The sequence below is a fragment of the Ruegeria sp. N4 genome (assembly GCF_056531425.1).
The window spans coordinates 1-112,144 of the sequence record NZ_JBQFLT010000001.1 but is presented as its reverse complement, the minus strand read 5'-3'; the positions used below and the strand labels follow the sequence as shown (position 1 = coordinate 112,144).

The following is a 112,144-nucleotide window of genomic DNA, read 5'->3' as shown; positions in this document are numbered from 1 at the left end:
ACGGGGTCTCACTTTCAGTATTCATTCCATTGCCTTGAAAAGAGTGGATTTGAGCCGCCGCAAGACGGCTCATCTGCGTCATACGCCCGTTGCCGGAATACCCGTCCGCTCGACCGGTCGGGGCGCGGTCAGCTCTTTCCATGTGCTCAACGCCTTGTTCACGGTCGTATTCGCCTCACGCGCTACAAAGTCACCATGGCCTTCCTGCGTGCGGATCTCTCCATCATGCACAGCGACCTGACCACGTGTCAGGGTAAAGCGTGGCAGGCCCTTGACCTCTTTGCCTTCGAAGACGTTGTAGTCGATGGCCGATTGCTGAGTGCCCGCGCTGATGGTCTTTGATTTCTCAGGATCCCAAACCACCAAATCGGCATCCGCGCCAACCAGAACAGCGCCCTTTTTCGGATAGCAATTCAATATCTTGGCGATATTTGTTGAAGTTACCGCCACGAACTCGTTCATGGTCAGACGCCCGGTATTCACCCCATGCGTCCACAGCATCGGCATCCGGTCTTCAAGCCCTCCGGTCCCGTTCGGGATCTTGGTGAAATCCCCCACGCCATAACGTTTCTGTTCCGTGGTAAAGGCACAATGGTCCGTGGCCACAACGCTCAGCGTGCCGGATTGCAACCCGTTCCACAGGCTATCCTGATGCTGCTTGTTCCGGAACGGAGGGCTCATGACCCGCCGCGCCGCGTGATCCCAGTCCTGATTGAAATATTCGCTTTCATCCAGGGTCAGGTGCTGGATCAGAGGTTCTCCCCACACCCGCTTGCCCTGCATCTTGGCCCGGCGAATGGCCTCATGCGCCTCTTCGCACGAGGTATGCACGACATAAAGCGGCACGCCCGCCATATCCGCGATCATGATCGCCCGGTTGGTCGCCTCGCCTTCCACCTGCGGCGGGCGGGAATAGGCATGCGCCTCGGGGCCGGTATTGCCCTCGGCCAGCAGTTTGGCGCTCAGTTCCGCCACCACATCGCCATTCTCGGCATGGACCATCGCGGTGCCGCCCAGCTCGGCCAGACGCTTGAACGAGGCGAACAACTCATCATCGTTCACCATCAGCGCGCCTTTATAGGCCATGAAATGCTTGAACGTGTTGATCCCGCGCGTCTCGATCACCGTCTTGAGGTCATTGAACACCTGCTCGCCCCACCAAGTCACCGCCATGTGAAACGAGTAATCACAATTCGCACGCGTCGACTTGTTGTCCCAGCGCTTCAACGCATCCAGCAGGCTCTCGCCCGGGTTTGGCAGCGCAAAATCGACCACCATGGTCGTCCCACCCGCCAAAGCCGCCCGCGTGCCGCTTTCGAAATCGTCGCTCGAATAGGTCCCCATAAACGGCATCTCCAGATGCGTATGCGGATCGATGCCGCCCGGCATGACGTAACATCCGGTCGCGTCCAGCTCGGTATCGCCTTTCAGGCCCATCCCGATCTCAATGATCACGCCGCCTTCGACCAGCACATCCGCCTTGTAAGACAAATCTGCCGTAACAACGGTTCCGTTCTTGATGACTGTGCTCATGTTAAACTCCCTGATGTGGTCTGCGCCACTTGCTTCTTCTGTTCAAAAATACCTCGGGGGAGTCGCCCTTGGGCGACGGGGGCAGCGCCCCCTATTCCACGATCTCCGCCGTCTCGACGACCGCATGAAACAGAACATCCGCCCCGGCAGCGGCCCAGTCCTTGCTGATCTCTTCGGCCTCGTTATGGCTCAGCCCATCCACACACGGGCACATCACCATCGCTGTCGGTGCCACCCGGTTGATCCAGCAGGCATCATGCCCGGCGCCCGAGATGATGTCCGTGTGCGAATAACCCAACCGTTCCGCCGCATCGCGAATGGCTGCAACACATCCATCATCGAATTTGACCGGATCAAAACCGCCGACCTTCTCGAACTCGATCTCAAGGCCCATCTCATTGACAATGTCCTCGGCCGCGACGCGCAGACGGTTCTCCATATCGGTGATCACATCCAACTCGGGCGAGCGGAAATCGACCGTGAACACCGCCTTGCCCGGGATCACATTCCGTGAATTCGGATAGACGTCGATATGTCCCGCCGCTCCAACGGCATGGGGTGCATGGGACCAGGCGATCTCATCCACCTTCTCAAGAATGCGCGCCATTGCCAGCCCGGCATTCTTGCGCATCGGCATTGGGGTCGATCCGGTATGCGCATCCTTGCCGGTCACGGTTATCTGAGTCCAGCTCAGCCCCTGCCCATGGGTGACAACCCCGATATCCTTGCCTTCGGCCTCCAGAATCGGCCCCTGTTCAATGTGCAACTCAAAGAATGCGTGCATCTTGCGCGCGCCGACCTCTTCATCGCCGCGCCAGCCGATCCGTTGTAATTCATCACCGAATTTCTTGCCTTCCGCATCTTCGCGACCGTAGGCCCAATCCTGCGTGTGCATCCCGGCAAACACGCCCGAGGACAGCATGGCAGGCGCGTATCGCGTCCCTTCTTCATTGGTCCAGTTCGTCGCCACGATAGGGTGTTTGGTCTTGATCCCAAGATCATTCAGGGTCCGGATGATCTCCAATCCCCCAAGCACGCCCAGAACGCCATCATATTTGCCCCCCGTCGGCTGCGTATCAAGATGCGAGCCCACATAGACCGGCAGCGCATCCGGGTCCGTCCCCTCGCGCCGGGCAAACATGTTACCCATCTGGTCCAGCCCCATGGAACAGCCCGCATCCTCGCACCATGTCTGGAACAGGGCGCGGCCTTCGGCGTCTTCATCGGTCAATGTCTGGCGGTTGTTACCGCCCGCGACGCCGGGCCCAATCTTGGCCATTTCCATCAGGCTGTCCCACAACCTGTCGCCATTGATCCTGAGATTTTGCGCCGGAGCTGCCATTGTCTTTTTCCCTGTCGCTTGCGATTTGGCTCGCTTTTGGTGTCTTGATTTGACCATCTGGTCAAACTCACGCTATCACGGGTTCAACATCAGTCAAGAAATTGCGAAACACAGCGGAATTTTTCCGCATAATTCACACTCACTTGGCGTAAAAAGAGACACGCAGGAACCATGCCCAAAGACCGCGCACCAACCCGAATTCAGAAAAAGAACCGCGCCGCGATTCTCGAAGCCGCTTTGAACGTGTTCTCGGCGCATGGGTTTCGCGGGGCGACCGTCGATCAGATCGCGGCCGAGGCCGGTCTGAGCAAGCCCAACCTGCTGTATTATTTCCCCTCGAAAGAGGCGATCCACACCGCGCTTTTGTCCGGTTTGCTGGACGTCTGGCTCGCCCCGTTGCACGATCTGGACGAAAACGGCGATCCGATGCAGGAAATCCTGTCCTACATCCGGCGCAAACTGCAGATGAGCCGCGAATTGCCGCGCGAAAGCCGCCTGTTTGCCAATGAACTGGTACAGGGCGCGCCGCGCATACATGATGCCCTGTCCACCGACCTCAAGGCCTTGGTCGACTCGAAATCCGAGATCCTGACCAGATGGATGGATGACGGTAAAATTGCCCGCGTGCACCCCTATCATCTGTTCTTTTCGATCTGGGCCTTGACCCAGCATTACGCCGATTTTGACGTGCAGGTCCGCGCCATTCTGGGCGAGGAAGACCCGTTCGAAGGGGCCGAACCCTTTGTCGAGATGCTCTATCGCAAACTGCTGACACCCTAAGGTTTATTTCGCCGGTTTCAGAGCCAGAATTCGTTTCAAAATCACGATGGCCATGGCCAGCAATATGGTCAGGTCGCCCATTGTGTTGACCGTGTTGATCTTGGGCACTTTCCCGGCATCCCGTACGATGGCGGTATACATCTTGGGCTGCTGGACCCCGATGGAATGCTCACGCTCGGACGCTTTGATGAATTTGTCAAAGTCCTGTAATGCTTTGACCTTTTTCTTGACCTGCCCCAGAAAGCGCTGATCCAGCTGGCGATCCTCTTTCAGCTTTTTCAGCATCTCTTCGATCGAGCGGCGTAGCTTGATCATCTGATCCAGGTCCTTCTTGACCTGCTTTTGGTGCAGCACGAAATTCTTTGCCGCCAGCGCATCGCGCTGTTTGGCTTTGGACAGGGCGACGTTCTTCTTGGATGTGTCCCGGTCAAGCTTTGTGACCCGGTTGCCACCCTTGTTCCGGCCCGGTGGTGCCGCTGGCATGACATTCTCCTTTGATCCTGTCTGTCAGCGGCACTGTATCACCGAACCGGTATTTGCGGGATACCGGTATCTCTTACTCGGCGGCTTTCGCCATCGGGTTGTTCGGGTGGGACGTCCAGTTGGCATATTCCTCCTGAACAACCTTGCCGGTGCGCGGATCGACCGCGCCCGCGGCCATTGGCTCCATCGAGATGCAGCCTTCGACCGGGCAGACATCCACGCAGAGATTGCAGGCGACGCATTCCTCTTCGATCACCTCGAACACGCGATCCGGCGACATCGAAATCGCCTGGTGGCTGGTGTCTTCACAGGCGGCGTAGCAGCGACCGCATTTGATACACTGGTCCTGATCGATCTTGGCCTTGGCGATGTAATTCAGGTTCAGATACTGCCAGTCGGTCACATTGGGCACCGCCCGCCCAACAACTTCGGAAACACTGGTATAACCTTTCTCATCCATCCATTCGGACAGGCCCGCCGTCAGTTCATCGATGATCTTGAACCCATAGGTCATGGCCGCCGTGCAGACCTGCACATTGCCACAACCCAATGAGATGAATTCTGCCCCGTCGCGCCATGTGGTCACGCCGCCAATGCCCGAGATCGGCATGCCATGCGTCGCCTCGGCCCGTGCGATTTCCGAGACCATCGACAGCGCAATCGGTTTCACCGCCGGGCCGCAATAGCCGCCATGGCTGCCTTTGCCGTCAATCGAGGGTTCGGGGCTGAACGTGTCCAGGTTGACGCTGGTGATCGAGTTGATCGTGTTGATCAGCGATACCGCGTCTGCCCCGCCATTCCGCGCCGCAGCCGCAGGTTTGCGGATGTCGGTAATGTTCGGCGTCAGCTTCACGATGACCGGGCGGTCATAGTACATCTTGCACCAACGGGTGACCATTTCGATGTATTCCGGCACCTGCCCTACGGCAGACCCCATTCCCCGCTCGCTCATCCCGTGCGGGCAGCCGAAGTTCAGTTCGATGCCGTCCGCGCCGGTTTCGGCAACACGCGGAAGGATGGCTTTCCACGCTTCTTCCTCGCACGGCACCATGATCGAAGCGATCAGCGCGCGGTCCGGGTAATCCGCCTTGACCCGCGCCATTTCTTCAAGGTTTACCTCCAAGGGCCGGTCGGTGATCAGTTCGATGTTATTCAGGCCCAGCAACCGCCGATCCGCGCCATATATGGCCCCGTAACGCGGGCCGTTGACGTTCACGACCGGAGGGCCCTCGGCCCCCAGCGTTTTCCAGACAACACCACCCCATCCGGCCTCGAAGGCGCGGCGGACGTTGTATTCCTTGTCGGTCGGCGGGGCCGAGGCCAGCCAGTAGGGGTTGGGGCTGGAAATGCCCAGAAAGTCTGTCGTCAGGTCAGCCATGGGTACTCCTTTCCGGCTCCTCAGCCGGTTTTCTTGAAAATCATCTCGGTCGGGCGAATCCGCCCGGCATGCAGGTTTGCGACGTAGTTTTGGAACTTTTCGGGCGCCGTCTCACCCATCATCAGGTGGATGCCCAACGGCGCGGGGCCGGTTTCGGCAATCTTTGCAAAGACTTCCTCGAAGAACTTGATGGCGAATTCGGTACGATCCGTCTCGGTCACCAATTCAAGCCCCGCCGATGCGGCGGCGTCCTTGTAAACCTCGGGCGCATGCACAAAGGACGTCTCCTCCACCGTCGACCAAGGTAGCGGAAAGGCCAACGGTTCGTCTGTTTCTCCGGCCATCACGTCGAACAGGGCAAAGCTGCCACCGGTGGCCAAAGCCCGCGACACCTCGGCGAACAGCCCGGCCTTGTCTTCGATGTTCATGCCGACATGCAGCATCACCGCAAGATCGAACCCGGCATCCGGCACCGGCATGTCCAATGCACTGCCAACGTGGAACTCGACCTTGTCGGAATGCCCCACGATCTCGCTGAGTGCCGTTGCCGTCTCGACAAATTCAGGCGTCAGGTCGACCCCTGTCACCCTCGAGTCGTACCGGTCGACGACATATCGAGATGTCCCGCCAATCCCGCAGCCCACATCCAGTACCCGCGTCGCATGTGTAGGCGACAACTGGTCAAACAGATGATCCGTGGCCAGAACCCCACCAGTGTGGAATTCGTCACCTGCTTTCAGATCCGCGACAGTGGCCGCGTCGGGGTCAACGCCGCTGGCTTTCAGTGCGTCGCGCATGCGATCTGTCAGGGCGCCGGTGGTATAGTGTTGAGCAACTGCGTTTTCGATCTGGGACATAACGGTACCTCAGCGAATGGGATGAGTTGAATGCCTCACCCTATCACGAAACAAGGCTCGCGTGGATGTCCATCGCCGCATCCCGGCCTTCGGCCACGGCGGTTACGGTCAGGTCTTCTCCGCCCGCCGCGCAGTCTCCGCCTGCCCAAACACCGGCCATTGAGGTGCGTCCGGCACCGCCGACAGCGATCTTGTTGCCGTCCAGTTCCAACCCTTCGGGCGCGCCATCCAGCGTTTGACCGATGGCCTTGAGCACCTGATCGGCGGGCAGGCGAATGGTCTCGCCGGTTCCGGTCAACTGACCGTTCTGGCTGGAGGTGTATTCCAGCTCGATCTCGACCGCTGCGCCGTTGCCATGCACGGCAACAGGCTGAACATTGGTCATGATCCGAACCCCGTGCGAGGCGGCAAGGTCCTGTTCGTACCGGCTGGCCCCCATCGCATCGCGCCCACGACGATAGGCAATCGTGACCTGCTCGGCCCCTAGCAGTTTCGACTTCACCGCCGCATCAACAGCGGTCATACCGCCGCCAATCACAACGACATTCCGCCCGACCGGCAGATCCGCCAGATCCGACGCCTGCCGCACGTCCGAGATGAAATCGACCGCCGGACGCACGCCGTCCTTTTCCACACCTTGCGCCCGCAGCGCATTCACGCCAGCAAGACCGATGGACAGGAATACAGCGTCGTAATTCTCGATCAGACCTTCCAGAGAGATCGTTTCGCCCAGCAAAGACCCTGTTTCGATCGAGATACCGCCGATTTTCAGAAGCCAGTCGACCTCGGCCTGCGCGAAATCATTGGTCGATTTGTAAGCGGCGATGCCATATTCGTTCAGACCGCCCGGTTTGGGCTTGCCTTCATGGATCACCACATCATGACCCAGCATCGCCAACCGATGCGCACAAGCCAGACCCGCTGGCCCTGCCCCGATCACAGCCACAGTTTTGCCGGTCGCTTCGGCACGTTCGAACGGATGAACGCCCGAGGCCATCACATCATCAGTCGCAAAGCGTTGCAGCCGCCCGATCTCGACCGGCTTGCCTTCGGCGGCTTCGCGCACACAGGCTTCTTCGCACAGAGTTTCGGTCGGACAGACGCGGGCGCACATACCGCCCAGAATATTCTGGTCCAGAATAGTCCGCCCCGCCGATTGCGGCTGACCTGCCTGAATCTGGCGAATGAACAACGGAATATCGATATCCGTCGGACAGGCCGTCACGCATGGCGCGTCATAGCAGAAATAGCAGCGGTCTGCGGCCACGGCAGCCTCATGCGGGGCCAGTGGCGGATGCAGATCGGTGAAATTCGAGGTCAGCTCATCGCTGGAAAGCCGCCCGGAGACGATCCCGGGTGCCATCTGGCCCTGTGCCATCACTCTACTCCCTGTAGATATGTTTGTTATGGCCTCAGCTTGCCACATTTTGATTTTTTATCAATTGGTAAAATTTGCCAAATGGTAAAAAAATTTGAATCCGGCAGCCGATACAGACCGGATTTGGCCCCGTTTTGCTCACTTTCTAAGCATTTTGCAGGGCGGCGTGTCGGGATAACCCGTTCAAGTCGGGTCGCCGGACCTCAACTGTCTTTTGACGCCCCATCCGGCTTGCTGTAAGCCCGAAGGCAGGTGCGTGAGACAACGCGCATGTTTGGGACGGGCACAGATGCGGGCAGCTTCGCAAGATTTCAACATCGTCATCATCGGTCAGAACAACCGCCTGCAATACGAGGCCGTGCTGTTCGCGGCCTCGCTGCGCCATTCCTCGCCCGATTTTAAAGGTCGTCTGTTTGTCGCCACGCCCAATCCCGGCCCGCGTTGGCCTCAGAACCCCGCCATTCAGGACGAAGACGTTCTGAATGCGCTGAAACATCTGGGTGCCGAGATCCTGCCCTTCGACAGCCATGTCTTTGGTGAAAGCTATCCCTATGGCAACAAGATCGAGGCGCTTCTGGCCCTGCCCGAGGGCGAACCCTTTGTTTTCTTTGACACAGACACGCTGATCACGGGCGATCTGGGCAGCGTTCCGTTTGATTTCGACCGGCCAAGCGCATCCTTGAAGGTCGAAGGCACCTGGCCCAAGCCCACGCTGTACGGGCCAGGTTTTGACGGCATCTGGTCGGCGCTGTATCAGCGATTTGGTCTGGACTTCGACAGCTCGATTGACACAAGCCAACCGCACGAACACTGGCGGCGGTATCTGTATTTCAACGCGGGCTATTTCTTCTACAAATGTCCGCGCCAGTTCGGTGAGCGGTTCCTGGACTACGCGCGCACCATCCGGGATGAGCATTTTCCGGAACTGGTCGGACAGAACCTCGATCCCTGGCTGGATCAGGCCGCCCTGCCCCTTGTGATCCATTCCTTCGGCGGCGGACGCGATGCCCTGCCCGAGGGGCTTCTGGACGGCTCGGTCAGTTGTCACTACCGCTTGTTTCCGATGCTTTATGCCCGCGAAAGCGACCATGTGATCGATGTTCTGGAAACCGTTACGGCCCCGAACAAGGTCAAGAAGGTCCTGAAACAGTATGACCCGATCAAAAAGCTGGTGGTTCAGGGCAAGGGTCAGAAAATCCGGGACCTGTTCGACCGCAACGCGCTGCCCAGCCGCGAACAGGCCATTCGCAACCGGATCAAAGCGCAAGGGCTTTGGATGCGCTGACAGCAGCGTTGTGTGACGGCGGGCAATGTCCTACAGATTCGGCAACACACATTCCAACAGGAGATTTTTGATGTCTGACGGCCCCACCTACGGTTTCGACACGCTGCAAATTCACGCGGGCGCACGCCCGGACCCGGCAACCGGCGCGCGGCAGACACCGATCTACCAATCCACGGCCTATGTGTTCCGCGATGCCGACCACGCTGCAGCCCTGTTCAACCTGCAAGAGGTTGGGTTCATCTACTCGCGCCTGACCAACCCAACGGTGGCCGTGCTGCAAGAGCGTGTGGCGACTTTGGAAGGTGGCGTCGGTGCGGTTTGCTGTTCCTCGGGACATGCGGCGCAGATCATGGCGCTGTTCCCGCTGATGGGACCGGGCTGTAATGTGGTGGCCTCGACCCGTTTGTATGGCGGCACCGTCACCCAGTTCAGCCAAACGATCAAACGCTTTGGCTGGTCGGCCACGTTTGTGGACACCGACGATCTTGACGCCGTGAAGGCCGCCATCGACGAAAACACCCGCGCGGTGTTCTGCGAATCCATCGCCAACCCGGGCGGCTATGTCACCGACATCCGCGCGCTGGCGGATGTGGCTGACGAGGCAGGCATTCCGCTGATCGTCGACAACACCTCGGCCACGCCCTACCTGTGCCGCCCGATCGAACACGGGGCGACGCTGGTGGTGCATTCGACCACCAAGTATTTGACCGGCAATGGCACTGTCACCGGCGGTTGCATTGTGGATTCGGGCAAGTTCGACTGGTCGGCGAATGACAAGTTCCCCTCACTCAGCGAACCGGAACAGGCGTATCACGGGCTGAAATTCCACGAAACCTTCGGCCCGCTGGCCTTCACCTTCCATGGCATCGCCATCGGCCTGCGCGATCTGGGCATGACCATGAACCCGCAAGCCGCGCATTACACGCTGATGGGGATCGAGACCCTGTCACTGCGGATGGAGCGTCATGTCGAGAATGCGCAGAAGATCGCCGCGTGGCTCGAAGCCGATGATCGCGTGGACTACGTGACCTATGCGGGCCTGCCCTCGTCACCCTATCACGACCGAGTCAAGGCGCAGTACCCGCGCGGGGCCGGTGCGCTGTTCACCTTTGCCGTCAAAGGCGGCTACGACGCTTGTATCAAGCTGGTCAACGCGCTGGAGATTTTCAGCCATGTCGCCAATCTGGGCGATACGCGGTCGCTGATCATCCACTCGGCCTCGACCACGCACCGGCAACTGTCGCCGGAACAGCAAGAGGCTGCGGGCGCAAGCCCCAACGTGGTGCGTGTATCCATCGGGATCGAGGATGCCAATGACCTGATCGCCGATCTGGATCAGGCCCTGGCCAAAGCCAGCAGCTAAACCATGAGCGGGCACGACACAAACGCACTGGGTCAACCCATCGGTCTGCCGGTCACAGGCGATTTCCCGCGCCCGACACCGCCTTATACGCCGATGATGGGCCAGTATTGCTCGGTCGTGCCGCTGGACGTGAACCGACATGCGCCCGGATTGTTCCGGGCGTTTGCCAATGACACCGATCATCGGAACTGGACCTACCTGCCCTACGGCCCGTTTGACTCGGAGCCGGATTTTGAATCCTGGGCGCGCGCCAACTGTATGGATGCGGATCCGATGTTTCACACAGTTTTGGATGCGGATGAGGTGCCGGTGGGCATGGCCTCGTACCTGCGGATTGCGCCTGCGGCCGGGGCAATTGAGGTGGGGCACATCCACTTCTCCCCCCTGTTGCAGCGCAAGCCGCAATCGACCGAAGTCATGTACCTGATGATGAAACGTGTCTTCGACGAGTTGGGCTATCGCCGGTATGAATGGAAATGCGACGCGCTCAATGCCGCCTCGTGCCGGGCGGCGCAGCGATTGGGTTTCACGTTCGAGGGCATCTTTCGGCAGGCGACCCATTACAAGGGCCGCAATCGGGATACGGCGTGGTATGCGATCATCGACAGTGACTGGCCCCGTATCAAGGCCGCGTTCGAAGAATGGCTGTCGCCCGACAATTTCGACGCGGCGGGCCAGCAACGAAAACCGCTGATGACCCGCGCCGAGGCGTAGTCTTACTCGGAAATCTCGAATTCCATCGAGACGCTGACCGAAACCGAAATCTCTCCGCTGGCCACGGGTACACTACCGGCATCCGCCGCGCTGAAGGCGCGCATCTCGGCCATCGGGCGCACACCGCCACCGCGTTCCGAGATTGTCTGGACCGGACCCAAAGTGACATTTGCCGCTTGCGCCAGCTGCTCGGCCTTGGCTGTAGCTTCGCCCACCGCCTTGGCGCGGGCCTGCACCTCGATCGGTTTGGGGTCCTGCAGACCAAAGCTGAGGCCGCCAAAATCATTGGCCCCGTCCTGAATGACGGCATCCATGATCTGTCCCAACTGGGTCAGATCACGCACCCGCACAAATACCCGGTTCGACGCAACAAAGCCTGTGATCTCGGGCGCGCTGCCGTCCCGCTGATTTCGATTCGACCAGACCGGCGACAGCGACAGGTCGCGCGTTTGCACATCCCGATCCTCGATCCCCATATCCGTCAGCCGCGCCAGAACCTGCGCCACAGCGTCCGATGTCGCCTGCATCGCCACCGAGGCTTCGGCGTTTTCGTTTGTCACGCCCAACGTAATCGTCGCCATATCGGGCGCGACCTGCACGGTTCCCGTGGCGTCCACATTGATGCGACGTTCTTCCGCATGGGCCAGCCCGGCGGTTGTTGCGGCCATCATGGCGGCCAGAAAAGCGAATGTCTTCAAGGTCATCCCTCCAAACTAATTGCCTACAACATGGGTTGGCAGGGCTTTGCCATACAAGGGGGGTGCTTGGCTTTTTCTTTCCCTCGGCGGCTTCCTGCTTTAGGGTCGGTCTGCAGGCGTGTTATCGTTTGCGCTGATGATATGAGTTATGGTTCCACGGGATTATGAAACCCGCCTTTGCGCTGTCATTTTCTACAACCGGAATTTCGCTGCACCACCTGTCCGAGGGCGAGTGGTACAGTATTGGAACCGTTTCTCTGGATGCGGATGATCTGAACGCGCAGATCCATGCGTTGCGGGATCAGGCCTTTGCGCTGGAAAATGACCTAAGCTGCAATGTGGTGATTCCGGCGGATCAGATTCGCTATCTCTCGGTCGAGACGCGTGGTCTGTCGCCTGAGGACAGCGCACAGAAGGTTCGCGATGAGCTGGTTGCAGCAACGCCGTATGAGCAATCGGAACTGAGTTTCGCCACTGTCCGTCAGGACCGAACGACATTTGGCGCGGCGGTGTCGCTGCAAACGCTGAACGAAGCGCAGAGCTTTACTGCTGAACACGGGTTTGTCCCCGTTGCCTACACGGCAGACCCCGACGAAGACACATTTCCCGGCAAGCCGATATTTGATCTGGAGCCTGCGCCGGTTGCGCCCGTTGCAGTGCCCGAAATCGAACATCCTGCTGCACAGGTAGAGCCCGAGGTCGAGGAAGAACCAGAGCCAAAGGTCCACGTCATTGCCGAAACGGCAGCACCCGATGCTTTCCGCTCGCCCGCTCCGCCGGATGCTGATGTGCCTTCGGGTGGCAAAGGTTTTGATCCCAAACGTCTGACCGTTCCAGCCATCGCAGCGGCTGCTGTGTTGGCGGTGGCAATCGGCGCATGGTCCCTGATGGGCGCGCAGGATGAGGATGTTCTGGCCGAAGGCGAGCCAGACCTACTGACCGCGACACCGGATGAAGAGGCCGCTCAAGACCTCGCCGAAACACCGCCGATTGAAACCGAGGTGGCGGGTGCGCCAACAACCGACCTTGTGCCGGATGAGGATACCTTGGCCTCGGTCGAACCTTCTGCGACACAACCGCAGGCGCCCGACGACCAGCCCGCCTTATCGCCAACAGACGCGGCGATTCTGGAAGCGTTGAAGGTGCAGCCAACCCCGGTGGAAGAGATCGAACGGGACTCCGACACCGCGCAAGACGTTGAACCGGGCGTCGTGGTTGTTGATCTTGCACCCGACCGCCCCAGCGAACCATCTCTGATCGAGCCGGACGATCTGTATCTTGCCTCAATCGACAAGTCCGATTTCTCGAACGACGCAGTGGCGCTGGCACCTGCCGAAAGCTTCGAAACGGATCTGCCGTTTGACGCCCCTGCCCTGACGCGCGCAGCCGTGGCGGGTTTCGATCTGGATGAGCGTGGGCTTGTGACACCTTCCCCGGACGGCACCCTGAACCCTGACGGCATTATGGTCTATCTCGGTCGCCCCGCCTCGGTTCCGCCGGATGTTCCCACGCGTTTCGAAGAGGAACCCGTGGTCGAGGAAACCGACACACGTCTTGCCGGGTTCCGCCCGAAACCCCGCCCGGACAATCTGGACGAACGGTTCGAGCGTCAGCAGTTGGGCGGTCGGTCCCTGGAAGAACTGGCGGTAATGCGGCCAAAACTCCGGCCCGAATCCCTGCAAGCCGCGCCCGAGGTGGATGACACGCCCACCGCCCTGGCCGTTGTGCGCGTGCCGCGCCCCAAAACCCGGCCCGCTGGTCTTGTGCGCGTCGCGGCAGCAGCCCCGGCTGCGTCCAATCTGGGCTCAACCGCTGCTGTTGACCAAAACAGTGACGAGGCCGGATCGTTCCAGCCCAAGGCCGTCGCCCCCAAAATCCCGTCCACCGCGTCTGTTGCACGGCAGGCGACCATCGACAACGCCATCAACCTGCGCAGGCTGAACCTGATCGGGGTCTACGGCACGCCCGCCAACCGGCGCGCGCTGGTCCGCTTGCCCAGCGGTCGGTACAAAAAGCTGAAGGTCGGTGACCGGGTTGACGGCGGCAAGGTCATCGCCATCAGCGACAGTGAGTTGCGGTATCAGAAAAAGGGCCGCAACGTGACCCTGTCGATGCCGCGTGGATGATCGCTTTGCCTATCAGGCGCGCGTCAAGCCGCCGAAATCTCACCGCTTTCGATCTGCTCACGCTCGATGGATTCGAACAGGGCCTGAAAGTTACCCTCGCCAAATCCGTCATCGCCCTTGCGCTGGATGAATTCGAAGAAAATCGGGCCGATCACGGTTTTTGAAAAAATTTGCAGCAAAATCCGGGTCTCACCCCCGTCCACAACGCCTTCGCCGTCGATCAGGATGCCGTGTTTCATCATCCGCTCCAGCGGCTCATCATGATCTGTCACACGCTCTTTCGACATGTCGTAATAGGCGCGGTTCGGGCCGGGCATGAATTTCAGACCGTTCTCGGCGATGGCATCGGTCGAGGCATAGATATCCTCGCTGCCCACTGCGATATGCTGGATGCCTTCGCCCTTGTATTTCTTGAGGTAAGACACGATCTGCCCGGTCTCGCCGCGATCCTCGTTGATCGGGATACGAATGCGGCCACAGGGTGAGGTCAAGGCGCGGCTATAAAGCCCGGTGAACTTGCCCTGAATGTCGAAGAACCGTATTTCGCGGAAGTTGAACAGGTCGCCGTAAAACCTGAACCATTTGTCCATGTTGCCCTTGTAGACATTGTGGGTGAGGTGATCGAGGTAATAGAACCCCTCGCCGCGCGGCTTGGATTCCTTGATCCACTCGAATTCCTGATTGTAGGGGGATGTGTCGTAATACTGATCGATGAAATACAGCAACGATCCACCAATGCCCTTGATGGCAGGAACGTGCATGGTTTTGTCCGCCCCGTCATAGGGTTCGGCCCCTTTGGACACCGCGTGCTCATACGCCTTTTGCGCATCCACCACACGCCAGCCCATCGCAGGGGCACAGGGCCCGTGTTCCGCCACGAACTTGTCGGCGAAGCTGTCCGGGTCGGCGTTCAGGATATAGGTGACATCGCCCTGCTGCCACAGCTCGACCAGGGGTTTGGCCTTGTGGCGGGCGACCAGATCGAAGCCCATCTTGGCGAACAGATCGCGCAGCTCCTGCGGGTTCGGATGGGCAAATTCGACAAATTCAAACCCGTCGGTGCCTGCGGGGTTTTCTGAACTGATAACGGATTTCGGGGCGTTGTGCGGGAAAGGACCCATGACGCGTCTCCTTGGGAAGCCGGTAATTCTTTGCTGATTCTAAAATACGCCTTAACCAACGCTGTTTCTGCGCATTGTTTTCATATAAAATAAAGAAAGACGCGCAAAACTCGCATCCGTGAAAAGAAAACTGAGAAAACGCCGCACATGCTTGATCATATCGATATCGGATTGCTTGCAGCTTTGCAGCGGGACGCGCATCTGACGGCGCAACAGTTGGGCGAGGTGCTGAACCTGTCGGCCAGTCAGGCGGGTCGCCGCCGTCAGCGGCTTGAAGCCGAGGGTTATATCACAGGGTACGCCGCCCGGCTGGACCCGCTGAAGCTCGGGCTACATGTTCAGGGGTTCATCCAGGTTCATCTGGGCACCCATGGCCCCGAACAATCCGCCAGCTTTGCCCGAATGGTCGACGCCCGCCCCGAGATCACCAGCGCCTGGACGATGACGGGTGAGGCAGATTACCTGCTGCATGTCTATTGCGACGATCTTTCCGCGCTCAACAGCTTGCTTCATCAGGTGATCCTGCCGCATCCTGCTGTAGCACGGGTTCAAAGCCAGATCGTGATGGACCAACTGAAACGCGACGCCCCCCTGCCGACCTGAGCGGACAACGAGGACTCATATGGACGATTTCCTTTACCAGGCTTCAATTTATCTGGCTGCCGCCGTGATTGCCGTGCCCCTGTCGGCACGTCTGGGGCTGGGGTCAGTGCTTGGATACCTGGCCGCCGGCATCATCATCGGCCCCATTCTTGGCCTGGTCGGCGCGGAGACCGAAGACTTGCAGCACGTGGCCGAGTTCGGCGTCGTCATGATGCTGTTCCTGATCGGTCTTGAGCTGGAGCCACGGGCCTTGTGGGACATGCGGGACAGGCTGCTGGGGCTGGGCGGGCTGCAAGTCTTGTTGTCAACTGCCGTCATCGCAGGCGTTGCCTTTTATGCAAATCACCCTTGGTCCGTCGCCTTGGCCGTGGGGTTAACCTTATGCCTGTCCTCGACGGCGATTGTGCTGCAAACCCTTTCGGAAAAGGGCCTGATGCAGACAAATGGCGGGCGGGCCACCTTCTCGGTACTGCTGACGCAGGACATTGCGGTCATCCCGATTCTGGCCATGCTGCCCCTGCTTGCCCTGCCCGCCATCCCTCATATCGAGGCTGACGGTTCGATCGATCGCGGCGCCGAGCATCTGCATGACGCCGGGCATCACAGCCTGTCTCTGGTCGAAGGACTGCCGGGCTGGGCAGTTACACTTGTGACGTTAGGCGCTATCGCTTTTGTCATTCTGGCAGGCGTCTACCTGACCCGCCCGCTGTTCCGTTTCATCCACGCCACCCGCCTGCGCGAGATGTATACGGCGCTGGCGCTGATGATCGTGGTGGGCATTTCCTTCCTGATGACCCTTGTCGGCCTGTCGCCCGCTCTGGGTGCCTTTCTGGCGGGCGTTGTGCTGGCCAGCTCGGAATTCCGGCACGAGATGGAAAGCGACCTTGAACCCTTCAAAGGGCTGTTTCTGGGGCTGTTCTTTATCACCGTCGGGGCCGGGATTGACGTTGCCTATTTCTTCAACGACCCGCTGGACCTGATTGGCTTGGCCCTTCTGGTGATCCTTGCCAAGGGGATCATCCTGTATATCGTCGGCAAGGCCTTCAAACTGAAAGGCCGGGATCATTGGCTGTTCACCCTGGGACTGGCGCAGGCAGGCGAATTTGGCTTTGTGCTTCTGGCCTTTTCGCGGCAGCAGAACGTCATCCCGCAGGATCTGGCCCAGAAACTGCTGATGATCATTGCCCTGACGATGCTGATCACGCCCCTGCTGTTCATCATCTATGACGTGCTGTCGCGCAAAATCGGCGAACCCACCACCACGATGGAACCCGATGAGATCGACGAGAGAGGCCCGGTGATCATCGCTGGCATCGGGCGGTTCGGTCAGATCGTCAACCGCCTTGTGGTGGCCAGCGGCTTCAAGACCATCGTTCTGGACCACGATATCGAAACCATCCAGTTGATGCGGCGTTTCGGCGTCAAAGGCTTTCTGGGGGATCCGACACGGCCCGAACTTTTGCGCGCTGCGGGGCTCGAGAAAGCCTCGGTTCTTGTCGCCGCGATGGATGATCGGAAAACGGTGACGCGTCTGGTCGGCTTTGCCCGACGACAGCGCCCGGACCTGCACATCATCGCGCGCGCCCATGACAGAACCCATGTGTACGAGCTGTATCAGGCCGGAGCCAACGACATCGTGCGTGAGATGTTCGACAGTTCCTTGCGCGCCGGGCGCTATGTTCTGGAGAATATCGGCCTCAGCGAATACGAGGCCGCGCAGGCCGAACAGACCTTTTATCACCACGACCGGACGTCAGTGCGCGAACTGGCCGAGCTGTGGATCCCGGGCATGCCGACGGCCGAGAACAAAAAGTACATCGAGCGTGCGCAGAAACTGGAAAAGGATCTGGAAACGGCGCTTCTGGAACTGGCCGAAGAACACGCCAAGAAATCCGCCTGCCGGGGGCCGCAGCCGGGGTCAGGCGCTTTGTTTATCCGTCTGAAACGCCTGCCTCGGCAAAGGTTGCCATGCCCGAATGGCAGGCAACCGCGCTTTTGAGGATGTTGATCGCCAGGGCTCCGCCCGAGCCTTCGCCCAACCGCAGACCAAGGCTCAGCAGGGGATCCTTGCCCAGCTTCGACAGCATGGCCCCATGTGCGCCCTCTGCGCTTTGGTGACCGGCAACCGCGTGATCCAGCGCCGAGGCGGACACGCGCGCCAGACATGCGGCGGCTGAGGTGCAGATAAATCCGTCCAGGATGACCGGAATACGCAGGACGCGCGCAGCGGCGATAGCGCCTGCCATTGCCGCTATCTCGCGCCCGCCGAGGCAGCGCAGAACTTCCAGCCCATCCTCGCCGGCATGGCGTGCCACGCCTTCGGCCACAACGCGGGTTTTGTTGGCAAGGCCCGCATCGTCAACACCGGTCCCGCGCCCGGTCCAGTCCGAGGCATCCCCGCCGAATAGCGCACAGGCAATGGCCGCTGCGGGGGTGGTGTTGCCGATCCCCATCTCGCCGACCACCAGCAGATCGGATTGCGGGTCCACGGCATTCCAACCGGTTTGCAAGGCGCTGAGAAGTTCGGCCTCGGTCATGGCAGGCTCTTGCGTGAAATCCGCCGTGGGGCGATCCAGTTCCAGCGCGTGGACGTCCATCTTGGCCCCCGCTGCCTTGGCCAACTGATTGATCGCCGCGCCGCCATGTTCGAAATTCATCACCATCTGAACGGTGACCTCGGGCGGAAAGGCCGAAACGCCCTGCGCCGTCACCCCGTGGTTGCCCGCAAATACGATGACCTGAGGGGCTTCAATTTGTGGCCGTGCATCCCCGCGCCAGGACGCGTACCAGATCGCCAAATCCTCAAGCCGCCCCAGCGCGCCGGGGGGTTTGGTCAACTGACCATTGCGCTCGGCTGCACCGGTCGCCGCGGCGGTGTCCGGTCCCGGCGCGTTGGTCAACGCTTCGCGGAACGTGTTCAAATCATTCAGTTCGGGCAGCATCAAAGCCTCATTGCATCAGAGTGGTCCTGTGTGTTTAACCGAAGCTGAGATACCAACAAGACCCCGAAAGGCGCGAGGGTGCATAAAAACGACACCAATCCGGTTTCCGCGCGGGATATACCGCTGGCGCTGGTCCTGCTGACCCGCCTGCCCCTTCCCCGTTTGCCCAAGCATGTCTTTGCCCGTCAGGCACAGGCGGTTTGGGCCTTTCCCATCGTCGGGCTGGTGATCGGCGCATTGGCCTGCTTTGTCGGCTGGATCGCGCTGACGCTTTCGGTGCCGCCATTCATTTGCGCCGCGTTGCTGGTGGCAACCCTGATCATGACGACCGGAGCGATGCACGAGGACGGGTTGGCCGACACGTTCGACGGGCTTTGGGGCGGGTTCACGCGCGAACGACGGCTGGAGATCATGAAGGACAGTCAAATCGGCACCTATGGCGTGCTGTCCCTGATTGGTTCGCAACTGATCCGCATTTCGGCAATCGCAAGCCTTCTGGCTGCCGGCGCGGTCTGGGGTATTTTGGCGGCCTGCGTGTTTTCGCGCGCTGTCATGCCCGTTCTGATGGCCGGGCTGCCGAACGCACGGCAATCGGGGCTAAGCCATTCTGTTGGCGCGCCGACCTTTATGGCCGTTGTAATTTCCTTGGGTTTGGCTCTTGCTATCGGTCTGCTGCTGATCGGTGCGCAATTCCTACTGCCTGCCCTGTGCGCGGCGTTGATCGTGGTGGGGCTGGCACTTGTCGCCAAGGTAAAGATCGGCGGGCAGACCGGGGATATTCTGGGCGCGTCCCAGCAACTGGCCGAGATCACGTTCCTGATCGCCCTGACCGCTTTGATCTAGGAAACGCCGCCCGTCTTGATGTGCAGGGTGCAACCGCAATGTTTACAATGCACCGCGTCCGGGTCGTGCCGGTACAGGCCACAGCTGGGGCATTTGTGGCGCACTTTCTGCGGCATGAAGATCGCCTGCGCCAGCCGCACAAACAAGGCCACGCCAACCACCATGATAAAAACCGAAAACAGCTTGCCCCACGGCGTGGACAGCGTGATGTCGCCAAACCCTGTGGTGGTCAGGGTCGCCATCGTGAAATACAGCGCGTCGATATAGGGGTTGGGCGTGTTCTCGGGGATGAAGAACACCAGAACAGCGGTCGAGGTTGCAAATACGAAAACCAGCAGGTTGATAGCTGCGATAACAGCATCTTCATGCGTGCGGAAAAAGTTGCTGTCGCGCCGCAGATCCCGCAGCAGATGATAGGAATGGATCAGGCGCAGAGCCCTGAGGATGCGAAGGAATGCCAGATTGCCTGTCAGAAACGGGTCAAGCACCAGCGATACGATCACAACAATATCGGCCAGGGTGTAAATCTGGCGCAGCAGCTTCCACCGGTCCTTTGATATCCACATCCGGGCCGAAAAATCCAGCATGATAAGCAAGCCAAGTATGATGCTGATCGCCGTCACCCATGGCCCATGCGGGAAATGGGCCGTGGCGACAAAAAATACGATTGTCACCACGTCGAACAGGATCAGCCCATATCGGAACCAGACCGAAACCGGGTCTTTTCCAATGTAAAGAAACTTGACCGTCTGCTTCATCCCGAGCCTGTATCTGCTTGCATCTACAGCAAAACTAGCCGGTTTTCAGAAATCCACCAAGCAACGAAAAAGGCCGCCCCGGTGCCAGGGCGGCCTTTCCAATTCAAGCGTCGCAAACTTAAGCAGCGGCAGCGCGCGAGGTCAAAACGTCATCCACCTGCTTGGCAGCCGAAATCTCTCCGGCACCGGAAACGGCGGCGACTTCGCGGGTCAGACGCTCAAGCGCGGCTTCGTACAGCTGACGCTCGGAATAGCTCTGCTCGCGCTGATCGTCGGTGCGGTGCAGGTCGCGGACCACCTCTGCAATCGAGATCAGATCGCCCGAGTTGATCTTTTGTTCATATTCCTGCGCCCGGCGCGACCACATGGCGCGTTTCACCTTGGCCTTGCCCTTCAGCGTCTTCATCGCCTGGCTGATCACGTCAGGCGAGCTGAGCGACCGCAGACCGGATTCGGTGACCTTGTTGGTCGGAACCCGCAGGGTCATCTTGTCTTTCTCAAATGAGATGACAAACAGCTCGAGCGAGAAACCCGCGACGTCCTGCTCCTCGATCGAGATGATCTGGCCCACGCCATGGGCGGGGTAGACAACATAGTCGTTGGGGCGGAACTCAAGCTTTTTCGACTTTGTCATTCAGTTTATTCCTTGGTTACGGACCGGGACGCAGACGACAAAACGCCACAAGCGGGGTCTGGTTCAGCCCCGTCTGGCGGCATATTCGTCACAAAATCAGAACTCCAAAGCGAGCATACTTACGGAGTACATCCCAATCTCAGTCATCATGTAGGATCGGAGTATATCACAAAAATGCGACACCCGAAAGTTTACCTAAGGTAAAATTTCATTATTCGACCTGTTTTCAACAGGCTAACCCGCGTTGGCGCTGAAATCACACCAACGCGGTTCAGGCGAATCGCTTAGCCGCCCTCGCCAGGAGCTTCGGAGAAATACTTCTCCATCTTGCCTTCTTCGCCATCCCGTTCTTCCGCGCCGGGCAGAGGGTCTTTTTTGGTGACGATCACCGGCCATTGTTCCGAGAACTTGCGGTTGAACTCGACCCACTGCTCCATGCCCGGCTCGGTATCGGGCCGGATGGCATCGGCGGGGCATTCGGGTTCGCACACGCCGCAATCGATACATTCATCGGGGTGGATGACCAGCGTATTCTCACCCTCGTAGAAACAGTCCACCGGGCATACTTCGACACAGTCGGTGTATTTGCAGGCGATGCAGTTTTCGGTGACGACATAGGTCATGGTGGGATTCCCATTAGCGGTTTGGGCGTCTAGCTAATTCAGTCTGCGCGCCTCTTCAAGAGAGGATCACCCTTTGGAGGTGCGAGAAAGATCAAGCGCGCGGCGATCTTTCTTGGTTGGACGACCTTTTCCCTCATATCCCGGATTTTCAGGAGGGCTTTCCCGTTTTTCCGTCATATCGAAGTAAAGCGTCTGCGCCTCGGGGGCCGGACCGCGGCGTTCGCCCAGCTTTTCGACGCGTACAACCCGGACGATACGCCCCTGCGGGAAGGTCAGAACATCACCGGGCGCCACCGCTTGCGCCGGTTTCAGCACCCGGTTTCCGTTCAAACGCACGTGGCCGCCGCTGACCTGTTTGGCGGCCAAGCTGCGGGTCTTGAAGAACCGCGCCTGCCACAACCATTTGTCGATCCGGAGCTTGGTATCAGTGGTCATGATGACCTTCAGGGTGTAAGTAAGTTGAATTTCAACAGCAGATCATAGCCGGTCATGATCACATTTATGAACAATGCCACAACGATTGTGGAAATATTGTCCCGCATGACCCCGCCAAATTCTTCGGCTGAAGATTTTTCGCAGGTTGCCAAAATGAAAAACAGACAAAAGATCGCCGATATATTGAAGAAATTCACCGCGACGGCAATGAAGTCATTTTGGGTTTCCGTGACGCCGTTCCCGAATGTCCAAAAGTAGTAGACGGCCACTCCTATCAAGGCGGCCGCCAGGGAAATCGTCAGGGATTTTGGCATTTTGTCTTACTTTTGAGGAATTTCATTTGTCAGGACAACACCTGACACACCGGCAGCCGCACCCAGTAAAACCGCCAGCGCCATCGGGCCGGAAACAGCCAAAACTGCCGCACACGCGCCCAAAGCGGGAACCCCCCCGTTAACGATCATGTCGCGGGAGGAGAACTTCTTTTTAACTTTCTTACTTTGAGCGGGCATATCGCTATTCCACCTCAAATCCATCTGGCCTTTATGATATAGGAACCCTCTGGAAACCTGCAAGAAAAAACGCCAAAGGCTGGATAACGATCAGTTACCGTCCTTCAGACCCATCAGCGCGGCTGCGAACGGGTTATCGGGATCGATGGCCTTTTCCTTTTTCGGAGGCCGCGACGAGAAGGTCTTGGAGCCTTGCGGCTTGCCGCCCTTCTTGCCCTGCGGCTTTCCGCGCCCGTCCTGAGGCTTGCCGCGCGGTTTGCCCTTGCCCTGCCCTTGCTCGCGGCGCGGGCCACGGGATTGCTGGCGCTGGCGACCCCAGGTGAAGGTGTAGAAGACCTCGACCTCGGGTTCATCTGACGCGGGTGCCTCGGCTGCCGCCTCGGTGCTGTCGGTGGCCTCGGCTGACGCCTCGGCGGGTGCGGCGACCTCTTCCGCAACGGCTTCGGCTGCCGGGGTTTCTTCGGCGGCGGGTTGCTCGGTCGTTTCTGCCGCTGGCTGTTCAGCAGGCTGTTCGACCGGAGCCGGTTTGACTTTCTCGCGCTCGCCGCGTTCAGCCTTGTAGCCTAGCCCCTGCATCAGGTCGGCAAACTGTTCCAGTGTCATGCCGGTGATCGACAGCATGTCGGGCTTGGCCTCGAACCCGCCCCGGCTGTCCTCGGCACGCAGCATGTCGGCCAGACGTTCCAGCATGTCGATCCGGATCGAGCGTTCACCCGCGTCGCGGTAGCCGCACATGGTGTCATAGCCCTGCGGCGCGTCCTTGGCGACGGGCACGGTGACCAGACCCGGAGGCGGTGCATCGGGAAACTCCTGCAGGCCTTGCGCCAACGCCCACAGAACCAGACGCAGGCGCGTCGGTGCGGGTTTCAGCAAAAGCGGCATGAAGATGGTGAACTGACCAAAACGGATGCCATGCTTGCGCAGCGCGCCACGGGCGTCCTGATCCAGATCCTTGACCTCTTGCGCGACCTGCGCGCGGGGCAGCACGCCCAGCGCCTCGACCATGCGGAAGGCAAAACCCTTGGCCAGACCGCTCAGTTCCTCGTCCCGCGACAGGTTCAGCAGCGGCTCGAACAGCGCGGCAACCTTGCGGTCGATGAAATGCTGCAACCGGCGCTGAACTTTCTGTTCCACATCAGGGCCTGCGGCCTCATCCACAAAAACCTCGACCACGGGTTTCAGGGGGTCTGCCCCGGCAACCAGTTTGCCGACAGCATATTCGCCCCACATCAGGCCACCCTGATCGGTGAAATCAATTTCGGTATCGGGCGCGTTGTAGAAACGGTCGGCACGCAGATGGAATTGCGGCGCGAGTGCTTGCAAGGACGCCGATTTCAAAGCTTTCGCCTCGGTCCCCTGCGCACTTTTGTCCGGCGAGAACCGGAACCCTTCCAGACGACCGACGAATTCGCCTTCGACGGTCACTTCACCCTTGTCATTTACTTCGGCCAAAAGGGCCTCCTTCTGTTTGAGCCGGCGCAGCAATACAGATGTACGCCGGTCCACAAATCGTTGGGTCAGACGGTCATGCAGAGCGTCCGACAGCCTGTCTTCTACAGTGCGCGTCTCATCACGCCAATGCGATTCGTCGCGTACCCAGTTGTTTCGTTGCGCAACATATGTCCAGGTGCGAATATATGCCAACCTTTTGGACAATGCATCGATATCGCCGTCGGTCCGGTCGATCCGGCGGATTTGCCGCGCCATGAAGTCATCGGGGATGCCGCCGCGTTCGTGCAGGTGGCCATAGATCACCTCGAGCAGGCTGGCATGTTCCGCGTGGCTGATGCCGCGGAAATCGGGGATTCGGCAGACATCCCACAGCAGACGGATCGACGGGCCATCACTGGCGCGGGCCGCCACTTCGGTCACTTGCGACAGTGATTTGAGCACGTTCAGGTCATCGGCAGGCCGCGCCTTGATCAGGTGTTCATCATTCGGGCTGACCTCAAGCGAGTCGATCAGCGAGTCGATGGAACCAAAACGCAAAGCGGCATTCCGCCAGTTCAGCTTTTTCATCGGCGTGAAACGGCTGTCCATGATCGCCTGCGCTGTACCTTCGTCCAGCGGCGGGGCCTCTCCGGTCACGCCAAAGGTGCCATCGGACATGCCGCGCCCTGCCCGGCCTGCGATCTGCGCCAGCTCATTCGGTGCAAGGGGGCGCATCCGGCGGCCGTCGAATTTGGTCAGGGACGAAAACGCCACATGGTTCACGTCCAGATTGAGGCCCATGCCGATGGCGTCAGTGGCGACCAGATAATCAACCTCGCCATTTTGATAGAGTTCTACCTGAGCGTTCCGCGTACGTGGGCTGAGCGCGCCCATGACCACAGCCGCCCCGCCCTTTTGGCGGCGCAAAAGCTCGGCGATGGCATAGACGTTATCGACCGAAAAGCCGACAATGGCGCTGCGCGCGGGCATCCGGCTTATTTTCTTGGACCCGGCATAGACCAGCTGCGACATGCGTTCGCGGCGGACAAACTGCGCCTCGGGGACCAGCGCCGCAATTGGCCCGCGCATGGTGTCCGAGCCCAGAAACAGCGTCTCATTGGTGCCACGCGCGCGCAGCAGGCGGTCGGTGAACACATGGCCACGTTCGGGGTCGGCGCAAAGCTGGATTTCGTCGATGGCCACGAAATCGGCCCCCATGCCCTCGGGCATCGCCTCGACGGTGCAGACCCAATACTGCGCGCGCGGTGGCACGATCCGTTCCTCGCCCGTGACCAGCGCCACAACCGAGGGGCCGCGAATGGCGACGATCTTGTCATAGACCTCGCGCGCCAGCAGGCGCAGCGGCAGGCCGATGACACCGGTGCGGTGCCCCAGCATGCGTTCGATCGCGTAATGGGTTTTGCCTGTGTTTGTCGGGCCAAGTACGGCCGCTATTCGGGATGACCCGCTCACCTTTGCCCCCTGCCCCGGTTCGTCAGAGCGCTGAGCCCTCGACCTGAGGCTTCAGTCGATTCACGGCATTGGTTACTTCTTCGTGGTGCGGATGTATAGCCAGCGCGCGCGAATAGGCATCGAATGCCTGTTCGGGCTTTCCAACGATCTCGAAAATCAGACCCAAGCCATAGATCGCTTCGTAATTGTTGGGGTTCAGAGTCAGGGCATATTCCAGATCGGCCGCAGCCATACCGAACCGTTCTAGCCCAAAAAACGCCGAGGCGCGCAGATGCCAGCCTTCCGCGAAATCGGGCGCATGATCCGTCAGAGCGGTCAGATGCTCGATAGCTGCGTCAACGTCGCCCTCATCCAACGCGTCGCGCCCGCGCTCCAGCAGTAAATCCGCCGAGGCCGACCCCGATTGCGACCACAGCGCCTGCAACTGCCGGTCAAGGCCAATGGCCTGCTCGGGCGTTGATTGCGCCAATTGTTGCAGCAACTGCGATTCATCCCGGGAATCGGCCTGCTGAGCGGCAGAAACTCCGGAAAACATGACTAGGACGGCAAGTGCCGCAACGGTACCTTTGAGATTGATCATTGCAATGCCCATAACAATCGTCAGTGTAGCGTTGCGACCGCGGATGTCCATTCACGGCGCACTAACAAAATGAGGAACACCATGAGCGAGATTCTTGAAAAGGCGGCAGCCGCACTGAACGAAAAACTGTCGGGTGGCGCGTTTGACGCCTCGGCCAAGTTTGCGATTGCCGAGCACGGCGCTATCGTTCTGGATGCAGACGGCGCACGCGTCAGTGATGAAGACGCAGATGTGACCCTGACCGCCGATGCTGATACGTTCGAACAAATCCTCAGCGGTGAACTGAACCCGACGGGCGCGTTCATGTCGGGCAAACTGAGCGTGGACGGTGACATGGGTATTGCCATGAAACTTGCCTCGGTGCTGGCCTGATGGAGTTGTCGCCGGCCCCCTTGTTCGAAGATGTGGCCGGCGGTCCTGCTGGTGGTGCGGCCCATTGGCTGCACACAGCAGATCAAAAGCGTATCCGCGTGGGCGATTGGCGGCCCGAAGGCGATACGCACGGCACGGTCTTCATGTTTCCGGGCCGAACGGAATATATCGAGAAATACGGCAGCACAGCGGGTGAGTTCGCAGAACGCGGTTTTGCCATGCTTGCCGTTGACTGGCGCGGCCAGGGTCTGGCGGATCGCCTGCTGGACAACCCGCGTGTGGGTCATGTGGACCACTTCCCGGACTATCAGCACGATGTGAATGCGGTTTTGGATCTGGCGACACAGCTTGACCTGCCGAAACCCTGGTATGTCATCGGCCACTCGATGGGCGGTGCGATTGGCCTGCGTGCTGTGATCGAGAAGAATTGCTTTGCCGCGTGCGCCTTCACGGGGCCTATGTGGGGCATTTTCTTCACGCCGATCATGAAACCGCTCAGCCGTGTCACCGCGTATTGGGGAACGGCCCTTGGGTTGGGCGAACGGACGCCGCCGACGACCTCGCTGGACAGCTATGTGTTGACGCAACCGTTCGAGGGCAACGTTCTGACCCGTGATCCGGTCATGTACAAGATGATGCAGGATCAGCTAGAGGCGCATCCTGAATTGTCGCTTGGCGCACCGTCAAACCTTTGGCTGCGCGAGTCACTGGACGAATGCGCCTGGTTGATGGATCAGCCTGCCCCGGACACTGCCTGCCTGACCTTCCTGGGCAGTCATGAACAGATCGTGGATCGCAAGGCAATCCGTGCGCGTATGGCCAACTGGCCCAACGGGAAGCTGGTCGAGATACCAGATGGCGAACACGAGGTTCTGATGGAGGCCCCCGACGTGCGCGGACCGGTTCTGGACCAACTCGCGGCGCATTTTCTGGCCAATCAATCCAACGGTACACCCTAGCCCCCACTTGTATTGATCGCCCGTGTGCAAACTGGCCGCTTGTGATCCCCGCGCGCCAGCCCTAGATGTTTGCCAAAGCAGTCTTCAAAAGGTGATCTATGCGCGACCTTCCCTTTCCCGTCCGTGATGCGAATGCCGTCGGCGGTGCCGACAATCTGGGCAACCTGCCGGAATGGGATCTGAGCGATCTCTACACCGCAGAAGACGCGCCCGAGCTGGATCGCGATCTGGGATGGCTGGAAGGCGAATGTGCGTCTTTTGCTGCGGATTATGAGGGCAAGCTGGCCGAACTGGACGCCAACGGCCTGCTGACCTGCGTGCTGCGCAACGAAAAGATCAACTCGATCGCCGGGCGGATCATGTCCTTCGCGGGCTTGCGCTATTACCAGCTGACCACCGATGCCGACCGCGCCAAATTCCTGTCGGACATGCAGGAGAAGATCACGATCTTCACCACTCCGCTGGTCTTCTTCACGCTGGAACTTAACCGCATCGACGACGATGTGCTGAAGGGGCATTTCGACGCCAATGCCGATCTGGCCCGGTACGAGCCGGTCTTCCGGCGCATCCGCGCGATGAAACCCTATCAACTGTCCGACGAGTTGGAAAAGTTTCTGCACGATCTGGGCGTCGTCGGTGACGCATGGGAACGCCTGTTCGACGAAACCATCGCCGGGCTGACCTTTACCGTCGATGGCGAAGAGCTGAATATCGAAGGCACCCTGAACCTGCTGACCGAACAGGACCGCAGCAAACGCGAGGCGGCGGCGCGCGAACTGGCTAGCGTATTTCAGGACAACATCAAAACCTTCGCCCGTGTGCACAACACGCAGGCCAAGGAGAAAGAGATCCTAGACCGCTGGCGCAACATGCCGACAGCTCAAACCGGTCGCCATCTGTCGAACGACGTCGAACCCGAAGTGGTCGAGGCCCTGCGTGAGGCCGTCGTGGCGGCCTACCCCAAACTCAGCCATCGCTACTATGAGTTGAAACGCAAATGGCTGGGTCTGGACGTCATGCAGGTCTGGGACCGCAACGCGCCCCTGCCGATGGAAGACACCCGCATCGTTGGATGGGATGAGGCCGAAAAGACGGTGATGGACGCATACAACGCGTTTGATCCGCGTATGGGAGAGATCGCCTCGCCCTTCTTTTCGAAAGGCTGGATCGATGCAGCGGTGAAACCGGGTAAGGCGCCCGGCGCCTTTGCGCATCCAACCGTGACCGACGTGCATCCTTATGTGATGCTGAACTATCTGGGCAAACCGCGCGACGTGATGACCCTGGCGCATGAGCTGGGCCACGGCGTGCATCAGGTTCTGGCCGCGGATCAGGGTGAGATGCTGTCATCCACGCCGCTGACATTGGCTGAAACGGCGTCGGTGTTTGGCGAAATGCTGACCTTCCGCAAGATGCTGGATCAGGCCGAAACGCCGGAACAGCGCAAGGTGCTGCTGGCCGGCAAAGTCGAGGATATGATCAACACGGTGGTCCGCCAGATCGCCTTCTACGACTTCGAATGCAAACTGCACGCCGCACGCCGCGAAGGTGAGTTGACCCCGGATGACATCAACGCCCTGTGGATGAGCGTTCAGGCCGAAAGCCTTGGTCCGGCATTTGAATTTATGGAAGGGTACGAGACCTTCTGGGCCTATATCCCTCACTTCGTCCACTCGCCCTTCTACGTCTACGCCTATGCCTTTGGCGACGGCCTCGTGAACGCGCTGTATTCCGTTTACGAAAGCGGTGCCGAGGGGTTCGAGGACAAGTATTTCGAGATGCTGCGCGCTGGTGGATCAAAACATCACAAGGAATTGCTGGCCCCGTTTGGGCTGGACGCGAGCGATCCGAAGTTCTGGGACAAAGGCCTGTCGATGATCTCGGGCTTCATTGACGAGTTGGAAGCGATGGAGGGGTAAGGCGGTCCTACAAAGGACTGCCTACAACGCTTTGCGCAACGAACCGGGCTTCGATGGGAGCCCGGTGATCAAAGGGACATGAGCCACTTCTTGAATATTCTCACCGTGGCCCTCTCCTGATCGCCGGGGCGGCAGACAAAGTAGAGCCCGCGATCCAGAGGAACACGGCTTTCATCAAGACGGATCAACCGGCCAAGGTTCAAATCCCTTTCCGCCAAAGGATGTCTGGCCAGCGCCACGCCTTGCCCGTCTATCGCCGCCTCTAACAAAACAGCACTGTCCACGTATTTGATGCTCTGCGCGTTGATCCTATCAGGGTGCAACCCGACTTGTGCGGCCCAGCTTTCCCAGCCGACATTGAAGGCATCGTGCAATAAAGGCAGGTCCGCCACATCTTCGGGCCGCATCGGCAGGCGCGTTTTCCCAACAAGGGACGGCGCGGCCACGACAATCAGGTCTTCTTGTCTGATTAGCTCATGATACAGCCCGTCCCAACGGGGCTCCCCAAACCGCAGGGCAACATCCACCTCGGACGTATAGAAATCCGCAAAGGCATCGTTTGTATCCAGCAACAACGCGATCCCCGGATGCTCCTGCTGAAACGAACCGAGCAGCGGCACAAGCCATTTGAGCGCCAGCGACGTGGACAAAGACACTGTGATCGACTGGCGGTGATGCAGCCGCTTCACCTCGGCCACGCCCAGTTGCAAGGCCGAAAAGGCCCCGCGTGTCGAGTGATACAGGCGTTCCCCGGCCTTGGTCAGTTCCACCCCATTCGGGCGACGGTGAAAGAGCGTCACACCCAGATGCAGTTCCAGCAGTTTGATCTGCCGACTGATCGCCCCGTGCGTGACGTTCAGCGCATCTGCGGCCTTGGACAGGCTCGAATGGGTTGCGGTTTCGTCAAAGGCCTGAAGGGCGCGCAGATGTCTGAGGTTTTCTGTCATGTGAGAAAACCTAACAGCAATGCCCGATAAACTCGATAGGTCCGCTAAAGCCTGCAGGGTTAGTCTGCCGTTAATCCAAAAAAACCTCACACAACATTCGCACGGGAAGGACACGCTATGGCTGACGTCAAAGTTGCACTTATGACAGGGACCGGGCAAGGTATTGGCCGGGGGTGCGCCATCGAAATGGCAAAGGCAGGCTACAAGGTCTCGCTGATGTCCCCATCCAATCGGTCTGTGGAACTGGCCAAAGAGCTTGGGGGCATTGGCCGCCGCGGCTCGGTGCTGGATGTCGATGATCTGCAGGCAATGATCGACGACACCATGAGCAAGTATGGCAGGATCGATGCCATCGTCAGCAATATGGGTCATGGCGGGACGGTTCCGGAAGCCATCAAAACCGTCGGCTTCGATCCTGATTTTGACGGGCCGCTGTTGGAGCTGAGCGATGAGCTTTGGCACGAAAGTCTGGACATGTATGTGCTGAACGTCGTCAAGATCGCCCGCATCGTCACGCCCATCCTGATTGAACAGGGCGGCGGTGCATTCGTGAATATCTCGTCCATGAACACAATCGAACCGCGCGCGCCCTACCCCATGAGCATGCTGCGCGGTGCTCTGCACAGTTTCTCAAAGCTTTACGGCGACCGCTATGCACGGCACAACATTCGCATGAACAATCTGCTGCCGGGATTCTGCGAGAACGTGAACCTGTCCGAACGGGCCCGCCGGGAAATCCCCGCGCAGCGCCCCGCGACATTCGAGGAGATTGGACAGGCCTGCGTATTTCTCGCCAGCGAGGGGGCCAGATACATTAATGGTCAGAGTATACTGTCCGACGGCGGGATGAACCGCGCGGTACGATAACAACGAGGCAGCGAAAGATGATTGTAAAGACGCTCAAAGATATCCTTGGCACAGATCGGGACGTTTCCGGCCCGGGGTGGAACAGCCGGCGGCTATTGTTGGCATCTGACGGCATGGGATTTACGCTGACGGATACGATCATCAAGAAGGGCGCCGAGCTTGAGCTTGAATACACCCATCATCTGGAGGCGTGTTATTGCATCGAAGGCAAGGGCCAGATCAGGGCGTTCAACGACGAAACCTGGCATCCGCTTGAACCATTTACCCTGTATGCCCTGGATAAGCATGACCGGCACATCGTGCGCGCCACAGATGGTGATCTGCGTCTGGTCTGCGTCTTTACCCCGCCCCTCAGCGGGCGAGAAGTGCACCGCGAAGACGGCAGTTATGCGTTAGATGAATCCTGACAGCAGTGTTTCGGGCCGGTCTGCGATTTATGCAAGTTTCAGCATCGGTTGAGATGGGGTCAAAGTAGCCACAACACAGGTCACTTTAACTGGCTATCCTTGGACCCCCGCCGATTGATCCCGCCGCGCGACTTGAAACTGCTGTCCCGCTCCTGTTGGCACTCCAAACACAGCTTCACACCCGGCAGCGCGGCGCGGCGTTTCTCGGGGATCGGTTCCTCGCACTCCGCGCAATGGGTCAGGCTTTCGCCCTCGGGTCGCTTTTGCGCCTGCATCCGGGCCAGTTCGTCAGAAATCGACGCCTCGATCTGTTCACTTACCGCACCGTCGCGTGCCCAGCCGCCTGCCATGGGTCCTCTCCTGTTCCGAAGAGTGACAGAATAACCGAGCCAGCGGCTATGGCAAGTTACAGGGCCACTGCTCCGTCAAACACCTGATCAATCATCAGCTGCGTCCCGCGTGAGAATTCCAGCGGGCACGGGTAGTCGACACCCTCGCGCACGGATCGACAAAACGCCTCGATCTGCAGTTTGTAGTGATCGTCGCCCGGAAAGCGCGTGACCTGAACCTCAAGCCCCGGACGGTGCAGTTCAACCCGAGCCTCGCCAAAGACCCGCGCGTTGAAGGGGGCAGTCAGGCGGATCACGCCGCCTTCGCCGTGAAACACCATCTCCTGATGCGGGTGCATCCGGATCGAGACATAAGCCGAATAGGTGAAGTCGGGGAACTGCGCCCGAATCTCGGTGAAGGCATCAATCCCGTTTTCCCAGCGGATCGCAGATTGAACGCTGTCCGGCTCCTGCCCTGTCGCGAAGCGCGTCGAGCCGATCACGTAAACGCCGATATCCCGCAGGCCACCTCCGCCCGTTTCCGCCTTGTTGCGGATGTTTCCAGTGTCCGCGCGGTTGTCAAAGCTGAACGCGCCGGTCACGTGCGCCAGTTTGCCGATGGCCCCATCGGCGATCAGCTTGCGCACCAACTGCCACTGCGGGTGGTGGACGATCATATAAGCCTCAGCCGCCAGCAGACCGGTCTGGTCCCGCTTGTCGATCAGAGCGTTAAATTCCTCAGCGCGCATGGTCATGGGCTTTTCACACAGCACATGCTTGCCCGCATCCAGCGCCTTCAGGCTCCATTCCACATGCAGGTGGTTTGGCAGAGGGATATAGACCGCATCGATCTGCGAGTCCGCCAGTATCGCCTCGTAGCTGTCATAAATGTTCAGATCCGGACAGAACGCCTGAAACGGAGCGGCCTTCGCAGGATCCGACGTCGCCAGCCCGTAAAGCTGCGCACCGTCCGCCGCGTGGATCGCCGGGGCCAGATACTGACGCGCAAATTTCGAGGCCCCAAGAGCGCCCCATCGAACCGGTTTCTGCATCTTCCCCTCCGCCGTTAGCGCAACCAAAGTTGGGTTCTACTTAACGGCAGAAGGCCGCGCTGTCATGCAGGTTTCGCCGGGATCAGCCAAAAGAAAACCGACCCAACAGGGTTGAGCCGGTCATCCTGTTCACAAGCAGCCCGTTCAGACAGTGCCAAGCATACCCTTCTCGCGCGCCAAATCGCGCATCTTCTTCTGCAGCTTTTCAAAGGCGCGCACCTCAATCTGGCGGATGCGTTCGCGGCTGACATTGTACTGTGTGCTCAGCTCTTCCAGTGTAACGGGCTGATCCATCAACCGGCGTTGAGTCAGAATGTCCTTCTCGCGATCATTCAGAACTTCCAAAGCGGCTGCCAGCAGCTCGCGCCGCGCATCCAGTTCATCGCGCGCCTCATAATCACCGGCCTGATCTGCGTCTTCATCCTCAAGCCAGTCCTGCCATTGCATGGTGCCTTCGCCTTCGGACCCGACGGTCGCGTTCAGCGAGGCATCGCCGCCGGACATGCGGCGGTTCATGCTGATCACTTCCTCTTCGGTCACACCGAGATCATTGGCGATCTGCGCGACATTTTCAGGGCGCAGGTCGCCCTCTTCCAGCGCTCCGATGCGGGCCTTGGCCTTGCGCAGGTTGAAGAACAGCTTTTTCTGCGCCGAGGTCGTGCCCAGCTTTACCAGAGACCACGACCGCAGGATGTATTCCTGGATCGAGGCGCGGATCCACCACATTGCATAGGTGGCAAGGCGGAAACCCTTTTCCGGGTCGAACCGTTTGACGGCCTGCATCAGGCCCACGTTCGCTTCGGAAATCACTTCGGCCTGCGGCAGGCCATAGCCGCGATAGCCCATGGCAATCTTTGCCGCCAGGCGCAGGTGCGATGTCACCATTTTATGCGCGGATTCAGTGTCCTGCTCTTCGACCCAGCGCTTGGCCAGCATGTATTCTTCTTCCGGCTCAAGCAGAGGAAACTTACGAATTTCCTGCATATAGCGGTTCAAGCCGCCCTCGGGCGTCGGTGCGGGGAGATTTGCGTAATTGGCCATGTATGATGTCCCTCCGACAAATGTTTAAGTCTTTAACATAGGAGATAGGTAAGGAACCCACCCCTTTCAAGAGGTACCGTTAACAGTTTGAAATTAAGCTTAGGTAAAGGAAAGATAAGAAAGCCTTACTCACGACAGTTTGCGGATTATGTCAGCGGTGTGCGCAGGGTGTCGATCAAATTCTGCATATCTTCTGGCAATTCGGCCTCAAACCGCAGGTTTTCGCCCGTTACAGGGTGTTCAAAGCCCAAAACAGCGGCGTGAAGCGCCTGTCGCGGAAAGGCGCGCACGGCTTCGGCAGTCATCGGGCTAAAGGCTTTGGCCGCCAGTTTGCGCTTGCCGCCATAGACCGGGTCTCCGACCAGCCCGTGCCCGGCATGGGCCATGTGAACCCTGATCTGATGTGTCCGACCGGTTTCCAGCCAGCATTCGATCAATGCCAGCCCTGCAGGAGCGCCAAACGTCTCGACGACCCGTGCCCGTGTAACGGCGTGCCGCCCGCCATGGAACAGCACAGCCTGTCTTTGCCGATCCGTCTTGTGCCGCGCCAACTGAGTCGTCAAACGCATGATATTGCCGGGTTCGAAACTGACACCCTTCACCCCACGCAAACGCGGATCATTGGCATCGGGCACCCCGTAGCAAATGGCGCGATAGTAACGCTCGACGCTATGCGACTCGAACTGAGCGGCCAGCCCGTGATGTGCCGCATCTGATTTAGCGACGACCAGCAAGCCGCTGGTTTCTTTATCTATTCTATGAACGATGCCGGGGCGTTTGACGCCACCGACCCCGGAAAGATCCTTGCCGCAATGGTGCAACAGAGCGTTGACCAGCGTTCCATTGGGCGAGCCCGGCGCCGGATGCACCACCATGCCTGCCGGTTTGTTGATCACGATCAGGTCTGCGTCCTCATAGACAACCTGCAGCGGAATATCCTCGGGGCCGATATGGCTGTCTTCGGCTTCGGCGACGGTGATGGCCACCGTAGCACCTTCGGGTACTTTGTATTTCGGATCGAGAATCGTGACCCCGTCAATGGACACCGCGCCCTCTTCAATCAAACGCGCCAATCGGGTGCGCGACAGGTTCTCATCGGCTGGCACATCCCGCGAAAGCGCCTTATCAAGGCGGGGCGGCGGATCGGCCGCGATCTGAAACTCTATCTGGCGGGTGCCCATGACTGTTCCTTCCGACCCCCAAGACGAACCGCAAGAGACGCCACAACTGCGATTGCTGCGGCGCATGGTCATGCTGCTGACCGCGGTGATGATTGGCGGGGTTCTAGTGACATTCGCACTGATTGTCATCCGCTTAACGGACCGCACCCCCACCCTGCCCGATCAGGTCGAATTGCCCGATGGAGCAAGCGCGCAGGCGGTCACGATTGGCAACAACTGGTACGCGGTGGTGACCGATGACAACCGCATTCTGATTTTTGACAAGACAACTGGCCGGTTGCGTCAGGACATCCCCGTCGAATAGCCCCGTGATTTTAGTTCGGGAACAAACGTGTCCCCGTCCACGCCTCCCCCAATTGCGTGTCCAACTCGGGCGTGCGCATCTGCCGCTTGCCGCCAAAGGGGCAGAGCGTGATTTCACCAAGGTAAATCTTGTCGCCAATCGCATAGAGGTCCACCCGCGCAAATTCGACCCGCTGACCAATCGCTTCGGCGATCTGAACCATGTCGTCATACCGTTCGGGCCTGGGCTCGGTGTCTTCGCTGGTTTTGAAATACAACTCTTTGGGAATGAAGTTGAAATCTCGGTCATGGATCATCTGCACATGCCCGCGAGACCGATCCCGGTCGACCTGAACAAGCTGCACCCGCCCGGCGACAACCCAGAATTTCCAGTCGATGATATCCTCGCCTTCGGCGGCAAGGTCTTCTTCGATGAAAAATTGCGTGTCGATTGTCGAATACCACCATTCGCCCGCCCAATATCCGTGCGGGACCGGCTTTTTGCTCCAGTTGACAAGCTTTTCGTTGGCTAGATCATGTTCTTCGGCGGTCATGGGCCAGGTCATACGATGATTTTGACCCTGACCATTGTTGCACTTAAGCCAATAGCTACCCGGCTCCAGATCAATATCCGCCGGCAACTCTGGCGTTGGTGAATTCCAGTACCGTTTGACAGGGGTTAGAAGATGTCTGGCGGTGTCCGGCACATATCCTTCAGCAGTCAGCTTATCCGCGGCAGAGACAACCGGCATCTCGGCAAACAGCTTCATGACCAACAGTTTTTCCGTCACGGTCTTCGGGTTGGACAAGTCCGGCAAATAGCGCTGGTTATTGGCAAAGCGCGATAAGGACATCGACAAGGCATGCATGCGGGACACGTCGCTTTGATAATGATCCCAGCCCCGTCGGTGTCCTGCGCGCGGCTCGCTGTTCACACCGTAGAGACCGCGCTCTCTGATCTTGTCCAGTTCAAGCTGAGCGACCTTAAGATATTGTTCCGAATTGGAAACCTGCGCAACGGACATAACACCTTTGGTGGATGCACTGATCTCTTCCTTGCTGATGCGCAGTTCAGGCAGGTCACCCGGAAACACGATCTTCTTCGGAGCGCCCTTGCCCTTTCTCGGCAAAGGCGCATCCGCCGGGCGGATACCCAATCCCCGCAATCGCCGATCCAAAAACGAATGACGGTTAATTCCTTTGGCGATCCACCACCGCATCCGACGGCCCCAAAGATGCACAGCAAGGGTTTCGTCCGTTAGATACTTCCGTCGGAACTCGCGCGCGGAAATATCGTTCGCCTGCCCCGTGTGCCGGAATGGAAGGGGATAGAAAACCGAAACAGGGCTCGCGTGTTCAATCTCACCATGGTGCCTCAGGAACCATGTCAGCACGCCTGGCCCATACACACTGTGCGCTTGTTCCGACGCATGAGGCAGCTCACCGGTGCGTTTCTGGCGTTCCAGCTCTTCCCGCTCTTCACCCTCGATCCACGGGCGGATCGGGAAAGGATCAAGGCTGTATTCAGTGTAACCCCGCAATGCCGGACTGTCCGATGGCAACCGCATGATCGCGTTGCAGATCGTGGTATTGTTGAAATACCCAAAAATATGATCCGCTTTCGGGATCGGGGCCAACGATATTACATCCGTATCGCACCACAGAAAATCGGTTTTCTTCATAAGTTGCAGCCGGAAGATATCCGACTGCGGGACCGGAGTTTTGAACTGGTTGTTCATGATGAATTGCTGCGGCTCGTGAATTTCATTCGCCGACACCAGCTCGATACCTTCGGGTACGTTTTCGACCTCGCCATAGTGGAACAGCACCACTTTGTGCCCATTCGCCACAAAGGACAGCAGGCACATCTGCTCGAGAAAACTCAGCGGTCCTTCCAGCCAGAGCATTCCAACCGTCGGAAGCTTGTTGTCGACAACCATTAATTCGATACTCCGGGGTCTTTAATCACATATCCGGTTGATTTTGATCAGACGGGCGCGGCAAAGGTTCGCTTCTGACGCGCTTGCGTACGCCACGATCCTGTTCAACAAAGCTGGCTGCGGGTCGCTCCACAAGCCGTTGATACAGTTCATTATAATCCGGAACCTTCATAAGGTCGGAAATAAGGTCTTTGTGCCAACGAAACGCCCTGCGATGCAACCGCTGCAGCACCTCGTCCGATTTGAACTGCTTCAGCATCTCCGCCGTTTCATCCTGATAGCGCAGAATGGTTTCATCGCGCGATCCACCTCGGTTCCAGCGATCCCAGTATTCGGTTCCAAGGGTCTGAGACGAATGGTTGGCCCGACCACGGCTGCGTTTCGCCAGATATGCCTGGGTCGAGCGCACCGCATAGTGGTTGATCTGCGCGACCTCAAAGCCAAACGGCGGCGAGACGTGGTTTCCGAAGGGCGCGGGCTCCCTTGCATGCCCCCCCGGCACAGAGCGGAACACGCTGGACTGGAACTCGGGCCTGGGATGCGGGTTGTGCAGACCGAAGCGGTTATAAAACTCCCCCTGCCGGAAGATCGACTTTACAAATCGCCGCCCGGCCCCGCCCTGTTCAAAATCCAGTTCTCCGTCAAGAAACTGTGCCGTAACCGGAGAATCCCGCAACACATGACGACCATTGTTCGAGAATATCTTCCACGGGATCGAGATAACATCCACATCCGGGGTCGCCTCGATCAGGTCGTCGACCTTGTGGTTCCCGACATGGATATTCAGAAACTCGTCAGCATCGCAGACATAGATCCACTTCGCCTCTTTCACCACTGGCAATCGACGCGCCTGCCGTAGAGCCGACCGGTGAATCCCTCCGACGCCGACCCGGTTGCGGCGAAACTCGACATACCCAAGCTCTTGCAGCCGTCGCAGGATACGGTTTGTCCCGTCCGAGCAATCGTTGGTGTAGACGATGATCCTGTCAAAGCCGAGCACTTTGTGATGGGCCACCCATTCAAGAATGTAAGGCCCCTCGTTCTTCATGGCGGTGATGACGATTTTTTCAGGGTTTTGCATCTGATGCGCTCGGTCTCAAAACTGGGTCAGATCAGCCTTTGCTGTCATCCTGAGGCTCGATCTTCTCGATCGCGATCTGTGCGCCTGCGATGGCCCGGATACGCAAGTGGCGCGGATACTGGCCCAGGAATTCATTCACGGCACGGATCACCCCGTCCCCCCACCAGCCACGGCGGTGATAGTCATCAAACGCCATAATGCCGCCGATCTTCATCTTGGGGAACAGCGCGGCCAGATCTGCCGAGACACCCTCGTAGGAATGATCGCCGTCGACATAGGCGAACGAGATACTCTCTTCGTCAAACAGTTCCAGTGCGGGAACCGAGAAATCGCGAATGATGCCAACCTTGCCCTCTTCGATCTCGGCCTCGAACGCCTTCACAACCTTTTGGAAGATCGCTTCCATCTTCTCGTCTTCGGTCCGGCCGACAAAGGCGGTGGTATGGGATTCTTCGCCAATGTGCTTCCACGGGTCGATCAGGAACAACTGACTTGGCTCGATCAGTTTCAGAATGGTCGGAGAGAACTCGCCCTGCCAGACGCCAATCTCAACCGCGACGCCACCCTTGGGCAGCCGGGACAGAAATGTGCGCCGGATAGCCTCTTTCGAATTCTTGCGCTTGGTCGCCTTGTCCGCCTTCGGTTTCAGCGGGCTTCCGGGTGCTGCACCTATGACCTTGGGTTCGTTTGACATCTCGACCTCACTTGGCAGACGGGTTTCAGTCACACACAGAACCCGTTTTGTTCATTGAGCAATGGCTACCACGCCAACAAGACAAGAGCCAGAAGCTAAGTCTCTTCTGCGTTAAGTGGCGGTAACTTGTCGATCCCAAGCCACGGTGGTTGCAGACTGGTCACCCTGTAACGGGTCGCATTCTGCCCCAAAAAGCTGTTGATGGCCGCGTTCATCCCGGCATAGGACCCACCCCCACGGCGCCGATAGGTCGTGAAAGCGATGCTTCCACCGGGGGCGAGGACGCGGTCAATCCGGCGTAACAATTGGTTCGTGATACGTTCAGAGCGCACACCCCTAATGATCGCAACACCAACAGATTCATTTTTGAAGAATTTAAGCATCAGTTGTGGCATCGCACGGTAGATACGCAATCGCCCTGCTAGAATTGGTTCACGAAAAAACTCCAAAAATGCGTAGAACGCGCGGTCCATTGCCTGAAGGTCCGGGTTCTGCGTTGTGTCATCACAAGCGTAGCCATCCCACGACAACCCCCAAGGTGCCAGGATCGTCAGCCTTGCAACCGACTGTAAGGCAAGAATCTCTTCAACGATTTCAGTTTCAACCTGCCCAATGAGAACCCAAGTTTTCTTCCCACTAATTGACTGCAAGAAATCTCGCCGCTGCTCTGCCGTTCTTGCGATCTCGGGCGCCACAGCAGGCAGGTGACAGGACTCTTTGGGGTCAAAAGGCAAGGAAACCTGCGTGGGCTCGGTGATTATCGCGTGCTGTGCAGCGGCCTCTTCGTGGTCAAGCGGCGTCTCCAGAGCATCCAATCGCACAAACCACGGATAATTCTTTGGTTTCGAGTTCTGCGCTTTCGCCATTTGCCCAATGCGGTTCCACTTGGCGACCTGAGCAAATGTAACGTTTGGATCTTTGTACATCGCAGGATCAAAGGAAATATTGGCCTCTTCAATAACCCCCAGATCCAGCGCTTTCACATTCTGCCCGCCTTTGAAGTTCCTGTATTTCTTTATGAAACTGCTTGCAGCTTCGGCTTCCCGAATGACCGAGATCCGATCCTTGTGGAATGCCACCGCTTGCTGGTGCAATTCATCCAGAACAGTGTCCGACCGCAACCGATCAAAGGTTTCACGAAGACGCGCAACCTTTGACAGGATCGAGGTTTCTTCAACCTCGTTATAGCAGTGCAAATGCCAATACGCCTGCCCGGTCGCCTCCATCTTCGGATGAAAGGCCGTGGTATTCACATCGCCGCGCACGCGCTTCATCAGGTAGCTTTCAATGGACCGCACCGCATAGTGGTTCATGCGGAACAAGTTGCCCCCGAACCCTGCACCGGTGGTGGAAAAGGCCCAGCCCCTGCGCCGCATCGCGGGCGGCAAAGGATCCCCGTCCCCGTCAATCCAGGCAAAGCGCTCTGCCTTGCCACGAACAGGTCCACGAGGACGGTGCGTATTGAGCGCATAATACGATCCGTTGTTTCGGATCAGAGATTTGAACGCGCGCAGATTTTGTGGCAGCACCGCACCCAGCTCGCCTGCTTTGGTGAACTGTTCGGTTATGAAGCGATCTTCAAAATCCACGATCCCATTGTGACCAAACAGCTGCCAAAGCGCCGCGAACCCGTCGGCATGCGGCTGCGCCTGAAACAGGTCATCCAACGTTCCGTCGCCGACGCGGATGTCAAAAAACTCATCCACATCGCACACCATGATCCACTCGGCTTCCTTGTACCAGGGATGCTGCATTGCATTTGAATAGGCCGACGCCTGCGGCCCGAACTCCCACGGGCCCGGATTGTCTATGTGCGCCAGAAACCCAAGCTCTTCACACCGTTTCAGGATGGCGTCCGTACCGTCCGAACAGTCATTCGAGTTGACAATGAAATGCGTGAACCCGATTGAAATATAGTAGGCTATCCACTCCAGGATGAACGGCCCTTCGTCTTTCATCGTGGATACGACAAGTCTCATCAACTATCACCAGTGACCTTCATTCCGAACCGTTGGAGTTCCTGCAATATCAGGCCTTGCCGGGCGCTTGCAGACAAACTTGAACGCCAGCTTTGTTACGGTTCCGCACGGGGCTTTGCAAGCGAGCAGACGTGATCGCACGGACACGATGCCCCGACAATTGTCCCTTTTCCAAATAAGCGCCTTGCCACTTGACCGGCGCGTCATGCACCACGAACAACGTGATCGTACACAGCAACTGATCAGTCCATTGCCTTGCGCAACCGATATGCGACCACACAGACCTTACTGGTTGAGGTCGGCAGGCGGATTGTTGATACAGGTAAATGCGACGACGACTTTGCGTTGCGCTTTAAGGGCCTGAATAGGGATTGAGTTAATGCCGACGATTTTTTCCAACGCGCCGCTGGGGAACAATCCGTATCAGAGCATGATTTACAGCAGTTTCTCAGGCTACGATGTCCGGGTTTTGCGGCTCAGGGCGTTTTATGCTGGTGAACTGCCCCCTATGCAAAAGGGTGACATATACTGGATACATTGGGAGACAGTTGAGTTCGGCAGCAGGAATGACATCCCGGCTCAAGATCGTTTTGCAAAGATCGAAGCAGGTTTGGCGGCGTTGAGAGAAAAAGGCGTAAAGATCGTTTGGACCGTTCACAACTTCCACCCGCACAATTCTGCGAGGGACATGGACACCATCCACGAAGGGCGCGCCCTGCTGGTTCGGCAAGCAGACAAAATTCACTTGCATACGCCTTATGCAGTTGAGCTGATGACCGAAACTTACGGAATACCCTGGGAAAAAATCCTACTGGTCGCGCATCCAAGCTATCTGGGGGTCTACGAGCCGGCCGAAGACACTTTGGCGCGGCGTGGCGCTCTCGCACCATCCCAGCACCGCAGGTTTGTTCATATCGGAAAAGTGCAGGAAAATCGCGGCGGGCAGTTTATGTGGCAAGCGCTGAAATCGCTCTATATCCGGGATCAAGCGTGGGAGCTGGACATTGCAGGGGCCGTTATCGCGGGCGAGCGCAAGGGACAGCAACCGATCCGGGAAATGCCCAATGTCAGGTTTCACGACAGGTATCTGCCAGACCAAGACCTGCGCGATGTTATTGCAGGTAGCCATGCCTGCGTCGCGCCATTCAGCCGAATTCTGACGTCGGGTTCGGTGAATCTGGCGCTGACCTATGGCCTACCCATTGTCGGGCCGAACGTCAGACCGCTTAGAGACCACCTTCCGGACGCCGTACACGAGTTCCTATACGCAGACGGAAATCCGCGCGGCATGATGTTCCAAATGCGTAAACTGATCGATTTTGATCCCGAAGACCTGCTGAAAATCCGTGCGGTCTGTATGGATCATGCGGTATCAATTCGGCCGGAATTGCAAAGCCGGGCGTTACGGGACGCGCTGAACGAAGATAAGGCTTCCGCTTCTCAGGCCACTTCCAAACCCATGGGGCTGCTGAATGCCAAAGATTGATGCTTTTTCGTTTCGTAAATTGCTGCGATCCGTCGGCCTGAAAGTTGTCGAGTTTGAAAGTGGTGACTTCATCGGCCCCCGACCAGTCATGCGCAGGCTCAACAGCGCAGGCCTGACCGTGATCAGCGGCGGTGTGACTGCGAAGAACCTTGGCAGTTTCGGCTTTGATGTGGACACAATCCTTGATGTCGGCGTGGACGCCGGAACCCCTTTCCTGTACGAGGCTTTCCCCGACAAGAAGTTCATCCTGTTCGATCCGATTGAAGAAACAGCCCAACGGGTTGCACCATGGCGCGAGCGTATCGATTATGACCTCAACATCGTGGCGTTGGACGCAGATGAAGGCCAGGCCGAACTGATCATCCCCACCACGGATCGCAAACGGCGATCTTTGGCGAGTGTCGCGGGTTTCTCCGAAGAGTATGAAAATCGCATCGTGAAGATGGAAAAGCGCATCGTGGATAAACGGCGCCTTGATTCCTACACCTCCGACATTCCTGGCCGGTTTGGTCTGAAGATCGACACGGAGGGCAATGAACTCGCCGTTATCCGAGGGGCCGAAGAAACCTTGAAGCGGACCGATTTCGTCATTGCAGAGGTCTCGGTAAAACGGCGTTTCAAGGACGGGTACCGGTTCAGCGATTTTGTGGCAGAGATGGGCAAACACAGTTTTGAATTGATAGAGGCCCTGCGCCCCGTCGACAGGGACGCGCCCGATTGTGACTTGCTGTTCGTTCGGTGGGACTCAAAGTGGTTCGATTTAGAGTAGCCGTTGGTTCACAAAGCAGCTTCGGGAAACCAGTTGACGAGCTGAGGGAACCAACGCAGCCCGGCACCACACCGAAAGCCCAATGCTTCGGATTAACGCCCTAAACTGCATGTTATCTTGAAAATTTGGTGCGGTCGAGAAGACTCGAACTTCCACGGGTGTTACCCCACAGCGACCTCAACGCTGCGCGTCTACCAATTCCGCCACGACCGCACTGCCAGTGACTTGGTAGAGGGGCGTATAGCCGCTGATGCTGGCGATGTGAAGAGGCAAAAATGTCTTGGTTTAAATTCGCCCAGGCCAAGCTTATCTATCGCAAGGAAGCCAAAGAATTCGATCTGACAGGAAACTGATATGACCAGCTCTGACCCGCGCCCGATTGTTCAGGTTGATATTGTTTCGGATGTTGTGTGCCCCTGGTGTATCATTGGCTTTCGACAGCTCGATCTGGCCTTGCAGCAGCTGGGCATTCTGGCGCGTCTCAGGTGGCATCCGTTTGAACTGAACCCCAATATGCCGCCCGAGGGCCAGAATCTGCGCGAACATATTGCTGAGAAATACGGGTCCACGCCCGAGCAAAGCCAGCAAGCCCGCGACAGGTTGACCTCCTTGGGTGCGGAACTTGGGTTTTCGTTCAATTTCAATGATGAAAGCCGGATTGTTAACACGTTTTCTGCGCATCAGTTGCTGGATTGGGCCGAGGGTCAGGGGCGCCAACATCCGCTGAAGCTGGCGCTGTTCGATGCCTGTTTCACGCAGCAACGGGATGTCTCGGACATTGACGTCCTGATGGATGCGGTTGGGACCGTCGGCCTGGACCCTAAGGCCGCGCGCGTGGCGCTGAAATCGGGCGCGCATGGTGCGCCTGTGCGCGAGAAACAGCAATTCTGGACCAGCCGTGGTATCTCGGGCGTGCCGTCGATGGTGTTTGGCGGCAAGTACCTGTTGACCGGCGCGCAGGGCACAGACACCTACGCGCAGGTTCTGCAGCGCTATCTGGCCGAGGCGGCATAGGCCCTTCCCCCTGCCCCGCATGCGCGATATGAGGCCAGCATGGAATGGAAAATCACCGATGGTTTAACCCGGTACGAGGACGCCGTTGCCTTTATGGAGGCGCGCGTGGCCGCCATCGCCGCGGGCGAGGCGGATGAATGTGTCTGGCTGTTGGAGCACCCGCCGCTGTATACGGCCGGGACCTCTGCCACGATCGAGGATCTGACGGATCCGGACCGGTTCCCTGTCTACGAAAGCAAACGTGGCGGGGAATACACTTATCATGGACCCGGACAGCGCGTGGCTTACGTGATGCTGGACCTCAACACGCGCGGCCGCGATGTGCGGCGGTTCGTGAAACAGCTGGAGACCTGGGTGATTTCCGCGCTGGCGGAATTCAACGTTCAGGGCGAGATTCGCGACGGGCGCGTTGGTGTCTGGGTCAGGCGCGATGACAAGCCGCTGACCATGACCGGCAAACCCGCCGAGGACAAGATTGCGGCAATCGGCCTGCGCCTGCGCAAATGGGTCAGCTTTCATGGCATCTCGGTTAATGTGGAACCGGATCTTGAGCATTTCTCGGGGATCGTTCCCTGTGGCATCACCGAATATGGCGTGACCTCGCTGGTCGATCTTGGTCTGCCGGTGACGATGGGTGACATGGATGCCGCACTGCAGAAGACATTTGCCGAAGTGTTCGAGAACGCAGAGGTCTAGCGCCCTAAAAGCACCCGGTCGGCGAATCGAAAAGTGACGTAAAGGGAAACAACAATGCCCTCGCAACTGCTGTTCTGTTTCCCAAGACAGGGGCAATTTCAGCAGAATTAGGCGGAATTATCGTTTTCTTTAACTAAAATTCAGTTCTTCTGGATACATGGGACTCGTTAAAGAGTAACATATAACGACCAGTCTAGAGTGAGTGGTATGTTAACCGGTGCTCCGGGGCTTGCCCCCGAGAAATCCGATAAGTGTTTGGTTACGAGTCTGCCGTTCCGACCCCAAATCGGAACGGCAATTCTCCGGTCCCGCTCTTCCCAGCCATCTGAATTGCTGCATCGCAACGCGAAAATGACTCCGCTTAACTTCTGGGCTTTGCCATTGCCACGCAGAGTGGCGCGGGATCAGGGCAGTTCGTTTGGTCCGGGAACCGCCCGCTAGGTTTTTGAGGCCCTCGGATTACAAAGCCGCTTTGATCTTCTCTGCATGTTCGGCAATCAGATCGAAATCCCCCATTTTACCGGGCGGGCGCACCGACACGCCCTCGTGACGGGGCAAAACGTGGAAATGCAGATGGAACACCTCTTGCCCGCCTGCGGCCTCGTTGAACTGTTGGATCGTGATGCCATCGGCAGCAAAGGCCGTCTTCGCGGCGACGGCCAGTTTCTGAACAGTCGCCATCACGGCGCTTAACTGTTCCGGTGTGGCGTCCAGAACATTGCGGCAGGGCGTTTTCGGGATGACCAGAAAATGCCCGTCCGAACGCGGCATGATATCCATGAAGGCCAGCGTGTCGTCATCCTCATACACACGGGTCGAGGGGATTTCCCCGCGCAGAATCTTGGCGAAGATGTTATCCGGGTCGTAAGCTGACATGGCGGGCCTCTGGTTTGGAGCGTTTCCCACCGTTCTGCGGGTCCGGCGGCAGGTGGTCAAGGTGGAACCGCCACGTGCATGGTACCGGTCTCTTGAACAATTCGAAGACATACCCAGATATGGGGCTGCTTCAGGCCCAAAATCGCGACGCAGCCCCCTGCCCGCGACAATTATTCTTGATCCAGATCAAACTCGGCCATTGAAGGTGCTGACTTCGCATTCTAAAACCAGCAGGAAACCCGCGCGCCGGAGAGGTCCGACTGCGCGGTGCATTTGCAACAGGAGGCACCTATAATGGCAGACGCAGCCATTCATGGTCACGATCATGAAGACCAGCGCAGTTTCTTCGTGCGTTGGTTCATGTCGACCAACCACAAGGACATCGGGATTCTCTACCTGATCTTCTCGGCGCTGGCCGGGTTTATCTCGGTCGCGATGACGATCTACATGCGGCTTGAGCTGATGCACCCCGGTGTTCAGTACATGTGCATGGAAGGCTTCATGGCCGACCCCTGCACCCCCAACGGTCACTTGTGGAACGTGATGATCACCTATCACGGTGTTCTGATGATGTTCTTCGTGGTCATCCCGGCGCTGTTCGGCGGATTTGGCAACTATTTCATGCCGTTGCAGATCGGTGCGCCGGATATGGCGTTCCCGCGGATGAACAACCTGTCCTTCTGGCTGTACGTCGCTGGCACCTCGCTGGGTGTCGCCTCGCTGCTGAGCCCTGGTGGCAATGACCAACTCGGTTCGGGTGTGGGCTGGGTTCTGTACCCGCCGCTGTCGACGACCGAGGGCGGCATGTCCATGGACCTTGCGATCTTTGCCGTGCACGTATCGGGCGCCTCCTCGATCCTCGGCGCGATCAACATGATCACCACCTTCCTGAACATGCGTGCCCCGGGCATGACCCTTTTCAAGGTGCCGCTGTTCAGCTGGTCGATCTTCATCACCTCATGGCTGATTCTGTTGTCCCTGCCGGTTCTGGCGGGCGCGATCACCATGCTGCTGATGGATCGCAACTTTGGCTTCACCTTCTTTGATCCGGCCGGTGGCGGTGACCCGATCCTGTATCAGCACATCCTGTGGTTCTTTGGCCACCCCGAAGTGTACATCGTGATCCTGCCGGGCTTCGGCATCATCAGCCACGTGATCGCCACCTTCTCGCGCAAGCCGATCTTCGGCTACCTGCCGATGGTCTGGGCAATCATCGCGATCGGTGTTCTGGGCTTCGTCGTTTGGGCGCACCATATGTACACCGTTGGCATGTCCCTGCGTCAGCAGGCTTATTTCATGCTGGCCACGATGGTCATCGCGGTTCCGACCGGCGTTAAGGTCTTCTCGTGGATCGCAACGATGTGGGGCGGTTCCATCGAGTTCAAGACGCCGATGCTCTTCGCCTTCGGCTTCCTGTTCCTGTTCACCGTCGGCGGTGTGACCGGTGTGGTTCTGTCGCAGGCTGGTATCGACCGCGCCTATCACGACACCTACTACGTCGTGGCGCACTTCCACTATGTGATGAGCTTGGGTGCCGTCTTTGCGATCTTCGCGGGCATGTATTTCTACTTCTCGAAGATGACCGGTCGTCAGTATTCCGAGTTCTGGGGCAAGGTTCATTTCTGGATGTTCTTCATCGGCGCCAACCTGACCTTCTTCCCCCAGCACTTCCTGGGCCGTCAGGGCATGCCGCGTCGCTACATCGACTATCCGGAAGCCTTCGCACAGTGGAACTTTGTATCGTCTATCGGCGCGTTCATTTCGTTCGCTTCGTTCCTGCTGTTCTTCGGCATCGTGATCTACGCCCTGCTGCGCGGCGCGAAAGAAACACGTCCGAACCCGTGGAACGAGTACGCGGATACGCTGGAATGGACCCTGCCCACACCGCCGCCTGAACACACGTTCGAGCAGCTGCCAAAGCAGGAAGACTGGGACAAAGGCCACGCGCACTGATCCGGTCAGAGACCTAAGAAAACCCCGCCCGAACAGGCGGGGTTTTTTCTTTGCCCTACGCCAATGCGGTGCACAGATCGCCAGATCACGAAAAATACGCTAGAATGGTTCGGGCAACTGATCCGGCAACCCTGGGGGTTCAGATGCCCGAAATCGACTTTTGGTACTCGATTGGCAGCACCTACAGCTTTCTCACCGTCATGAGGCTGGACGACTGGTGCGCGGAAACCAATGCGACCGTGAATTGGCGTCCGTTCAACGTGCGCACGATCATGTCGGCGCAACAGAACATTCCCTTTGCAGGCAAGCCGGTCAAATCCGCCTATATGTGGCGCGACATTGAACGCCGGGCGGCCAAGTACCGCATCCACGCCAACCTGCCAGCCCCTTACCCGATCTCGAACCTTGGGTTGGCCAATCAGGTGGCCTTGCTGGGTGTGCAAGAGGATTGGGGCAAGGAGTTTACGCAAAACTTGTATCGGATCTGGTTTGAAGAAGGCGTCGAGGGCGGCAGCGAAACCGCATTGTCCGAGGCCTTGCTGCGCTGTCAGCAGGACCCGCGCCTGATCCTGTCCCGCGCCCGCAGCCCGGACTGCATCGCCGCGCTGGACGCGCAAACCGAGCAGGCCACAAGGCTGGGCGTTTTTGGAGCCCCAAGCTTTGTCGTAAGTGATGAGGTTTTCTGGGGCGACGACAGGTTGGATGACGCCTTGTCCTGGGCCCGTGTCGGGCATGTTGTGTGACAATAAACCTTAGACACGACCGCAGACTGCGCTAGGTTTCGGCCATGCCGTATCAATGGAATCAAACCTCGGACACCGAACAGGAACTGCGCCTGTGGCCGCATAACTCATTGCCGCCGCGCGGGGCGATGATCGTGATCCTGTCCGTGTTCCTATTCGGCCTAATCCCGATACTGGCGATGCTGGGGTCGGTCGTCCTGTGGGGTTTGCTGCCGTTCTTGCTGCTGACCGTATTGGGCCTGTGGCTGGCCATTCAAACGAACTACCGCGCCCGCAGTGTTTGGGAGGTCCTGACGCTGGACGGAAACCAGGCCCGGTTGATCCACCAAACACCGGGCAGGCAAGCGCAGGAATGGTCCTGCAATCGTTACTGGGCGCGGCCCGAGATGCACGAAAAGGGCGGACCTGTGCCGCATTACGTCACCCTGATCGGAGACGGGCGCGAAGTCGAGATTGGCGCGTTCCTGTCCGAAGATGAGCGCATCACCCTCTATGACGATCTGGTGCAGCGACTGCGCGGACCCGCCGCGCAGTAGGCGTTTCAATTCTGATTATGAGTTCAGCAGCCGCCGTTCGATGCGGCGCACAGATGGTCTTTGACCATCGGGCCCACCTTGCCGAAATCCATCTGGCCGGTATAGCGGGTCTTCAACTCGCCCATCACCTTGCCCATATCACGGATCGAACCCGCGCCGGTGGCTGTGATCGCGGTCTGAATCGCCTTCGTCACCTCATCGTCGTCCAGCTGTTTGGGCAGGAATTCCTCGATGATAGCAACTTCGCGCATTTCACGCTCGGCCAAGTCCAGGCGTCCGCCCTCTTCGTAGGCGCGCGCGCTTTCCTTGCGCTGCTTGGTCATTTTACCAAGGATTTCAAGAACCTCAGCATCGCCGCAACCTTTCGCCTCTTCGTTCTCGGAAGCGCGGGACGCAATATCCCGGTCTTTGATCGCAGCGTTGATCAGGCGCAAGGTCGACAGACGCTCGGCCGCTTTGTCTTTCATTGCTTGCTTCAGGGCGGTGTTCACCCGTGATCGCATGTCCATTTGGTTTGTCCATCCCCATGACAACGGAACCCCGAACATATCTAAACAAAAAGCGTGACACAACAGGGCACGGACACAGCTAACCCATTGAAAAACAACAATAGCCGAAAATTTGAACACACTTGACCAAAGCGGTTAACCCCCTTAGGTATGCGCCGATTTACCCTGTAGGAGAGTTGCGCCATGGCCCAGAACGCCCCGTCCAAGCCCACCGCATGTCTGGCATTGGCCGACGGAACGCTGTTTTACGGCACAGGCTTCGGCGCAACCGGCCAGACAGTGGCCGAGCTGTGCTTTAACACCGCCATGACCGGGTATCAGGAAATCATGACGGACCCCTCTTATGCCGGGCAGATCGTCACCTTCACCTTCCCCCATATCGGCAATGTGGGCGTGAACCCCGAAGATGACGAAACCGGTGATCCGGTGGCCGCGGGCATGGTGGTCAAGTGGGACCCGACCGAGCCGTCGAACTGGCGCTCGGCCGAAGAGTTGAAAACATGGCTGGAACGGCGCGGCCGTATCGCGATTGGCGGCATCGATACCCGCCGCCTGACCCGCGCCATCCGCCAACAGGGCGCGCCGCATGTGGCGCTGGCGCATGACCCCGAGGGTAATTTCGATATCGCCGCGCTGGTTGCCGCTGCGCGTGGCTTTGCCGGGCTGGAAGGCATGGATCTGGCCAAGGACGTCACCTGTGCCCAAAGCTACCGCTGGGATGAGATGCGGTGGGCCTGGCCCGAGGGGTATGCGCCGCAGAAGGCACCCCAACACAAGGTCGTGGCGCTGGATTATGGTGCGAAACGCAACATCCTGCGCTGCCTCGCCTCGGCTGGTTGTGACGTGACCGTTCTGCCCGCCACCGCGACCGCTGCCGAAGTTCTGGCGCACGAGCCTGACGGCGTGTTCCTGTCCAATGGTCCCGGCGACCCGGCGGCAACCGGCGAATATGCCGTGCCGATGATCAAGGAGATCCTGAACAGCACCGAACTGCCCGTCTTTGGCATCTGCCTCGGCCACCAGATGCTGGCGCTGGCGCTGGGTGGTCAGACCATCAAGATGAACCACGGCCACCACGGTGCAAACCACCCTGTGAAAGATCTGGAAACTGGCAAGGTCGAGATCACCTCGATGAACCACGGTTTCGCTGTCGATGCCGAGACCCTGCCCGACGGTGTGGTCGAGACCCATCGCTCGCTGTTTGACGGCTCGAACTGCGGTATCCGCATGACGGATCGACCGGTCTATTCGGTGCAATACCACCCCGAGGCCTCGCCCGGCCCACAGGACAGCTTCTACCTGTTCGAACGCTTCGCAGCCGCCATGGCGGACAGAAAAGCGCAGGCGTAACTGGCGCAAAGCCCGGGGTTAACCTGCTGTTAACCTAGATTGATCAACCCTGACGGCAGATCACTGCGTCAGGGTTTTTTAATGGTTGAATTGAATCTTCAGGATTTTACCACTGCCGCCCCGATCCCCCCTCAAGGGCAACGCAAACCGTTGGGCACCTGCCTGATCGAACAAGGCGCGATTTCGTGGGAGCAGTTGGACAAGGCGCTGCATCTGCAATCCCAGCAAAAGGCCCCGCTGGGCGAAATTCTGGTTGGCGAAGGCTGGGTTAGCCGCGCGGATGTCCTGACCGCCCTGTCCGCGCAAAGTGGATGGCAAATCGCCGATCTGGACAAGATCCCGCCCGCACCCGGCCTGTGCGATTTCAAGCCGGTTGAATTCTGGCTTGCCCATAACGTCATACCATGGATGCGCGTGGGCCCGCTGCTGTTGGTTGCCACTGCACGCCCGGACAGGTTTCCAACCGTCACTGCCGAGATGCAGGACTGCCCCTACGCCGTCCTACCGGTTCTGGCCGCACCGGATCAGATTGATCGCGCGATTGCCCGTCAATTCTCGCAGGTTCTGGCCGAGGCCGCCGAGACCCGTGTGGATAAGGCGCAAAGCTGCCGCACCTGGACACCCCGGTCGCGCATTGGCCCTGCGGTTCTTGTTCTGGGGCTAATGGCGTTTTTTGCGGCCCTTCCCCAGCTTGGGCTTGCAGCCCTGCTTATCGCAGCCGTCGCAACCCTGATCCTGTTCATGACCTTGCGGATATCAGGTGCGCTGGCCTTTGTGCTGGGAAAAATCAAACCACCCAAAACCGATCCCGGCTGCACGCCCGTTTCGCTGCGACAGCCTTGCGTGTCGATCATGGTGCCCTTGTATAAAGAGCGTGAGATCGCAGGCGCGCTGATCAAACGGCTGCAACGGCTGACCTATCCCAAAGCCCTTCTGGACGTGATTTTGGTGCTGGAGGAACGCGATGACGTCACCCGCGAAACCGTCGAGAAAGCCGACCTGCCAAGCTGGGTTCGTACCGTCGAGGTGCCCGCACTGAACGGGCTGACAACCAAGCCGCGTGCGATGAACTATGCGCTGGATTTCTGCCGGGGCGATATTCTGGGGGTCTGGGATGCCGAGGATGCGCCCGAACCAGATCAGATTGAGCGGGTGGTGCAGCATTTCACTCAGGCCACGCCGGATGTGGTCTGTCTGCAAGGTATGCTGGATTACTACAACCCGCGCACCAACTGGCGTTCGCGCTGCTTCACCATCGAATACAACTCTTGGTTTCGGGTGATCCTGCAGGGCATCGCGCGCCTTGGGCTGGTGGTGCCATTGGGCGGAACCACCTTTTTCTTCCGCCGTGACAAGCTCATCGAACTGGGCGGATGGGACGCGCATAACGTCACCGAGGATGCCGATCTAGGCGTACGCCTCAGCCGCGCGGGATACAGGACCGAGATGGTCGAGACCACCACCTATGAAGAGGCCAACTTTCGCCCCTGGCCCTGGGTCAAACAACGCTCGCGTTGGCTGAAAGGGTTCATGGTCACCTATCTGGTGCATATGCGGAACCCGGTAGGCCTGTATCGCGAATTGGGAGCGCTCAGGTTCGCGGGCGTGCAGGCGTTCTTTCTGGGCACGCTGGGTCAGTTCCTGCTGGCCCCGATCCTGTGGATGTTCTGGCTGTCCGCGCTGCAACTTCCCAACCCGATGCAAACCCTGCTGACGGCACCGGTGATGACCACGCTGCTTTGGTTGTTTCTGGCGGCTGAGCTGATCAATATGGCCGTCGCAATGCTGGCCGTGTCCGCCCGGGAACGTCGGCATCTTTTACCGTTTGTGCCCACGATGTGCTTCTACTTCCCGCTGGGCGTCCTCGCCGCCTACAAGGCCCTGTGGGAGCTCGCGATCTGCCCGTTCTTCTGGGACAAAACCCAGCATGGGCAGGCCGAAGAGGACCTGCCGCAAGCCTGAAGGTTAAGATTCGCGCCGCACCGCGTCCTGCTTGAGACGGGTCATGAATGCGATCGAGATATGGTCCTTCAGCGCCCGCCCGGCTGCTTCTTCGTCACGTGCAGCGATGGCTTCGACGATCCCCTTATGCTCGCTCTGCGCAATTTCACTGCGCCCCTGCGCCGCCAGCGACGTGGTCGCCATCAGGGCCATGGTGCGATGCACCAGATCCAATTGCTGAACCAGATAACGGTTGTGCGAGGCCAGATGGATCTGCTCATGAAACCGCCGGTTAGCCCGTGACAAGGCCGAGGGATCATCGACCAGTGCATCATCCTCTGCCACCATTTCCTGCAGCACGCGGATCTCTTCCTCGGTCGCGTGTTTGGCGGCCAGACGTGCGGCCAACCCCTCAAGCTCGCGCCGCACGACATACAGTTCGGCCATCTGGTTGTGGTCCAAAGACGCCACAATCAGCGACCGCCCGTCCCGCTCCAGCAGCGACTGCGTCTCCAGCCGCTGCAACGCCTCGCGGATGGGGGTGCGCGAGACACCGAACCGCTCGGCCAGTTCGCTTTCGACCAGACGGTCACCGGGTTTGTAGACGCCCACATCGATGGCTTCGAGAATCAGGCTGTAGGCATCTTTGTTGGACTGTCGGGATTGGGGCATGGGGTGTTGTCTCTCCTCGTTCGGCCATGTCTATCCGCCTCCGGGGGCCGCAATCAAGTGTAGCATTGAAAACCCGGCTTTCGCGCCCTACACCGACATCATGGTCAAACCTGCCTTTAGCCACGTCACCCAATGGGTGTTCGATCTGGACAACACCCTTTATCCGCCGCACATGCGCCTGTTCGACCAGATCGAGGTGCTGATGACCGATTACGTCGTGCAGGCCATCGGCGTGGACCGGGCCGAGGCCGACCGCCTGCGCAGCCACTATTGGCGCGAATACGGTACAACTCTGGCCGGGCTGATGGCCGAACATGATCTAGACCCCGACCCCTATCTGCACGCGGTCCATCAGGTCGACATGAGCCATATGGACCCCGATGCCGAGCTTGCCGCCCATATCCGCGCCCTGCCCGGTCGGCGCATCGTCTACACCAACGGCAGCGCCCCCTATGCGGAACGGGTGCTTGAGGCGCGCGGGCTGACCGGTCTGTTTGACGCCATCTATGGTGTCGAACATGCAGGTTATCGCCCCAAGCCGGAAAAAGCAGCCTTTCAGGCGATCTTTTCGCAAGATGGTATTCAGACCGAAAAGGCCGCCATGTTCGAGGACGATCCCCGCAATCTGGCCGCGCCGCACGAGATGGGAATGCGCACGGTTCACGTCGCGCCGGACCCGCATGAGGCCGATCACATCCACCACCATACGGATGACCTGACGGCATTCCTGGCCCGCCTGCGGTAGGCTGTCACACTGCGACGATCTGCATATTCTGCAGCTGCACAATCATCCATATATGCCCGTCTGCGACGAACAGAACGGAGACCCCAATGAGCGCGACCCTGACGCCGCAGCGCCTGCCGATTTGGCAACGCCTGCTTTATGCGATCCCCTTGTTTGGCTGGATGGCCCGCGACGTGGCCGATGGCGAGCCCGAGGATTTAGGCTATACGGCCGCCGCGATCTTCAGCATGTGGGGCTGTTCGGCGCTGCTGTTCGGCCTGCCCGGTCTCTACATCCCCGCCGTGATGATGGTGCCGGTGATGTTTCTGATCCTGATCCTGATTTCACGCGGATAGGACACGGGACAGGATGTCACTTGGCGCAGGCGCGGGAACCGCACTAGGGTCTGCCGGGAACGGAGACAAGTGCCATGACTGACAGCTGTGACATCCTGATTTCCGGCGGCGGAATCGCTGGCCTGACCGCCGCCGCCGCCTTTGGGACAGCCGGGTTCAACGTGATCTGCGTTGATCCGGCCCCGCCGATCACCGAACGCGACGTCGATGGGTCGGACCTGCGGACCACCGCCTTTCTGCAACCTTCACGCGGGTTGCTGGAACAGTGCGGATTATGGGCCCGTCTTGATGCCCACGCGGCCCCGCTGCAAGTGATGCGCATCGTTGATGCGGGCGGAGACGTCCCCGAACCCCGCGTTGTGCGCGATTTCAACGCCTCGGACATTTCGGAACAGCCCTTTGGCTGGAACCTGCCCAACTGGCTGCTGCGTCGCGAAATGGTGGCGCGGCTGGCCGAACTGCCCAATGTCGATTTCCGCCCCGGCACTGGCACCGTCAGCCTGTTCACCCGCACCGCCGAGGCGCGGGTTGGGCTGAGCGACGGCAGCCGCATCCGGTGCAAACTGGTCATCGCCGCCGATGGGCGAAACTCCACAATGCGCGAGGCTGCCGGGATTTCCGTCCATACTACGCGCTATGGTCAGAAAGCACTGGCTTTTGCGGTAACGCACCCAATTGCCCATGAAAACGTTTCAGCCGAAATCCACCGGTCTGGCGGACCGTTCACGCTGGTGCCGCTGCCGGATTGGCAGGGCCAGCCTTCATCCGCCATCGTGTGGATGGAACGCGGACCGCGCGCGGTGGAGTTGCTGAACCTCGACACCGAGGCCTTCGAGGCCGCGATGACGGAGCGGTCCTGCGGGTTGTTCGGGCCGCTGAAACTGGCCTCACGCCGGACGATCTGGCCGATCATCAGCCAATCGGCCGCGCGCCTGTCGGGCGAACGCATCGCCCTGATGGCCGAGGCCGCGCATGTGGTGCCGCCCATTGGCGCGCAGGGTCTGAACATGTCCTTGGGCGATCTGCGATCTCTTCTGGACCTGGCACAAGCCCGGCCTGATGGGTTGGGCGATGCGCAGATGCTGGATGCCTACCACAAGGCCCGCCATGCCGAGATCGAGCTGCGGGTGAAAGGCATCGACCTGTTGAACCGCACCTCGATGCTTGAGGCGCGGCCGCTGCGCGATGCCCGCGCCTTGGGGCTGAACGCGCTCTACTCCATGGGGCCAGTGCGCAAGACGCTGATGCAGATGGGCCTCGGCGTGCGTTAAGCGGTAAGGCGGGCTTCAGCCCGCCACCCGGTCACAGAACCTGATCCAGCACGCGTTTCAGACGCGCGATTGTGCCGTCCACATCATACAGTTTGTCGAGGCCGAACAGCCCAAGGCGGAACGTGCTGAACCCGGCAGGTTCGTCACATTGCAACGGCACGCCAGCGGCGATCTGCATCCCCAAAGCGGCGAATTTCTTGCCATTCTGAACCTCGGGATCAGCTGTATAGCTGACCACAACGCCCGGCGCGCCAAAACCATCCGCAGCCACCGAGACAACGCCCTTGTCCTTCAGCATCGCGCGTACGCCATTGCCCAAAGCCCATTGCGCGTCGCGCAACTTCTCGAACCCGTATTCCTGCGTCTCAAGCATCGTGTCGCGAAACGCCGTAAGGGCATCGGTCGGCATGGTTGCGTGATAGGCATGGCCGCCGTTCTCATAGGCCTGCATGATCTGACGCCATTTCTTCAGATCGACCGCAAAACTGTCGGACTCGGTTTCTTGCAAGCGCACTTCGGCCCGTTCGGACAGCATGACAAGGCCCGCGCAGGGCGACGCGCTCCACCCCTTTTGCGGGGCCGAGATCAGCGCGTCCACGCCGGTCGCCTTCATATCAACCCAGGCGCAGCCTGATGCGATGCAATCCAGAACCATCAACGCACCAACCTCATGCGCGGCAGCTGCCATGGCGGTCACATAATCGTCGGGCAGGATCACGCCCGCCGCTGTCTCGACATGGGGTGCGAAGACCACATTGGGGCGTTGCTCGTGAATGGCAGCAACCACATCTTCAATCGGAGCGGGCGCAAAGGGGGACGGGCTGGTATTGCCGGTTTCCCGCGCTTTCAGAACGGTAACCGATCCGGTCAGCGCGCCGCTTTCGATGATCTGGCTCCAGCGATAGGAAAACCATCCGTTACGCACCACCAGAACGTTGGCACCACGCGCGAACTGACGGGCCACGGCCTCCATCCCGTAAGTTCCGCCGCCGGGAATGATGGCAACACCGTCGGCATTATAGACCTCGCGCAGCATGCTCGAGACATCGCGCATAACCTGTTGAAACTTGGCCGACATATGGTTCAAAGAGCGGTCGGTAAAGACAACCGAGAACTCTTCAAGACCATCCCGGTCCACGGTTTCCAGCAATGCAGGCATTCAGTTTCCTTTCCAGAAGTCGTTCCCCAAAGCCAGGCCCAATTGCCCTGTCTGATTCCGGCGAACACTGCCACGAAAGTGACCCTACGTCACGAAAAACAAAACCGAAATATTTTGACCAACTGGTTCGAAAACATCAAAAATGACGCCAATTAGAGTCACCTCCCCTTTACACTTCTACTTGCTTCTGAACAGATGCATACACTTTATGCTTGAAGGGAAATTTCAACCCGTGACTCACCAAAAGCGGATCAGCTTCCAGGTCGTTCGTGACGAAGTGAAACGACGGATCGAAAGCCGTGTGTGGCCACAAGGCTCGCTTTTGCCGACGGAAACGCAGCTGGCCGAAGAATTCAACTGCGCGCGGGCCACCGTGAACCGCGCGCTGCGGGAACTGGCCGATCAGGGCTTTGTCGAGCGCAAGCGCAAAAGTGGAACGCGGGTCAAGAAAGAGCCCAGCAAACACGCCAGGCTGGAGCTGTCGCTGGCCCGGCAGATGATCGAAAACCAGAACGCCGCATACCGCTATGCGCTGGTCGAGCGTAATGTTGTGCCCAGCCCCGGTTGGCTGGCCTCGCAACTCAGCGTTTCGCCCGAGGCCCGCGTGCTGCACGTGATCTGCATGCACTACGCCGACAACCGCCCTTTCAGCTTGAGGAACGGTGGATCAACATCGCAGCCGTCCCCGAGGTGGAAGAGGCCGATCTGAGCGCACATGGCCCCCACGAATGGCTGCTGAACGCTGCCCCGTTCACCGAGGCCGAGGTCGCCTTTTGCGCGATTTCCGCCGACAGTCGTCTGGCCGAGTTCATGGGCACCACCGCCGGAACCTCGATGATCCAGATGGAGCGGACGACGTGGAAGGATGAAAACCCGATCACCTTCGCCCGCATGACCCACCATCCCGGCTATTGCGTTCGCACGAAATACTAGACGCAATCAGCCTATCGGACCGGGCAGGCGTTCTTCGCTCAGCAAGACATTGGCCTCGACATCCCCTGCGCCGGGCAACGTCATGATCCGTCGGCGCAGGACCCGTTCGAAATCGGACAAGTCACGCGCCACTACGCGCAGACGGTAGTCATACAGCCCCAGCACGTGCTCGACGGTCTGCACTTCGGGAATGGCACTGACGGCGCGTTCGAAGTCTTCCAGACTGACCTGTCCTTTGCGCGCCAGCTTCACGCCCAGAAAGACGGTGACGCCAAAGCCCAATGCCTCGGCATTCAGGCGCAGACGACGGCCTTTGATGACCCCCGCCTCTTCCAGCCTGCGGATCCGCCGCCATGTGGCGGGTTGCGACAGTCCCAGCCGGCGCCCCAGCGCCCCGGCGCTTTGCGTTGCATCCTGCCTTAAGGCTCGCAGGGTTTTTCGGTCTGTTTCGTCCAGCTCGATCATACCGGCAGCACCTCATCCCGTTTGACCCGTGCGATATGCATCAGCGCTTCGATATCGGCGATATGCGGCAAGGTCAGAATGCGGTCGCGATAGAGTTGCTGGTAATGCGCCATGTCCTTCGCCAGAACCGACAGCCGCACATCCACGCGGCCCAGAAAGGTCTGTATCTCGATCACTTCGGGCACCTCGCGCGCCGCAGCCGTGAATTCGTCAAACGCGCGCGCCTGCGTCTTGTCCAATGTGACCCGCAGCGACACCTCGACCGCATAACCCAGTGCAACCCAGTCTATCACCGCCTCCTGCCCCTCGATGATCCCGGCGGCCTGCATCTTTTCGATACGACGCCAGCAAACACCTTGCGTGATCCGGCACCGCTCGGCCAGTTCGGCGTTGGACAGGCTGGGATCAGCCTGAAAATGACGCAGAATACGTCTGTCGATGTCATCAAGCATAGATTTCTCATCATCCGGCTAAATGAAGAGTAGTTCTTCATCTTTTTTATAAATACTCAACTTCAATACGCTCGCCAATCGCAAAACACCCGGGTAAAAGCGCAGCAATCGAAACAGAAAGGACCGGCAAAATGCGCGTCTATTACGATCGCGATTGCGACATCAACCTGATCAAAGACAAAAAAGTGGCCATCCTGGGCTATGGTTCGCAAGGTCACGCCCACGCGCTGAACCTGCGCGACTCGGGCGCCAAGAACCTTGTCGTCGCTCTCCGCGAAGGCTCTGCCTCGGCCAAGAAAGCCGAAGCCGAAGGTTTGCAGGTCATGGGCATCGCCGAAGCGGCGGCCTGGTGTGACGTCATCATGTTCACCATGCCCGACGAACTGCAGGCCGAGACCTACAAGAAATACGTGCATGACAACATCAAGCCCGGCTCCGCCATCGCGTTCGCCCACGGCCTGAACGTCCACTTTGGCCTGATCGAGCCGAAAGAAGGCGTCGACGTCATCATGATGGCCCCCAAAGGCCCCGGCCACACCGTGCGTGGCGAATACGTCAAAGGCGGCGGCGTGCCCTGTCTGGTGGCCGTTGACACCGACGCAACCGGCAAAGCGCTGGAAATCGGCCTGTCCTACTGCTCGGCCATCGGCGGCGGTCGCTCGGGCATCATCGAAACCAACTTCCGCGAAGAGTGCGAAACCGACCTGTTCGGTGAGCAGGCCGTTCTGTGCGGCGGTCTGGTTGAGCTGATCCGCTGCGGCTTTGAAACCCTGGTCGAAGCAGGCTATGCGCCCGAGATGGCCTATTTCGAGTGTCTGCACGAGGTAAAGCTGATCGTCGACCTGATCTACGAAGGCGGCATCGCCAATATGGATTACTCGATCTCGAACACTGCCGAGTACGGCCAGTACGTCACCGGCCCGCGCATCCTGCCCTACGAGCAGACCAAGAAAGCGATGAAAGAGGTTTTGAACGACATCCAGCAGGGCAAGTTTGTCCGCGACTTCATGCTGGAAAATCAGGTCGGCCAGCCGACCCTGAAAGCCTCGCGTCGCGCCAATGACGAGCATCTGATCGAAGAAACCGGCGCCAAGCTGCGCGGCATGATGCCGTGGATTTCGGCTGGCAAACTGGTCGATCAGGAAAAGAACTAAACCTGACCTCTGTCAGCACTGGGGCGGCCTTTAACGGGCCGCCCTTTTCTATGCAGCGCATGCTGTCGCGAAGCACTCGCCCAACACAAAATCCCAGCCCGAATCGTAACCGCCTCGCTTGTCCGCGGCGGCTTCGGCCCAGACCTCCCAGCCGGAATGGGTTAGGGTCACTTGTGTTTGGTTCGCACCGACCCTTTCAAACGCGACATCAACCCGCGTGGGGGTGTCCTTGTTGGTGCCCGGATGCCAGGTGAAGGCCAGGCGGTGCCCCTCTTCATATTCCAACACCGTGCCCCAATCAGCCCTTTCGCCGTCATACATCGCTTCGAACAGTGCTCCACCAACCCAAGGCTCGATCGTGACGGCCAGCGCCGGTTGTCCCTTCGAGGCAGACACCGCGTGACCATCCAGCGGCCACCAGCTTGCGATGCGGTGCACAAAAACCTCAAAGGCACGGTCCGGCGCGGCGTTCACAACCACGGTTTTGACGATTGGATCAGTCATGTATCTCGCCCTTCCCGGTTTATCTCAGCTGCAAAACTGTCCAGCACATCCGACCAGTATCGATCCAGCCAGGCGCGCATTTCTGCCAAGCCGTCAGGCCGGGCAAAGTAAATCCGGCGCGTCCCTTCCGACCGGCACCCGACCAATCCCGCATCTGTCAGAACCTTCAGATGCTGTGACACGGCCGGGCGGCTGACAGGTAGCGTGTCAGCCAGAGCCCCGACCGCGCAGGGCCGGGCTGCAACTGCTTCGAACACTTTCCGGCGAGTCGGGTCGCCCAGCGCGGTAAATGCATCTTGGTAAGCCATTACTTACGGTAAGTAATAACTAACTCTTTGTCAATCTCGGGCGCGTGACATCGGCAAAATCAAAGGATATGAGGGGTTTATGGTGCAAGAACCCGATTACCGCGATTGGAGCGGCGTCCTGACACTCGGCCTCATATGGGGTGGCACGTTCATGGTCGTGGCCATGGCGCTGGAAGGCTATGGGCCCGTCACAGTGGCAACGGCGCGCACAACGCTGGGTGCGGTCACCCTGCTGGGCCTGATGGCAGCCACTGGTCGCAGGATACCCGGACCGGACCGCGCCCTATGGGGCGCAATCGTCATCATCGGGCTGCTGTCGACCGCAATTCCGTTCATGATGCTCAGTTGGGGCCAGCAATACGTGCCCTCGGCCTTTGCAGGCCTGTCCATGGCGGCGATACCGCTGATGGTGCTGCCGCTGGCGCATTTCTTTTCCGACGAGCCGATGAATGCGCGCCGCATTTTCGGGGTCTCTCTCGGCTTTGCCGGCGCTCTGGTTCTGATCGGTCCCGGCTTGACCCAGATCGGCCAAGGGTTCGAACCGTTGGCGCAACTCGCCTGTATCGGGGCGGCGCTGTGTTACTCGGTGGCTTCGATCTTCACCCGACGTTGCCCGCCCATTGACCCTGTCACGCTGGCCGCGCTGACGCTGGTCGTCGGCGCAGTGTGCCTGGTGCCGCTGATGCTGGTGACCGAAGGCCTACCAAGATGGGAAGGCACACGACCCGGCCTTGCAATCATCATCCTGGGTCTGTTGCCCACCGCCTTTGCCACGCTTCTGCGCGTATCGATCATTCGCAGCGCAGGGTCGGTCTTTCTGACACTGGTCAATTATCAGGTGCCGATCTGGTCGATGGTGTTTGGCGCGTGGATCCTGTCCGAGGCCTTGCCCCTGCGTTTCTTCATCGCACTGGCCATGATTCTGGCCGGGCTGGCCATCAGCCAGTGGTTCAGTCTGCGAAAACTGCTGACCGGACGCTAGCCTGCTGCGGCTTGAACCTCGGACACGATGCTGTCGACAACCTGAGACAACAGCGCGTCATCCTCACACTCGGCCATTACCCGGATCAACGGTTCCGTTCCGGATTTGCGGATCAGCAAGCGGCCCTGCCCGTTCAGTCTCGCCTCGGCATCGGCAATGGCGGCTTTGACCCTTTGCGCTTCAAGCGGCATTTGCCCCTCGCCATAGCGGACATTCTTCAACAACTGCGGCACGGTCTCGAATTGCTGCGCCAGATCCGAAGCTGATCGCCCGGACAGAACCATCTCGGCCAAAAAGTGCAACCCAGCCATCAAACCGTCACCTGTGGTGGCGTAGTCGCTCATGACGATATGGCCCGATTGCTCACCACCCAGATTGAACCCGCCTTCACGCATCCGCTCGACCACATAGCGGTCGCCGACGGCCGTGCGTTCCAGACGCAGGCCTTGCGATTGCAGGTGACGCTCCAATCCGAGATTGGACATGACAGTCGCAACCAGCGCGTCGCCTTTCAACTGACCGGATGCAGCCCAGGCCGAGGCCAGCAAAGCCATCAGCTGATCGCCATCAGCCACGTCACCGTTTTCATCAATAACCACGACGCGGTCGGCATCCCCGTCCAGACAGACCCCCACATGCGCGCCATGCGCCACCACGGTCTCGGCGGCAAGCTGAGGCTTGGTCGATCCGCAATTGAGGTTGATGTTCTTGCCGTTCGGCGCGACACCGACCGGGATGACCTCGGCGCCCAATTCCCACAACACCTCGGGCGCGGTGCGGTGCGCCGCGCCGTTGGCGCAGTCGATCACGACTTTCAGCCCGTCCAGCTTCACATCGCGGGGCAATGAGGATTTGATTCGCTCGCCATAGCGGAACCGCGCATCGTCCACGCGGCGCGCGCGTCCGATATTCTGAGCTTGCGCGGGTTTAACGCCTTCCTCGATCAGCCGTTCGATTTCAAGCTCGGCCTGATCGGACAGCTTGAACCCGTCGGGCCCAAAGAACTTGATACCATTGTCTTCGGCCGGGTTGTGACTGGCCGAGATCATCACGCCCAGATCCGCGCGCATGGATTGGGTCATCAGCCCGACGGCCGGCGTCGGCACCGGCCCCAGCAGCAGCACGTTCATCCCCGTCGAGGTCAAACCAGCAGTCAGCGCGTTTTCCAGCATATAGCCCGACAAGCGCGTGTCCTTACCGATCACCACACGGTGCACGCCCGAGGCATCGCGACGGAAATACCGCCCCACGGCGGCCCCGATGCGCAAGGCCATTTCCGCTGTCATCGGATGTGTATTGGCTGTGCCCCGCACACCGTCAGTTCCGAACAGCTTGCGCATCTTCTACCCCTCACAAAAATGTTTGCGACCGGATTACCGGACCGCAGCCCATAGACGCAAGGCCTGAGCTGTCTCGGCCACGTCATGCACGCGAATGATCTGCACACCTTGGGACAATCCGTCCAGAGCAAGGGCAATTGATCCCGGAGCGCGCGCAGTTTTTTGCGGCTCTTTCCCGATGGACCCGATGAACCCCTTGCGCGACACGCCCAGAAGGATCGGACAGCCCAACCCGTGAAACAGGCTGAGGTTGCGCAGAAGGTCCAGATTGTGCTGTTCGGTTTTGCCAAAGCCGATACCCGGGTCGACAATGATCAGATCGCGGCTCAGACCCAGTGTTTCCAGCCGCGCGATCTGACCTTCGAGGAAATCGTAAACATCCAGCACAACGTTGTCGTATTCGGGATTGTCCTGCATCGTGGCCGGGTCGCCTTGCATATGCATGACACAAACCGGCGCGCCCAATTCAGCGCAAAACGGCGCGAGGTCCGGATCGAAGGTAAAGCCCGAGACATCGTTGACCAAACCTGCCCCGGCGGCGCAGGCGGCCTTGGCCACTGCGGCCTTGCGGGTGTCGATTGAGATCAAGGCTTCCGTTTCCGCCCGAATCGCTTCGATCAGCGGGCGCGTGCGGGCGATCTCTTCCGCTTCTGGGACAAAATCTGCACCGGGGCGGGTCGATTCTCCGCCAATGTCCAGAATGGTCGCGCCTTGCGCCACCATGTCAGCGGCCCCTGCCCGCGCACCCTCGACCGAGCTGTGAACGCCGCCATCCGAAAAGCTGTCAGGTGTCGCGTTCAGGATGCCCATGATATGCGGCTGCGCCATGTCCAGACCGGATATTGCTGCACGCTGGCGGCTGAGGCGTTGCAAAACATCGGCTGGAATTTCAGCCGCCGGGACGACCTTGGGCGCATCCAACCGCGACAGGGCTTCCGCATGTGTGAACCACAACGCTTGACCGGCCAAAGACACTGCACCATCCGGGCGGGCCGGGCCGTGCTGAACCAGCGGTCGGTAATAATGGCTCACAACTGCGCCTGATCGACGGCGACGGCGCGCAGGGGCGTCTTGGGTTCTTTCGGCAGCTCGCCACCAATCACCATCATCTCGCTGGCTTCAAAGGTCGCGGCAAACCACGCGGCCAGAGCAACCGCGTCCGACGGCGCAGCGGATGGGCCGTCCACCGCATCCAGAACGATCTTGGACGGGGCCCAGACGCAGATCTGGCCGTTTTTCATGGCCCAATCAAGCTCGGTCCGGGTCGAGACGACGACACAGCGATGATCCCGCGCGGCCAGAACCCAGGCGTTTTGTTCGATGGACAGCAGATCGATCCGGCGCTGCGTCATCGCATGACCGGTCTGCGGCGCAGCCAGATCCGAGGCCCCAACGCACAGGATCAGCGGGCGCTGACGGTTTTCCAGTTGGTCAATCCAGCCCTTCAGGTTGCCAGATGCAATCGCGTCATTGGACAGGAATACAAGACGCGGATGCGGGCGCTCTTCTTCGACAACGTCATGATGAACGGCATCCTTGCCGCGCACAATCTCGACCCCCAGCGCACCGGGGCCCCGATCCAGTTTCTCGATCCGCACGAAAACCCGAACGGCTTGAGGTTCCAACAGAATGCGCTCGGCCACGCGTTCGGCCAGCGTTTCAAGCAGGTTCAGGCGTTCAGCCGCCAGTTCAAATGCGATAGCTTCGGTCACACGGTCATAGGACAGGATACGGTCTACATCGTCGTCAATATCCGAGGTCAGCGGGCGCACCTCGACCACGATGTTAAAGCAGATGCGCTGCGTCGTGCCGCGCTCGGCCTGAAAGGCTCCGATTTCAACCTCGACAGTGTGGTCACGCAGTGAGATGCGATCCAACGGCCCCCGGGGTGAGGTCGCCTCGGACCGTTCGGACGGGTGCGCAAAGGCAAGGCGGATTTCAGAACTCATGGGTCAGGCCTTCTCGGGCTTGCGGAACAGTTCGCCTAATTTAGGCGGTCCGAGGGGCTATAACACTCACACAAGCGCCATTCCAGCCGCTGATTGCGGCGTCAGGTGACGCGAAACCAACTCATCATACCCGCGGCGGCATGTCCCAGCATATGGCAATGCAACAGCCAATCACCGGGATTATCGGCAAATAACGCGATTTGACGGGTTTGTCCCCTCTCGATCAAAACCGTATCGCGCCACGGACCCAACGCGCCGTCGTCCAAAACAAGCCGAAAGTGGTGGCCATGCAGGTGCATCGCATGGGGGAATGCGGTCTCGTTCACGAACTCGATCCTGTGAAGGCTACCCAAAGACGCATCGAGAAAAGGATCCGACGGACGTTCAGCATATCCGTTCAATGCCCAGAACCGTCCCAACTGCGCCAACTCGCGCCCTGACAGGTCGGTTTCACCAATCCGGGCGCTTTCCAACCACCTCATGGCCCCACCCTGCAGGCTCATTCGATGCAGCGGGGCATCGTCAATCCCAGCGATTTCCGGCAGGGGATTAGGCGGTAGCGCGACTATGTCCGTCCGTTGAGCGTTGGCGGACGGACCGCCGATGTCGAAACGCGCCAATCCAAATGCCCCGTCGCGTTCAACACTTACAAGGCTTGCCGTCGGCCCATCAGCCACAACGTCAACGATCAAATCCGCCCTTTGCGCCGGGGCCAGTGGGAAGGACCCGCTCAAGGCAAGCGGCACTTCCAGCGGCATCCCGTCCAGAGCGACAATCCAGCCCGTAAGGCCATCCAAGTCCAGATCGTAGATCCGAGCGTTCGAGGCATTGATCAGCCGGAGCCTAAGCCGTTCGTTTCGACGCACCGGAAAGGCCGGATCGAAAGAGCCATTAACAGTGACAATGTTTCCAAGACGTCCGGCATGACTCAAGTCGTGGCCGTTGTTGAAATCGTCGGCAATCTGAGCCGTTTCCGGGTCGAGCCGCCAGTCATCCAGCATCAGGATCAGATCCTGATCGACATCGGGTGGTGCGGCCTCGTCAACGATCAGGGGGCCGTACAGCCCGCGGGCAACCTGCTCCATCGACCGGTTATGGGCGTGGTACCAAAAGGTACCCGCATCGGGAACGACAAAATCGTATTCGAAAGCCCCGTCAGCTTCGACGACGTCTTGCGTCAAACCGGGTACACCATCCATCGCGTTGTCTATTCGAATTCCGTGCCAATGAACCGAAGTTGGCTGCGGAAGTCTGTTCACAAAGCGTTGCTGGACGCGCGCGCCCTGATTGTATCTGAGCGTCTTGCCTGGAACCGAGCCTTCGTAACTCCAAACCTCGGTTTCGGGAAACCCGTCAGGCGCAAGCTGCTGATTGGTAACACGCGCCTCAAGATGTGGGACTTTCGCTCTGACTAAAACCGGCACAAGCGAAGCTGCCGCAGCGGTTTGCAAAAATCGTCTTCTGTTGAATGGCATTACGGGCCTCCTGGCCCGCAATATAGACTGCAACTCGCCCCGCGCCATCAAGCTTCCAGCGCGGGTGCGTCAATCAGTTGCTCGCCGTCCGGTAGTTGTGGCGGTAGAAGATGTGCACACCGATCCGCGCGGTCTGCTTGTAGACGCGTGACCAGGATGGGCGCACCGCTGTCGTGTGATAATGGGTCGCGCCTTCGGTCAGTTCCTTTGAAATCCCATCCATCGCGGCCCGCGCAACTTTCGACACACGCTCAAAGGCTTTCTTTTCGTGGATCACCTCTTTGCGGCCATCGCAGGTATAGGTGAACTGGCACTGGTATTTCTTCCCGGTGCCCTGACGGATCACACCGCACAGGCTGTCAGGGAAACGGCTGCTTTTGACCCGGTTCAGGATCACTTCAGCCACAGCAAACTGTCCCCGCACGCTTTCACCGCGGGCTTCGAAGTACAGCGCCTCGGACAGACACTTCCAGTTCTCGTCCCCGGTCGCTTTGGGTTGCTGATCCAACCAGTCCTTCGAGTAGGAAACTTCCACCGGCGCAGCCGGCTTCCGAGGCTGGAACAGTTTGAAATAGTCACGGAAACTTTGCGCCGGCAATTCGTTGCGGGCGACCAGTTCTTCCTTGGCGGAATCGGTTGCTTCCCTCTCGGCGAAGGACGCACTTGGCAGCACGGTTGCTGCCAATGTGGCAACAGCCATTATGTAACGTAGCATCAGATAACCTCGCACAGGCACTTCTCGCGCCTAACCCTCCCCCGGCGGGCGCGACGAGGCATTTAGCGCAGTCCGGCGCAAACGTCCAGAACTGAAGGAAAAGCAAGTGGAAAATCGCTCGTGGGGAAGATTTTTTCCGCCACAAGTTCGCCTGAGACCCACTAATCCTTGGGTTAAATGGCGCTGTCAACCCCCAAGTCTGGACGAAATCGCCAGTTGAGCGGCAGCCAGCCGAGCGACCGGTACCCGGAAGGGGGAACAAGACACATAGTCAAAGCCAAGGTCCCGACAAATCGCGATTGATTCGGGGTTTCCGCCATGCTCGCCGCACACCGATAGCGTCACATCGGGTTTCGCCAGACGCCCACGTTCGGCCCCGAGTTTCAGCAACTCACCCACGCCATCGGGGTCCAGCACATGAAACGGATCTTCGGTGAACACACCCTGACGGACATAAGCCGACATGAAACGTCCTGCGTCGTCACGCGACAGGCCGTAGGTCATTTGGGTCAAGTCATTGGTGCCGAAGCTCAAAAAGGCGGTGCTGGGGGCGATTTCCTCGGCCCGCAGGCAGGCGCGCGGCGTTTCCACCATGACGCCCAGACGGTATTCAAACTCCTGCCCCTGCTCTGCCGCAACTGCCGCCGCGACCGAGTCGATGCGGGATTTCACCAGTTCGACCTCGCGCTTGGCCGAGACCAACGGGATCATCACCTCGGGCACCACGGGTGCGCCGTTTTTGCTCGCCTCCAACGTCGCCTCAAAGATCGCGCGGGCCTGCATGTCATAGATTTCGGGCACGGTCACACCCAGACGCACACCGCGCAGGCCCAGCATCGGGTTATATTCGGTCATCGCCGCAACCCGGCGTTCAACATCCGAGACCGGCAAATCCAGCGCCTCGGCCAGTTCGCGCTGGCCACTGCGGGTGGTCGGCAGGAATTCGTGCAAAGGTGGGTCGAACAGGCGGATGCAGACCGGTTGACCTTCCATGATGCGGAACAGTTGCACGAAATCCTCGCGCTGCATGGGCAACAGACGTTCCAGCACAGCCTCACGCCCGGACGATGTTTGCGCAAAGATCATCTCGCGCATCACGATCAGACGGCCGGGATCAAAGAACATATGCTCGGTCCGGCACAGACCAATGCCCTGCGCCTGAAAGTTCCGGGCGGTTTGTGCATCGGCGGGCGTATCGGCGTTGGCGCGTATCTCGATATCGCGCTCGGCGTCGGCCCAGCCCATAAGCGTTTGAAAACAATCGTCCAAAGCGGCTTCCAGCATCGCGGGTTGCCCGGCCAGAACCTGCCCCGAGCTTCCGTCAATGGTCAGCACGTCCCCGGTTTTGAACACCCGCCCATCCGGGGCGGTCAGCATTTTCTTCTTGGTCTGAAAGCGGATGTCGGACGCGCCGACGATACAGGGCAGGCCCAGACCACGCCCGATCACCGCCGCATGGCTGGTCATGCCGCCTTTCTCGGTCAGCACGGCCACAGCGGCATGCATCCCGCGCACATCCTCGGGCGAGGTTTCGCGGCGGACCAGAACACAGGCCTCGCCCCGCGCCGCGCTGGCCTGCGCTTCGGCGGCGGTAAACACGATCTTCCCGGTCGAGGCTCCGGGGCTTGCGCCAATCGCCGTAGTCAGCACATCACGCTCGGCCTCGGGATGGACCTGACGGTGCAGCAGCTCGTTCAGCGCGTGGGGATCAACCCGCATCACCGCCTCTTGCTGCGGGATGATCCCGTCTTCGGCCAACCGAACGGCAATCCGCATCGCCGCACGCGCGGACCGCTGCACACGCACACCGTCCAGAATGTGCACGTGGCCGTTTTCAATCACGAACTCGACCTGCATTTCCTCGCGCAGCTTCTCGCGCATCAATGCGGCCTGCGCCTTCAGGTCGGCAAACGCCTTGGGGGCTACCTCTTCCAGCGACTGCCCCCGCGGGTCCTTCTCAAGATACAGCGCCGAGACACCTTCGCCCAGCGCGTCGCGCCCCTGACTCTGGCTCAGATACCGCCCCGTGATCTGGGGCATTCCGGTTGTGGAATCAACTAGTTGCAACACGCCCGAGCCGCATTCACCCTGCCCCACGCCGGGGATCATTTCCTGAATGACCAGCCCAAGCCCGGCATCTGCCGGGGCCCCTTTGGCCTGACGCAGCAACCGGGCCGACGTTCCGTCCCATGCCCGCGCCATCGAGCGCAGGACGCCCACCAACTGCTCGCCCCGGTCTTGCGGAAAGGCCTCGTCAGTTTCATCTTCATAGGCGCGCAGGCTGTCACGCAATCCGTCCATACCGACGGTATCGATATCGTCAAATACGTCGGCATCCAGGCGCGCCACGTGAATGGCGTAGCTTTGCACAAATCGCAGCGACAAGGCTGCGGCGGCCTCGGACCCCATCTTTTCCGCGAAATCGCCGTATCGGGCTTCGTTCATACCAATATTCAGGATAGCCCCCGGACCACCCCAATCCGGATCTTCCGAACTGGGCCGCACGCACAACAGGGCGTCTTCGTCAAACTGGTCCAGAATGGCCGCGATATCCGGCACCTGCCCTTCCGCAATGCGGTGAACTGCATCGAAAGACAACGCCACCGTGCGGGGCACCGGCATCTCAAGCCGGACCAGACGTTGCAGACATTTCGCCCGCCCGCCATGGGTATTGGCAGCGATGGGCGCTTTGGGCGTGATGAGCGTGGTATGCGGGTTATTCTGCACTGCGGCACCTTTTGGTTTCACCGCAGCATAGGCAGCTTTACCCCTTGCGCAAGGGTGATATGGGCGCGCATTGCCGCGCGCCCGGTGTCTTAGCCTTCGATCTTTGTCAGATCGGCAACGCTGGAGCAGACTGTGCGAATCTGGCTCAGCAGGTTCAGACGGTTGCGGCGCAGGATCTCATTGTCGGTATTGACCTGCACATCCTCAAAGAACGCATCCACCGGCCCGCGCAACGCGGCCATCGCGGCCATGGCGGTCGGGAAATCTTCGGCCTTGAGCGCCGGAACGATCCTTGCCTGCGCCTGATCCAACGCCGCAAACAACGCCTTTTCACTGTCCTTCTCAGCAAATTTCACATCCGCACCGTAAGAGTATTCGACCCCATCCTTCTCTTCCGCCTGCGTCAGGATGTTATTGGCGCGTTTGAAGCCCTGCACGAGGTTTTCCCCATCCTCGGTCGCGATCACAGCGTTCAGAGCACGAGCGCGTTTGACCAGCAGGCTGAGGTCGTCATTCCCCTCAATCGCGATACAGGCGTCGATGATGTCGTGGCGAATGCCCTCGTCACGGAGGAAGACTTTGAGGCGATCGTGGAAGAAGGAGAGAAGGTCATCGACGAGTTCTTCCACTGGGGGAAGTTGCCGAAAGTCACTATAGTCGAAAGATTGCGATTTTCGAGACCATTCAGTTTCAACAATTTCACCCTTCGAAAAAGCAATGTCAACGGGCACCCGCCCATCGAATTCTATCCCCGCATCATCCCAGAAAGGGACGAAGATGAATTGCTCTTCATCGTCCGGATGCTGAACCGAGTGAGCAAACCGGTATTTCTCTGCATTGACAACCGCAACGGAAAAAAGACTATAGCGAAGGTCGCCCCGAAGTGACGAAGAAAGCTCGTTCTCCAAAACCAACCGAATAACCCCCAACGCCGCACGTCGCAGGGCAAACGGGTCTTTCGACCCGGTCGGCTTCTCATCAATCGCCCAGAACCCGGTCAGCGTGTCCAGCTTGTCCGCCAGCGCCACGGTCACCGACAGTGGCGCGGTCGGCACGTCATCCGATGGCCCCAGCGGCGAGTAGTGTTCCTGCGCCACAGCGGCCACAGCGGCGTCTTCGCCTGCGGCTTCGATGTAATAGCGTCCCATAAGCCCCTGAAGCTCGGGGAATTCATAGACCATCTCGGAACTCAGATCGGCCTTGGCCAGACGTGCGGCTTTTTCGGCCTGATCGGCATCGGCTCCGGTCACTGGGGCCAGTTCGCGGGCCAGTGAGGCGATGCGGTCGATGCGCTCGGCTTGCGTGCCCAGCTTGTTGTGGAAGGTCACATTCTCCAGCGCGCGGGTCCATTGGGCAATGTCTGACTTGGCGACGCGCAGGTCGTTCTCCCAGAAGAATTTCGCATCGGCCAAACGGGCCGACAGCACCTTTTGGTTCCCGGCCAGAATGGTCGCGCCATTATCGGCGGTTTCGCGGTTGGCGACGGTGATGAAGCGTTCGATCCGGCCCGTTTTGGGGTTCTTCACGGAAAAGAACTTCTGGTGCTCTTTCATCGAGGTCTGCAGCACCTCGGGCGGCAATTCGAGGAATTCTTCGTCGATCTGCCCCATCAGCACCACGGGCCATTCGACCAGACCGGCGACCTCGACCAGCAGGCCCTTATCCTCGACCACTTCCAGACCGGCGGCAAAGGCCATGTTCTGGGCATCGTTCCAGATATGCTCGGCGCGCTCGCTGGGCGACAGAACCACGAACGCGCGTTTCAGTTGAGCGGCGTAATCCTCAAAGGAGTTAACCGAGAACCGGGCCGGCGCCATGAAGCGGTGGCCAGCCGTGGTGTCACCGGCTTTGATTCCCTCGATCTCCAAAGGCACGACCTGTGCGCCGGTCTCATCATTTAGAATGCATAGGATCGAATGCAATGGCCGCACCCAGCGCATCGGACCACTGCCCCAGCGCATCGACTTGGGCCAGGGGAAGTTTCGGATGGTCGCCTCAAGCACCTCGGCCACTATTTCAGCCGCTGGACGCCCGGCTTTTTCGATGGTCGCGAAGTAGACCGCACCCTTTGGGGTATCGCGTTCCTCAAGCTGATCACGGGTCAGGCCCGCGCCGCGCAGGAAGCCCTCGATCGCCTTGTCCGGCGCGCCGACCTTGGGGCCTTTGCGTTCCTCACGGATCGTGGGGCTTTCCGCCAGCAGCCCCTCGACCGCCAGCGTCAGGCGGCGGGGCGTGGTCAGGGCAGCCGCCCCGGCATAGGTCAGACCGGCCTCGACCAGACCATCGGTGATCCGCTTTTTCAGGTCCTCACCGGCGCGGGTCTGCATACGCGCGGGGATCTCCTCGGAAAACAGTTCGATCAGCAGGTCGGGCATTTTCGGTCCTTAGAATGAAACGATCGTCTGGATGACGATGGCATTGGCGATATCCACAAAGAATGCGGATACAAGGGGCAGCACGATAAAGGCAATAGGCGACGGGCCATATCGCTTGGTTACGGCGGTCATATTGGCAATCGCGGTGGGGGTTGCGCCCAAAGCGAAGCCCCCGAACCCTGCTGCAAGCACGGCGGCGCGGTAGTTCGAGCCCATGACGGGGAACAGAACCCAGATCACAAAGACGACGGCAAACAGGGTTTGCGCAGTCATGATGACGACGATGGCCAGCCCCAGTTCCGCGATTGTCCAAAGCTGCAGGCTCATCAGCGACATGGCCAGAAACGCGCCCAGCGAGAATTCCGAGATCAGTGCCAGCGAAGGTGTGCGCGACACTTGCGGTGCATTCGGGGCAATCCAGTCGCGCAGATTGGCGATCACGATTCCCATGATCAGGCACGGAACAAACAGCGGTAGTTTCAGCCCGGCGGCCGTGATCGCCTCGCTCAGCACATATCCGAAGATGATCGCGAGGTTGAGGTGCAGAAGGACGCGCATGATCGTCAGGTGATCGATCCTGGAATTGCGCTCGTCCGCATCATCGGGAAGGCCGATTGTGTGTTCCTCATCCGGGCGCGCCGGTTGCAGGTTCCGGCCCTCAACCAGAACCCGCGCAATCGGCCCGCCGACAAGCGCGGCAAGAACAAGGCCAAGGGTCGCCACCGCGACACCCAGCTCGGTCGCACCGTCCAGGCCAGTCACTTCGGCCACATCCGGGGCCCAGGCAATCGCCGTTCCGTGCCCACCGATCAGGGAGGCTGAGCCAAACAGCACCCCGGCCTGCGCGGGATAGCCGAAAGTCACCGCCCCGGCAGCACCAATCACGTTCTGGAAGACGATAGTTGCAAGCGTCAGGATAAGCAGCAAAAACAGCGGCTTGCCGCCTGCAATCAAATCAGACAGCCGCGCATTCAGGCCGATCCCTGCAAAGAACACAACCAACAGGAAATCACGGGCCGCGAGGCCGAAGCTGAGTTCCAGATCAAACAGAAGATACAGCCCCAGCACGACAAGAGACGCCAACAGACCTCCGGTCACCGGCTCGGGGATGTTGAACTGGCGCAGCGCCGCGACCCGAGCGTTGACCTCGGCCCCGATCAGGTAGACCGCGAAGCCCAGCGTCGCCGTTAGAAAATCCGGGATCTGCAAGGTCTGCGCGTCCATGGCGTTTTAACTTTCAGGCCGGGGCGGGCATTCTTCGCCTACAACGGTGCCGTCATAGGCCTTTTCGCCACAATTGTTCAGCGCGTGCCAGATGTAACCTTTGCCATCCTGTGTGACAGCCACGATCCGATCCACGCCATAGTGGATATTCTTCTGCCCGATGAATGCCTGCGCCCGACCGGATTTCAGCGCATCTGCCAGAGCGACCGCATCGTAGCAATCAAACCAGCCCGGCGCGGTCAGGGGGGTCGCCTCGTCCGCCAACTGGTACGTCGATTGCAACTCATCCAGCGTCAGATCGGTGTCGAAACAGGCCCGAAACCGGATCGGAGAACTGTCGGCGTCGATCGCCTGAAAACCCGAATATTCGATCGCAATCGGTGCATCGGCCCCGTCGACCAGCAGCACCACGTCCTCACCCGGCGATGGCGTGACATCGTAATAGAACCCATAGACCTGCAAATAATACATCCCGCCGCCCGCAAGCGCGGCGGACACCAGAAGAAGGATGGCGAGCAATTTGCCAGTCATGTTTTGAAGGTCCCTCGTTCGCAGTCTTTCTCAGGTATTTCAGAGGTAGCGCGTGCTGCAGGACAGTACAGTCCGCCCGTCGCCCGCTGTCCAACTCTCAGTCCAAGGTCACCAAATCCCTGTGACCCTTGAGGTCGTGTTTCCCGTTGGACGCATCAGGCCGCGTGCCCGGCGGCCTCGGTCTGAACAAAGGCATCCGCGCATTGTTTGGCCAGCGCCCGCACGCGCCCGATATAGGCCTGCCGTTCGGTCACCGAGATTACGCCGCGCGCGTCCAGCAGGTTGAAGATGTGCGACGCCTTGATGCACTGATCGTAAGCCGGATGCGCCATGATGATGCGCTTGCCGGTTTTCGGGTCGTCATGTTCCTGCGCCAGAATAGCGGCGCATTCGGCCTCGGCCTCTTCGAAATGGCGCAGCAGCACTTCGGTATTGGCCACGTCAAAGTTCCAGCGGGCGTATTCCTCTTCTGTCTGCTTGAAGATGTCGCCATAGGTCAGCGGGCTGGGGGATTGCGGGTCGTTGAACGGCATGTCCATCACGTGATCGATGCCCAGCACATACATCGCCAGACGTTCCAGCCCATAGGTCAGTTCACCCGAGACCGGGGCGCAGTCATGGCCGCCGACCTGTTGGAAATAGGTGAACTGGCTGACCTCCATCCCGTCGCACCAAACCTCCCATCCCAGCCCCCAGGCGCCCAGGGTGGGGCTTTCCCAGTCATCCTCGACGAACCGGATGTCGTGCAGGTCCATATCGATGCCGATGGCCTGCAGCGAGCCCAGATACAGCTCTTGCAGATCCGGCGGGCTGGGTTTGATCAGCACCTGATACTGGTAGTAATGCTGCAACCGGTTGGGATTCTCACCATACCGCCCGTCGGTCGGGCGGCGCGAGGGTTGCACATAGGCCGCGGCCCAGGCCTTGGATCCCAGCGCGCGCAACGTGGTCGCCGGGTGGAAGGTCCCTGCCCCGACCTCCATGTCATAGGGTTGCAGGATCGCACAGCCCTTGGACGCCCAATAGGTCTGAAGCCGCAGGATAATTTCCTGAAAAGAACGCGGTGCGCTGGACGGTTCGGTCATGACATTCCCTTTGGGCGTCGCTTGCGCCCTGTTCCGGTCGGTTTTGCCCTTCCTATGCAAGGGGCCAAGGGGCGTCAACGGGCCAATGGCCCTATGCTGTATCTGCACGGCCACACACTAAATTCCCCGTATTCCCGCCATGGCATTTGAAGAATGAAATCGCGTATTCTGCGGCAAAGCACCAACACTGCATAAACGGGCAGACAATGACACGAGTTTTAACGGCATTTCTTTTGTTTCTTCTATTCGGCCTGCACGCCGCATCCGCTCAGCAAGACCAGGGCGTTTGGGTACAGGTCGAGGCTCAGCCTTCCTTGCGCGAGGCGCAGGAGCGCGCGCAGGTTTACGCCAGCGCCCTGCCCGATGTGAACGGGTTTCGTCTGAACAGCGGCTGGTACGCCATCGTCATTGGGCCTTACGCCCGCAGCGATGCCGAACAGGTTCTGCGCGTCTACCGCGCCGAAGGGGAAATCCCCCGCGACAGCTTCATCGCATTCTCCAGCGCCTTTGGTCAGCAGTTCTGGCCGGTCGGCGCCAACCTGCTGGACCGTGGAATCGCCACACCACCGGTAGAGCCCGAACCGCAGCCGGAACAAAACCTGTCCGAGGTGACACCGCAAGCGTCCGACGAAACCCGCGCGCAGGCGCTGCAATCCGAACGACTGCTGAGCGCGCAGGAACGGAAGGACCTGCAAACCGCGCTACAGGCCGCAGGGTTCTATAACTCGACCATCGACGGAGCATTCGGGCAAGGCACGCGCCGGTCGATGGGCGACTGGCAGCGCTTTAACGGCTATGAGCCGACCGGCGTTCTGACCACCTTGCAGCGTAAGGCGCTGATTGATGACTATAACGCGCCGCTGATCAGCGTTGGCATGGCGCAATACGTGGACGATAAGGCCGGTATTGCGATGGACATGCCTTTGCAGGCATTGGCGTTTGATCGCTACGAAGCCCCCTTTGCCCATTTCAAGTCTGGTTCGGATATCGGAGCCAAGGCGCTGCTGATTTCTCAGGAAGGCGACAGATCCACGCTGCGCGCGTTGTATGAGGTGATGCAATCGCTGGAAATCGTACCGCTGGATGGCCCGCGCGAGCTGCGCGGCGACCGATTCTCGCTGGAAGGGCGCGGCAATGGCGTTGTTTCGTTCACGCAAGCCAAGCTGGAAGACGGGCGGATCAAAGGATTCACGCTGGTCTGGCCCGAAGGCGATGAGGCGCGCCGCCTGCGCGTTCTGGCGGCCATGGCGTCCAGCTTTGCGACCACCGACGCAGTTCTGGACGCAACCGCCGGGGCCAATTTGGATCAGCGGATCGATCTGGTTTCGGGCCTGCAAGTGCGCAAACCGCGCCTGTCCCGCTCGGGCTTTTTTGCCGATACAAGCGGCGCGGTACTGACCGTGTCCGAGGCGGCGGACAATTGCACCCGGATCACACTGGATGGCGATCAGGAGGTTCAGGTCGCCTGGACCGATACCGATCTGGGTGTTTCCGTCTTGCGCCCCAACCAAAGCCTGGCCCCGATGAGCGTTGCCGCTTTCAGCGCAGGCACCCCGCGCATTCAGTCCGAAGTGGCGGTGTCCGGGTATTCCTATCAGGGCGCACTGGGCGCCCCGACCCTGACCTATGGGCAAATTGCGGATGTTCGTGGTCTGAACGGTGAAGAAGGGGTCAAACGTCTGGCCCTGAACGCCCAACCCGGCGATGCCGGAGGCCCCGTGTTCAACGACAGCGGCAATGTGGTGGGCATGTTGCTGCCGACACCCACCGAAGGACGCACCCTGCCCGCCTCGGTCAGCCTTGCGGCGACTGCGGATCGTTTGACGGACGTTCTGACACAGGCAGGCGTTTCCGGTCAGTCCGGCCCTGAAGAGGCAACGCAAATCTCGCCGAACGAATTGAACCGCCGCGCAACGGGAATGACTGTTCTGGTTCATTGCTGGGACTGATCCCAGCCCTATCCGCAGAAAAAGAAACGCCGCAGAATTCTGCGGCGTTTTCTTATTTCAGGATATCCGGCGTGACGTGGATCAGCGTTGGAACCGGCGCAGCAAACGCGGCCTTCACCGCCTCTTGCAGTGCGACCAGAGTGTCGGGTGCGGCGGACCGTGCCCCAAACGCCTCGGCCAGTTTGCAGAAATCGGGATTGCGCGCCACGACCGCATTTGGTGCGATCTGGCTGCGGACCATGCTGTCCTCGATCTCTTTCAGTTTGCCGTTGTCCCATAGGATGATCGGCAGCGACAGGCCCAGTTCGACCGCAATGCCCAGTTCCTGCATCGTATAGTGAAACCCGTAATCCCCGGCGATCACAGCGGTTGGTTTGCCTCGCCGCGCCACAGCCCCGCCAACCCCCGCTGGCAGGCCATAGCCCAAGGTGCCAAAGCCGGTTGGGTGGTGCCAGTGATGGGGATAGGCCATATCCCAGACCTCTTTCGCGACATAGGCAAACTGGGTCATATCGGAATAGATCATCGTGTCGGCGGGCATCGTGGCGCGCAGAGCGTCAAGGATCGGTACGATGCCCGGACGTTCGGCATCAACCTCGGCCCGCCAACGCGCGCGCGCCTCGGCCACCTCTTCCTGCGTCCAGCCGGTGGCCGGATTCGCGTCTTCGGTGGCGACCCAAAGGGCGCGGGCAAAGCTTGTGCTATCCGCCTGAATCTTGATTGCAGCGCGGTGATGGTCTGACAGCACCTCGGGGTCCAGATCGACGCGGATCAAAGTGGCCGAGTGCCCCAGCTCTTTCCGCCAAAGATCAACCTCACCCAGTTCAGCCCCCACCGCGATCACCAAATCGGCCGAGGCGATCACCTCGGCGCTGCCGGGACGCGGCAACATCGAGCCGAAGTCCAGAGGATAGTTCGCGCCAACCATGCCACGTCCGGCATAGGTGGTGAAACAAGCCGCACCCACCTGCGTCAAAATCTGCCGCCAGTCATTCGACCGGCATCCGCCACCCAGAATGAACAAGGGACGTTTCGCGATGTTCAGCAAGGACACAACCGGTGCCACATCTGGCGGCAAAGCCTTGGTCCGCAGCGCGGGTTGATTCGGAAACGGGGCCGGATCGGCATCCGCCTCAAGCTGTGCGATCGGCACCTGAACGTGCTTGGGGCGGGGCCGCGACAGCTCGAATTCTTCAAATGCGCGTTCGATCAGGCCATAGGCGGCCTGTGCGGTGTTCGCCTGTGCGGACCAATCGGCGACTGTACCCGCCGCCCCTTGCTGATCCTTCATTTGATGCAGTTGCCCCCGCTGCGCGTGTGTCTCGCCCAGACAAGAGGACAGAACCAGCATGGGCACCGAGTCGCTATAGGCCTGCCCCATAGGCGTCATGGTATTGCACAGACCCGGCCCGGTGATCACATAAGCCACGCCCGGCTTGCCCGTCGCGCGCGCATATCCGTCGGCCATGAAGCCTGCCCCCTGCTCGTGCCGGGCCAGAACATGGTTGATCCCGGCCTCTTCGATGCCGCGGTACATTTCCTGATTGTGAACTCCGGGAATACCAAAGATCACGTCAACGCCACGATCCCTGAGCATATGCGAGATCTGCGCGCCAAGAGCTCTTTTCATCAGCTTCTCCAAAATTGAACGGTGAAGATTGCGTAAACGGCCAGCAACTCAAGCCGTCCGACCAGCATGCCGATGGTCAGCAGCCATTTCGCCGAGTCGTTCAGCCCGGCAAAATTACCCGCCGGACCGATCTGATCGCCCAGCCCCGGCCCCACGTTGGCCAGTGCTGTCGCCGCCCCCGAGACCGATGTTATGAAATCCAAACCGGTCAGGGCCAGCGCCCAGGACAGGACGCCCATGGACAACACGAAGAACATGAAGAAACTCATGACCGAAGTCAGGACATCGCGGCTGACAGGGCGTCCGTCGTAAAGCGGCATGAACACCCCATGCGGGGACCGGATGCGCCGGATCTGAGTTTTGATCGATGCAAACAGCAACTGGTACCGGAACACCTTGATCGAACAGGCGGTCGAGCCCGCGCAGCCGCCGATCAGGCCGATCAGGAAAAACAGCATCACCGGGAAACTGCCCCAGGTCATGTAGTTGACGCTGGCATAGCCGGTGCCCGAGATGATCGAGGTGATGTTGAACAGCGACTCGCGGAAGGCGCGCTCCCAGTGGTGCGGAAAGACGGACATCAGGAAGACGGCCATGACAACGACCAGAACGAAGATCGTCGCCAGAAACGCCTTGATCTGACTGTCCTGCCAAAGTGAGTTGGTCTTGCCGTTGGCCAATTGCACATAGCGGACAAACGGCAGCGCGGCGAGGATCATGAACACCGAGGCCGCATATTCCGCCGGACCGGTGAAGGTCGCGAACGAGGAATCGTAGTTCGAAAAGCCACCCGTTGCGATGGTGGTCATGGAATGAACTGTGGCGTCAAAGAAGCTCATCCCGAAGCTGGCGTACACCAGTCCGCACGCCAGTGTCAGAAACACGTAGATCAGGGAAATCTGGCCCGCAATCTCTTGCGCGCGCGGCAGGATTTTTCCCATGGTTTCAAACCCTTCCGAGCGGAAGATCTGCATCCCACCCACGCGCAGCTCGGGCAGGAACACCATGGCGACAACGATGATGCCGATGCCGCCCAACCATTGCAGGATGCCGCGCCACAACAAAAGGCCCTGTGGCAGATCATCCAGCCCGGATATTACGGTCGAGCCTGTGGTCGTCAGGCCGGACATCGCCTCGAAATACGCGTCGACAAAGCGCAGTTCCGTTTCACCGAACAGAAACGGGATCGCGCCAAAGACCGGCAGCGCGACCCAGACGCCGGTTGTCAGCACAAAGGTCTGCCGGATGGTCAGCCCTTCGCCCACACCGTTCGAGCAGCTCATGGCCAGAACCGACCCGGTCAGCATGGTGATGATCGCGCTTTCCAGGAACACATACCATTCGCCGCGCCCTTCGATCAGGTCCGCGAGCATAGGAAACAGCATGGTCGCCCCTAGAATGGCGACCAGCAAGCCAATCACATATCCGACCGGGCGAATGTCCATCATGAGGCGCAGCGTTGGCGCGCCTGCCCGACCGTGTCAAGCCGATGATCCGCGATTACTCGTCGGATTTTGCAACAGGTTGCGGCATCACCGGTGGTTTTGAAGGCGCACGGGTGCGGCGCGCCTGCGGCTTAGGCGCCTCGGACGCGGCAGGTTTTGCCGTCTCGGGCGCTTTTGCCGGAGCCGCCTGAACAGGCTTGGCCGCAGGTTTCGGCGCTTGGGCAGTTTTGACCTTGGGCGCGGTTTTTGCGACCGCTGCTTTGCGTGGGGCGGGTTTGGCAGCCGGAGTCTTGGGCGCAGTTTTGGCCACCACCGTTTTTTCCGGCGTAGGTTTCGCTGCAGCTTGCTGTGCGGGAGCCGGCTTTGCCTCGGTGGTCTTTGCAAGAGGTGCCGCAGGTTTTGGCGCGGGCGCTGCGGCTTTGCCGGGCGCTTTCGCCTCAGCCTCGGGCTTCACAGCCGGCTTGGCCACAGCGCGTGGTTTGGCGGTAAACTTGGCCGCAGGTGCCGATTTGGGCTTGGCCGCCGCAGGTTTCTTGACCGGGGTCGCCGCTGCACGCTTGGTAACCGGCTTGGTCGCAACGGGCTTGGCCTCTGCCGGAGCGGATTTGGATGCCGTATTGTGCAACGCGTGGACCGGGGCCATGGGCAGTTCCAACGCCGAACGCGCCATGATCTGCATGATCTTGATTTGGCTCACCATGGCGTAACCTGCCACGCGAAACGCCGCTGCCTGAAGTTCCAGCGGTTGGGTAATCGGATTCATTACATGTCTCTCCTGTAAAAGCGATGCAGCCAGGTCTGTGAGAGTGTAAGACCCGCCCCGCTCCGATCGCTCGGGCGGCAGGTTGGGTATTGCAGTCCAAGGCGTGGCACGTCTCGGTGTCCCTCCGGGGCGGCACGCACACAGAACGCAGGCGTGCCGCAGCTGCATTCAGGACCATCCATACCTCAAATCATTGCGCAATTGCAGCATTTCTGCTGCGTTGCGGCGAAAAAACGCTGGTAGTCGCACTATGAGATGAATTTTCAGCCACTTACCGGCCGCGGTTCATCCCACGTGGAACAGAGTCGCAAACAATCTGGGATCAAGGCTGGCCGATTCGAATGTCGGCCCTTCGGTCAGAACCGATACCGCATCGTGGCTATGAAGGCTTTCCTGGTGGCTGGCAATCACGCGGAAATCGCCGACGTGGTGATCTGCCAGCAGCTCGGCGCAGAACAGACGCGCCGCATCCTCGACGAAAATCGGGTTGGCGGCGTTCAGTTCGGCAAACGCCTGTTCGTCCTCACGCTTGACCATGACCTGTGTTTCGGTCGGAACCGCGCGGCGGCACAACTCGATCAAGTCTTCGAACCACAGGCAATCCGCGTCACGATCCACGACAACCGAAATCCGGGCGACCGAGCGTTGCGAGTGTGGCGTTGCAAGCTGGCCGCGCTGAGACCTTGCATGTTCACTCAGCTCCAGCGAACAGGGGCACGTGGACGAATAGACATAGTCCAGATGCATGATCTTCTGGCGCACGCCGTTCTGTTCCACCAGTTCCAGCGCAATGTCGTAATACTGGTACCCTTCCAGCCCCGACCGCAGGCTTTTCACCTTGATCGGATAGGAAAACCGCATCTGGATACGCGCGTCAAAGCTGTCCAGATCGGTCAGATAATCGCTCAGCGCCGATTCCATCACTTCGAAACTGAACGTCCGCTCGGCATGTTTGTAGAAAGACCGCATGATCCGGGACATGTTGATGCCCTTTTTCTCGGCCTCAAGGCTGACCGTGCCGGTGATCGAGGTTTCCAGCGTCAGGACATCTCCGTCCTTGCGGTGGAACCGGATCGGCAGGCGGAAATTGGAAATCCCCACATGCTGAATCTGTTGCTTTGCGCCACGGATCAGACTGGACGGGCCGTTTTGCAGATCGGGCAGCGATGCGCGATAGGCGGAGTCCACGGCAAAGCCATCGGGATAGTCCCGCGCAAGGGTCGGATAATTCACCGCACCCGTCCCCGGCAATAGACGCGCAACCGCCGGATCAAGCTGCGCGATTTCCAGCGACGACGCAGTCTCGGCCCATTTCCGCAGCACCTTCAGGGCAGCAGCGGCTTCATCACGATCCGGGGTGTCAATGTCGCGCGGGTGAACATTCATGGACTGAGGTTCCTCGATTGGTCGTCATTGATATATACCACGGCAAGTTATTTGCCAGATAAACCTACTACGCGTGCAATAGCAGTCCGGATCGAAATGAGTAACGCGTTTGCGGCATTTTCAGTCAAAAACCGCCCGCGAATGCAGCTGACAACCATTCAGCAGAGTAAATCCGGGGGCTGACAGGCCCCTGGGCAGCGCCTTGTTAACCTTGCGAGGCTTTCAGCGCGTTCTGAATATCGGCCAGAAGATCGCCTGTATCCTCAAGCCCAACCGACAGGCGGATCAGACCGGGTGTGATGCCCAACTCATCCTTCTGTTCATCGCTCAGACGTTGATGCGTGGTTGTGGCCGGATGGGTCGCGATGGACTTGGCGTCGCCCAGATTGTTCGAAATCACAGGGATCGTCATCGCGTTCAGGAACGCAAACGCCGCATCCTTGCCACCCTTGATGTCCAGCGACAGGACGGTGCCGCCTTTGCCACCCAACTGCCGCTGTACCAGATCGTTCTGCGCATGAGTCTTCAGACCCGGGAACAGGGTCCGGTCCAAGGCCGGGTGCCCTTCCAGCGCCTCGGCAATCTGCTGCGCGGACGCGGCCTGCGCGTTGACCCGCAGCGCCATGGTTTCCAGACCTTTCAGCATGATCCAGGCGCTGAACGGGCTCAGCGCACCGCCGGTGTGCTTCATATACGGCTCGACCGTGCCGCGAATGAATTCCTTCGTGCCAAGAATGACGCCGCCCAGCGCGCGCCCCTGCCCGTCGATGTGCTTGGTGGCCGAGTAGATCACAACATCCGCGCCCTGATCGATCGCGCGCGAGAACACAGGCGTCGAAAACACGTTGTCCACCACAACCAGAGCACCCACCGCATGGGCCAGTTGGGCCACGGCCTCGATATCGATCACTTCCAGTGTCGGGTTCGACATGGATTCGAAGAACACCGCCTTGGTTTCAGGCCGGATTGCGGCCTTCCACTGGTCCAGATCGGTGCCGTCCACAAAGCTCACGTCAACGCCAAAACGCGTCAGGATGTTTTCGACGATGTACAAACAGGATCCGAACAAGGCTTTGGCCGAAACGATATGATCCCCGGCCTTCAGCATCGAGGTCAGCGCGCCATTGACCGCCGCCATGCCCGAGGCGGTGGCAAACGCGTCCTCGGCCCCTTCCAGCGCCGCAATGCGCTGCTCAAAGATCGAGACGGTCGGGTTGCCGTAACGCGCGTAGATAAACTCGTCCGGGCCACATTCCAGGAACCGGCCCTCGGCCTGTTCGGCGGTGTCATAGACGAAGCCCTGGGTCAGAAAAATCGCCTCGCTGACCTCATTATACTGACTGCGACGGATGCCGCCATGGACGGCTTGGGTGCGTTTGTTCCAGCTCTCGCTCATGTCATTCCTTTCGGCCTCGATCCCCAAGGCGCATCAAAAAAACCCCAGACGCGGTCAAGCGAAAGGGGCCTTTCATCCTGACCTTTTAGCGGTGTTGTTTAGCGTGGCCCGCAATCCGGTAACAAATCGCCACGTGATGCTGTTGCCCTTACGCCGCAGTCGCGAATTCGTCAACCCCGACCGGGGCAACGTCACGGTTCTGTAATCGTTCATTCATCGAAGCGTCATAGCGTCATGACAAAGCAGCACCACAACATCCTGTATGAGGCAGAGCCAATGCCAGTAATCAGGATCAATGCTGTCGGCGGACACGCCCGGTTGCACGGCAGCCCCCGACCCATAAATGGGGTCTTGCGCCAAACGCGTCACACCAGCGGCCCGGTCATCATCATGACCCATGGCTACAAATACCGGCCCGATGACCCGAACGCCTGCCCGCACCTTCACATGCTGTCGCTGCGCCCCAAAGCAATGCCGTGGTACAGCCCCAGCTGGCCGCAACATCTGGGCTTTGGCGCAGGGTTCCGGGATGAAGGGCTGGCCATCGCCTTCGGCTGGGACGCGCGCGGCCCGCTGTGGACAGCGCGGCGACGCGCGGTCGAAGCCGGGCGCGTTCTGGCCGATGTCATTCAACAGATGCGCAGTCTGAACCCCGATCGTCCCATACACTTTATCGGGCACTCCATGGGCACAGAACTGGCGCTGGAAGCGCTGCATCACATTCAGCCGGGGGTGCTGAACCGAATTGTCTCGCTGACCGGGGCCGTCTACCAATCGCGCGCCGTTGAAGCCTTGCAGACTGCCGCAGGTCGTCGGGCGGAATTCATCAACATCACCAGCCGCGAAAACGACCTGTTCGACTTCCTCTACGAAACGCTGATCCAACCGCCTGCACCGGGTGATCGCAGCATCGGGGCCGGTCTGAGCGCACCCAATGCCGTCACGCTACAGATCGACTGCTCTGCGACCGTGGATCACTTGTCCACTCTGGCCTTCCCCCTCGCGACACCTCAGCGACGTATCTGTCACTGGTCCAGCTATACCCGACCCGGCGTTCTGCGCACCTACAACGCTTTGCTGCGCGACCCCGAGCGCCTGAGCCTGATCGCATTGCGGCGCGGTGTGCCCGACCAGCCGAACCGCCGCTGGTCACGGCTTTTTGCGGTGCCCCGCCCGCAAGCCCTCTTGCCGTTTGCGCAGAAAACCTCATGATTTCCTCAACCTGAGGAGACATCATGATCGATCTGTATTTCTGGCCCACGCCGAATGGCTGGAAAGTGTCCATCGCGCTGGAAGAGATGGGGCTGCCCTATACGACTCACCTGATCAACATCGGCAAAGGCGACCAGTTCGACCCCGCGTTTCTGAAGATCGCACCCAACAACCGCATGCCTGCGATTGTCGATCCCGACGGCCCCGGCGGCGCGCCCGTTTCCGTGTTCGAAAGCGGCGCGATCCTGATGTATCTCGCTCGAAAAACGGGAAAGTTCTATGGCACGACCGAGCGCGACCGGATAGCAGTCGAAGAATGGTTGATGTGGCAGATGGGCGGAGTCGGTCCCATGGCGGGCCAGGCGCATCACTTCCTGAAATACGCCCCTCAACTCGACCCGCCACAGGACCTGCCCTACCCCAAAGACCGCTACCGCGCCGAGGTCGGCCGGCTTTACGGCGTTCTCGACCGACGACTGGCCGAGAATGAGTTTGTCGCGGGCGATTTCTATTCCATCGCGGACATGTCGATCTGGGGCTGGGCCAGCCTGTGGGAAGGGCAGCAACAGGTGCTGGATGACAAACCCCATTTTGCACGCTGGCTTGAAACGGTCAGCGCCCGCCCAGGCGTTCAGGCCGGTCGTGCGCTACATGCCGAATTGCGCGGCGATCATCGCGACAAGCAATCGCAGGGGGTATTGTTCAAGCGGTGAGCCGTTTTAACCTTCCGTCTTGATCGAAGGATCAGATAACGCCCGCGACCGCAGCCAATATCACCCATAAGCTGAGAACAATCCACGTCCCGGTGATCAACCAGAACACCCCGGGCCGTGTTGCGCGGTCGATCGGCTCGACAAAGTCAGCCCGCCCGGTTCTGAGGGCAAGCCAGGTCCAGATCAGAAACAGGACACCCCAGAAAACCTGCAAATCCAAAAACACGGCAAGCCAAACGCATGTCACCGCGATCAGCGATTTCCACGCCAACCCGTAGGTCTTGCGCGTCACGTCAGAGGTCTGGCTATCGTCTGCTGCAGCCGAGTCACCAAACGCGGGCTGGATCATGAAATGGGCACCCTGCCGGTCCGAGACCAATATACGCTCGTCCGGCAAGTCATTGTGATGGCACCCGCCCCGCGCCTTGATGTGCTGAACGGTGTCGGCCACCGATCTCACGCCGAAACATGGCATCCAATACCGAAACTTGCCCCGGACGGCCTCGGGCACCTCTTCGGCCTGCGCGACCACCGTGCCGTCGGGGTGGCGAATATCGTATCGGGGCCACGGGGTTGCCACGCTTTTCTCAAAGCGCCAGTTGAACAGATCCGCATAAAACGGTTCGATCAGGGCGATGTCCGGGACATGATGAAATCGGGCCACAACTGCGCCGGGCCCCGACGTCGCAGAGGTGATATCCGGCCCCTCATACATTGTGAAACCCGCGCCTGATGGATCCCGGACCAGAGCGATGCGCGCCTCATCGCTGAACGGCTGGGGTTCCACTTCGATGATGACCCCTTCGTGCCGGCGTGCCTGTTCGACCTTCGCATCCAGATCATCGACATGGATATAGGACATCCAGAAAGACGGCATGTTCATCTGCGCCAACCGCTCGGGCATCGGGAAGATGGCCGCGACCTGCTGCCCGCTGATGCTGGCAAAGTCGTAGGCGCCATCGCCGCCGAAAGACCAGTTGAAGACGTCGCTGTAATCGGCTCTGGCCGCCTGCATGTCGTAGGTGGACAGGTCGGTCCATAGAAAATGCCCGTGTGCCATAGCGCCCTCTTCCCGTTTCGGTACCTACCCGAGCTATGACCGGAAATTCGGGCTGTCCAGAGGTCGCACTATACGCAGATTGCTTTATTGCCCCTCGCCCCGCACCAGCACATCCAGCATGTCTGAAATATCCTCGATCTCTTCCGCGATCACATGGGTCACCGAATGCGCCCGCTGCATCCGCCCCGTAACCCGCAGCAACCGACCCGATATCACCGCGCGGCGGAACTGCTCGTAAATCTTGCGCCAGACCACCACGTTCACGATACCCGTCTCGTCTTCGAGCGTGACGAAGATCACCCCCTTGGCGGTCCCCGGCCTCTGCCGCAGGATCACCAACCCGGCCACGGCCACGCGCGCGCCCTCGGGCGGTGCGGTCAACTGATCTGACGGCAAACAGGACGGCGGGCGCGGCCAGTCCCGCTTTGAAACCACGGGGCGAACAAGCATAAGAACAAAAATAGAACATATACACGGAAAGTCCAGACACGGCGTCACGAGTCGCAAATGGTACTGGAAAGACCTAAATGCCTTCACTAAGGAAGAATTCGAACATCGCAAAAGGAAGACGCACGCAATGGCAAAGATCACCTATGTCGAGCATGGCGGTACCGAACATACAGTCGAGGTCGCCAACGGACTGACCGTCATGGAAGGGGCACGTGACAACAATATCCCCGGCATCGAGGCCGATTGCGGCGGCGCATGTGCCTGTTCTACCTGCCATGTCTATATCCACCCCGACTGGGTCGAGAAAATCCCCGCCAAGGATGACATGGAAGAGGATATGCTGGACTTCGCCTATGAACCCGACCCGGCCCGCTCGCGCCTGACCTGCCAGATCAAGGTCACCGATGCGCTGGACGGTCTGGTCGTGCAGATGCCGGAAAAGCAGATCTGATGCATCCCAAAGCGCCGCGCCTGCCCGTCCGCCTGTGGCAAGGATGGGCTCGCGGCGCGCTGACAGCCTTATGCATGTGGCTGGCGGGGGCACCCATGGCAACCGCCGACACCATAGCCTCTGCCCGATTCACAGAACCCACCACTCGTTATCCGCATGGCGTTCTGGGCGACACTATCGAATATGGCGCGCTGGAGCTCACCATCCAGACCGCTGACGCAAGCGCCAGCCCTTCAATATTGACGATACGTTTACCGCAAGACCGCGTTTTCGAAGACCTCGCGCCGCGGCTGGTGGATGTCACCAAAGACGGCTCACCCGAAGCCATTGTCGTCGAAAGCCAGGCCAACACCGGGGCACAGCTCGCGGTCTATGACGCACGCGGGGAAAAGATTGCCGCGACACCGCATATCGGTACACGCTTCCGCTGGCTCGCCCTCATCGCAGCGGCTGATCTGGACGGCGACGGCCATATCGAGATTGCCTATATCGACCGCCCTCACCTTGCCAAAACCCTGCGCATCTGGCGCTACCAAGACGATGCCCTGACCGAAATCGCCTCGCTCCCCGGTCTGACCAACCACAAGATCGGTGAGGATTTCATCTCAGGCGGCCTGCGCACCTGCGCCAACGGTCCGGAACTCATCGTTGCCAGCGCCGATTGGACCCGGATCATCAGTATCACGTACCAAAACGATTGGACCCAAACCGATATCGGCCCATTCGCCGGCCCCAAAAGCCTCGCCCAAGCCCTGGAATGCTGATCCGTTCTTCATCTGGCCAAAAATATCTCGGGGAGCGCGAGGGGCTGGCCCCTCGCCCAGAAAATTGAGACGGGCGCAGCCCGGCAATCAGATCACAGCGCCCGCCACCCGATATCCCGGCGGAAAAACCCATCGGGCCAGTCAACCCCATCCACCATCGCATAGGCCCGATCCCGCGCCTCCTGCAGCGTCTCACCCCGCGCGGTGACGTTCAGCACCCGTCCGCCCGAGGCCCGCACCAGCCCCTCAACCGCCTTGGTGCCCGCATGGAATACCATATTGCTGCTGTCTTCAGGCAGACCATCCAAGCCTTTGATAACCGACCCTTTCTCATACGCCCCGGGATAGCCTTTCGCGGCCATGACCACGGTCATCGCATGATCATCCGCCCAGTTGACGCGGGTCTCATCCAACCGCCCCTCGGCGGCTGCATGCATCAGGTCCATCACCTGCGCGCCCAGACGCATCATCAGAACCTGACACTCGGGATCGCCGAACCGGACGTTATACTCCACAAGACGCGGCTGCCCGTCCTTGATCATCAGACCGGCATAGAGCACCCCCTGAAACGGAGCGCCCCGGCGTTTCATCTCGGCCATGGTGGGACGAATGATCTCATCCATAGCGCGGGCCTCGACCTCGGCGCTGAGAACCGGTGCAGGAGAGTACGCCCCCATACCGCCAGTGTTCAGCCCGGTGTCCCCTTCGCCAACCCGCTTGTGGTCCTGTGCCGTTCCAACTGACAGAATGTTCTCGCCGTCACACAGCACGAACAATGACGCTTCTTCACCATCCATGAACTCTTCAATGACCACTTCGGCACCTGCGCCACCGAACGCACCGCCGAACATGTCTTCGATGGCCTCCAGCGCGGTGCGTTCGTCCATCGCCACGATCACGCCCTTGCCCGCCGCCAGACCGTCAGCCTTGACAACAATCGGTGCGCCCTGCTCGCGGATATAGGCTTTGGCCGGTTCCGCCTCGGTAAAACGCGCATAAGCCGCCGTTGGTGCGCCAGAGGCATCGCAAATCTCTTTGGTAAAGCTTTTCGAAGCTTCCAGCCGCGCCGCCTCGGCCGACGGTCCAAAGACCAGCACGCCTGCCTCACGCAGCCGATCCGCCACACCAGCTGCCAAAGGCGCTTCGGGGCCGACGATCACGAAATCAATCGCGTTGGCTTCGGCGAAGTTGACCACCGCGCCGCCGTTTTCGATGTCCAAAGACGCGCATTCAGCGATCTGAGCGATCCCGGCATTGCCCGGCGCAACAATCAGACGGTCGCATTTGGGGTTCTGCATCACCGCCCAGGCCAGGCTGTGTTCGCGCCCGCCGCTGCCGAGAATAAGGATGTTCATGGGGTCGTCTCCGATCTGCTTGGCCTCGCCTGCGCGGCGTTCTAAGCTGGCCGGGCATTTGACACAAGGCGCTGAAATGTCCGACCTGCTAGACGACCCCATTCCTGGCCAAAACACCCCTGAATATTCGGTTTCCGAGATTTCCGGCGAGGTAAAACGCACGCTCGAAGGATCGTTTGGGCGAATCCGTGTGCGGGGTGAGGTCGGACGGGTGTTCAAGGCGCGCTCGGGTCACCTGTACTATGACATCAAAGACGACCGGAACGTGCTGGCCTGTACCACTTGGAAAGGCCAGATCTCGGGTCTTTCGGTGGTTCCGGAAGAAGGGTTAGAGGTCGTTGTCACCGGCCGCCTGACCGCTTTTGGTGCTCAGTCGAAATATAACATGAACGTGGATGAGGTTGCAGTCGCCGGTCAAGGCGCGCTGATGGCGTTGCTGGAAAAGCGCAAGAAGCAGCTGGAAGCCGAAGGGCTGTTTGCCCCTGAACGCAAAAAGCCGTTGCCCTATCTGCCGCAAATCATCGGCGTTGTGACATCACCGTCCGGTGCGGTGATCCGGGATATTCTGCACCGCCTGCGGGATCGCTTCCCCCGCAAGGTTCTGATCTGGCCGGTCGCCGTGCAAGGCGCCAACTGCGCCCCCGAGGTCACGCGCGCCATCGAAGGTTTCAACGCGCTCACACCCGGAGGCGCGCTGCCCCGTCCCGATCTGATCATCGTCGCGCGTGGTGGTGGCTCCATCGAAGATCTCTGGGGGTTCAACGAAGAAAACGTGGCGCGCGCGGCGGCAGCCTCGGACATACCGCTGATCTCGGCTGTGGGTCACGAAACGGACACAACGCTGATCGATTTCGTCTCGGACCGCCGCGCGCCCACGCCAACAGCCGCTGCCGAACTGGCCGTGCCCGTACGGATGGAACTTCTGGCCTGGACCAACGAGCAAGGCGCACGCCTGTCCCGCGCGGCCAGCGACGCGGTCCAGCGCCGCGCCCAGCGTCTGCGCGATGTTGCCCGCGCTTTGCCGCGCCCGGACAGCTTGTTGAACACCCCCAGACAACGCCTTGATCTGATTGCAGAACGCCTGACCCCGGCCTTGAACCGAGGCGTGCAGAACCGCCGCCTGCAACTGGTCGAAATGTCCGCCCACCTGCGCCCTTCGACCTTGCGCGGTGTCGTCTCATCACGGCAGGAAAGCCTGCGCAACCTGTCCTCTCGCCTGTCCCTGCGCCCCATTCAGCGCGAGATCGACCAACAGCGGCAGGCCACCGCCCGGCTGGCCGAGCGTCTGAACGCAGCCCAAAACACCCGGCTGGATCGCCTGCGGCAGCAACTGGACGCCACGGATCGGTTGCGAGAAACGCTCAGCTACAAGGCCACTCTGGCGCGCGGCTATGCGGTGGTCCGCGCCGAAGGCGATGTGGTCACGACAAAAACACAGGCCGCCAAGCATCCGGTTCTGGAAATCGAATTTGCAGATGGTCGCCTGACGACCGGAGGGGCCGGTAAAACCCCTGCCAAAAAGGCCAAAGCGGACGCCCCGGATCAGGGCTCGCTGTTCTAAGCCATGCTGACGATCTGGGGCCGCAAAACGTCATCCAATGTGCAGGCTCTGATGTGGTGCGTCGGCGAACTGGGCCTGGATTATGAACGACACGATGTCGGCCATCGTTTCGGCGGTCTGGACACGCCGGACTTCGCGAACCTGAACCCAAACCGCACCATCCCCGTGATACAGGACGGCCCCCAACCACCCCTTTGGGAGACCGGAGCAATCCTGCGCTATCTCGCCGACCGCTACGGGCCCGACACCTTTTGGCCCAAAGACCCGGTCCAGCGAGCCGAGGTCGACAAATGGGCCGAATGGGCCAAGATCAACATTGCGATGGCCTTCACCGTTCCCGTGTTCTGGCAGGTTGTGCGAACGGCCAAGCCAAAGCAGGATGCAAAGTCTATCAACTCCGCCGTAAAAACCCTTGAAAGAAAACTTGAAATTGCGGACACGCAACTTGCAGGAAGGGCCTTCATTGCCGGAGCTGACCTGACTTTGGCCGACATCCAGTTGGGTCACATCCTGTACCGATATTATGATATCGACATCCCAAGGGCACCTTTGCCACATCTACAACGTTACTTTGACAGGCTGAGCCAGCGACCTGCCTATCAGGAACACGTCATGATCAGCTACGACGACCTTCGCGTAAGCTAGGATCAGACCCCGACCTCGGGACCAAGGCACACCATGTCCTGGCCCAGATCCTCGATCTCATACAGCTCGGTTGCCTGAGGATCGCCGTCTGGCCGTGCGATCAGGCCACCGCCGGACCGTTTGAACACCCAGCATTGCGGATCCAGCCTGTCTTCATAGACAAAACAGATCTGTTCCTCGCGCTGATACCAGATGCCTTTCTTGCACTGCCCGTCCAGAAACGACCAGATGACACGGCGATCGGGCAGATACTGTTCAACCCCGTAAACCTTCCCTTGGAAACCATAAAACAGGGTTTTTCCGCGCGTATACTCATCGAACTCCGCCCCGGAAAGCGCTGTTTGCGCGCCAACGGCTTGGGCCGAGAGAGCCAGTAGAATCGAAAGATGCCTCAACATGCGACCATAGTGTCAGATACCGCCAGCCAAGGCTAATCGCATTGCCCGGTTTCGCCTGCCTCAACGTCACCTGTTGCCTGGGCTGCAGATCAGGAAGGACAGTGGGCCTGAAACAACCGAGAGGATAAGACATGACCGTCCTGTTCTGGATCGCAGCGGCATGTGCGCTGGCCTATCTTCCCCTGGCACCGCGCCCGGCAGGTGCTGCGCGAACGGTGCTCAAAACCGCCTCGGTCGCGTTGCTGGCCGTGATCGCTGCGCTTGAAGGCGGCGCGATGCTGCTGATCTTCGCGCTTGCGCTCTGCGCGGTCGGGGACGCCTTGCTCTCACGCGAGTCCGAGGCAACCTTCATGGCAGGCATCGGCGCATTTGCGGCAGGCCACATCGCCTATATTGCCCTGTTCCTGTCTCATCCTGCCAGCGCAGCCGGCCTCATCCTTGATCGACCGGGGATATTCTGGTCGCTGATCCTTCTGGGTGTCGTCGTCATTACAATCCTCCCGCCCCGCGCCGGAGAGCTGAAGGTCCCCGTTCTGATCTATATCCCCATCATTCTCGGCATGGGAGTATCGGTCCTGTCCCTGCCACCCACCGGCATGCTGGTCTGGGCCCTTCCGGCCGCGCTGGCCTTCATTGCCTCGGATCTGGTTCTGGCGACCGAAAAGTTCCTTCTGCCCCCAAACCACCCGGCCCTGAAACTCACACCCTATGCGATCTGGCCGCTCTATTGGGTGGCGCAGGCCGGGCTGCTGATTGCCTTTACCTGACCCTTTGCAACTCGGGTAAATCCGCATTAGGTGGGGGGAACACCTGCGGAGATCGAAAATGGCGTTTTTTTCAAAGCTGAAGGACAAGCTGTTCAAATCCTCTTCACGCCTTGAACAGGGGCTGGACGCCATTGTCGAAGACGGCGGTGAGGAAACCGCCGCTGATCCGGTGATCCCACAGCCCGAGCCCAAACCGCAGCCGGTGCCGGAGATTCCTACGCCCGTACCGACCACCGAGCCTGTCGAGGTGCCCGAGCCTGCCCCCGCAGACCCAACCCCGGCGCCTACGCCGCCCGAAGTCCCTGAAAACAAGGGGCTTCTGGGTCGTCTGTTCAGTCGCTCTGAAAGCAAAACCGAAATCCGCCGCACGCTGGATGACGATATGCTGGAACAGCTCGAAGAACTGCTGATCGCCTCTGACATGGGCGTCGACACCGCCTTGCGCGTCACTGCCAATATGGCCGAGGGGCGCTTTGGCCGCAAACTCTCAGCCCGCGAAATCAAGCAGTTGCTGGCACAGGAAGTCGCCCGCGTGATGGAACCCGTTGCCCGCCCGCTGCCCATCTACCCCAAACGCCCGCAGGTGGTTCTGGTCGTCGGCGTCAACGGCTCGGGCAAAACCACAACCATCGGCAAGCTTGCCAGCCAGTTCAAATCCGCAGGCAAAAAAGTCGTCATCGCCGCCGGAGACACGTTCCGCGCCGCCGCCGTCGAACAATTGCAAGTCTGGGGGGAACGCGCAGGCGTCCCAGTTCTGACCGCCCCGGAAGGGTCCGACCCCGCCAGCCTCGCCTTCGACGCGCTGACCAAAGCACAAGAAGACGGTGCAGACCTGCTGATGATCGACACGGCGGGCCGCCTGCAAAACCGCGCTGACCTGATGGAGGAACTGGCCAAAATCGTCCGCGTCATCCGCAAGGTCGACGATACTGCCCCGCACAATACCCTGCTGGTGCTGGACGCGACCACGGGCCAAAATGCACTCAGTCAGGTGGAAACCTTCCGCAATCTGGCTGACGTTTCCGGCCTGGTGATGACCAAGCTCGACGGCACCGCCAAGGGCGGCGTGCTTGTCGCGCTGGCAGACAAGTTCGGCCTGCCCATCCACGCCATCGGCGTCGGAGAACAAATCGACGACCTCGCCCCCTTCGACCCCGAAGAATTCGCCGCCGCCCTCACCGGCCTCGACCAAAGCTGATCCGATTCTTCATCTGGCTACAAATATCTTCGGGGGTCTGGGGGCAGACAGCCCCCAGCCTCTCCACCCAGCACAAAGATCTGATACTTGAGCGATTGGCTGATCTCACTCGAAGGCACCGAAGCGGGCCACCAGCTTGCCCTTGGGCTGGCGCTGATGGCTGCCTTCCTGCACGCCGCGTTCGGCGCACTTCAAAAAGGCCGCCACGACCCGTGGCTGTCGCGTGGCGCTATCGACGCCTGCTATTGCCTGGTGGCCGCCCCCTTCGCCTTCTTCGTCGTGCCATGGCCTGAACCCTATATGTGGCCCATCTTTGGGGTCGTCTGGCTGATCCACATCGCCTACAAAACGCTTCAGGCCATGGCCTATACCAAAGGCTCCTATACGGTCGTCTACCCTGTCGTCCGGGGCACCGGCCCGCTGTTCACCGTGATCGGAGCCTATCTGCTGTTCGGGGAAACCTTCACAGGTACCCAATGGCTGGGCGTGGCGGTCCTTCTGGCCGGGATCTTCGGCCTCGCGATCTACAACCTGCGCTTTCTTGAGACCAACCGGGAAACGCTTGGCATCGCGCTGGCGCTGGCCGTGGCCACCGGGTTGTTCGTGGCGCTTTATACCACCTATGACGCCTATGGCATCCGCGCCACCGCCGACCCTTTCACCTTCCTTGCCTGGTTCTTCATGATCGACGGGGCCGCGATGCCGATCTACGCCTTCCTCAGATGGCGCGCCATGGTCAATCGCCCGGCTATCGGGCCCCTGATGTTGCGCGGGCTTGCGGGCGGCATCATCGCGCCCTTGTCTTTTGGGTCCATTATGCTGGCCACGCGGCTGGACAAGGTTGGCGAGGCCGCCGTCTTGCGTGAAACTTCCACCGTATTCGCCGCCCTGATCGGCTGGCTGGTTCTGAAAGAAACCGTTGGCCCCAGACGCATTGCCCTGATGGCATTGATTGCATTGGGCGCCGTAATAGTTGAAATGGGCGGGTAAGCAGCAGGAAGACATGATGACAGGCAAAAAAGACATCAACCCGTTTCTGAAACAGGTGCTGGAGCTTGGGCCCCCGCTGGCCTTCTTCTTCATCTACCTGCGCCTGCGCGATGACAGCTTCCTGATCGGCGGCACCGAGTATTCGGGGTTCATAATCGCCACCATCATCTTTGTGCCGCTGATGCTGGCCGCAATGGGCATTCTATGGTTCCTGACCGGCAAGCTGAGCAGGTTGCAGATTTTTACCGCCTTCATGGTTATCTTCTTCGGCGGGTTGACCGCCTGGTTCAATGATGAGCGGTTCTTCAAGATGAAAACCACGCTGGTCTACGGAGTATTCTCAACGATTTTGGGCATCGGCCTACTGCAGGGAAAATCCTATCTGGCCTACGTGCTGGATGAGATGCTGCCAATGAAACACGAGGGCTGGATGATCCTGACACGCCGACTGTGCGCTTGTTTTGCCGTGCTGGCCGTTGCCAATGAGATCGTTTGGCGGACCCTGTCCACCGATCTCTGGGTCAAGATCGAAACCTTCGGCTTTCCGATTGCCCTGATGGCGTTCCTGATGCTGCAGTTCAGCCTGTTGCAAAACTACATGGACGACCCCGACCGCCAATAATCGGTTTGCGCCGTGGAACATGCCGTCGGGTTCAACCGTAAAGAGAGCAAATCCATACAAAAAACCTTGGCTTAGCGGGCAAGCTGTGAAAGGTTAAGGCACCACTCACCATTCACAGCCGGAGTTCACCGCCCGCATGACGGCCTTTCCCAATAGTGGCTTTTTGTCCGAAGCCTCAGACGAGCTACGAGATATGCTCTCGGCGCTTGCTTCCGAAATATCCCTGGACCAGGACGAAACCTTGTTTGAACAAGGGGATGAAGGCGATGCGCTTTACGCGATCATCGAAGGGACGCTTGAGGTGTCGTTTCTCGCCATGAGCGGCCGCAAGCTGTCACTGACCCTGATGCGCCCGGGTGAAGTCTTTGGTGAGATTGCCCTGTTCGACAGCGGCCCGCGCACCGCAACGGTTGCCGCGGCCGAGCCCACACGCGTTCTGCGCGTTAGGCGGCGCGATGTCATGAACCAACTCCGCCAACACCCCGATCTGGCCGTTGATATGGTGCGTCTGGCCGGTCTGCGCATGCGCTGGATGGGATCGCAATTGAACGAGCAGGTCTTTCTGCCGATGCCGATCCGACTGGCCCGCAAGCTGCTGCACCTGTCCAACCTGCAGGACAACCCCAACGAACGCATCACCTTGTCGCAAAGCGAACTGGCCGAGTTTGTCGGAGCAACGCGCGAAGCCGTGTCCAAGACCATCTCGACCTGGAAACGCGACAACGTGGTCGAGGCCTCCCGTGGCGGTCTGCAAATTCAGGATTTCGAAGCCCTGCGCGAGCTGGCCGAATCGGATTTGATCTGACGACAGATGCGCCCGTGTGAACTGGTTCACAGAACAGAACCCAGGTTCAAGCTAGCGTGATCTTGTTACCGTAGGAGGTCAGAGAATCATCCCCGATATCTGTCCACTGACCTCTCCCTGTACCTGAGCCATATGCTGTCCCGGCATATGGCTCATTTACTTTGAAGGCGGCGGCACGACGCGTTTACGTGTCAGTACCGGCGGTTCACACGCTTGCCGCGCAGCACCTTTCGGTTCTTTTGTTTTTCCCGAAGGAATACGAACAGGCCGGACCCCAGAATCAAAACGATCCCCCACACGACCGGCAGATCGGGCCATTCGCCCCAGATCGCCCAGCCCCAAAAGATCGCCAAAGGCAGCCCCACATATTCGAACGGTGCTACAGTGGCCGCGTCGGCCATGCGATACGCCTGCCCCAAACAATAGCCGATGATGGCAGAATTCAGACCCAGGCCCGCAAAAAGCCAGATGTCTCGCCCCTGGGGCCAGACCCAGGCCCGCAGCAGAAACACAAGGCTTTCGTTCTCCAGCCCCTCTGCAAAACGCCCATCCCCGGCCACGGCCCAGAACAGGATGCTGATGGCGATGAACGCGGACTGGACATAGACCGCCATTGCGGACGCCTTGGATTTCGCGCCCAGAAACCGCGTCATCACGTTGTTCAGCGCATAGGTGAACGCCGCCGCCACGGGCAGTGCGTAAACCCACAGGCTGACAGAGCGCTCGGCCCCGCTTTCCCACGGGCGCGTCATGATGATCACACCGGCAAACCCCACCAAAACAGCGCCGATGCGCAACGGCCCGACCTTTTCGCCCAGCAGCGGAATGCTCAGCAACGTGATCATCAGCGGCGCCACGAAGAAAACAGCCGTGGCCTCGGCCAATGGCATGACGGCCAGGGCGCTGAAAAAGGTGAGGTTGGCGATCACGATGAATATGGCCCGCAGCAGGTGCAGACCGGGTTGATCCGTCTTGAGAATGCGCCAGCCGCCTTCCAACTGAACCAGAGCCAGACTGAAGCCGACCCCGATAAAGGACCGGGCGAAAACCATCTGATGCAGAGGGTAACCGCCCGACAGGAACTTGATCATCATATCGTTGAACGAAATCGCCAGCATGCCGAACAGGATAAAGGCGATGCCGACCGTAGGGTTTTGTAATTTCTGATGTTCTGCCACGGGAGACCCTTTCATCCGGCCAGTAACACGGGCCTTGGGTCAGGTCACTTCCGTTTGCGACATAATGGATGGTCGCAATTCCCCGCCGTTCCAAAAGAAAAAGAGGCCCCGGATCGGAGCCCCTTTTCATGTCCTTACGACGCGTTCCTGCGCCCGGTCCGTTATTCCTCCAGACTCAGCGCCACAAAGCGTGGGTCACCGCCGCGACGGACCAGCAGCAGCAAGGATTTGCGCCCTGCAGTCCGGGCTTCTTCCATGCGCGCTTCAAGGTCCTCGACCGTCACAACCTTCTGCTGACCGGCTTCTGTGATCAGATCACCAGCGCGCAGGCCCTTGGCATAGGCCTCGGATGCTTCGTCCACATCCGACACCACCAGCCCTTCGGCATCCGCGTCCAGCCCCAGATCCTCGCGCAGCGTGTCGCTGAGCGGCGAGATTGTGAGGCCCAGAATGTCGGTGTTTTCGTCGGCTGGCGCGTCCGGGGTGTCCTCTTCCCCGTTCTCGGCCCGCTCGGCATCTTCACGGCGACCCAGAGTGACCAGAATGGTCTGTGTGGCTCCATCCCGGCTGACAACAACGCGGACGGATTTGCCCACGGTGGTTTCGCCGACCTGACGCACCAGACCACGGGTATCCTCGACCTCGACCCCATCGAAGCTGAGGATCACGTCGCCCGCTTTCAGACCCGCATCCTTGGCCGGACCATCCGGCACATCGCTGATCAGCGCGCCACCGGGTTTTTCAAGGCCCATCGCCTCGGCCATGTCCTCGGTCACGTCCTGAATGCGCACGCCCAGCCAGCCACGGCGGGTTTCCCCGAACTCGCGCAGCTGGTCGACCACTTTCACAACCACGTTCGAGGCCATCGAGAAGCCGATCCCGATCGAGCCGCCATTGGGCGACAGGATCGCGGTGTTCACGCCGATCACCTCGCCATTCATGTTGAACAAAGGACCGCCCGAGTTGCCCCGGTTGATCGCCGCGTCGGTCTGGATGTAGTCGTCATATGACCCGCTCAGCGCCCGGTTCCGGGCCGAGACGATCCCGGCAGAAACCGAGAATCCCTGCCCCAGCGGGTTGCCCATCGCGATCACCCAATCGCCGACGCGCGCAATGTCGCTGTCACCGAACTGCACATATTGCAGCGGCCCCGTGGCCTCGACCTTGAGCAGCGCAATATCGGTTTTCTCATCCGTTCCGATCACCTTGGCGGGCAGTTCTTTCTTGGGCTGACCGTCGCCCGGGAAGAACTCGACCAGAATCTCGTCCGCTTCGGCAATGACGTGATTGTTGGTCACGATGTAACCGTCCTCGGAGATCACAAACCCCGACCCCAGCGCATTGCTGCGACGGGGGCGATTGTCATCGTCGTCGTCCCCGTTTCGGTCCTGAAACTCGCGAAAGAAATCCTCGAACGGGGATCCTTCGGGCACGATACCCTCCGGTCCGGTCTGGCCTTCGATCAGCGTGGATGTGGTGATGTTCACTACCGCCGGGCTGATCTGCTCCGCCAGCGGCGCAAGGCTTTCCCCGCGCGCATAGGCCGCCACGGTTTGCGCCGCGATCAGGGTCATCCCCGCAAATGCCAGCCACATCAGCCGCATGAAACCAACACCATCGTCCCGCCGGACGGAAATACTGCGTGCTTGTGCCTGCACTTGGGAACTCCTTGTCGTCAAATCCTTGTTGTCCGCCCGCAGGCAGACCTTTCTTGGCAACCAATGTAGTCGGTTTGTTCCTACTCGCAACTCAGGATCGCGGGTAAATCACCACCAAGTGAAACAGATGGGTTAAAACCCGACCTGATACGCGCCCCAAAGCAGGACCAGACCGCTTACAACACATAAAAGCCCCGCCAGCCGCCGGGCCTGTTCCGGCAATGATCGCAGGGCCTCGAGCATCCTCTCAATAAGCGAAGGGGCCAGCGCATAGGCCAGCCCCTCGACAATCAGAACCAGCCCGAAGGCCAGAAGGATCATACCCATTACTGGGTCGCCTGCCCGGTGGGCGATTTAAGGTAGTTGAAGAACTCGGAATCCGGGCTCAGCACCATCGAGCTGTTGCTACCGCCCAGCGCGCGTTCATAGGCTGACAGCGAGCGATAGAATTCGAAGAACTCCGGGTCTTTGCCAAAGGCTTCGGCGAAGATCGCGTTGCGTTCGGCGTCGGCTTCACCGCGAATGATCTCTGCCTCACGGTTGGCGTCGGACACCAGTTCAACCACGGTCCGGTCGGCCTGCGCGCGAACCCGCTGCGCGGCTTCGTTACCGCGTGCACGTTCGTCGGTTGCTTCACGTTCGCGTTCTGCCTTCATCCGGTCGAAGGTGGCTTCGAGGTTGGCTTGCGGCAGGTCGGTCGCTTTCAGGCGCACGTCGATCACGTTGACGCCCAGCGCCCGCGCTTCGGCAATCGCGCTGTTGCGGATGCGCAGCATCAGGGCCGCACGGTCGGAACTCAGGATATCCCGCGAGGATACCGAACCCAGAACTTCCCGCGTTTCAGCGCGCAGGATGCGGTCCAGGCGATCTTCGGCGACCGGCACACCGCCAACACCAACGGCCTGACGGAACTGTTCAAGATCGGAGATCCGGTAACGCGCGAATGCGTCAACCACAAGACGACGGTCATCCAGCGGGGTGACTTCCAGAGGCTGAACGTCAATCGACAGAATCCGGTCGTCGTACCGAACGACTTCCTGGATCAGCGGGATTTTGAACGCCAGACCTGGCTCTTCTTTCACGGCGACGACGCGACCGAATTGCAGAACCAGCGCACGTTCACGCTCGTCCACGATGAAGATCGAGGACAACCCGGCAACGGCCAGAATTGCAACGATGATCAGGATAATGGGTGACTTACGCATCAGTTGCTCTCCGCGGCTGGGGTTCGACGCAATTCGTTCAGCGGCAGGTATGGCACGACGCCCTGCCCCTGACCGGTCGAGTTCTCGTCGAGGATAATCTTGTCAACATCACCCAGAACCTGCTCCATCCGTTCCAGATAGAGGCGCTTGCGGGTCACATCAGGCGCTTTGGTGTATTCTTCGAGAACCGCGCTGAAACGGCTTGCCTCACCTTGCGCGCTGTTGATCTGCTGGGCGCGATAGGCTTCGGCTTCTTCCAGAACCTGCGCGGCTTCACCACGGGCTTCCGCCAGAACACGGTTGGCATAGGCGTCGGCGACGTTCTGCAGCCGGTCACGTTCCTGCGCAGCGGCCTGTACGTCGCGGAAAGCGGCGATCACGTCCTGCGGCGGGTCGGCCTTGTCAAAGTTCACACGGATGATGTTCACACCCGAATCATAGCTGTCCATGGTCGATTGGATCAGTTCCTGAAGACGCTCGGCAATGACGCCACGATCCCGGTTCAGAATCGGAGCCAGCTCGCTTTGCGCAATGATCTCACGCATCGCCGACTCCGACACGGCGCGAATTGTCTGGCGCGGGTCGCGCAGGTTGAACAGGAACTTGGCCGGGTCGTTGATGTTCCAGACGACCTGATAATCTATGTCGACCACGTTTTCGTCGCCGGTCAGCATCAGACCGTCGTCGCTGCCGCGTGTACCGCCCATATCTTCGGTTTGTTCACGGGTCACCGGGATAACCTCGGCGGTCACCACGGGCCAAGGCGCAAAGTTCAGACCGGGATTACCGACGGCTGAGAACTCGCCCAGAAACAGCTCAACAGACTGTTCTTCCGGCTTAACCGTGTAGAAACTTGCAGCCGCCCAAAGGCCAATCGCCACCAAGCCACCGATTATTACAGTGCCTTTGGTAAAGATCGGGCCACCGCCGCCGCCTGAACCATTGCCACCACGGCCACCGCCGCCGCGACCGCCCATCAGGACGCGCAGCTGCTCCTGGCCTTTTTTCATCAGCTCATCGATCTCGGGGATCTGCGGGCCGTCGCCTTCGGGGGGCTTGCGCCCGTCCCCGTTATTTCCCCGATTTCCTCCGCCGCCCGAGGAGCCTCCGCCCCCCCAGGGGCCACCGCTGTTGCCCGCCATATGTATCAATTCCTTCGTTTAGGCCCGTGTGATCACGGGGTCTCTTGTAACTTGTGTGCGCGCGCTTGCAAATCAAGCAGTGCGCACAGGTTGCCGCATTGTCACCAGTTCTTCGGCCATCACGGGATGAACCGCGACCGTACGGTCGAAATCTTCCTTGGTTGCGCCCATCTTTACGGCAATGCCTGCCAGCTGGATCATCTCACCCGCGCCCGGCGCAACGATATGACATCCCAGCACCTTTCGCGTCGCCTGACTGACGAGCAGCTTCATCAGAACCCGCTGCGTTCCTCCGGCAAACGCCTTTTGCATCGGTTTGAACGAGGTCGCATAGACCTCAATCGGCTCCTGCGCTGCCGCATCTTCTTCGCTGAGGCCCACGGTGCCGAATTCCGGCTGGGTGAAGATCGCGGTCGGGATCAACTCGTGATCCACAGGCGTTGGGTTGCCTTTGAACACGGTTTCGACAAAGGCCATGCCTTCGCGGATCGCAACCGGGGTCAGGTTCACACGGTCGGTGACGTCGCCAATGGCGTAGATCGAAGGTACACCAGTCTGGCTGTATTCATCCACGATGATCTCGCCCTTGCGGCCACGCTCGACCCCGACCTCTTCAAGACCCAGATTGTCGGCATTGGGCGCACGGCCCGTGGCATACATGACCACGTCAAACTGATCCTCGGTGCCATCCGTGGCCTTGACGCGGATCTTGTCGCCTTCTTGGGTCATCTCAAGCACGTTGGTGCCCAGACGCACATCAATGCCGTTCTGGCGCATCTCTTCACAGATCAGGCCGCGCGCCTCTTCATCGAAGCCGCGCAGAATCTGCGCCCCGCGATAGAACTGAGTGGTCTTTACACCCATCCCGTTCATGATCCCCGCAAACTCGCTGGCGATATAGCCGCCCCCGACGATCAGGATACTTTCGGGCAGCTTCTCCAGGTGGAAAATCTCGTTCGAGGTGATGGCCAGATCCGAGCCCGGAAAGTCCGGTACAACCGGGCGTCCGCCAGTGGCAATCAGGATGTGCTTGGCCGTCTTGCGCGTCCCGTCGGCCAGTTCGACCGTATGAGGATCAACAACTTTGGCGCGCTGATCAAAGCTTTCAACGCCGTTGTTCTTCAGGATATTGCGGTAGATGCCTTCCAAACGATCCAGTTCGGTCACCAGCTTGTCGTGGAACGTGTTCCAGTTCAGCGCGCCGGGCTGAATGTCCCAGCCATAGGCTTGCGCATCGCCGACCATGCCCGAAAACTCGCTGGCAAACACCATCAGTTTCTTCGGCACACAGCCCCGGATCACACAGGTGCCGCCATAGCGATCCTCTTCCGCCAGTGCCACTTTGGCCCCGTTTTCGCCAGCGGCGACGCGCGCCGCGCGAACCCCGCCCGAGCCGCCTCCGATGACGAACAGATCATAGTCAAAGCTCATGCTGGGTTCCTTCGTTCAGCTTTCAAAAAGTCTCTGGGTATCTGGGCGCAAAAACCAAACTGCCAACCCCTTGATGCGCATATTTCGGTGTTTTCACGGATGCTTGCATCAAAGGTCGCGTTTTTGTTCAATCCGCAAGGTCCGAAAACAGGTTTTCGCGCGCACCGCCGATCAACTGGTCCATCTCAATCGTGCCTGCGTTGATATCGCGCAGCTCGACCCGGCCATCGCCGTGGCCGACCACAACCTTGTCGCAGATGTCGATGAACAGGCCATTTTCGACCACGCCCGGCACCTGGTTCAGAACCAGTGCCATCTGGCGCGCGTTGCCGATCCGTTGCAGATGTAGGTCCAGAATGTGGTTGCCTTCATCGGTGACAAAGGGTGCCTCGCCATTCATGCGCAGGGCCGAGGTTGTGCCCAGCACATCCATTGTATCCAGCGCCTCTTCGATCAGGGTGCGCGTGGTTTGCCAGCCAAAGGGGATCACCTCGACCGGCAGAGGGAACGCGCCCAGCGTTTCGACCTCTTTGCCTGCATCGGCGATCACCACCATCTGATCGCTGGCCGTAGCGACGATCTTCTCCTGCAGATGCGCGCCACCGCCGCCCTTGATCAGGTTCAGACCACCGTCGAACTCATCCGCGCCGTCAATCGTCAGGTCCAGCCACCCGGCCTGATCCAGCGAGACGACCTCGATCCCGACCTCACGCGCCAGTTGCGCGGTACGGGTCGAGGTCGGGACGCCCTTGAACCGCAACCCTTCTTGCTGCGTGCGCTCACCCAAACGTCGCACCAGCCAGGCGGCGGTCGAGCCGGTTCCCAATCCGACACGCATCCCGTCTTCGACCATCTCTGCCGCGCGTCGGGCCGCGACGTATTTTGCGGTATCGATTGGCGACAATTCTCCGGTCATTGGCAGCATTCCCTGATTGGTCTGCCAGACTTATACGGAATGCACATCGCGACTTCGAGACCCAATTCACCCGGCATCCCTGCGAAAGATGTCGCAAGACTGCGCGTTTCCGATAGGAAACGTCGCAATCATGTCTTTTTGGATTCGCGGTGCGGTATAAATAGACCTCATGACGACGTCCTACCGCCTGCACTATGCCCCCGACAACGCCTCGCTGGTGATCCGGCTGGTGTTGGAAGAGATGGGCCAACCCTATGACACCGTTCTGGTCGACCGGCGGCAGAACGAACAGGACAGCGCGGCCTATCGCGCGCTGAATCCAAACGGCCTGATCCCGGTTCTTGAAACGCTCAACGGACCGGTGTTTGAAACAGCGGCCATTCTGTTATGGCTGGCAGATACCCATGGGCAGCTTGCCCCTGCGCCGGACAGCCCGGATCGGACATCGTTCCTGAAATGGCTGTTTTTTGCCTCAAACACGCTGCATGCCGATCTGCGCATTCTGTTCTATGCCGAGAAATACATCGATGCCGCGCAGGCCGAGCCTTTGCGCCAAGGTATCCGTCCAAGGCTGCGCACCCATCTGAAACATCTGGATACCGAGGCCGCAAAGGCCCCTGATTGGCTGAGCGCTGACAAACCCTCGGTCCTGACCTACTATCTCGCCTGCATGATGCGCTGGATGGCGCTGTACCCGGCAAGCGCGGATCGCAGTTGGTATCAGTTGGCCGACACGCCTTATCTGCAAGCGATCCTGATGCAGCTTGAATCCCGCCCCGCGACCCGTGCGGCCGTTGCAGCCGAAGGTCTTGGGGTCACCCCGTTCACCTCTCCGATCCACGCCAACCCTCCAGAAGGCTCAGCTATCTGACATGTTCCTTTCCGTTTTTGATATGTTCAAAGTCGGCATCGGCCCGTCCTCATCACACACAATGGGCCCGATGGTCGCCGCGGCGCGTTTCCTTGACATGATGCGCGCCTCACCGTTTGAGTTCGCCGGTCTGCGCGGGTCGCTGCATGGGTCATTGGCGTTTACAGGCGTGGGACATGCCACCGACCGGGCGACAATTCTTGGTCTGGCCGGGTTCGTGCCCGACACCTATGACAACGACAAGGCCGAGGCCGCTCTGGCCGCGATTGCCGAGACGCATACGGTCACGCCCGAGGGGCTGCCGACCCTGAAATTCGACCCCAAGGCAGATCTGGTCTTTGACTATGACCACAACCTGCCCGGCCACGCCAATGGCATGATCCTGATGGCCACCGATGCGCAGGGTGATGTGATCCTGCGGCAGGTGTTCTATTCCATCGGCGGCGGCTTTGTTCTGACCGAAGAGGAACTGGCCGAAGGCAAAGCGACAGATGAAGGCGCACCGGTCCCCTTCCCCTTCAAGTCAGCGGTCGAGATGCTGGAGATGGCCGCCTCCAGCGGAAAGTCCATCGCCCAGATGAAGCGCGAGAACGAAATCGCGCGCGGATGCGCGGACAGTTTCGCCAAAGGAAGCGCGCGACTTTGGCAAGTGATGAACGATTGCATCGAACGCGGCCTGCACACCGATGGCATTCTGCCCGGCGGTCTGAGCGTGCGTCGCCGCGCCAAGGGCATCTATGACGCGCTGATGGCTGAACGCGGCATGAACCTGACTGCGCCGCACACGATCAACGACTGGATGAGCGTTTACGCCATGGCCGTGAACGAGGAAAACGCAGCCGGAGGACAGGTTGTAACCGCCCCCACCAACGGTGCGGCGGGCGTTCTGCCAGCTGTGCTGCGCTATTACCTGGACCACGTGCCCGGCGCATCGGAAAGCCATATCGAGGATTTCCTGCTGACCGCCGCCGCTATTGGGGGTTTGGTGAAATTCAACGCCTCGATTTCGGGGGCCGAAGCGGGATGTCAGGCCGAGGTCGGCAGCGCCTCGGCCATGGCCGCCGCCGGTTTGTGCGCCGTGATGGGCGGCACGCCCGAGCAGGTGGAAAACGCCGCCGAGATCGCTTTGGAACATCATTTGGGCATGACCTGCGATCCGGTCGCGGGTCTGGTGCAGGTGCCTTGTATCGAGCGCAACGGCCTGGGCGCGATCAAGGCCGTCTCGGCTGCGTCGCTGGCATTGCGCGGGGACGGCAAGCATTTTGTACCCTTGGATTCCGTCATAGAAACCATGCGCCAGACCGGGCATGATATGCATGAGAAGTACAAAGAGACATCGCTTGGCGGTTTGGCTGTGAACATCCCAAACTGCTGAGGTCAGACAGGAGGCGGCATCATGCGTGGACATTGCCTATGCGGCAGGATCGCGTTTGAGGTTGATCCTCCGATCCTGTCCTGCGTCTCGTGTCATTGCGACAGCTGCCGCCGCCAATGCGCTGCACCCATGACCACTTATTTCGCGGTCCGCGACACCCAATGGCGCTGGACCAAAGAGGAACCGAAGAGCTTCAATTCCTCTCCCGGTGTCGAGCGCACATTCTGCCCGCATTGCGGATCGCCGATCTCTTTCCGCTCGGCCAAGATGTCGGATGTACTGCACTTGTATGTTGCCACGCTGGAAACCCCCGAAGCGCTGCAACCGACCCTGCATGTGTCGCATGAGGAGAAACTGGACTGGCTGCATCTGGATGATGGTCTGCCGACCTGCACCGGCCCGGATTACACCAAAGTCCAACCCCTTCCGGACGCCTGAGAACAGAGCTTTCCCCCGCGACGTGAAACCGCTAGCGTCGCGACCATGACCCAGGATCGCCCCGTATTCGGCATCGTTCTGATGCTCGGCTTTTGCGTGCTTGCACCGCTTGGCGACTCGATGGCCAAGCTATTGGGGGAAACAACGCCTCTGGGCCTGCTGGTGCTTGTGCGCTTTGCCATACAGGCGGCGATTCTGATCCCGCTGATTGCTGTCACGGGACGGCCATGGCGCATGCGGGGGCGCGTTCTGTGGCTGACCCTGATCCGCACGGTTCTGCACATCATTGGCATCACCGCCATGTTCAGTGCGTTGCAGTTTCTGCCACTGGCGGATGCAATTGCCATCGCCTTTGTCATGCCCTTCATCATGCTGCTGCTTGGGAGATACGTCTTGCAGGAAGAGGTCGGCCCGCGCCGCCTGATCGCCTGTATCGTCGGTTTCATCGGGACCTTGCTGGTGATCCAGCCCAGCTTTGCCGAGGTCGGATTGCCCGCCCTGCTGCCGCTGATCGTCGCCGTGGTCTTTGCCCTGTTCATGCTGGTGACGCGTCAGATCGCCAAGGAAACCGACCCGGTGTCCCTGCAGGCCGTGTCCGGGGTGTTTGCCACGGTCCTGCTGCTGCCCGTGGTCCTTTGGGGTACCAATGCGGGGATTTGGGAATTGTCCTTGATCATCCCCGCTGGCAACACCCACTGGCTGTTGCTGGCCATTGGGGTGTTGGGAACGGTCGCGCATCTGCTGATGACCTGGTCGCTGCGCTATGCGCCGTCGGCCACGCTGGCACCGATGCAATATCTGGAAATCCCGGTTGCGACCCTGATCGGCTGGCTGATCTTTCACGACCTACCCGATGGGATCGCGGCCATTGGCATTCTGATCACAATCGGTGCCGGGCTCTACGTCATTCTGCGTGAGAGGGCCACCGCCCGGTCTGGTCCGACAGAAACGCCTGCATAACCTGATCCAGCGCCGCGCGCGGCACCATCAGCAACATGCCCGGCCCGTCCATATGCAATTCGACACTCGACACTGCGCGGTTCGAAGTTCCGACACGACCATCCGGTTCGAACACCAACCCTTCGATCGGCCATTCCAACCCTAGGCTGCGACCCGTGACGCGCCGCATCGGAAACAAGGACACGATATCGCCGGATGTCAGGTGCAGGGTGATCCGGGGCGGTGCGTGGAACACCACCTCATGTTCACCCAGCAGGATGCAGGGACGATCCAAGCGCGCGACCAGAGTGTTCAGAACCGCCAATTGATGATCCAGCCGCCCGCCCAGAAATCCGGCGCCCAGCACCAGCGGGGCCTCTATGTGCCTCAGCGCCTTGTCGAAATCCGTACTGTTCTGCTCTGAGATTTGAAACAACCGATCCGAGGGAACCTGCGCTCGCACTTCCTGAGGCATCGAATCGAAATCGCCGATCACGGCCTCGGGAATTATGTCCGAATCGACCAAAATGGCCGCTCCACCATCCGCCGCGACAACCGATCTGACGCGATTCAGCACCAAATTCAGGTCCTCTAACCCGACAAATCCCCCTCCAAACAGGCCAATTGGACCGTTTAAACGCACAATCGGCTCATTTTTTCTAAGATTGATCATTTTTCCCGGATTTGGACACATTGAGACCACAAAATGATAGGTTCATGCAGAAAGTTCTGAGCCGATGTGTGTGCCCGATTCCGGGTAGGTTGGCTCTCGTAGTTTGTAGAGGACGTGCGTCTGATGGTACAGAATAACAAGGTATTGACCGTTTCTTATGGGACTTTCTCCTGCACTTTGGAAGGGTTTGACGACTCGTTCGAAACGATGAAGTCCATTGCCGAGTATTTTCGCGACCTCGCAGCAGATGACCGGTATTTCGGTTCGGAACCCCCCCAGCCCGACACCGAGATGCTGACCCGTATTGCGCAGCGCGACGCCTCGCAGCACGTGGAAGCCCGGCAAAGCGAAAGCGGCCTGTTGCTGCGCGCCACCGAAGCCAGCCCCGCACCGTTGGCCGCGCCTGCCCCTGCCCCCGTACCATCTGAGGTGAACGTGGCCCGAACTCCGGCCCCGATGCCTGTACGCCAGCCCGCGCCGCAGACGTCGTTTGAACAAGCTGATGCCGTACCTGCCCCTGCTGCCGACAGCATCGCCGCAAAACTCCAGCGCATCCGCGCCGTGGTCTCGCATTCGGACGCCACCCCTGTCGCCTATTCCGAAGATGATGACTCGGCCCTGCTCAGCGCCGCCCCGGCTCCGGTTGACGCCGTGACCGCCGCGTTCGAGGCTGGTGCACTCAGCGCCGAAGACCTCGAGCCGCAGAAGCCAACGTTCGAGCCGCAGCCCGTGGCCATGAAAGAACCGGCGCCTGCCCCGGCCGCGTTCTTTGAAGATGAGGCGGAAGACGATCAGCCCGCCGACGTCTTGTTCTCGGATTTCGAAGATACCGCCGAAGACGACGCGGATGATGATGGCATCCTGAACATCCTGAGCGATCACGAAGCGAAAGCGGAAGCTGAAGAAGAGCCTCAGGAAGACGTTGCGCCCGGCATTCTGACGCTGGACGACGAGGTCAACCTGCTGAACAAAATCTCGAGCGTCGAGGCGGATATGTCCGACCGCGTGGACCAGAAACAGCCGGATGAGCGCACATCGGATCAGGACGTTCTGCGCCTGATGGCCAAAGCTGATGAACAGATGGGCGATCCGGCCACCAGTGACGCGCGCGAGACATATTCGCACCTGCGCACCGCCGTAGCGGCCACCGAAGCCGAAGGTGAAATCGACAAGGCCTCGCCAGATCAGCAATACCGCGGCGATCTTGCCTCGGTTGTCAGCCCGCGCCGCCCGGAAATTCAGGTCACCAGCATGCGTCCGGAATCCGATAACGCCGCGCCGCTGAAACTGGTTGCAGAACAGCGTGTTGACGACGAAGCCGTCGAAACCGGCCCGGTCATGCCCCGCCGCGTAACCACGCAGCAAGACGACAGCGCAGCGGATGAAGGCGGCTTTGCGCAATTCGCGCAGGATCAGGGTGCCCAGTCACTGCCCGACCTTCTGGAAGCGGCGGCGGCCTATCTGTCCTTCATCGAAGGTCAGGAACAGTTCTCGCGCCCGCAGCTGATGAACAAGGTCCGCTCGTTGAAGCAGAACGAATTCAACCGCGAAGAAAGCCTGCGTTCCTTTGGTCAATTGCTGCGTGACGGCAAGATCCAGAAAGCAGGCGGGGGCCGGTTCGCAGCCTCGAACCTGATCGGTTTCCGCCCGGATGATGAACGCGCGGCGGGCTGATCACTCAATCAGAAAGACGAAGGGCCGAGAGACATCTCTCGGCCCTTTTCTTTTGCCCGCAGTTTAGGCGGCGACGTCTCTGGATCGAGTCAAGACTCGTCCGGGTCCTCTTTGCCGACGCCCCGGAAGACGAACTTGAAAGGCAAGGCCCAGACAATGCCAAGGGCAATGTAAACCAACAACTCAACCAGGATCGACGGGCGATCCAGCCAGTTCACAACGGTCACCACCGCAACAATGTAAAGCGGCAGGCCGACCAGCAAAATCACCAGCGACCAGCGGCGGCGGGCCTTGTAACTCAGGCCCGGCTTTTTGTCCGCGCCCATCAATCTGCGAACGGGTCGGTCACCAGAATGGTGTCGTCCCGCTCCGGGCTGGTGGACAAAAGCGCCACGGGGCATTCGATCAGTTCTTCGACGCGGCGCACGTATTTGATCGCGTTGGCCGGCAGGTCGGCCCAGCTGCGCGCACCTTCGGTGGATTCGCTCCAACCCGGCATCTCTTCGTAGATCGGGGTGCAGCGCGCCTGTTGGTCGGCAGCCGTGGGCAGATAATCCAGACGCTCACCGTCCAGTTCATAACCGGTGCAGATTTTCAGCGTCTCGAACCCGTCCAGAACATCCAGCTTGGTCAGCGATATGCCGTTGACGCCGCTGGTCGCGCAGGTTTGGCGTACAAGGCAGGCATCGAACCAGCCACACCGGCGTTTGCGGCCTGTTACCGTGCCAAATTCGTGGCCACGGGTCCCCAGGCGCATCCCGTCATCATCGTCCAACTCGGTCGGGAAAGGCCCCTCTCCCACACGAGTGGTATAGGCTTTGACGATGCCCAGCACAAAATCAACAGACCCCGGGCCGATACCCACACCCGTCGCCGCCTGACCGGCAATCACGTTGGAAGAGGTCACAAACGGGTAGGTTCCGAAATCAATATCCAGCAACGCGCCCTGCGCGCCTTCGAACAGGATCCGCTTGCCCGCCTTGCGCTTTTCGTTCAGCACCTTCCAGACCGGGGCGGCGAACGGCAGGATCTGCGGCGCAATCTCTTTCAGCTGGGCGATCAGCTTGTCCCGATCCACGGCTTCGATGCCCAGACCCTTGCGTAACGGATCATGGTGCTGCAACGCGCGGTCCACACGCGCCTCAAGCGTCGCGTCATCGGCAAGATCGGCAACACGGACAGAGCGTCGCCCGACCTTGTCCTCATAGGCCGGACCAATGCCACGACCGGTGGTGCCAATCTTCGTGCCCTTGCTGGCCGCCTCTTCCCGCGCACGATCCAGCTCGCCATGGATCGGCAGGATAAGCGGTGTATTCTCAGCAATCATCAGCGTCTCGGGCGTGATCTCGACGCCCTGCTTACGGATTGACGCGATCTCAGTGACCAGATGCCACGGGTCCAGAACGACGCCGTTCCCGATCACGCTCAGCTTTCCCCCACGCACCACGCCTGAAGGCAGTGCGTTCAGCTTGTAAACCTCGCCATCGATAACCAGAGTATGCCCGGCGTTATGTCCACCCTGAAAACGCGCGATGACGTCCGCCCGCTCGCTGAGCCAGTCGACGATCTTGCCTTTTCCTTCGTCACCCCACTGGGCGCCGACAACAACCACGTTGGCCATATCCGGTCCTTTTCGTGCTGAGTAATCAAACTCGGCTCGTATAACGGGGCACAGAGGACAGGGAAACCGCTATTTCGCCGCAGATGGAAATCGCGCTGGCGCGCGATGCCTCCGGCGGGGATATTTATAGCCAGATGAAGATCGGATCCCCTGCTTCATCTGGTCAAAAATATCTCGGGGGAGTCGCCCGGAACGGGCGGCGGGGGCTGCACCCCCTACCCGCCTGGTGGCGAGTGGACCGGCAGGC

At 59.7% G+C, this 112,144-nt stretch carries 109 protein-coding genes, 1 tRNA gene, 1 pseudogene and 1 riboswitch (1 of these 112 cut by a window edge); of the genes and pseudogenes, 46 read left to right on the top strand and 65 right to left on the bottom strand.

What is annotated here, in order from left to right; translation table 11 throughout:
* The 3 genes from ACR0LW_RS00555 to ACR0LW_RS00545 form a co-directional block, all read right to left on the bottom strand.
* Nucleotides 1-25: the beginning of an ABC transporter ATP-binding protein gene (locus ACR0LW_RS00555; RefSeq protein ID WP_480881186.1), read on the bottom strand. The gene continues 773 nt to the left of window position 1, outside the view; the window shows 25 of its 798 coding nt (coding positions 1-25); the start codon lies at nt 23-25; its stop codon lies off the left edge, out of view.
* Between the two features lie 53 nt (nt 26-78).
* Nucleotides 79-1,533, bottom strand: a complete 1,455-nt coding sequence (gene hydA / locus ACR0LW_RS00550; RefSeq protein WP_170451328.1) for a dihydropyrimidinase — start codon at nt 1,531-1,533, stop codon at nt 79-81.
* Between the two features lie 91 nt (nt 1,534-1,624).
* Complete coding sequence (locus ACR0LW_RS00545; RefSeq protein WP_480881183.1) at nt 1,625-2,875, bottom strand: Zn-dependent hydrolase; 1,251 nt, start codon at nt 2,873-2,875, stop codon at nt 1,625-1,627.
* A 171-nt stretch (nt 2,876-3,046) separates the two neighbouring features.
* On the opposite strand from ACR0LW_RS00545, the gene ACR0LW_RS00540 reads away from it, so the two are divergent.
* On the top strand, nt 3,047-3,655 hold the full coding sequence (locus ACR0LW_RS00540; RefSeq protein ID WP_170451332.1) for a TetR family transcriptional regulator C-terminal domain-containing protein: 609 nt from the start codon (nt 3,047-3,049) through the stop codon (nt 3,653-3,655).
* 3 nt (nt 3,656-3,658) lie between these two features.
* On the opposite strand, the gene ACR0LW_RS00535 is transcribed toward ACR0LW_RS00540, so the two are convergent.
* From ACR0LW_RS00535 to ACR0LW_RS00520, 4 genes are all read right to left on the bottom strand, one after another.
* Nucleotides 3,659-4,138 (bottom strand): hypothetical protein, encoded by a 480-nt coding sequence (locus ACR0LW_RS00535; RefSeq protein ID WP_170451334.1) that lies wholly within the window; start codon nt 4,136-4,138, stop codon nt 3,659-3,661.
* 73 nt (nt 4,139-4,211) lie between these two features.
* Nucleotides 4,212-5,516 carry an NAD-dependent dihydropyrimidine dehydrogenase subunit PreA gene (gene preA / locus ACR0LW_RS00530; protein WP_480881181.1) on the bottom strand — a complete coding sequence of 435 codons (1,305 nt, stop codon included), beginning with the start codon at nt 5,514-5,516 and terminating at the stop codon, nt 4,212-4,214.
* A 20-nt stretch (nt 5,517-5,536) separates the two neighbouring features.
* Entirely contained in the window at nt 5,537-6,373 is an 837-nt protein-coding gene (locus ACR0LW_RS00525) for a methyltransferase domain-containing protein (protein ID WP_480881178.1), read from the bottom strand.
* Between the two features lie 43 nt (nt 6,374-6,416).
* Nucleotides 6,417-7,751, bottom strand: a complete 1,335-nt coding sequence (locus ACR0LW_RS00520) for an NAD(P)-dependent oxidoreductase (RefSeq protein WP_480881175.1) — start codon at nt 7,749-7,751, stop codon at nt 6,417-6,419.
* 289 nt (nt 7,752-8,040) lie between these two features.
* Here ACR0LW_RS00520 and ACR0LW_RS00515 point away from each other — a divergent pair, with 289 nt between their 5' ends.
* The 3 genes from ACR0LW_RS00515 to ACR0LW_RS00505 all read left to right on the top strand — a co-directional run bounded on the left by ACR0LW_RS00515 (nt 8,041) and on the right by ACR0LW_RS00505 (nt 11,113).
* Nucleotides 8,041-9,036 (top strand): hypothetical protein, encoded by a 996-nt coding sequence (locus ACR0LW_RS00515; RefSeq protein ID WP_480881172.1) that lies wholly within the window; start codon nt 8,041-8,043, stop codon nt 9,034-9,036.
* A gap of 70 nt (nt 9,037-9,106) precedes the next feature.
* The gene (locus tag ACR0LW_RS00510) at nt 9,107-10,399 is read left to right on the top strand and encodes an O-acetylhomoserine aminocarboxypropyltransferase/cysteine synthase family protein (RefSeq protein WP_170518006.1); all 1,293 of its coding nucleotides are present in this window, start codon (nt 9,107-9,109) and stop codon (nt 10,397-10,399) included.
* Between the two features lie 3 nt (nt 10,400-10,402).
* Nucleotides 10,403-11,113, top strand: a complete 711-nt coding sequence (locus tag ACR0LW_RS00505) for a GNAT family N-acetyltransferase (RefSeq protein ID WP_480881168.1) — start codon at nt 10,403-10,405, stop codon at nt 11,111-11,113.
* A 2-nt stretch (nt 11,114-11,115) separates the two neighbouring features.
* Here ACR0LW_RS00505 and ACR0LW_RS00500 read toward each other — a convergent pair whose 3' ends face one another.
* Nucleotides 11,116-11,817 (bottom strand): SIMPL domain-containing protein, encoded by a 702-nt coding sequence (locus tag ACR0LW_RS00500; RefSeq protein WP_480881165.1) that lies wholly within the window; start codon nt 11,815-11,817, stop codon nt 11,116-11,118.
* A 158-nt stretch (nt 11,818-11,975) separates the two neighbouring features.
* Between ACR0LW_RS00500 and ACR0LW_RS00495 the strand changes: the two genes are divergently transcribed.
* A complete protein-coding gene (locus ACR0LW_RS00495) occupies nt 11,976-13,937 on the top strand; it encodes a hypothetical protein (RefSeq protein ID WP_480881162.1) in 1,962 nt (653 codons plus the stop codon).
* Between the two features lie 23 nt (nt 13,938-13,960).
* Here ACR0LW_RS00495 and hppD read toward each other — a convergent pair whose 3' ends face one another.
* On the bottom strand, nt 13,961-15,058 hold the full coding sequence (hppD, locus tag ACR0LW_RS00490) for a 4-hydroxyphenylpyruvate dioxygenase (RefSeq protein WP_480881159.1): 1,098 nt from the start codon (nt 15,056-15,058) through the stop codon (nt 13,961-13,963).
* 147 nt (nt 15,059-15,205) lie between these two features.
* Between hppD and ACR0LW_RS00485 the strand changes: the two genes are divergently transcribed.
* Nucleotides 15,206-15,661 carry an Lrp/AsnC family transcriptional regulator gene (locus ACR0LW_RS00485; protein WP_170451354.1) on the top strand — a complete coding sequence of 152 codons (456 nt, stop codon included), beginning with the start codon at nt 15,206-15,208 and terminating at the stop codon, nt 15,659-15,661.
* 19 nt (nt 15,662-15,680) lie between these two features.
* Complete coding sequence (locus ACR0LW_RS00480; RefSeq protein ID WP_480881156.1) at nt 15,681-17,660, top strand: monovalent cation:proton antiporter-2 (CPA2) family protein; 1,980 nt, start codon at nt 15,681-15,683, stop codon at nt 17,658-17,660.
* Here the strand turns inward: ACR0LW_RS00480 and cobT are convergent.
* Nucleotides 17,593-18,603 (bottom strand): nicotinate-nucleotide--dimethylbenzimidazole phosphoribosyltransferase, encoded by a 1,011-nt coding sequence (gene cobT, locus ACR0LW_RS00475; RefSeq protein ID WP_170734556.1) that lies wholly within the window; start codon nt 18,601-18,603, stop codon nt 17,593-17,595. The two genes, ACR0LW_RS00480 and cobT, sit on opposite strands and share 68 nt — an antisense overlap.
* Nucleotides 18,604-18,681: 78 nt before the next feature.
* On the opposite strand from cobT, the gene cobS reads away from it, so the two are divergent.
* Entirely contained in the window at nt 18,682-19,446 is a 765-nt protein-coding gene (cobS, locus tag ACR0LW_RS00470) for an adenosylcobinamide-GDP ribazoletransferase (RefSeq protein ID WP_170451360.1), read from the top strand.
* Here cobS and ACR0LW_RS00465 read toward each other — a convergent pair.
* From ACR0LW_RS00465 to ACR0LW_RS00430, 8 genes are all read right to left on the bottom strand, one after another.
* Entirely contained in the window at nt 19,443-20,204 is a 762-nt protein-coding gene (locus ACR0LW_RS00465; RefSeq protein WP_480881153.1) for a potassium channel family protein, read from the bottom strand. The genes cobS and ACR0LW_RS00465 overlap by 4 nt on opposite strands.
* A gap of 118 nt (nt 20,205-20,322) precedes the next feature.
* Entirely contained in the window at nt 20,323-20,838 is a 516-nt protein-coding gene (locus ACR0LW_RS00460; RefSeq protein WP_170451364.1) for a CarD family transcriptional regulator, read from the bottom strand.
* A 284-nt stretch (nt 20,839-21,122) separates the two neighbouring features.
* Nucleotides 21,123-21,461: a ferredoxin FdxA gene (gene fdxA, locus ACR0LW_RS00455; RefSeq protein WP_170451366.1), complete on the bottom strand. Its 339-nt coding sequence runs from the start codon at nt 21,459-21,461 to the stop codon at nt 21,123-21,125.
* Between the two features lie 66 nt (nt 21,462-21,527).
* Entirely contained in the window at nt 21,528-21,896 is a 369-nt protein-coding gene (locus ACR0LW_RS00450) for an RNA-binding S4 domain-containing protein (RefSeq protein ID WP_480581579.1), read from the bottom strand.
* An 8-nt stretch (nt 21,897-21,904) separates the two neighbouring features.
* Nucleotides 21,905-22,210, bottom strand: coding sequence for a hypothetical protein (locus tag ACR0LW_RS00445; RefSeq protein ID WP_170630239.1), 306 nt, complete (start codon nt 22,208-22,210; stop codon nt 21,905-21,907).
* A gap of 6 nt (nt 22,211-22,216) precedes the next feature.
* Nucleotides 22,217-22,408: a hypothetical protein gene (locus ACR0LW_RS00440; protein WP_170451372.1), complete on the bottom strand. Its 192-nt coding sequence runs from the start codon at nt 22,406-22,408 to the stop codon at nt 22,217-22,219.
* Between the two features lie 90 nt (nt 22,409-22,498).
* On the bottom strand, nt 22,499-25,312 hold the full coding sequence (locus ACR0LW_RS00435; protein ID WP_480881148.1) for a helicase-related protein: 2,814 nt from the start codon (nt 25,310-25,312) through the stop codon (nt 22,499-22,501).
* Nucleotides 25,313-25,334: 22 nt separating this feature from the next.
* Complete coding sequence (locus ACR0LW_RS00430) at nt 25,335-25,943, bottom strand: tetratricopeptide repeat protein (RefSeq protein ID WP_170517983.1); 609 nt, start codon at nt 25,941-25,943, stop codon at nt 25,335-25,337.
* Nucleotides 25,944-25,973: 30 nt separating this feature from the next.
* On the opposite strand from ACR0LW_RS00430, the gene ACR0LW_RS00425 reads away from it, so the two are divergent.
* The 3 genes from ACR0LW_RS00425 to ACR0LW_RS00415 all read left to right on the top strand — a co-directional run bounded on the left by ACR0LW_RS00425 (nt 25,974) and on the right by ACR0LW_RS00415 (nt 29,142).
* Nucleotides 25,974-26,264: an SCP2 sterol-binding domain-containing protein gene (locus ACR0LW_RS00425; RefSeq protein WP_170451378.1), complete on the top strand. Its 291-nt coding sequence runs from the start codon at nt 25,974-25,976 to the stop codon at nt 26,262-26,264.
* Nucleotides 26,264-27,223, top strand: a complete 960-nt coding sequence (locus tag ACR0LW_RS00420) for an alpha/beta hydrolase (protein ID WP_480881143.1) — start codon at nt 26,264-26,266, stop codon at nt 27,221-27,223. The genes ACR0LW_RS00425 and ACR0LW_RS00420 overlap by 1 nt, the downstream gene beginning before the upstream one ends.
* Nucleotides 27,224-27,321: 98 nt before the next feature.
* Entirely contained in the window at nt 27,322-29,142 is a 1,821-nt protein-coding gene (locus ACR0LW_RS00415; protein WP_480881139.1) for a M3 family oligoendopeptidase, read from the top strand.
* Between the two features lie 68 nt (nt 29,143-29,210).
* On the opposite strand, the gene ACR0LW_RS00410 is transcribed toward ACR0LW_RS00415, so the two are convergent.
* Nucleotides 29,211-30,089: a LysR substrate-binding domain-containing protein gene (locus ACR0LW_RS00410; protein ID WP_480881136.1), complete on the bottom strand. Its 879-nt coding sequence runs from the start codon at nt 30,087-30,089 to the stop codon at nt 29,211-29,213.
* A gap of 117 nt (nt 30,090-30,206) precedes the next feature.
* On the opposite strand from ACR0LW_RS00410, the gene ACR0LW_RS00405 reads away from it, so the two are divergent.
* Both ACR0LW_RS00405 and ACR0LW_RS00400 read left to right on the top strand, forming a co-directional pair.
* Entirely contained in the window at nt 30,207-30,956 is a 750-nt protein-coding gene (locus tag ACR0LW_RS00405; protein WP_480881133.1) for an SDR family oxidoreductase, read from the top strand.
* A 17-nt stretch (nt 30,957-30,973) separates the two neighbouring features.
* Complete coding sequence (locus tag ACR0LW_RS00400; RefSeq protein WP_480881130.1) at nt 30,974-31,363, top strand: ectoine synthase; 390 nt, start codon at nt 30,974-30,976, stop codon at nt 31,361-31,363.
* 80 nt (nt 31,364-31,443) lie between these two features.
* Here the strand turns inward: ACR0LW_RS00400 and ACR0LW_RS00395 are convergent, their stop codons facing one another.
* The 4 genes from ACR0LW_RS00395 to ACR0LW_RS00380 form a co-directional block, all read right to left on the bottom strand.
* The gene (locus tag ACR0LW_RS00395; RefSeq protein WP_170451390.1) at nt 31,444-31,713 is read right to left on the bottom strand and encodes a DksA/TraR family C4-type zinc finger protein; all 270 of its coding nucleotides are present in this window, start codon (nt 31,711-31,713) and stop codon (nt 31,444-31,446) included.
* 56 nt (nt 31,714-31,769) lie between these two features.
* Nucleotides 31,770-32,744 (bottom strand): Gfo/Idh/MocA family protein, encoded by a 975-nt coding sequence (locus ACR0LW_RS00390; RefSeq protein ID WP_480881126.1) that lies wholly within the window; start codon nt 32,742-32,744, stop codon nt 31,770-31,772.
* A 144-nt stretch (nt 32,745-32,888) separates the two neighbouring features.
* Complete coding sequence (rpoH, locus tag ACR0LW_RS00385) at nt 32,889-33,785, bottom strand: RNA polymerase sigma factor RpoH (RefSeq protein ID WP_170451393.1); 897 nt, start codon at nt 33,783-33,785, stop codon at nt 32,889-32,891.
* A gap of 146 nt (nt 33,786-33,931) precedes the next feature.
* Nucleotides 33,932-34,966, bottom strand: a complete 1,035-nt coding sequence (locus tag ACR0LW_RS00380) for an RluA family pseudouridine synthase (RefSeq protein WP_480881121.1) — start codon at nt 34,964-34,966, stop codon at nt 33,932-33,934.
* Here ACR0LW_RS00380 and ACR0LW_RS00375 point away from each other — a divergent pair.
* The gene (locus ACR0LW_RS00375) at nt 34,965-35,270 is read left to right on the top strand and encodes a DUF6476 family protein (RefSeq protein WP_480625888.1); all 306 of its coding nucleotides are present in this window, start codon (nt 34,965-34,967) and stop codon (nt 35,268-35,270) included. The genes ACR0LW_RS00380 and ACR0LW_RS00375 overlap by 2 nt on opposite strands.
* Nucleotides 35,271-35,280: 10 nt before the next feature.
* Here ACR0LW_RS00375 and ACR0LW_RS00370 read toward each other — a convergent pair whose 3' ends face one another.
* The 4 genes from ACR0LW_RS00370 to ACR0LW_RS00355 form a co-directional block, all read right to left on the bottom strand.
* A complete protein-coding gene (locus ACR0LW_RS00370) occupies nt 35,281-37,188 on the bottom strand; it encodes an ATP-grasp fold amidoligase family protein (protein ID WP_480881118.1) in 1,908 nt (635 codons plus the stop codon).
* Nucleotides 37,189-37,213: 25 nt separating this feature from the next.
* On the bottom strand, nt 37,214-38,269 hold the full coding sequence (locus ACR0LW_RS00365; protein WP_480881115.1) for a glycosyltransferase family 2 protein: 1,056 nt from the start codon (nt 38,267-38,269) through the stop codon (nt 37,214-37,216).
* Nucleotides 38,270-38,300: 31 nt separating this feature from the next.
* Nucleotides 38,301-38,996 (bottom strand): class I SAM-dependent methyltransferase, encoded by a 696-nt coding sequence (locus ACR0LW_RS00360; protein ID WP_480881112.1) that lies wholly within the window; start codon nt 38,994-38,996, stop codon nt 38,301-38,303.
* A 62-nt stretch (nt 38,997-39,058) separates the two neighbouring features.
* Nucleotides 39,059-40,921 carry a glycosyltransferase family 2 protein gene (locus ACR0LW_RS00355; RefSeq protein WP_480881744.1) on the bottom strand — a complete coding sequence of 621 codons (1,863 nt, stop codon included), beginning with the start codon at nt 40,919-40,921 and terminating at the stop codon, nt 39,059-39,061.
* Between the two features lie 400 nt (nt 40,922-41,321).
* Between ACR0LW_RS00355 and ACR0LW_RS00350 the strand changes: the two genes are divergently transcribed.
* Both ACR0LW_RS00350 and ACR0LW_RS00345 read left to right on the top strand, forming a co-directional pair.
* On the top strand, nt 41,322-42,428 hold the full coding sequence (locus ACR0LW_RS00350) for a glycosyltransferase family 4 protein (RefSeq protein ID WP_480881109.1): 1,107 nt from the start codon (nt 41,322-41,324) through the stop codon (nt 42,426-42,428).
* Nucleotides 42,415-43,197, top strand: a complete 783-nt coding sequence (locus ACR0LW_RS00345) for an FkbM family methyltransferase (RefSeq protein WP_170517945.1) — start codon at nt 42,415-42,417, stop codon at nt 43,195-43,197. Before ACR0LW_RS00350 ends, ACR0LW_RS00345 begins: the two co-directional genes overlap by 14 nt.
* A gap of 126 nt (nt 43,198-43,323) precedes the next feature.
* On the opposite strand, the gene ACR0LW_RS00340 is transcribed toward ACR0LW_RS00345, so the two are convergent.
* Nucleotides 43,324-43,410 (bottom strand) — tRNA-Leu (locus ACR0LW_RS00340).
* Nucleotides 43,411-43,551: 141 nt separating this feature from the next.
* On the opposite strand from ACR0LW_RS00340, the gene ACR0LW_RS00335 reads away from it, so the two are divergent.
* Both ACR0LW_RS00335 and lipB read left to right on the top strand, forming a co-directional pair.
* Entirely contained in the window at nt 43,552-44,211 is a 660-nt protein-coding gene (locus tag ACR0LW_RS00335) for a DsbA family oxidoreductase (RefSeq protein WP_480881106.1), read from the top strand.
* Between the two features lie 39 nt (nt 44,212-44,250).
* Complete coding sequence (lipB, locus tag ACR0LW_RS00330) at nt 44,251-44,907, top strand: lipoyl(octanoyl) transferase LipB (RefSeq protein WP_480881103.1); 657 nt, start codon at nt 44,251-44,253, stop codon at nt 44,905-44,907.
* A 459-nt stretch (nt 44,908-45,366) separates the two neighbouring features.
* Here lipB and ACR0LW_RS00325 read toward each other — a convergent pair whose 3' ends face one another.
* Nucleotides 45,367-45,783, bottom strand: a complete 417-nt coding sequence (locus tag ACR0LW_RS00325) for an HIT family protein (protein ID WP_480581609.1) — start codon at nt 45,781-45,783, stop codon at nt 45,367-45,369.
* 294 nt (nt 45,784-46,077) lie between these two features.
* Between ACR0LW_RS00325 and ctaD the strand changes: the two genes are divergently transcribed.
* The 3 genes from ctaD (at nt 46,078) to ACR0LW_RS00310 (ending at nt 49,015) form a co-directional block, all read left to right on the top strand.
* Entirely contained in the window at nt 46,078-47,736 is a 1,659-nt protein-coding gene (ctaD, locus tag ACR0LW_RS00320) for a cytochrome c oxidase subunit I (protein ID WP_170451412.1), read from the top strand.
* Nucleotides 47,737-47,879: 143 nt separating this feature from the next.
* Complete coding sequence (locus tag ACR0LW_RS00315; protein WP_480881098.1) at nt 47,880-48,479, top strand: DsbA family protein; 600 nt, start codon at nt 47,880-47,882, stop codon at nt 48,477-48,479.
* A gap of 44 nt (nt 48,480-48,523) precedes the next feature.
* Nucleotides 48,524-49,015, top strand: a complete 492-nt coding sequence (locus ACR0LW_RS00310; RefSeq protein ID WP_170517933.1) for a DUF2244 domain-containing protein — start codon at nt 48,524-48,526, stop codon at nt 49,013-49,015.
* 23 nt (nt 49,016-49,038) lie between these two features.
* Here the strand turns inward: ACR0LW_RS00310 and ACR0LW_RS00305 are convergent, their stop codons facing one another.
* Nucleotides 49,039-49,524: a GatB/YqeY domain-containing protein gene (locus ACR0LW_RS00305; protein WP_170517930.1), complete on the bottom strand. Its 486-nt coding sequence runs from the start codon at nt 49,522-49,524 to the stop codon at nt 49,039-49,041.
* A gap of 183 nt (nt 49,525-49,707) precedes the next feature.
* Here ACR0LW_RS00305 and carA point away from each other — a divergent pair, with 183 nt between their 5' ends.
* Nucleotides 49,708-50,874 carry a glutamine-hydrolyzing carbamoyl-phosphate synthase small subunit gene (gene carA / locus ACR0LW_RS00300; protein ID WP_170517926.1) on the top strand — a complete coding sequence of 389 codons (1,167 nt, stop codon included), beginning with the start codon at nt 49,708-49,710 and terminating at the stop codon, nt 50,872-50,874.
* Nucleotides 50,875-50,955: 81 nt separating this feature from the next.
* Nucleotides 50,956-52,836 carry a glycosyltransferase gene (locus ACR0LW_RS00295; protein ID WP_480881093.1) on the top strand — a complete coding sequence of 627 codons (1,881 nt, stop codon included), beginning with the start codon at nt 50,956-50,958 and terminating at the stop codon, nt 52,834-52,836.
* A 3-nt stretch (nt 52,837-52,839) separates the two neighbouring features.
* Here ACR0LW_RS00295 and ACR0LW_RS00290 read toward each other — a convergent pair whose 3' ends face one another.
* Nucleotides 52,840-53,487, bottom strand: a complete 648-nt coding sequence (locus ACR0LW_RS00290; RefSeq protein ID WP_170451424.1) for a GntR family transcriptional regulator — start codon at nt 53,485-53,487, stop codon at nt 52,840-52,842.
* Nucleotides 53,488-53,587: 100 nt separating this feature from the next.
* Between ACR0LW_RS00290 and ACR0LW_RS00285 the strand changes: the two genes are divergently transcribed.
* The 3 genes from ACR0LW_RS00285 (at nt 53,588) to ACR0LW_RS00275 (ending at nt 55,838) form a co-directional block, all read left to right on the top strand.
* Nucleotides 53,588-54,232, top strand: coding sequence for a pyrimidine 5'-nucleotidase (locus tag ACR0LW_RS00285; protein WP_170451426.1), 645 nt, complete (start codon nt 53,588-53,590; stop codon nt 54,230-54,232).
* An 86-nt stretch (nt 54,233-54,318) separates the two neighbouring features.
* A complete protein-coding gene (locus tag ACR0LW_RS00280; protein ID WP_480881089.1) occupies nt 54,319-54,567 on the top strand; it encodes a hypothetical protein in 249 nt (82 codons plus the stop codon).
* Between the two features lie 74 nt (nt 54,568-54,641).
* Nucleotides 54,642-55,838, top strand: a complete 1,197-nt coding sequence (locus tag ACR0LW_RS00275) for a UbiH/UbiF family hydroxylase (RefSeq protein WP_480881086.1) — start codon at nt 54,642-54,644, stop codon at nt 55,836-55,838.
* Nucleotides 55,839-55,869: 31 nt separating this feature from the next.
* Here ACR0LW_RS00275 and ACR0LW_RS00270 read toward each other — a convergent pair whose 3' ends face one another.
* Entirely contained in the window at nt 55,870-56,997 is a 1,128-nt protein-coding gene (locus ACR0LW_RS00270) for an aminotransferase class V-fold PLP-dependent enzyme (RefSeq protein WP_480881083.1), read from the bottom strand.
* 142 nt (nt 56,998-57,139) lie between these two features.
* Here ACR0LW_RS00270 and ACR0LW_RS00265 point away from each other — a divergent pair.
* Nucleotides 57,140-57,930, top strand: a pseudogene (locus ACR0LW_RS00265) (GntR family transcriptional regulator).
* 6 nt (nt 57,931-57,936) lie between these two features.
* On the opposite strand, the gene ACR0LW_RS00260 reads toward ACR0LW_RS00265, so the two are convergent.
* Nucleotides 57,937-58,395 (bottom strand): Lrp/AsnC family transcriptional regulator, encoded by a 459-nt coding sequence (locus tag ACR0LW_RS00260; RefSeq protein WP_480881080.1) that lies wholly within the window; start codon nt 58,393-58,395, stop codon nt 57,937-57,939.
* Nucleotides 58,392-58,847, bottom strand: a complete 456-nt coding sequence (locus ACR0LW_RS00255) for an Lrp/AsnC family transcriptional regulator (protein ID WP_170451437.1) — start codon at nt 58,845-58,847, stop codon at nt 58,392-58,394. The genes ACR0LW_RS00260 and ACR0LW_RS00255 overlap by 4 nt, the downstream gene beginning before the upstream one ends.
* A 131-nt stretch (nt 58,848-58,978) precedes the next feature.
* Between ACR0LW_RS00255 and ilvC the strand changes: the two genes are divergently transcribed.
* Nucleotides 58,979-60,001, top strand: coding sequence for a ketol-acid reductoisomerase (ilvC, locus tag ACR0LW_RS00250; protein WP_170451439.1), 1,023 nt, complete (start codon nt 58,979-58,981; stop codon nt 59,999-60,001).
* A gap of 48 nt (nt 60,002-60,049) precedes the next feature.
* Here the strand turns inward: ilvC and ACR0LW_RS00245 are convergent, their stop codons facing one another.
* Together ACR0LW_RS00245 and ACR0LW_RS00240 are read right to left on the bottom strand one after the other, a co-directional pair.
* Nucleotides 60,050-60,505, bottom strand: a complete 456-nt coding sequence (locus ACR0LW_RS00245; RefSeq protein WP_480581625.1) for an SRPBCC domain-containing protein — start codon at nt 60,503-60,505, stop codon at nt 60,050-60,052.
* Nucleotides 60,502-60,813 carry an ArsR/SmtB family transcription factor gene (locus ACR0LW_RS00240; protein ID WP_480581627.1) on the bottom strand — a complete coding sequence of 104 codons (312 nt, stop codon included), beginning with the start codon at nt 60,811-60,813 and terminating at the stop codon, nt 60,502-60,504. Before ACR0LW_RS00240 ends, ACR0LW_RS00245 begins: the two co-directional genes overlap by 4 nt.
* Before the next feature lie 79 nt (nt 60,814-60,892).
* Between ACR0LW_RS00240 and ACR0LW_RS00235 the strand changes: the two genes are divergently transcribed.
* A complete protein-coding gene (locus tag ACR0LW_RS00235) occupies nt 60,893-61,795 on the top strand; it encodes a DMT family transporter (RefSeq protein ID WP_480881075.1) in 903 nt (300 codons plus the stop codon).
* On the opposite strand, the gene glmM is transcribed toward ACR0LW_RS00235, so the two are convergent.
* The 10 genes from glmM to ACR0LW_RS00185 form a co-directional block, all read right to left on the bottom strand.
* Complete coding sequence (gene glmM / locus ACR0LW_RS00230; protein WP_480881072.1) at nt 61,792-63,135, bottom strand: phosphoglucosamine mutase; 1,344 nt, start codon at nt 63,133-63,135, stop codon at nt 61,792-61,794. The genes ACR0LW_RS00235 and glmM overlap by 4 nt on opposite strands.
* Nucleotides 63,136-63,168: 33 nt before the next feature.
* Complete coding sequence (gene folP, locus ACR0LW_RS00225) at nt 63,169-64,167, bottom strand: dihydropteroate synthase (protein WP_170451448.1); 999 nt, start codon at nt 64,165-64,167, stop codon at nt 63,169-63,171.
* A complete protein-coding gene (locus tag ACR0LW_RS00220; protein WP_480881067.1) occupies nt 64,164-65,084 on the bottom strand; it encodes a dihydroneopterin aldolase in 921 nt (306 codons plus the stop codon). Before ACR0LW_RS00220 ends, folP begins: the two co-directional genes overlap by 4 nt.
* A gap of 101 nt (nt 65,085-65,185) precedes the next feature.
* Nucleotides 65,186-66,559 (bottom strand): multicopper oxidase family protein, encoded by a 1,374-nt coding sequence (locus ACR0LW_RS00215; RefSeq protein ID WP_480881064.1) that lies wholly within the window; start codon nt 66,557-66,559, stop codon nt 65,186-65,188.
* A 73-nt stretch (nt 66,560-66,632) separates the two neighbouring features.
* The gene (locus ACR0LW_RS00210; protein WP_170517886.1) at nt 66,633-67,274 is read right to left on the bottom strand and encodes a cell wall hydrolase; all 642 of its coding nucleotides are present in this window, start codon (nt 67,272-67,274) and stop codon (nt 66,633-66,635) included.
* 186 nt (nt 67,275-67,460) lie between these two features.
* Nucleotides 67,461-70,022: a pyruvate, phosphate dikinase gene (locus tag ACR0LW_RS00205; RefSeq protein ID WP_170451454.1), complete on the bottom strand. Its 2,562-nt coding sequence runs from the start codon at nt 70,020-70,022 to the stop codon at nt 67,461-67,463.
* A 68-nt stretch (nt 70,023-70,090) separates the two neighbouring features.
* Nucleotides 70,091-72,376: a glycine--tRNA ligase subunit beta gene (glyS, locus tag ACR0LW_RS00200; RefSeq protein ID WP_480881061.1), complete on the bottom strand. Its 2,286-nt coding sequence runs from the start codon at nt 72,374-72,376 to the stop codon at nt 70,091-70,093.
* Nucleotides 72,377-72,385: 9 nt separating this feature from the next.
* A complete protein-coding gene (gene gltS / locus ACR0LW_RS00195) occupies nt 72,386-73,600 on the bottom strand; it encodes a sodium/glutamate symporter (RefSeq protein ID WP_480881058.1) in 1,215 nt (404 codons plus the stop codon).
* A 6-nt stretch (nt 73,601-73,606) separates the two neighbouring features.
* Entirely contained in the window at nt 73,607-74,131 is a 525-nt protein-coding gene (locus ACR0LW_RS00190) for a DUF6446 family protein (RefSeq protein WP_480581645.1), read from the bottom strand.
* A 155-nt stretch (nt 74,132-74,286) separates the two neighbouring features.
* On the bottom strand, nt 74,287-75,216 hold the full coding sequence (locus tag ACR0LW_RS00185; RefSeq protein ID WP_170453078.1) for a glycine--tRNA ligase subunit alpha: 930 nt from the start codon (nt 75,214-75,216) through the stop codon (nt 74,287-74,289).
* A 206-nt stretch (nt 75,217-75,422) separates the two neighbouring features.
* On the opposite strand from ACR0LW_RS00185, the gene ACR0LW_RS00180 reads away from it, so the two are divergent.
* Nucleotides 75,423-77,165: a serine protease gene (locus ACR0LW_RS00180; protein WP_480581647.1), complete on the top strand. Its 1,743-nt coding sequence runs from the start codon at nt 75,423-75,425 to the stop codon at nt 77,163-77,165.
* Nucleotides 77,166-77,217: 52 nt separating this feature from the next.
* Here ACR0LW_RS00180 and ACR0LW_RS00175 read toward each other — a convergent pair whose 3' ends face one another.
* The 5 genes from ACR0LW_RS00175 to metZ all read right to left on the bottom strand — a co-directional run bounded on the left by ACR0LW_RS00175 (nt 77,218) and on the right by metZ (nt 83,785).
* Entirely contained in the window at nt 77,218-78,795 is a 1,578-nt protein-coding gene (locus ACR0LW_RS00175; protein WP_480881054.1) for a 5-guanidino-2-oxopentanoate decarboxylase, read from the bottom strand.
* Nucleotides 78,795-80,243, bottom strand: a complete 1,449-nt coding sequence (locus ACR0LW_RS00170) for a TrkH family potassium uptake protein (protein ID WP_170451465.1) — start codon at nt 80,241-80,243, stop codon at nt 78,795-78,797. Before ACR0LW_RS00170 ends, ACR0LW_RS00175 begins: the two co-directional genes overlap by 1 nt.
* Before the next feature lie 52 nt (nt 80,244-80,295).
* A complete protein-coding gene (locus tag ACR0LW_RS00165; protein WP_480881051.1) occupies nt 80,296-81,003 on the bottom strand; it encodes a hypothetical protein in 708 nt (235 codons plus the stop codon).
* A 285-nt stretch (nt 81,004-81,288) separates the two neighbouring features.
* Nucleotides 81,289-82,389, bottom strand: a complete 1,101-nt coding sequence (folE2, locus tag ACR0LW_RS00160) for a GTP cyclohydrolase FolE2 (RefSeq protein ID WP_480881048.1) — start codon at nt 82,387-82,389, stop codon at nt 81,289-81,291.
* A 205-nt stretch (nt 82,390-82,594) separates the two neighbouring features.
* A complete protein-coding gene (metZ, locus tag ACR0LW_RS00155) occupies nt 82,595-83,785 on the bottom strand; it encodes an O-succinylhomoserine sulfhydrylase (RefSeq protein WP_480881045.1) in 1,191 nt (396 codons plus the stop codon).
* 65 nt (nt 83,786-83,850) lie between these two features.
* A riboswitch (SAM riboswitch) is annotated at nt 83,851-83,928 on the bottom strand.
* A gap of 91 nt (nt 83,929-84,019) precedes the next feature.
* Between metZ and ACR0LW_RS00150 the strand changes: the two genes are divergently transcribed.
* A complete protein-coding gene (locus ACR0LW_RS00150) occupies nt 84,020-84,997 on the top strand; it encodes a DUF726 domain-containing protein (RefSeq protein ID WP_480881043.1) in 978 nt (325 codons plus the stop codon).
* Nucleotides 84,998-85,020: 23 nt separating this feature from the next.
* Nucleotides 85,021-85,710, top strand: a complete 690-nt coding sequence (locus ACR0LW_RS00145) for a glutathione S-transferase N-terminal domain-containing protein (RefSeq protein ID WP_170734523.1) — start codon at nt 85,021-85,023, stop codon at nt 85,708-85,710.
* Between the two features lie 31 nt (nt 85,711-85,741).
* Here ACR0LW_RS00145 and ACR0LW_RS00140 read toward each other — a convergent pair whose 3' ends face one another.
* Nucleotides 85,742-86,770, bottom strand: a complete 1,029-nt coding sequence (locus tag ACR0LW_RS00140) for a VOC family protein (RefSeq protein WP_170734522.1) — start codon at nt 86,768-86,770, stop codon at nt 85,742-85,744.
* An 84-nt stretch (nt 86,771-86,854) separates the two neighbouring features.
* Nucleotides 86,855-87,220, bottom strand: coding sequence for an OB-fold nucleic acid binding domain-containing protein (locus ACR0LW_RS00135; RefSeq protein WP_170451479.1), 366 nt, complete (start codon nt 87,218-87,220; stop codon nt 86,855-86,857).
* 127 nt (nt 87,221-87,347) lie between these two features.
* On the opposite strand from ACR0LW_RS00135, the gene ACR0LW_RS00130 reads away from it, so the two are divergent.
* Both ACR0LW_RS00130 and ACR0LW_RS00125 read left to right on the top strand, forming a co-directional pair.
* Nucleotides 87,348-87,671 carry a 2Fe-2S iron-sulfur cluster-binding protein gene (locus ACR0LW_RS00130; RefSeq protein WP_039534845.1) on the top strand — a complete coding sequence of 108 codons (324 nt, stop codon included), beginning with the start codon at nt 87,348-87,350 and terminating at the stop codon, nt 87,669-87,671.
* 95 nt (nt 87,672-87,766) lie between these two features.
* Nucleotides 87,767-88,435 (top strand): FG-GAP repeat domain-containing protein, encoded by a 669-nt coding sequence (locus ACR0LW_RS00125; protein ID WP_480581662.1) that lies wholly within the window; start codon nt 87,767-87,769, stop codon nt 88,433-88,435.
* A 92-nt stretch (nt 88,436-88,527) separates the two neighbouring features.
* Here ACR0LW_RS00125 and purD read toward each other — a convergent pair whose 3' ends face one another.
* Nucleotides 88,528-89,790 carry a phosphoribosylamine--glycine ligase gene (gene purD / locus ACR0LW_RS00120; RefSeq protein ID WP_480625861.1) on the bottom strand — a complete coding sequence of 421 codons (1,263 nt, stop codon included), beginning with the start codon at nt 89,788-89,790 and terminating at the stop codon, nt 88,528-88,530.
* 76 nt (nt 89,791-89,866) lie between these two features.
* Between purD and xseA the strand changes: the two genes are divergently transcribed.
* Both xseA and ACR0LW_RS00110 read left to right on the top strand, forming a co-directional pair.
* Nucleotides 89,867-91,351 (top strand): exodeoxyribonuclease VII large subunit, encoded by a 1,485-nt coding sequence (gene xseA, locus ACR0LW_RS00115; protein ID WP_480625860.1) that lies wholly within the window; start codon nt 89,867-89,869, stop codon nt 91,349-91,351.
* Nucleotides 91,352-91,354: 3 nt separating this feature from the next.
* Entirely contained in the window at nt 91,355-91,996 is a 642-nt protein-coding gene (locus ACR0LW_RS00110) for a glutathione S-transferase family protein (protein WP_480881038.1), read from the top strand.
* A 2-nt stretch (nt 91,997-91,998) separates the two neighbouring features.
* On the opposite strand, the gene ACR0LW_RS00105 is transcribed toward ACR0LW_RS00110, so the two are convergent.
* Nucleotides 91,999-92,394 (bottom strand): hypothetical protein, encoded by a 396-nt coding sequence (locus ACR0LW_RS00105; protein WP_480881035.1) that lies wholly within the window; start codon nt 92,392-92,394, stop codon nt 91,999-92,001.
* Nucleotides 92,395-92,525: 131 nt separating this feature from the next.
* Between ACR0LW_RS00105 and ACR0LW_RS00100 the strand changes: the two genes are divergently transcribed.
* The 5 genes from ACR0LW_RS00100 (at nt 92,526) to ACR0LW_RS00080 (ending at nt 96,776) form a co-directional block, all read left to right on the top strand.
* Nucleotides 92,526-93,161, top strand: a complete 636-nt coding sequence (locus ACR0LW_RS00100; RefSeq protein ID WP_170451487.1) for a lysoplasmalogenase — start codon at nt 92,526-92,528, stop codon at nt 93,159-93,161.
* Between the two features lie 58 nt (nt 93,162-93,219).
* On the top strand, nt 93,220-94,359 hold the full coding sequence (gene ftsY / locus ACR0LW_RS00095) for a signal recognition particle-docking protein FtsY (RefSeq protein WP_480881031.1): 1,140 nt from the start codon (nt 93,220-93,222) through the stop codon (nt 94,357-94,359).
* 87 nt (nt 94,360-94,446) lie between these two features.
* Nucleotides 94,447-95,349 carry an EamA family transporter gene (locus ACR0LW_RS00090; RefSeq protein WP_480881028.1) on the top strand — a complete coding sequence of 301 codons (903 nt, stop codon included), beginning with the start codon at nt 94,447-94,449 and terminating at the stop codon, nt 95,347-95,349.
* A 16-nt stretch (nt 95,350-95,365) separates the two neighbouring features.
* Nucleotides 95,366-95,971 carry an inner membrane-spanning protein YciB gene (locus tag ACR0LW_RS00085; RefSeq protein ID WP_170734515.1) on the top strand — a complete coding sequence of 202 codons (606 nt, stop codon included), beginning with the start codon at nt 95,366-95,368 and terminating at the stop codon, nt 95,969-95,971.
* A gap of 136 nt (nt 95,972-96,107) precedes the next feature.
* Nucleotides 96,108-96,776 carry a Crp/Fnr family transcriptional regulator gene (locus ACR0LW_RS00080; protein WP_170451495.1) on the top strand — a complete coding sequence of 223 codons (669 nt, stop codon included), beginning with the start codon at nt 96,108-96,110 and terminating at the stop codon, nt 96,774-96,776.
* Between the two features lie 191 nt (nt 96,777-96,967).
* Here ACR0LW_RS00080 and ACR0LW_RS00075 read toward each other — a convergent pair whose 3' ends face one another.
* The 7 genes from ACR0LW_RS00075 to rpiA form a co-directional block, all read right to left on the bottom strand.
* A complete protein-coding gene (locus ACR0LW_RS00075; protein WP_480881024.1) occupies nt 96,968-97,969 on the bottom strand; it encodes a DMT family transporter in 1,002 nt (333 codons plus the stop codon).
* 146 nt (nt 97,970-98,115) lie between these two features.
* Nucleotides 98,116-99,612 carry a Do family serine endopeptidase gene (locus ACR0LW_RS00070; RefSeq protein WP_480881021.1) on the bottom strand — a complete coding sequence of 499 codons (1,497 nt, stop codon included), beginning with the start codon at nt 99,610-99,612 and terminating at the stop codon, nt 98,116-98,118.
* Between the two features lie 132 nt (nt 99,613-99,744).
* Nucleotides 99,745-99,939 carry a DUF2065 domain-containing protein gene (locus ACR0LW_RS00065; RefSeq protein WP_170330952.1) on the bottom strand — a complete coding sequence of 65 codons (195 nt, stop codon included), beginning with the start codon at nt 99,937-99,939 and terminating at the stop codon, nt 99,745-99,747.
* Nucleotides 99,939-100,817: a protease modulator HflC gene (gene hflC / locus ACR0LW_RS00060; RefSeq protein ID WP_170451499.1), complete on the bottom strand. Its 879-nt coding sequence runs from the start codon at nt 100,815-100,817 to the stop codon at nt 99,939-99,941. The genes ACR0LW_RS00065 and hflC overlap by 1 nt, the downstream gene beginning before the upstream one ends.
* On the bottom strand, nt 100,817-101,959 hold the full coding sequence (gene hflK, locus ACR0LW_RS00055) for an FtsH protease activity modulator HflK (protein WP_170630295.1): 1,143 nt from the start codon (nt 101,957-101,959) through the stop codon (nt 100,817-100,819). The genes hflC and hflK overlap by 1 nt, the downstream gene beginning before the upstream one ends.
* Nucleotides 101,960-102,031: 72 nt before the next feature.
* Nucleotides 102,032-103,390, bottom strand: coding sequence for a glutathione-disulfide reductase (gor, locus tag ACR0LW_RS00050; RefSeq protein WP_480780423.1), 1,359 nt, complete (start codon nt 103,388-103,390; stop codon nt 102,032-102,034).
* Between the two features lie 127 nt (nt 103,391-103,517).
* On the bottom strand, nt 103,518-104,306 hold the full coding sequence (gene rpiA, locus ACR0LW_RS00045; protein WP_170621592.1) for a ribose-5-phosphate isomerase RpiA: 789 nt from the start codon (nt 104,304-104,306) through the stop codon (nt 103,518-103,520).
* Between the two features lie 169 nt (nt 104,307-104,475).
* On the opposite strand from rpiA, the gene ACR0LW_RS00040 reads away from it, so the two are divergent.
* The 4 genes from ACR0LW_RS00040 to ACR0LW_RS00025 are packed head-to-tail and all read left to right on the top strand — an operon-like array spanning nt 104,476 to nt 107,950.
* Nucleotides 104,476-105,177, top strand: coding sequence for a glutathione S-transferase family protein (locus tag ACR0LW_RS00040; RefSeq protein ID WP_480881015.1), 702 nt, complete (start codon nt 104,476-104,478; stop codon nt 105,175-105,177).
* Between the two features lies 1 nt (nt 105,178).
* On the top strand, nt 105,179-106,552 hold the full coding sequence (locus ACR0LW_RS00035) for an L-serine ammonia-lyase (protein ID WP_170621590.1): 1,374 nt from the start codon (nt 105,179-105,181) through the stop codon (nt 106,550-106,552).
* Nucleotides 106,553-106,573: 21 nt separating this feature from the next.
* The gene (locus ACR0LW_RS00030) at nt 106,574-106,990 is read left to right on the top strand and encodes a GFA family protein (protein WP_480881010.1); all 417 of its coding nucleotides are present in this window, start codon (nt 106,574-106,576) and stop codon (nt 106,988-106,990) included.
* A 45-nt stretch (nt 106,991-107,035) separates the two neighbouring features.
* Complete coding sequence (locus ACR0LW_RS00025) at nt 107,036-107,950, top strand: DMT family transporter (protein ID WP_480881007.1); 915 nt, start codon at nt 107,036-107,038, stop codon at nt 107,948-107,950.
* On the opposite strand, the gene ACR0LW_RS00020 is transcribed toward ACR0LW_RS00025, so the two are convergent.
* Nucleotides 107,895-108,506, bottom strand: a complete 612-nt coding sequence (locus tag ACR0LW_RS00020) for a thiamine diphosphokinase (RefSeq protein WP_480881004.1) — start codon at nt 108,504-108,506, stop codon at nt 107,895-107,897. The two genes, ACR0LW_RS00025 and ACR0LW_RS00020, sit on opposite strands and share 56 nt — an antisense overlap.
* Nucleotides 108,507-108,725: 219 nt before the next feature.
* Between ACR0LW_RS00020 and ACR0LW_RS00015 the strand changes: the two genes are divergently transcribed.
* Nucleotides 108,726-110,276, top strand: coding sequence for a hypothetical protein (locus ACR0LW_RS00015; protein WP_480881001.1), 1,551 nt, complete (start codon nt 108,726-108,728; stop codon nt 110,274-110,276).
* Nucleotides 110,277-110,365: 89 nt separating this feature from the next.
* Here ACR0LW_RS00015 and ACR0LW_RS00010 read toward each other — a convergent pair whose 3' ends face one another.
* Entirely contained in the window at nt 110,366-110,602 is a 237-nt protein-coding gene (locus ACR0LW_RS00010) for a DUF2842 domain-containing protein (RefSeq protein ID WP_170630304.1), read from the bottom strand.
* Nucleotides 110,602-111,897, bottom strand: coding sequence for an adenylosuccinate synthase (locus tag ACR0LW_RS00005; RefSeq protein WP_170517796.1), 1,296 nt, complete (start codon nt 111,895-111,897; stop codon nt 110,602-110,604). Before ACR0LW_RS00005 ends, ACR0LW_RS00010 begins: the two co-directional genes overlap by 1 nt.
* Between the last annotated feature and the right edge of the window lie 247 nt (nt 111,898-112,144).

Bases quoted from the DNA above. Each gene is read 5' to 3' on its own strand.
- ACR0LW_RS00105 (WP_480881035.1), bottom strand. From the start codon at position 92,394: ATGTTGAGGCATCTTTCGATTCTACTGGCTCTCTCGGCCCAAGCCGTT.
- ACR0LW_RS00145 (WP_170734523.1), top strand. From the start codon at position 85,021: ATGATCGATCTGTATTTCTGGCCCACGCCGAATGGCTGGAAAGTGTCC.
- folE2 (WP_480881048.1), bottom strand. From the start codon at position 82,389: ATGAATGTTCACCCGCGCGACATTGACACCCCGGATCGTGATGAAGCC.
- ACR0LW_RS00220 (WP_480881067.1), bottom strand. From the start codon at position 65,084: ATGAGTTCTGAAATCCGCCTTGCCTTTGCGCACCCGTCCGAACGGTCC.
- ACR0LW_RS00280 (WP_480881089.1), top strand. From the start codon at position 54,319: ATGAGCGCGACCCTGACGCCGCAGCGCCTGCCGATTTGGCAACGCCTG.
- ACR0LW_RS00310 (WP_170517933.1), top strand. From the start codon at position 48,524: ATGCCGTATCAATGGAATCAAACCTCGGACACCGAACAGGAACTGCGC.
- ACR0LW_RS00400 (WP_480881130.1), top strand. From the start codon at position 30,974: ATGATTGTAAAGACGCTCAAAGATATCCTTGGCACAGATCGGGACGTT.
- ACR0LW_RS00135 (WP_170451479.1), bottom strand. From the start codon at position 87,220: ATGCTTGTTCGCCCCGTGGTTTCAAAGCGGGACTGGCCGCGCCCGCCG.
- ACR0LW_RS00395 (WP_170451390.1), bottom strand. From the start codon at position 31,713: ATGGCAGGCGGCTGGGCACGCGACGGTGCGGTAAGTGAACAGATCGAG.
- ACR0LW_RS00005 (WP_170517796.1), bottom strand. From the start codon at position 111,897: ATGGCCAACGTGGTTGTTGTCGGCGCCCAGTGGGGTGACGAAGGAAAA.
- ACR0LW_RS00305 (WP_170517930.1), bottom strand. From the start codon at position 49,524: ATGGACATGCGATCACGGGTGAACACCGCCCTGAAGCAAGCAATGAAA.
- ACR0LW_RS00150 (WP_480881043.1), top strand. From the start codon at position 84,020: ATGACAAAGCAGCACCACAACATCCTGTATGAGGCAGAGCCAATGCCA.
- ACR0LW_RS00080 (WP_170451495.1), top strand. From the start codon at position 96,108: ATGACGGCCTTTCCCAATAGTGGCTTTTTGTCCGAAGCCTCAGACGAG.
- ACR0LW_RS00350 (WP_480881109.1), top strand. From the start codon at position 41,322: ATGCCGACGATTTTTTCCAACGCGCCGCTGGGGAACAATCCGTATCAG.
- ACR0LW_RS00325 (WP_480581609.1), bottom strand. From the start codon at position 45,783: ATGTCAGCTTACGACCCGGATAACATCTTCGCCAAGATTCTGCGCGGG.
- ACR0LW_RS00380 (WP_480881121.1), bottom strand. From the start codon at position 34,966: ATGGGCACCCGCCAGATAGAGTTTCAGATCGCGGCCGATCCGCCGCCC.
- metZ (WP_480881045.1), bottom strand. From the start codon at position 83,785: ATGAGCGAGAGCTGGAACAAACGCACCCAAGCCGTCCATGGCGGCATC.
- ACR0LW_RS00445 (WP_170630239.1), bottom strand. From the start codon at position 22,210: ATGCCAAAATCCCTGACGATTTCCCTGGCGGCCGCCTTGATAGGAGTG.
- ACR0LW_RS00510 (WP_170518006.1), top strand. From the start codon at position 9,107: ATGTCTGACGGCCCCACCTACGGTTTCGACACGCTGCAAATTCACGCG.
- ftsY (WP_480881031.1), top strand. From the start codon at position 93,220: ATGGCGTTTTTTTCAAAGCTGAAGGACAAGCTGTTCAAATCCTCTTCA.
- ACR0LW_RS00185 (WP_170453078.1), bottom strand. From the start codon at position 75,216: ATGACCGAACCGTCCAGCGCACCGCGTTCTTTTCAGGAAATTATCCTG.
- ACR0LW_RS00425 (WP_170451378.1), top strand. From the start codon at position 25,974: ATGAGCGAGATTCTTGAAAAGGCGGCAGCCGCACTGAACGAAAAACTG.
- ACR0LW_RS00190 (WP_480581645.1), bottom strand. From the start codon at position 74,131: ATGACTGGCAAATTGCTCGCCATCCTTCTTCTGGTGTCCGCCGCGCTT.
- hydA (WP_170451328.1), bottom strand. From the start codon at position 1,533: ATGAGCACAGTCATCAAGAACGGAACCGTTGTTACGGCAGATTTGTCT.
- ACR0LW_RS00030 (WP_480881010.1), top strand. From the start codon at position 106,574: ATGCGTGGACATTGCCTATGCGGCAGGATCGCGTTTGAGGTTGATCCT.
- cobT (WP_170734556.1), bottom strand. From the start codon at position 18,603: ATGCTGCCCGAACTGAATGATTTGAACACGTTCCGCGAAGCGTTGACC.
- hflC (WP_170451499.1), bottom strand. From the start codon at position 100,817: ATGCGTAAGTCACCCATTATCCTGATCATCGTTGCAATTCTGGCCGTT.
- ACR0LW_RS00485 (WP_170451354.1), top strand. From the start codon at position 15,206: ATGCTTGATCATATCGATATCGGATTGCTTGCAGCTTTGCAGCGGGAC.
- ACR0LW_RS00525 (WP_480881178.1), bottom strand. From the start codon at position 6,373: ATGTCCCAGATCGAAAACGCAGTTGCTCAACACTATACCACCGGCGCC.
- ACR0LW_RS00535 (WP_170451334.1), bottom strand. From the start codon at position 4,138: ATGCCAGCGGCACCACCGGGCCGGAACAAGGGTGGCAACCGGGTCACA.
- purD (WP_480625861.1), bottom strand. From the start codon at position 89,790: ATGAACATCCTTATTCTCGGCAGCGGCGGGCGCGAACACAGCCTGGCC.
- ACR0LW_RS00295 (WP_480881093.1), top strand. From the start codon at position 50,956: ATGGTTGAATTGAATCTTCAGGATTTTACCACTGCCGCCCCGATCCCC.
- ACR0LW_RS00405 (WP_480881133.1), top strand. From the start codon at position 30,207: ATGGCTGACGTCAAAGTTGCACTTATGACAGGGACCGGGCAAGGTATT.
- ACR0LW_RS00260 (WP_480881080.1), bottom strand. From the start codon at position 58,395: ATGATCGAGCTGGACGAAACAGACCGAAAAACCCTGCGAGCCTTAAGG.
- ACR0LW_RS00240 (WP_480581627.1), bottom strand. From the start codon at position 60,813: ATGGCTTACCAAGATGCATTTACCGCGCTGGGCGACCCGACTCGCCGG.
- rpoH (WP_170451393.1), bottom strand. From the start codon at position 33,785: ATGGCCAATTACGCAAATCTCCCCGCACCGACGCCCGAGGGCGGCTTG.
- preA (WP_480881181.1), bottom strand. From the start codon at position 5,516: ATGGCTGACCTGACGACAGACTTTCTGGGCATTTCCAGCCCCAACCCC.
- ACR0LW_RS00520 (WP_480881175.1), bottom strand. From the start codon at position 7,751: ATGGCACAGGGCCAGATGGCACCCGGGATCGTCTCCGGGCGGCTTTCC.
- ACR0LW_RS00285 (WP_170451426.1), top strand. From the start codon at position 53,588: ATGGTCAAACCTGCCTTTAGCCACGTCACCCAATGGGTGTTCGATCTG.
- gor (WP_480780423.1), bottom strand. From the start codon at position 103,390: ATGAGCTTTGACTATGATCTGTTCGTCATCGGAGGCGGCTCGGGCGGG.
- ACR0LW_RS00450 (WP_480581579.1), bottom strand. From the start codon at position 21,896: ATGACCACTGATACCAAGCTCCGGATCGACAAATGGTTGTGGCAGGCG.
- ACR0LW_RS00125 (WP_480581662.1), top strand. From the start codon at position 87,767: ATGGCAACCGCCGACACCATAGCCTCTGCCCGATTCACAGAACCCACC.
- ACR0LW_RS00515 (WP_480881172.1), top strand. From the start codon at position 8,041: ATGCGGGCAGCTTCGCAAGATTTCAACATCGTCATCATCGGTCAGAAC.
- ilvC (WP_170451439.1), top strand. From the start codon at position 58,979: ATGCGCGTCTATTACGATCGCGATTGCGACATCAACCTGATCAAAGAC.
- lipB (WP_480881103.1), top strand. From the start codon at position 44,251: ATGGAATGGAAAATCACCGATGGTTTAACCCGGTACGAGGACGCCGTT.
- ACR0LW_RS00315 (WP_480881098.1), top strand. From the start codon at position 47,880: ATGCCCGAAATCGACTTTTGGTACTCGATTGGCAGCACCTACAGCTTT.
- ACR0LW_RS00480 (WP_480881156.1), top strand. From the start codon at position 15,681: ATGGACGATTTCCTTTACCAGGCTTCAATTTATCTGGCTGCCGCCGTG.
- ACR0LW_RS00210 (WP_170517886.1), bottom strand. From the start codon at position 67,274: ATGCTACGTTACATAATGGCTGTTGCCACATTGGCAGCAACCGTGCTG.
- ACR0LW_RS00465 (WP_480881153.1), bottom strand. From the start codon at position 20,204: ATGAAGCAGACGGTCAAGTTTCTTTACATTGGAAAAGACCCGGTTTCG.
- ACR0LW_RS00065 (WP_170330952.1), bottom strand. From the start codon at position 99,939: ATGGGTATGATCCTTCTGGCCTTCGGGCTGGTTCTGATTGTCGAGGGG.
- ACR0LW_RS00410 (WP_480881136.1), bottom strand. From the start codon at position 30,089: ATGACAGAAAACCTCAGACATCTGCGCGCCCTTCAGGCCTTTGACGAA.
- ACR0LW_RS00290 (WP_170451424.1), bottom strand. From the start codon at position 53,487: ATGCCCCAATCCCGACAGTCCAACAAAGATGCCTACAGCCTGATTCTC.
- ACR0LW_RS00170 (WP_170451465.1), bottom strand. From the start codon at position 80,243: ATGATGGACATTCGCCCGGTCGGATATGTGATTGGCTTGCTGGTCGCC.
- ACR0LW_RS00345 (WP_170517945.1), top strand. From the start codon at position 42,415: ATGCCAAAGATTGATGCTTTTTCGTTTCGTAAATTGCTGCGATCCGTC.
- ctaD (WP_170451412.1), top strand. From the start codon at position 46,078: ATGGCAGACGCAGCCATTCATGGTCACGATCATGAAGACCAGCGCAGT.
- hflK (WP_170630295.1), bottom strand. From the start codon at position 101,959: ATGGCGGGCAACAGCGGTGGCCCCTGGGGGGGCGGAGGCTCCTCGGGC.
- carA (WP_170517926.1), top strand. From the start codon at position 49,708: ATGGCCCAGAACGCCCCGTCCAAGCCCACCGCATGTCTGGCATTGGCC.
- gltS (WP_480881058.1), bottom strand. From the start codon at position 73,600: ATGGACGCGCAGACCTTGCAGATCCCGGATTTTCTAACGGCGACGCTG.
- ACR0LW_RS00015 (WP_480881001.1), top strand. From the start codon at position 108,726: ATGGTACAGAATAACAAGGTATTGACCGTTTCTTATGGGACTTTCTCC.
- ACR0LW_RS00275 (WP_480881086.1), top strand. From the start codon at position 54,642: ATGACTGACAGCTGTGACATCCTGATTTCCGGCGGCGGAATCGCTGGC.
- ACR0LW_RS00010 (WP_170630304.1), bottom strand. From the start codon at position 110,602: ATGGGCGCGGACAAAAAGCCGGGCCTGAGTTACAAGGCCCGCCGCCGC.
- ACR0LW_RS00370 (WP_480881118.1), bottom strand. From the start codon at position 37,188: ATGGTTGTCGACAACAAGCTTCCGACGGTTGGAATGCTCTGGCTGGAA.
- ACR0LW_RS00175 (WP_480881054.1), bottom strand. From the start codon at position 78,795: ATGAAAAGAGCTCTTGGCGCGCAGATCTCGCATATGCTCAGGGATCGT.
- ACR0LW_RS00235 (WP_480881075.1), top strand. From the start codon at position 60,893: ATGGTGCAAGAACCCGATTACCGCGATTGGAGCGGCGTCCTGACACTC.
- fdxA (WP_170451366.1), bottom strand. From the start codon at position 21,461: ATGACCTATGTCGTCACCGAAAACTGCATCGCCTGCAAATACACCGAC.
- ACR0LW_RS00075 (WP_480881024.1), bottom strand. From the start codon at position 97,969: ATGAAAGGGTCTCCCGTGGCAGAACATCAGAAATTACAAAACCCTACG.
- ACR0LW_RS00545 (WP_480881183.1), bottom strand. From the start codon at position 2,875: ATGGCAGCTCCGGCGCAAAATCTCAGGATCAATGGCGACAGGTTGTGG.
- ACR0LW_RS00270 (WP_480881083.1), bottom strand. From the start codon at position 56,997: ATGCCTGCATTGCTGGAAACCGTGGACCGGGATGGTCTTGAAGAGTTC.
- ACR0LW_RS00415 (WP_480881139.1), top strand. From the start codon at position 27,322: ATGCGCGACCTTCCCTTTCCCGTCCGTGATGCGAATGCCGTCGGCGGT.
- ACR0LW_RS00540 (WP_170451332.1), top strand. From the start codon at position 3,047: ATGCCCAAAGACCGCGCACCAACCCGAATTCAGAAAAAGAACCGCGCC.
- ACR0LW_RS00440 (WP_170451372.1), bottom strand. From the start codon at position 22,408: ATGCCCGCTCAAAGTAAGAAAGTTAAAAAGAAGTTCTCCTCCCGCGAC.
- ACR0LW_RS00130 (WP_039534845.1), top strand. From the start codon at position 87,348: ATGGCAAAGATCACCTATGTCGAGCATGGCGGTACCGAACATACAGTC.
- ACR0LW_RS00040 (WP_480881015.1), top strand. From the start codon at position 104,476: ATGACGACGTCCTACCGCCTGCACTATGCCCCCGACAACGCCTCGCTG.
- ACR0LW_RS00180 (WP_480581647.1), top strand. From the start codon at position 75,423: ATGACACGAGTTTTAACGGCATTTCTTTTGTTTCTTCTATTCGGCCTG.
- ACR0LW_RS00375 (WP_480625888.1), top strand. From the start codon at position 34,965: ATGACTGTTCCTTCCGACCCCCAAGACGAACCGCAAGAGACGCCACAA.
- ACR0LW_RS00355 (WP_480881744.1), bottom strand. From the start codon at position 40,921: ATGAAAGACGAAGGGCCGTTCATCCTGGAGTGGATAGCCTACTATATT.
- ACR0LW_RS00110 (WP_480881038.1), top strand. From the start codon at position 91,355: ATGCTGACGATCTGGGGCCGCAAAACGTCATCCAATGTGCAGGCTCTG.
- ACR0LW_RS00140 (WP_170734522.1), bottom strand. From the start codon at position 86,770: ATGGCACACGGGCATTTTCTATGGACCGACCTGTCCACCTACGACATG.
- ACR0LW_RS00365 (WP_480881115.1), bottom strand. From the start codon at position 38,269: ATGCAAAACCCTGAAAAAATCGTCATCACCGCCATGAAGAACGAGGGG.
- ACR0LW_RS00500 (WP_480881165.1), bottom strand. From the start codon at position 11,817: ATGACCTTGAAGACATTCGCTTTTCTGGCCGCCATGATGGCCGCAACA.
- ACR0LW_RS00165 (WP_480881051.1), bottom strand. From the start codon at position 81,003: ATGAATCCGATTACCCAACCGCTGGAACTTCAGGCAGCGGCGTTTCGC.
- ACR0LW_RS00505 (WP_480881168.1), top strand. From the start codon at position 10,403: ATGAGCGGGCACGACACAAACGCACTGGGTCAACCCATCGGTCTGCCG.
- ACR0LW_RS00100 (WP_170451487.1), top strand. From the start codon at position 92,526: ATGACCGTCCTGTTCTGGATCGCAGCGGCATGTGCGCTGGCCTATCTT.
- xseA (WP_480625860.1), top strand. From the start codon at position 89,867: ATGTCCGACCTGCTAGACGACCCCATTCCTGGCCAAAACACCCCTGAA.
- ACR0LW_RS00035 (WP_170621590.1), top strand. From the start codon at position 105,179: ATGTTCCTTTCCGTTTTTGATATGTTCAAAGTCGGCATCGGCCCGTCC.
- ACR0LW_RS00420 (WP_480881143.1), top strand. From the start codon at position 26,264: ATGGAGTTGTCGCCGGCCCCCTTGTTCGAAGATGTGGCCGGCGGTCCT.
- glyS (WP_480881061.1), bottom strand. From the start codon at position 72,376: ATGCCCGACCTGCTGATCGAACTGTTTTCCGAGGAGATCCCCGCGCGT.
- ACR0LW_RS00460 (WP_170451364.1), bottom strand. From the start codon at position 20,838: ATGACAAAGTCGAAAAAGCTTGAGTTCCGCCCCAACGACTATGTTGTC.
- ACR0LW_RS00335 (WP_480881106.1), top strand. From the start codon at position 43,552: ATGACCAGCTCTGACCCGCGCCCGATTGTTCAGGTTGATATTGTTTCG.
- ACR0LW_RS00255 (WP_170451437.1), bottom strand. From the start codon at position 58,847: ATGCTTGATGACATCGACAGACGTATTCTGCGTCATTTTCAGGCTGAT.
- ACR0LW_RS00245 (WP_480581625.1), bottom strand. From the start codon at position 60,505: ATGACTGATCCAATCGTCAAAACCGTGGTTGTGAACGCCGCGCCGGAC.
- hppD (WP_480881159.1), bottom strand. From the start codon at position 15,058: ATGGGTCCTTTCCCGCACAACGCCCCGAAATCCGTTATCAGTTCAGAA.
- ACR0LW_RS00215 (WP_480881064.1), bottom strand. From the start codon at position 66,559: ATGCCATTCAACAGAAGACGATTTTTGCAAACCGCTGCGGCAGCTTCG.
- rpiA (WP_170621592.1), bottom strand. From the start codon at position 104,306: ATGACCGGAGAATTGTCGCCAATCGATACCGCAAAATACGTCGCGGCC.
- ACR0LW_RS00390 (WP_480881126.1), bottom strand. From the start codon at position 32,744: ATGCAGAAACCGGTTCGATGGGGCGCTCTTGGGGCCTCGAAATTTGCG.
- ACR0LW_RS00430 (WP_170517983.1), bottom strand. From the start codon at position 25,943: ATGGACATCCGCGGTCGCAACGCTACACTGACGATTGTTATGGGCATT.
- glmM (WP_480881072.1), bottom strand. From the start codon at position 63,135: ATGCGCAAGCTGTTCGGAACTGACGGTGTGCGGGGCACAGCCAATACA.
- ACR0LW_RS00025 (WP_480881007.1), top strand. From the start codon at position 107,036: ATGACCCAGGATCGCCCCGTATTCGGCATCGTTCTGATGCTCGGCTTT.
- ACR0LW_RS00085 (WP_170734515.1), top strand. From the start codon at position 95,366: ATGACAGGCAAAAAAGACATCAACCCGTTTCTGAAACAGGTGCTGGAG.
- ACR0LW_RS00495 (WP_480881162.1), top strand. From the start codon at position 11,976: ATGAAACCCGCCTTTGCGCTGTCATTTTCTACAACCGGAATTTCGCTG.